This is a genomic window from Bradyrhizobium sp. SOJA106, assembly GCF_059448745.1.
Window position 1 is genome coordinate 7471012 of the sequence record NZ_CM182549.1, and the last position, 111051, is coordinate 7582062.

Annotated in this window: 107 protein-coding genes and 2 pseudogenes (3 of these 109 running past the window's edge); 55 read left to right on the top strand and 54 right to left on the bottom strand. The window is 64.5% G+C overall.

The features are described 5' to 3' along the window. Positions 1-29: the start of a 3-deoxy-D-manno-octulosonic acid transferase gene (locus AC5V87_RS35260; RefSeq protein ID WP_456842545.1), read on the bottom strand. 1306 nt of this gene lie to the left of the window's left edge; 29 of the gene's 1335 nt are visible here — the first part of the coding sequence; it begins with the start codon at positions 27-29; the stop codon falls past the left edge of the window. After that, positions 1-705: the 5' portion of a lysophospholipid acyltransferase family protein gene (locus tag AC5V87_RS35265; RefSeq protein ID WP_456842544.1), read on the bottom strand. Its footprint begins 9 nt before the window's first position; the window shows 705 of its 714 coding nt (coding positions 1-705); its start codon is at positions 703-705; its stop codon lies beyond the left edge, outside the window. The genes AC5V87_RS35260 and AC5V87_RS35265 overlap by 38 nt, the downstream gene beginning before the upstream one ends. Then, positions 702-950: a DUF4170 domain-containing protein gene (locus AC5V87_RS35270; RefSeq protein WP_027551945.1), complete on the bottom strand. Its 249-nt coding sequence runs from the start codon at positions 948-950 to the stop codon at positions 702-704. Before AC5V87_RS35270 ends, AC5V87_RS35265 begins: the two co-directional genes overlap by 4 nt. Before the next feature lie 61 nt (positions 951-1011). Then, the gene (locus AC5V87_RS35275) at positions 1012-1827 is read right to left on the bottom strand and encodes a 3'(2'),5'-bisphosphate nucleotidase CysQ (RefSeq protein WP_495369223.1); all 816 of its coding nucleotides are present in this window, start codon (positions 1825-1827) and stop codon (positions 1012-1014) included. Continuing rightward, positions 1814-3205 carry a TldD/PmbA family protein gene (locus tag AC5V87_RS35280; RefSeq protein ID WP_495369224.1) on the bottom strand — a complete coding sequence of 464 codons (1392 nt, stop codon included), beginning with the start codon at positions 3203-3205 and terminating at the stop codon, positions 1814-1816. The genes AC5V87_RS35275 and AC5V87_RS35280 overlap by 14 nt, the downstream gene beginning before the upstream one ends. Positions 3206-3458: 253 nt before the next feature. Here AC5V87_RS35280 and AC5V87_RS35285 point away from each other — a divergent pair, with 253 nt between their 5' ends. Then, positions 3459-3977 carry a DUF6101 family protein gene (locus tag AC5V87_RS35285; RefSeq protein WP_495369225.1) on the top strand — a complete coding sequence of 173 codons (519 nt, stop codon included), beginning with the start codon at positions 3459-3461 and terminating at the stop codon, positions 3975-3977. A gap of 108 nt (positions 3978-4085) precedes the next feature. Here the strand turns inward: AC5V87_RS35285 and ubiA are convergent, their stop codons facing one another. Next, positions 4086-5018, bottom strand: coding sequence for a 4-hydroxybenzoate octaprenyltransferase (ubiA, locus tag AC5V87_RS35290; protein WP_456842540.1), 933 nt, complete (start codon positions 5016-5018; stop codon positions 4086-4088). Then, positions 5015-5677, bottom strand: coding sequence for a hypothetical protein (locus tag AC5V87_RS35295; RefSeq protein WP_456842539.1), 663 nt, complete (start codon positions 5675-5677; stop codon positions 5015-5017). The genes ubiA and AC5V87_RS35295 overlap by 4 nt, the downstream gene beginning before the upstream one ends. Before the next feature lie 211 nt (positions 5678-5888). On the opposite strand from AC5V87_RS35295, the gene AC5V87_RS35300 reads away from it, so the two are divergent. From AC5V87_RS35300 to AC5V87_RS35325, 6 genes are all read left to right on the top strand, one after another. Further along, on the top strand, positions 5889-6647 hold the full coding sequence (locus tag AC5V87_RS35300) for a 16S rRNA (uracil(1498)-N(3))-methyltransferase (RefSeq protein ID WP_495369226.1): 759 nt from the start codon (positions 5889-5891) through the stop codon (positions 6645-6647). 131 nt (positions 6648-6778) lie between these two features. Beyond that, positions 6779-7930 carry an ATP phosphoribosyltransferase regulatory subunit gene (locus AC5V87_RS35305; RefSeq protein ID WP_495369227.1) on the top strand — a complete coding sequence of 384 codons (1152 nt, stop codon included), beginning with the start codon at positions 6779-6781 and terminating at the stop codon, positions 7928-7930. Between the two features lie 3 nt (positions 7931-7933). Next, positions 7934-8911 (top strand): ATP phosphoribosyltransferase, encoded by a 978-nt coding sequence (gene hisG, locus AC5V87_RS35310; RefSeq protein WP_456842537.1) that lies wholly within the window; start codon positions 7934-7936, stop codon positions 8909-8911. Between the two features lie 100 nt (positions 8912-9011). Continuing rightward, complete coding sequence (locus AC5V87_RS35315; RefSeq protein WP_456842536.1) at positions 9012-10049, top strand: glycosyltransferase family 2 protein; 1038 nt, start codon at positions 9012-9014, stop codon at positions 10047-10049. Beyond that, on the top strand, positions 10046-10891 hold the full coding sequence (locus AC5V87_RS35320; RefSeq protein ID WP_495369228.1) for a ChbG/HpnK family deacetylase: 846 nt from the start codon (positions 10046-10048) through the stop codon (positions 10889-10891). The genes AC5V87_RS35315 and AC5V87_RS35320 overlap by 4 nt, the downstream gene beginning before the upstream one ends. A 125-nt stretch (positions 10892-11016) precedes the next feature. After that, positions 11017-11853, top strand: coding sequence for a DUF2076 domain-containing protein (locus AC5V87_RS35325; RefSeq protein WP_495369229.1), 837 nt, complete (start codon positions 11017-11019; stop codon positions 11851-11853). A gap of 107 nt (positions 11854-11960) precedes the next feature. Here the strand turns inward: AC5V87_RS35325 and AC5V87_RS35330 are convergent, their stop codons facing one another. After that, entirely contained in the window at positions 11961-12773 is an 813-nt protein-coding gene (locus AC5V87_RS35330) for a L,D-transpeptidase (RefSeq protein ID WP_495369230.1), read from the bottom strand. Positions 12774-13086: 313 nt separating this feature from the next. Between AC5V87_RS35330 and AC5V87_RS35335 the strand changes: the two genes are divergently transcribed. Then, a complete protein-coding gene (locus tag AC5V87_RS35335; protein WP_456842532.1) occupies positions 13087-13872 on the top strand; it encodes a protein phosphatase CheZ in 786 nt (261 codons plus the stop codon). A 183-nt stretch (positions 13873-14055) separates the two neighbouring features. Here AC5V87_RS35335 and AC5V87_RS35340 read toward each other — a convergent pair whose 3' ends face one another. Beyond that, positions 14056-14577 (bottom strand): hypothetical protein, encoded by a 522-nt coding sequence (locus tag AC5V87_RS35340; RefSeq protein WP_495369231.1) that lies wholly within the window; start codon positions 14575-14577, stop codon positions 14056-14058. Positions 14578-14890: 313 nt separating this feature from the next. Here AC5V87_RS35340 and AC5V87_RS35345 point away from each other — a divergent pair, with 313 nt between their 5' ends. From AC5V87_RS35345 to AC5V87_RS35355, 3 genes are all read left to right on the top strand, one after another. Further along, positions 14891-15187: a co-chaperone GroES gene (locus tag AC5V87_RS35345; RefSeq protein WP_495369232.1), complete on the top strand. Its 297-nt coding sequence runs from the start codon at positions 14891-14893 to the stop codon at positions 15185-15187. Between the two features lie 172 nt (positions 15188-15359). Continuing rightward, on the top strand, positions 15360-16991 hold the full coding sequence (groL, locus tag AC5V87_RS35350) for a chaperonin GroEL (protein WP_456842529.1): 1632 nt from the start codon (positions 15360-15362) through the stop codon (positions 16989-16991). Between the two features lie 145 nt (positions 16992-17136). Further along, positions 17137-18348 (top strand): hypothetical protein, encoded by a 1212-nt coding sequence (locus AC5V87_RS35355; protein WP_495369233.1) that lies wholly within the window; start codon positions 17137-17139, stop codon positions 18346-18348. 161 nt (positions 18349-18509) lie between these two features. Here AC5V87_RS35355 and AC5V87_RS35360 read toward each other — a convergent pair whose 3' ends face one another. Further along, positions 18510-18908: an META domain-containing protein gene (locus AC5V87_RS35360; RefSeq protein WP_456842527.1), complete on the bottom strand. Its 399-nt coding sequence runs from the start codon at positions 18906-18908 to the stop codon at positions 18510-18512. A gap of 234 nt (positions 18909-19142) precedes the next feature. Next, positions 19143-20807 carry an L-lactate permease gene (locus AC5V87_RS35365; protein WP_456842526.1) on the bottom strand — a complete coding sequence of 555 codons (1665 nt, stop codon included), beginning with the start codon at positions 20805-20807 and terminating at the stop codon, positions 19143-19145. Between the two features lie 318 nt (positions 20808-21125). On the opposite strand from AC5V87_RS35365, the gene AC5V87_RS35370 reads away from it, so the two are divergent. Beyond that, positions 21126-22886: an ABC transporter ATP-binding protein/permease gene (locus AC5V87_RS35370; protein WP_495369234.1), complete on the top strand. Its 1761-nt coding sequence runs from the start codon at positions 21126-21128 to the stop codon at positions 22884-22886. Positions 22887-23329: 443 nt separating this feature from the next. On the opposite strand, the gene AC5V87_RS35375 is transcribed toward AC5V87_RS35370, so the two are convergent. From AC5V87_RS35375 to AC5V87_RS35390, 4 genes are all read right to left on the bottom strand, one after another. Continuing rightward, positions 23330-24340, bottom strand: coding sequence for a TorF family putative porin (locus tag AC5V87_RS35375; protein WP_495369235.1), 1011 nt, complete (start codon positions 24338-24340; stop codon positions 23330-23332). A gap of 433 nt (positions 24341-24773) precedes the next feature. Next, a complete protein-coding gene (locus AC5V87_RS35380) occupies positions 24774-25130 on the bottom strand; it encodes a histone (protein WP_495369236.1) in 357 nt (118 codons plus the stop codon). Positions 25131-25215: 85 nt separating this feature from the next. Next, positions 25216-26538: a glycolate oxidase subunit GlcF gene (gene glcF, locus AC5V87_RS35385; RefSeq protein ID WP_456842523.1), complete on the bottom strand. Its 1323-nt coding sequence runs from the start codon at positions 26536-26538 to the stop codon at positions 25216-25218. After that, entirely contained in the window at positions 26535-27773 is a 1239-nt protein-coding gene (locus tag AC5V87_RS35390; RefSeq protein WP_495369237.1) for an FAD-binding protein, read from the bottom strand. The genes glcF and AC5V87_RS35390 overlap by 4 nt, the downstream gene beginning before the upstream one ends. A 232-nt stretch (positions 27774-28005) precedes the next feature. Here AC5V87_RS35390 and AC5V87_RS35395 point away from each other — a divergent pair, with 232 nt between their 5' ends. Beyond that, positions 28006-28341, top strand: coding sequence for a putative quinol monooxygenase (locus AC5V87_RS35395; RefSeq protein ID WP_456842521.1), 336 nt, complete (start codon positions 28006-28008; stop codon positions 28339-28341). 46 nt (positions 28342-28387) lie between these two features. Here AC5V87_RS35395 and AC5V87_RS35400 read toward each other — a convergent pair whose 3' ends face one another. Beyond that, the gene (locus tag AC5V87_RS35400; RefSeq protein ID WP_456842520.1) at positions 28388-29881 is read right to left on the bottom strand and encodes an FAD-linked oxidase C-terminal domain-containing protein; all 1494 of its coding nucleotides are present in this window, start codon (positions 29879-29881) and stop codon (positions 28388-28390) included. 280 nt (positions 29882-30161) lie between these two features. On the opposite strand from AC5V87_RS35400, the gene cycA reads away from it, so the two are divergent. Further along, positions 30162-30557 (top strand): cytochrome c-550 CycA, encoded by a 396-nt coding sequence (cycA, locus tag AC5V87_RS35405; protein ID WP_456842519.1) that lies wholly within the window; start codon positions 30162-30164, stop codon positions 30555-30557. 113 nt (positions 30558-30670) lie between these two features. Here cycA and AC5V87_RS35410 read toward each other — a convergent pair whose 3' ends face one another. Continuing rightward, complete coding sequence (locus AC5V87_RS35410) at positions 30671-31627, bottom strand: alpha/beta fold hydrolase (protein ID WP_456842518.1); 957 nt, start codon at positions 31625-31627, stop codon at positions 30671-30673. A gap of 329 nt (positions 31628-31956) precedes the next feature. Between AC5V87_RS35410 and AC5V87_RS35415 the strand changes: the two genes are divergently transcribed. Beyond that, entirely contained in the window at positions 31957-32139 is a 183-nt protein-coding gene (locus tag AC5V87_RS35415; RefSeq protein ID WP_456842517.1) for a hypothetical protein, read from the top strand. A gap of 12 nt (positions 32140-32151) precedes the next feature. Here AC5V87_RS35415 and AC5V87_RS35420 read toward each other — a convergent pair whose 3' ends face one another. The 3 genes from AC5V87_RS35420 to ykgO form a co-directional block, all read right to left on the bottom strand. Then, positions 32152-32412 (bottom strand): hypothetical protein, encoded by a 261-nt coding sequence (locus AC5V87_RS35420; protein WP_456842516.1) that lies wholly within the window; start codon positions 32410-32412, stop codon positions 32152-32154. A 200-nt stretch (positions 32413-32612) separates the two neighbouring features. Beyond that, on the bottom strand, positions 32613-33254 hold the full coding sequence (locus AC5V87_RS35425; protein WP_456842515.1) for a tetratricopeptide repeat protein: 642 nt from the start codon (positions 33252-33254) through the stop codon (positions 32613-32615). 119 nt (positions 33255-33373) lie between these two features. Beyond that, on the bottom strand, positions 33374-33499 hold the full coding sequence (gene ykgO / locus AC5V87_RS35430) for a type B 50S ribosomal protein L36 (RefSeq protein ID WP_006611362.1): 126 nt from the start codon (positions 33497-33499) through the stop codon (positions 33374-33376). Positions 33500-33840: 341 nt separating this feature from the next. Between ykgO and AC5V87_RS35435 the strand changes: the two genes are divergently transcribed. After that, positions 33841-34725: an amidohydrolase family protein gene (locus AC5V87_RS35435; protein ID WP_027563122.1), complete on the top strand. Its 885-nt coding sequence runs from the start codon at positions 33841-33843 to the stop codon at positions 34723-34725. A 497-nt stretch (positions 34726-35222) separates the two neighbouring features. Here the strand turns inward: AC5V87_RS35435 and AC5V87_RS35440 are convergent, their stop codons facing one another. Further along, positions 35223-35519: a DUF1127 domain-containing protein gene (locus AC5V87_RS35440; protein ID WP_456842514.1), complete on the bottom strand. Its 297-nt coding sequence runs from the start codon at positions 35517-35519 to the stop codon at positions 35223-35225. A 170-nt stretch (positions 35520-35689) separates the two neighbouring features. On the opposite strand from AC5V87_RS35440, the gene AC5V87_RS35445 reads away from it, so the two are divergent. Beyond that, positions 35690-37249, top strand: coding sequence for a winged helix-turn-helix domain-containing tetratricopeptide repeat protein (locus AC5V87_RS35445; protein ID WP_495369238.1), 1560 nt, complete (start codon positions 35690-35692; stop codon positions 37247-37249). Between the two features lie 61 nt (positions 37250-37310). Here AC5V87_RS35445 and AC5V87_RS35450 read toward each other — a convergent pair whose 3' ends face one another. The 3 genes from AC5V87_RS35450 to AC5V87_RS35460 all read right to left on the bottom strand — a co-directional run bounded on the left by AC5V87_RS35450 (position 37311) and on the right by AC5V87_RS35460 (position 39851). Then, complete coding sequence (locus AC5V87_RS35450) at positions 37311-37688, bottom strand: VOC family protein (RefSeq protein ID WP_495369239.1); 378 nt, start codon at positions 37686-37688, stop codon at positions 37311-37313. 193 nt (positions 37689-37881) lie between these two features. After that, a complete protein-coding gene (locus AC5V87_RS35455) occupies positions 37882-38877 on the bottom strand; it encodes a hypothetical protein (RefSeq protein ID WP_495369240.1) in 996 nt (331 codons plus the stop codon). Between the two features lie 239 nt (positions 38878-39116). Next, positions 39117-39851, bottom strand: a complete 735-nt coding sequence (locus AC5V87_RS35460) for an SDR family NAD(P)-dependent oxidoreductase (RefSeq protein WP_456842509.1) — start codon at positions 39849-39851, stop codon at positions 39117-39119. Between the two features lie 140 nt (positions 39852-39991). Between AC5V87_RS35460 and AC5V87_RS35465 the strand changes: the two genes are divergently transcribed. The 7 genes from AC5V87_RS35465 (at position 39992) to AC5V87_RS35495 (ending at position 45751) form a co-directional block, all read left to right on the top strand. Beyond that, positions 39992-40363 (top strand): winged helix-turn-helix transcriptional regulator, encoded by a 372-nt coding sequence (locus AC5V87_RS35465; protein ID WP_495369241.1) that lies wholly within the window; start codon positions 39992-39994, stop codon positions 40361-40363. A 395-nt stretch (positions 40364-40758) separates the two neighbouring features. Then, the gene (locus tag AC5V87_RS35470) at positions 40759-41736 is read left to right on the top strand and encodes an AraC family transcriptional regulator (RefSeq protein WP_495369242.1); all 978 of its coding nucleotides are present in this window, start codon (positions 40759-40761) and stop codon (positions 41734-41736) included. Positions 41737-41831: 95 nt separating this feature from the next. Next, complete coding sequence (locus AC5V87_RS35475) at positions 41832-42512, top strand: nitroreductase family protein (protein WP_495369243.1); 681 nt, start codon at positions 41832-41834, stop codon at positions 42510-42512. Positions 42513-42547: 35 nt separating this feature from the next. Beyond that, positions 42548-43093 (top strand): carboxymuconolactone decarboxylase family protein, encoded by a 546-nt coding sequence (locus AC5V87_RS35480; protein WP_495369244.1) that lies wholly within the window; start codon positions 42548-42550, stop codon positions 43091-43093. 53 nt (positions 43094-43146) lie between these two features. After that, positions 43147-44064 carry an NADP-dependent oxidoreductase gene (locus AC5V87_RS35485; protein WP_495369245.1) on the top strand — a complete coding sequence of 306 codons (918 nt, stop codon included), beginning with the start codon at positions 43147-43149 and terminating at the stop codon, positions 44062-44064. Between the two features lie 360 nt (positions 44065-44424). Beyond that, positions 44425-45156, top strand: coding sequence for a haloacid dehalogenase type II (locus tag AC5V87_RS35490; RefSeq protein ID WP_495369246.1), 732 nt, complete (start codon positions 44425-44427; stop codon positions 45154-45156). Positions 45157-45283: 127 nt separating this feature from the next. Continuing rightward, positions 45284-45751 carry a YbaK/EbsC family protein gene (locus AC5V87_RS35495; RefSeq protein ID WP_456842502.1) on the top strand — a complete coding sequence of 156 codons (468 nt, stop codon included), beginning with the start codon at positions 45284-45286 and terminating at the stop codon, positions 45749-45751. Between the two features lie 114 nt (positions 45752-45865). Here AC5V87_RS35495 and AC5V87_RS35500 read toward each other — a convergent pair whose 3' ends face one another. Together AC5V87_RS35500 and AC5V87_RS35505 are read right to left on the bottom strand one after the other, a co-directional pair. Continuing rightward, positions 45866-46192, bottom strand: a complete 327-nt coding sequence (locus AC5V87_RS35500) for a hypothetical protein (RefSeq protein ID WP_456842501.1) — start codon at positions 46190-46192, stop codon at positions 45866-45868. Positions 46193-46289: 97 nt separating this feature from the next. Next, positions 46290-46451 (bottom strand): annotated as a pseudogene (locus tag AC5V87_RS35505) (tripartite tricarboxylate transporter substrate binding protein); the annotation flags it as partial. Positions 46452-46603: 152 nt separating this feature from the next. On the opposite strand from AC5V87_RS35505, the gene AC5V87_RS35510 reads away from it, so the two are divergent. Then, a complete protein-coding gene (locus tag AC5V87_RS35510) occupies positions 46604-46861 on the top strand; it encodes a hypothetical protein (RefSeq protein WP_495369247.1) in 258 nt (85 codons plus the stop codon). 67 nt (positions 46862-46928) lie between these two features. Here the strand turns inward: AC5V87_RS35510 and AC5V87_RS35515 are convergent, their stop codons facing one another. Beyond that, on the bottom strand, positions 46929-47864 hold the full coding sequence (locus tag AC5V87_RS35515; protein WP_456842499.1) for a LysR family transcriptional regulator: 936 nt from the start codon (positions 47862-47864) through the stop codon (positions 46929-46931). A 117-nt stretch (positions 47865-47981) separates the two neighbouring features. Between AC5V87_RS35515 and AC5V87_RS35520 the strand changes: the two genes are divergently transcribed. The 4 genes from AC5V87_RS35520 (at position 47982) to AC5V87_RS35535 (ending at position 50437) form a co-directional block, all read left to right on the top strand. Continuing rightward, positions 47982-48734 carry an SDR family NAD(P)-dependent oxidoreductase gene (locus AC5V87_RS35520; RefSeq protein WP_456842498.1) on the top strand — a complete coding sequence of 251 codons (753 nt, stop codon included), beginning with the start codon at positions 47982-47984 and terminating at the stop codon, positions 48732-48734. 31 nt (positions 48735-48765) lie between these two features. After that, positions 48766-49464, top strand: coding sequence for a pirin family protein (locus AC5V87_RS35525; protein WP_456842497.1), 699 nt, complete (start codon positions 48766-48768; stop codon positions 49462-49464). Between the two features lie 131 nt (positions 49465-49595). Next, a complete protein-coding gene (gene wrbA / locus AC5V87_RS35530; RefSeq protein ID WP_495369248.1) occupies positions 49596-50195 on the top strand; it encodes an NAD(P)H:quinone oxidoreductase in 600 nt (199 codons plus the stop codon). A gap of 107 nt (positions 50196-50302) precedes the next feature. Continuing rightward, positions 50303-50437 (top strand): hypothetical protein, encoded by a 135-nt coding sequence (locus tag AC5V87_RS35535; protein ID WP_456842495.1) that lies wholly within the window; start codon positions 50303-50305, stop codon positions 50435-50437. Between the two features lie 14 nt (positions 50438-50451). On the opposite strand, the gene AC5V87_RS35540 is transcribed toward AC5V87_RS35535, so the two are convergent. The 4 genes from AC5V87_RS35540 to AC5V87_RS35555 all read right to left on the bottom strand — a co-directional run bounded on the left by AC5V87_RS35540 (position 50452) and on the right by AC5V87_RS35555 (position 55130). Continuing rightward, positions 50452-51336: a protein-L-isoaspartate O-methyltransferase family protein gene (locus AC5V87_RS35540; protein ID WP_495369249.1), complete on the bottom strand. Its 885-nt coding sequence runs from the start codon at positions 51334-51336 to the stop codon at positions 50452-50454. A 75-nt stretch (positions 51337-51411) separates the two neighbouring features. Continuing rightward, positions 51412-52557 (bottom strand): GNAT family N-acetyltransferase, encoded by a 1146-nt coding sequence (locus AC5V87_RS35545; protein ID WP_495369250.1) that lies wholly within the window; start codon positions 52555-52557, stop codon positions 51412-51414. 113 nt (positions 52558-52670) lie between these two features. Next, entirely contained in the window at positions 52671-54023 is a 1353-nt protein-coding gene (locus AC5V87_RS35550; protein WP_456842493.1) for an O-antigen ligase family protein, read from the bottom strand. Positions 54024-54026: 3 nt separating this feature from the next. Further along, positions 54027-55130, bottom strand: a complete 1104-nt coding sequence (locus tag AC5V87_RS35555; RefSeq protein ID WP_495369251.1) for a glycosyltransferase — start codon at positions 55128-55130, stop codon at positions 54027-54029. A 304-nt stretch (positions 55131-55434) separates the two neighbouring features. On the opposite strand from AC5V87_RS35555, the gene AC5V87_RS35560 reads away from it, so the two are divergent. Beyond that, a complete protein-coding gene (locus AC5V87_RS35560; protein WP_456843533.1) occupies positions 55435-56364 on the top strand; it encodes a glycosyltransferase in 930 nt (309 codons plus the stop codon). 14 nt (positions 56365-56378) lie between these two features. On the opposite strand, the gene AC5V87_RS35565 is transcribed toward AC5V87_RS35560, so the two are convergent. After that, positions 56379-57407: a glycosyltransferase family 2 protein gene (locus AC5V87_RS35565; RefSeq protein WP_495369252.1), complete on the bottom strand. Its 1029-nt coding sequence runs from the start codon at positions 57405-57407 to the stop codon at positions 56379-56381. Positions 57408-57803: 396 nt separating this feature from the next. Here AC5V87_RS35565 and AC5V87_RS35570 point away from each other — a divergent pair, with 396 nt between their 5' ends. The 5 genes from AC5V87_RS35570 (at position 57804) to AC5V87_RS35590 (ending at position 63629) form a co-directional block, all read left to right on the top strand. Then, the gene (locus tag AC5V87_RS35570) at positions 57804-58598 is read left to right on the top strand and encodes a class I SAM-dependent methyltransferase (RefSeq protein ID WP_495369253.1); all 795 of its coding nucleotides are present in this window, start codon (positions 57804-57806) and stop codon (positions 58596-58598) included. Positions 58599-58874: 276 nt separating this feature from the next. Next, a complete protein-coding gene (locus AC5V87_RS35575) occupies positions 58875-61247 on the top strand; it encodes an exopolysaccharide transport family protein (protein WP_495369254.1) in 2373 nt (790 codons plus the stop codon). Further along, positions 61240-62046: a WecB/TagA/CpsF family glycosyltransferase gene (locus tag AC5V87_RS35580; protein ID WP_456842488.1), complete on the top strand. Its 807-nt coding sequence runs from the start codon at positions 61240-61242 to the stop codon at positions 62044-62046. The genes AC5V87_RS35575 and AC5V87_RS35580 overlap by 8 nt, the downstream gene beginning before the upstream one ends. Positions 62047-62065: 19 nt before the next feature. Further along, a complete protein-coding gene (galE, locus tag AC5V87_RS35585) occupies positions 62066-63058 on the top strand; it encodes a UDP-glucose 4-epimerase GalE (RefSeq protein WP_495369255.1) in 993 nt (330 codons plus the stop codon). 229 nt (positions 63059-63287) lie between these two features. Beyond that, a complete protein-coding gene (locus tag AC5V87_RS35590; protein WP_495369256.1) occupies positions 63288-63629 on the top strand; it encodes a hypothetical protein in 342 nt (113 codons plus the stop codon). Here AC5V87_RS35590 and AC5V87_RS35595 read toward each other — a convergent pair. Further along, positions 63603-67711 (bottom strand): annotated as a pseudogene (locus AC5V87_RS35595) (bifunctional diguanylate cyclase/phosphodiesterase). The gene AC5V87_RS35590 and the pseudogene AC5V87_RS35595 overlap by 27 nt on opposite strands. A 297-nt stretch (positions 67712-68008) precedes the next feature. Between AC5V87_RS35595 and AC5V87_RS35600 the strand changes: the two are divergent. From AC5V87_RS35600 to AC5V87_RS35610, 3 genes are read left to right on the top strand one after another with little or no spacing between them, the layout of a single operon-like run. Then, a complete protein-coding gene (locus AC5V87_RS35600) occupies positions 68009-69061 on the top strand; it encodes an Ldh family oxidoreductase (RefSeq protein ID WP_456842484.1) in 1053 nt (350 codons plus the stop codon). Positions 69062-69082: 21 nt separating this feature from the next. Then, positions 69083-70450, top strand: coding sequence for an LLM class flavin-dependent oxidoreductase (locus tag AC5V87_RS35605; RefSeq protein WP_456842483.1), 1368 nt, complete (start codon positions 69083-69085; stop codon positions 70448-70450). Between the two features lie 15 nt (positions 70451-70465). Further along, complete coding sequence (locus tag AC5V87_RS35610) at positions 70466-71251, top strand: fumarylacetoacetate hydrolase family protein (RefSeq protein WP_456842482.1); 786 nt, start codon at positions 70466-70468, stop codon at positions 71249-71251. 1 nt (position 71252) lies between these two features. Here AC5V87_RS35610 and AC5V87_RS35615 read toward each other — a convergent pair whose 3' ends face one another. Further along, entirely contained in the window at positions 71253-72173 is a 921-nt protein-coding gene (locus tag AC5V87_RS35615) for a LysR family transcriptional regulator (RefSeq protein WP_495369257.1), read from the bottom strand. Positions 72174-72249: 76 nt separating this feature from the next. Between AC5V87_RS35615 and AC5V87_RS35620 the strand changes: the two genes are divergently transcribed. Together AC5V87_RS35620 and AC5V87_RS35625 are read left to right on the top strand one after the other, a co-directional pair. Beyond that, positions 72250-72711, top strand: a complete 462-nt coding sequence (locus AC5V87_RS35620; protein ID WP_495369258.1) for a hypothetical protein — start codon at positions 72250-72252, stop codon at positions 72709-72711. 100 nt (positions 72712-72811) lie between these two features. After that, positions 72812-73249, top strand: a complete 438-nt coding sequence (locus AC5V87_RS35625) for a DUF8737 domain-containing protein (RefSeq protein ID WP_495369259.1) — start codon at positions 72812-72814, stop codon at positions 73247-73249. A gap of 108 nt (positions 73250-73357) precedes the next feature. Here AC5V87_RS35625 and AC5V87_RS35630 read toward each other — a convergent pair whose 3' ends face one another. Then, positions 73358-73813: an Lrp/AsnC family transcriptional regulator gene (locus AC5V87_RS35630; RefSeq protein ID WP_495369260.1), complete on the bottom strand. Its 456-nt coding sequence runs from the start codon at positions 73811-73813 to the stop codon at positions 73358-73360. A 153-nt stretch (positions 73814-73966) separates the two neighbouring features. Between AC5V87_RS35630 and AC5V87_RS35635 the strand changes: the two genes are divergently transcribed. Next, positions 73967-77416, top strand: a complete 3450-nt coding sequence (locus AC5V87_RS35635) for an indolepyruvate ferredoxin oxidoreductase family protein (RefSeq protein WP_495369261.1) — start codon at positions 73967-73969, stop codon at positions 77414-77416. 64 nt (positions 77417-77480) lie between these two features. Here AC5V87_RS35635 and AC5V87_RS35640 read toward each other — a convergent pair whose 3' ends face one another. After that, positions 77481-78392, bottom strand: coding sequence for a LysR family transcriptional regulator (locus AC5V87_RS35640; protein WP_456842476.1), 912 nt, complete (start codon positions 78390-78392; stop codon positions 77481-77483). 249 nt (positions 78393-78641) lie between these two features. Between AC5V87_RS35640 and AC5V87_RS35645 the strand changes: the two genes are divergently transcribed. From AC5V87_RS35645 to AC5V87_RS35655, 3 genes are all read left to right on the top strand, one after another. Further along, positions 78642-79823 (top strand): HlyD family secretion protein, encoded by a 1182-nt coding sequence (locus tag AC5V87_RS35645; protein ID WP_456842475.1) that lies wholly within the window; start codon positions 78642-78644, stop codon positions 79821-79823. A gap of 115 nt (positions 79824-79938) precedes the next feature. Further along, positions 79939-81555, top strand: a complete 1617-nt coding sequence (locus AC5V87_RS35650) for an MDR family MFS transporter (RefSeq protein ID WP_495369262.1) — start codon at positions 79939-79941, stop codon at positions 81553-81555. Positions 81556-81578: 23 nt separating this feature from the next. After that, the gene (locus AC5V87_RS35655; RefSeq protein WP_495369263.1) at positions 81579-82040 is read left to right on the top strand and encodes a carboxymuconolactone decarboxylase family protein; all 462 of its coding nucleotides are present in this window, start codon (positions 81579-81581) and stop codon (positions 82038-82040) included. 134 nt (positions 82041-82174) lie between these two features. On the opposite strand, the gene AC5V87_RS35660 is transcribed toward AC5V87_RS35655, so the two are convergent. From AC5V87_RS35660 to AC5V87_RS35685, 6 genes are all read right to left on the bottom strand, one after another. After that, the gene (locus AC5V87_RS35660) at positions 82175-83035 is read right to left on the bottom strand and encodes a D-amino-acid transaminase (protein WP_495369264.1); all 861 of its coding nucleotides are present in this window, start codon (positions 83033-83035) and stop codon (positions 82175-82177) included. Between the two features lie 160 nt (positions 83036-83195). Then, the gene (locus tag AC5V87_RS35665; protein WP_456842472.1) at positions 83196-83927 is read right to left on the bottom strand and encodes an amino acid ABC transporter ATP-binding protein; all 732 of its coding nucleotides are present in this window, start codon (positions 83925-83927) and stop codon (positions 83196-83198) included. A gap of 12 nt (positions 83928-83939) precedes the next feature. After that, positions 83940-84632: an amino acid ABC transporter permease gene (locus AC5V87_RS35670; protein ID WP_456842471.1), complete on the bottom strand. Its 693-nt coding sequence runs from the start codon at positions 84630-84632 to the stop codon at positions 83940-83942. Between the two features lie 3 nt (positions 84633-84635). Then, entirely contained in the window at positions 84636-85367 is a 732-nt protein-coding gene (locus AC5V87_RS35675; protein WP_456842470.1) for an amino acid ABC transporter permease, read from the bottom strand. Positions 85368-85492: 125 nt separating this feature from the next. Further along, the gene (locus AC5V87_RS35680; protein ID WP_495369265.1) at positions 85493-86404 is read right to left on the bottom strand and encodes an amino acid ABC transporter substrate-binding protein; all 912 of its coding nucleotides are present in this window, start codon (positions 86402-86404) and stop codon (positions 85493-85495) included. Between the two features lie 88 nt (positions 86405-86492). Beyond that, entirely contained in the window at positions 86493-87878 is a 1386-nt protein-coding gene (locus tag AC5V87_RS35685) for a M20 family metallopeptidase (RefSeq protein ID WP_495369266.1), read from the bottom strand. A gap of 253 nt (positions 87879-88131) precedes the next feature. Here AC5V87_RS35685 and AC5V87_RS35690 point away from each other — a divergent pair, with 253 nt between their 5' ends. Further along, on the top strand, positions 88132-89511 hold the full coding sequence (locus AC5V87_RS35690) for an LLM class flavin-dependent oxidoreductase (protein WP_495369267.1): 1380 nt from the start codon (positions 88132-88134) through the stop codon (positions 89509-89511). Positions 89512-89685: 174 nt separating this feature from the next. Here the strand turns inward: AC5V87_RS35690 and AC5V87_RS35695 are convergent, their stop codons facing one another. The 10 genes from AC5V87_RS35695 to AC5V87_RS35740 all read right to left on the bottom strand — a co-directional run bounded on the left by AC5V87_RS35695 (position 89686) and on the right by AC5V87_RS35740 (position 99663). Next, positions 89686-91347, bottom strand: a complete 1662-nt coding sequence (locus AC5V87_RS35695; protein ID WP_495369268.1) for a thiamine pyrophosphate-binding protein — start codon at positions 91345-91347, stop codon at positions 89686-89688. Positions 91348-91607: 260 nt separating this feature from the next. Continuing rightward, on the bottom strand, positions 91608-92111 hold the full coding sequence (locus AC5V87_RS35700; RefSeq protein WP_456842465.1) for a GFA family protein: 504 nt from the start codon (positions 92109-92111) through the stop codon (positions 91608-91610). 221 nt (positions 92112-92332) lie between these two features. Continuing rightward, positions 92333-93460 (bottom strand): alkene reductase, encoded by a 1128-nt coding sequence (locus tag AC5V87_RS35705; protein ID WP_456842464.1) that lies wholly within the window; start codon positions 93458-93460, stop codon positions 92333-92335. Positions 93461-93578: 118 nt separating this feature from the next. After that, positions 93579-95075, bottom strand: a complete 1497-nt coding sequence (locus AC5V87_RS35710; protein WP_456842463.1) for an aldehyde dehydrogenase family protein — start codon at positions 95073-95075, stop codon at positions 93579-93581. Between the two features lie 232 nt (positions 95076-95307). Beyond that, positions 95308-95514 carry a hypothetical protein gene (locus AC5V87_RS35715; RefSeq protein WP_188102378.1) on the bottom strand — a complete coding sequence of 69 codons (207 nt, stop codon included), beginning with the start codon at positions 95512-95514 and terminating at the stop codon, positions 95308-95310. A gap of 201 nt (positions 95515-95715) precedes the next feature. Then, positions 95716-96129 carry a Rieske (2Fe-2S) protein gene (locus tag AC5V87_RS35720; RefSeq protein ID WP_092215746.1) on the bottom strand — a complete coding sequence of 138 codons (414 nt, stop codon included), beginning with the start codon at positions 96127-96129 and terminating at the stop codon, positions 95716-95718. Positions 96130-96134: 5 nt separating this feature from the next. Next, positions 96135-97247, bottom strand: a complete 1113-nt coding sequence (locus AC5V87_RS35725) for an amidohydrolase family protein (protein ID WP_495369269.1) — start codon at positions 97245-97247, stop codon at positions 96135-96137. A 104-nt stretch (positions 97248-97351) separates the two neighbouring features. Further along, a complete protein-coding gene (locus tag AC5V87_RS35730; RefSeq protein WP_456842461.1) occupies positions 97352-98416 on the bottom strand; it encodes an amidohydrolase family protein in 1065 nt (354 codons plus the stop codon). Between the two features lie 224 nt (positions 98417-98640). Continuing rightward, complete coding sequence (locus AC5V87_RS35735; RefSeq protein ID WP_456842460.1) at positions 98641-98913, bottom strand: YiaA/YiaB family inner membrane protein; 273 nt, start codon at positions 98911-98913, stop codon at positions 98641-98643. Between the two features lie 54 nt (positions 98914-98967). Then, positions 98968-99663, bottom strand: coding sequence for a PspA/IM30 family protein (locus AC5V87_RS35740; RefSeq protein WP_495369270.1), 696 nt, complete (start codon positions 99661-99663; stop codon positions 98968-98970). Positions 99664-99764: 101 nt separating this feature from the next. On the opposite strand from AC5V87_RS35740, the gene AC5V87_RS35745 reads away from it, so the two are divergent. The 4 genes from AC5V87_RS35745 (at position 99765) to AC5V87_RS35760 (ending at position 105084) form a co-directional block, all read left to right on the top strand. Further along, entirely contained in the window at positions 99765-100373 is a 609-nt protein-coding gene (locus AC5V87_RS35745) for a TetR/AcrR family transcriptional regulator (RefSeq protein WP_456842459.1), read from the top strand. Positions 100374-100484: 111 nt separating this feature from the next. Continuing rightward, positions 100485-101939, top strand: a complete 1455-nt coding sequence (gene hydA / locus AC5V87_RS35750; protein ID WP_456842458.1) for a dihydropyrimidinase — start codon at positions 100485-100487, stop codon at positions 101937-101939. 107 nt (positions 101940-102046) lie between these two features. Further along, the gene (locus tag AC5V87_RS35755) at positions 102047-103318 is read left to right on the top strand and encodes a DUF892 family protein (protein WP_456842457.1); all 1272 of its coding nucleotides are present in this window, start codon (positions 102047-102049) and stop codon (positions 103316-103318) included. A gap of 143 nt (positions 103319-103461) precedes the next feature. Beyond that, on the top strand, positions 103462-105084 hold the full coding sequence (locus AC5V87_RS35760) for an ABC transporter substrate-binding protein (protein ID WP_495369271.1): 1623 nt from the start codon (positions 103462-103464) through the stop codon (positions 105082-105084). Positions 105085-105264: 180 nt separating this feature from the next. On the opposite strand, the gene AC5V87_RS35765 is transcribed toward AC5V87_RS35760, so the two are convergent. Further along, positions 105265-105405 (bottom strand): hypothetical protein, encoded by a 141-nt coding sequence (locus AC5V87_RS35765; protein ID WP_007597071.1) that lies wholly within the window; start codon positions 105403-105405, stop codon positions 105265-105267. An 80-nt stretch (positions 105406-105485) separates the two neighbouring features. Here AC5V87_RS35765 and AC5V87_RS35770 point away from each other — a divergent pair, with 80 nt between their 5' ends. From AC5V87_RS35770 to AC5V87_RS35790, 5 genes are all read left to right on the top strand, one after another. Further along, the gene (locus AC5V87_RS35770; protein WP_495369272.1) at positions 105486-106055 is read left to right on the top strand and encodes an alpha-ketoglutarate-dependent dioxygenase AlkB; all 570 of its coding nucleotides are present in this window, start codon (positions 105486-105488) and stop codon (positions 106053-106055) included. Positions 106056-106259: 204 nt separating this feature from the next. Then, entirely contained in the window at positions 106260-106676 is a 417-nt protein-coding gene (locus AC5V87_RS35775) for a DUF3606 domain-containing protein (RefSeq protein ID WP_495369273.1), read from the top strand. A gap of 23 nt (positions 106677-106699) precedes the next feature. After that, positions 106700-107188: a hypothetical protein gene (locus AC5V87_RS35780; RefSeq protein WP_495369274.1), complete on the top strand. Its 489-nt coding sequence runs from the start codon at positions 106700-106702 to the stop codon at positions 107186-107188. Positions 107189-107311: 123 nt separating this feature from the next. Continuing rightward, positions 107312-108241: an alpha/beta hydrolase gene (locus AC5V87_RS35785; RefSeq protein ID WP_495369275.1), complete on the top strand. Its 930-nt coding sequence runs from the start codon at positions 107312-107314 to the stop codon at positions 108239-108241. Positions 108242-108724: 483 nt separating this feature from the next. Then, positions 108725-109948, top strand: coding sequence for an ABC transporter substrate-binding protein (locus tag AC5V87_RS35790; protein ID WP_495371997.1), 1224 nt, complete (start codon positions 108725-108727; stop codon positions 109946-109948). A gap of 68 nt (positions 109949-110016) precedes the next feature. On the opposite strand, the gene AC5V87_RS35795 is transcribed toward AC5V87_RS35790, so the two are convergent. Continuing rightward, positions 110017-110223, bottom strand: coding sequence for a hypothetical protein (locus tag AC5V87_RS35795; protein ID WP_495369276.1), 207 nt, complete (start codon positions 110221-110223; stop codon positions 110017-110019). Between AC5V87_RS35795 and AC5V87_RS35800 the strand changes: the two genes are divergently transcribed. Further along, a protein-coding gene (locus AC5V87_RS35800) for an enolase C-terminal domain-like protein (protein ID WP_495369277.1) crosses the window boundary here: on the top strand, positions 110194-111051 show its 5' portion. The gene runs 231 nt beyond the window's last position; 858 of the gene's 1089 nt are visible here — the first part of the coding sequence; it begins with the start codon at positions 110194-110196; its stop codon lies off the right edge, out of view. The two genes, AC5V87_RS35795 and AC5V87_RS35800, sit on opposite strands and share 30 nt — an antisense overlap.

Sequence of the window (111051 nt, forward strand, 5' to 3'; positions counted from 1 at the left end):
TGCGGGTCCCGGACGGCCGAGCTGCGCATAGGCGCGGCGGGTCGCCTCGTTCAACGTCTCTTCCAGCTCGAGCCGCAGGGTTTCCATCATGGCCGCGTCGGCGTCCGGCGGAACGTGGATTTCCTTGATGCCGACCAATGCGCCGCGCCCGAATGGCAAATTGATGGTGGTGCGGTCCCAGTTCTTGAGCCGGATGAATCGGCTGGTCGCCATCGCGAAAGGCATGATCGGCCGCCCCGATTCCCGTGCCAGCATGATGATGCCGAGCCCGGCCACGCGCGCGCGCTTGGGGACATCGGCGGTCAGCGCGACATTACAACCGTCCTCGAGCGTCCGCACCATTTCCTTGAACGCGCCGACCCCACCCTTGCGGTGGAAGGCGCCGCCATGGTCGCCGGAACCGCGGATCGTGCCGATGCCGAGCCGCTCGGCGGCGATCGCGTTGTACTCGCCGTCGCGGTGCCGCGAGATCAGGACCCTCGCCTTGTAGGAGTCCTTGTTCTTGATGAACGGGGTGAGGAAGTGCTGACCGTGCCAGAACGCGAAGATCGCCGGGATCTGCGGCTCGACGATCTCATAGACGTCGGGCGGATCGAACGTGAATGTGTTGGTCCGCCAGACAAAGCGCAGATATTCGGCCGCCAGGACCCCGACGGCACGCTGAAACCAGCTGCTTCGCAGCGTATTGCGAAGCAGTTTCTTCAACGCGCCGGCTTCGATTCTTGATTCGGGTCGAGCAGCCGGTGGAGGTGGACGATGAAATAGCGCATCTGGGCGTTGTCGACCGTGCTCTGCGCCTTGGCCCGCCAGGCAGCGTGTGCGGTCGCGTAGTTCGGATAGAGGCCGACGATCTCGACGTCGTCCAGGTTCTTGAACGTGTTGTGCTCGAGATCGACGAGCTCGCCGCCGATGACGAGATGCAGCAATTGTTGCGGGGCACTATCTGACATGGGTTCTGTTCCTAACGGGCTGCCCGGCAAAGCAGTGTTCGACAAGCACGACGAAAGCGCTTTAGGCTATGGGGCGGTTTCGAAAATGCGAGACAATGCTCGCATGACGATCGCGACCCGCTGCCACCAGCACCCCGTGCGCCACTTCCCGGCGGTTATAGAGGATGGGATCTCCGGAGAGATCGCTCATCCTACCATCCGCTTCCTGCACGATCAAATCGGCCGCCGCAAGGTCCCAATCATGGCTGTTGCCACCCGCAAAAGCCGCATCCAGCGCGCCATGGGCGACCCGGCACAGGCGCAGCGCGAGCGAGCCGATTCGCGGATGCAGCTTGATGTCGCCGAGCGACGGCTTCAGCCGCTCGACCAGGGACTTCGGCCCGGCGACGCGGGCGAAATCGAGTGCGGAGCCGCCGGCCGCCTGCACGGCCTCGCCGTTGAGCGTGGTGCCCTGGCCGCGCGCCGCGAAGAAGAACTCGTCGCTGGCCGGCGCGTACACCGCGGCCAGCACCGGCGCGGCATCCTCGACCAGCGCGACGCTGACGCACCATTCGTCATGGCCGTTGAGATAGTTGCGCGTGCCGTCGATGGGATCGACCACCCAGGTCAGGCGCCGCGACAGCCGCGTCGAATCGTCGGCGCTCTCCTCGGACAGCCAGCCATAGGCTGGAGTCGCCGAGCGCAGGCGCGCCTCGAGCAAATCGTTGACGGCGATGTCGGCCTCCGACACCGGCGAGGACGCGCCCTTGATCCACTTCCTCAGCTCGGTGCGGAACATCGAGTGCGCGAGGCTGCCCGCCTCCCGCACCGTGTCTTTCAGCAGCGCCGCATCACGCGTCAGGATGGTTTCGAGGGAGTGCGCGTCAACGTCCGCCAAGCGTCAAACCCTCGATGCGCACCGTCGGCGCATTGATGCCGTAGCGGAACTCCAGATTGTTGGCCGGCTGCATCGACTTGAAGATCTCGAACAGGTGGCCCGCGATCGTCACCTCGCTGACGGGATAGGTGATCTCGCCGTTCTCGATCCAGAAGCCGGAGGCGCCGCGGCTGTAATCGCCGGTGACGCCATTGACGCCCGAGCCGATCAGGTCTGTGACGTAGAACCCCTGGCTGATGTCGGCGATCAGCTCGTCCGGGCTCGGCGTGCCGGCTTCGAGATGCAGATTGTAGGGTCCCGGCGAGGGCGAGGAGGAGACGCCGCGATGGGCATGGCCGGTGGTGACGAGGCCGAGCTCGCGCGCGGTGGCGCAGTCGAGCAGCCAGGTCGTCAGCACGCCCTCGTCGACCAGCGCGGTCCGCTTCACGGCAACGCCTTCGGCATCGAAGGTCTGCGAGCGCAGGCCGCGTTTGCGCAGGGGATCGTCGATGATGCGGATGTTCTTGGCGAACAGCTGCTGGCCGAGCTTGTCCTTGAGGAAGCTGGTCTTGCGCGCGATCGAGGCGCCGTTGATGGCGCCGACGAGATGGCCGACCAGCGAGCCCGCGACGCGCGGATCGAACACGACCGGCACCTTGCAGGTCTCGACCTTGCGCGGATTGAAGCGCGCCACCGTGCGCTCGCCGGCGGAACGGCCGACGACCTCCGGCGACAACAGATCGGACGCATGCGGCGCCGAGGTGAAGTCGTAGTCGCGCTCCATGCTGGTGCCTTCGCCTGATATCGCGGTGGCCGAAATGCCCTGGCTGGAGCGCAAATAAGAGCCGTGGAAGCCGGTCGAGGTGACGAGCACCATGCCGCCCATGCCGGCGGACGCCGATGCACCGCCGGATTTGGTCACGCCCTTCACGGCGAGCGCGGCGGCTTCAGCCGCGAGTGCGCGGCGCTCGAGCTCCGATGTCGCGGGCACGTTGGGATCGAGCAGATCGAGCTCGGGGAAGTCGCGCGCGAGCAGCGCGGGATCGGCAAGACCGACATATTTGTCTGATGGCGCGACCTTCGCCATCGCCACCGCGCGCTCGGCAAGCTTGGTCACCGCATCGCCGCTGACGTCGTTGGTCGAGACCACCGCCTGGCGCTGGCCGACCAGGACGCGCAGGCCGACATCGTCGCCCTCGGACCGCTCGGATTCCTCGACGCGGCCGTCGCGCACCTCGACGCCCTGCGAGACGCCGCGCACCGCGACCGCATCGGCCGCATCCGCCCCGGCGCGCTTCGCCGCCTCCACCAGCCGGTGTGCGAGATCGGACAGCGCGGACTGATCGAACAGATCGCGATTGGCTTTCGGCGAAAGCGTCGAGCTTGGTGAAGGGTTCACAAACGAAATCCTGTTGGGGGCGCGGGAGGTTTCGGGGCGGCAAGCGCCCCGAGCACCAGATGTGCCCAAATGGTGCGGACTTCAAGCATTTTCAGCCCGCAAAAGGCTCAGATTCGCGGCTCTCGGGCAACGTCTTGTCAATCATGCGCGGCGGTGAGGTTGGATTAACCAGCCTTTTTAAGCGGTTTCGGAAACGGCCGCGCTAAAGTCCCCGCATCGACCGGGAACATAATCCCGGCGGGGAGAATGAGCCGTGAGGCGTCAAACAGCAACATGCGGGGTCGCTCCCGCCGGGTCGAGCCGCTCCCTGCGGCTCGACCCTCTTTCCCTTCCGGTCCGCTTCGATGCGCACGATCCGCGCGCCGACGGATACACCCGGCAGATCGAGCTTCATCGCGAACGCGTCGTGCTGCGCCGTGCCGTCCACGGCATGCAGATGGCGATCAACGTGCGCGTCAGCGACTTCGTCGGCATTGCGCTGCGCGGCAATGACGAAGCGCAGGCGCTCGTCCTCGTGCATCGCGATCCCTCGCTTTCCGTTCCGCTGCTGGTCGGCGCCGATGGCGAAGAACTCAGCGAAGCCTGGGCCGTCTGGAGCGAGCTCTTCGCGCTGCCGCAGCTCGACGAAGGTGCGCGCAAGCCCGCAGCCCGCCGTCGCCGCGCCAACGCGATCCGCGCCCGCCGCCCGAAATTCTTGATGCGCCGCCGCGCCGGCATCGCGCGCGAGCTGCCGGTTCATCACGGCGAACGCGAGATCATCGCGCGGAACTGAGGTGCCGTAGGGTGGGCAAACCGAAGCGTGCCCACGTCTTCTATCCATCATTGAGAGATCGTGGGCACGGCGCAAGTGCGCCTTTGCCCAACCTACGAGAGCTGCGAATTAAGCCGCCCGCATCACCGCATCCAGCAGCAGTCCCGCAAACAGCAGCAGACCCGCATCGCGGTTCGACTTGAACAGGCGCAGGCACAGCGCCGGATCGTGGATATTCAGCCGCACGATCTGCGAGGCGAGGTGCGCGGCGAAGGCCATAAGGCCGAACCAGGCCGGCCAGCGCACATCGCCTGAAGCCAGCGCGACACCGATCAGCATCACCGCGAGACCGTAGAACAGGATCAAGGCCTGGTGCGTGTGCGCACCGAACAGGCGCGCGGTGGATTTGACGCCGATCAGCGCGTCGTCCTCGGCATCTTGATGCGCATAGATCGTGTCATAACCGATGACCCAGGCGATCGACCCGGCATAGAGCACCAGCGCGGTGACGTCGATGCGTCCGAAGGTGACTGCGAAGCCCATCAGCGCGCCCCAGGAGAACGCGAGCCCGAGGAAGACCTGCGGCCACCAGGTGACGCGCTTCATGAAGGGATAGACGGCGACGACCACGAGCGAGGCGATGCCGGTCACGACGGCGAAGCGGTTGAACTGGAGCAGCACGAGGAGGCCGACCAGCGCTAGCGCCACCAAAAAGGCCAGCGCCTGCTTCACCGTAATTTGGCCCGCGGGCAGCGGCCGCGAGCGGGTGCGCTCGACCCGGGCGTCGAGGTCGCGGTCGGTGATGTCGTTCCAGGCGCAGCCTGCCCCACGCATCGCAAAGGCGCCGACGAAGAACAGCACGATGGTGAGCGGCAGGCGGCGGACATCGTGCGCCATGCCGCTCGCGAGCGCCGCCGACCACCAGCACGGCATCAACAAGAGCCAGGAGCCGATCGGACGATCGAAGCGGGACAGGCGCAAATAAGGTCGCGCCCAATGCGGCGCGAGCGTATCGACCCAGTTGCCGGTGGAATCGGCAACGCGGGCGGATGTGTCGCTCATCGGGTGAGGACGTTGCCGTTGAGCGTGTCGAAGGTGCTGCCGCCTTTCTTGCCGGCATTGGCTTCAGGCGCCGAGCCCGACCCCAACACCTCGCTCAGCGACGGGCCGGCCGGCCGCGCCTGTTGTTGCTGCATCTGCTGTGCAACGTTGCAGACCTTCGTCGCCATGGCCTCGGTGTTCTTGTGGCCATCCTTCATCTGCGCGCCGACCTGCGGCGGGATTCCGCACTTCGCAGCGTTGGCCTCGATGTACTTGATCATCTTCGTTTCAGCCTGGCTGAAATTGCGGATCAGCTTGCAGGCCTCGTCCGGCGGGGCGTGACGGTCGCTCGCGGCCTTGATCAGCTTGCCGCGCTTCTCGGCCTCCTCGCGCAGAGGCATGAACGCCTTCATGCAGTCCTCACCGGGACCAGCCTGCGTCGGCGGAGCGGCGCTGAAGGCGCCGGCGCCGCCGATGGGCGCAGCGCCATTCACGGGAAACGAGGATTGCGGTGCCGCGCCGACAGAGGCGGTCGGCGCCGAGCCGTTCACGGGCGGAAAGGCCGAGCTGCTCGCAGCCTGGTTCGGCAGCGGCGCCGGGAAGGCGCTTTGCGCGCAGGCGCCCGCGGCGCCCAGGCTGACCATGGCGGCAGTGATCGGAACCATCAAATGACGGATCATGAAGAGAGTTTCTCCGGCAGGAGCTTACGGGGTTCGGCGTCTTCCCAATTGAAGCGCAACCAGCATGTTCGCGTTTTTACGATTCCCGCCGACCCTTAACAACCCGTCGAATAGGGCAAGAGCGCGGCGTCGGGACGCACCAATTTGGCGATATTTACCCCCGAAAGCGCTGCTTTGAGTTAAGAACGCCGGCAAATCGGACCTTCGAACCATGCCCTCCCACGATTTCCGCGCGCCCCGCCTGTACGTCGACGCTCCCCTGGCCCAGGACGCCAGGGTCGCGCTGGACCGCGACCAGAGCAATTATCTCGGCAACGTGCTGCGGCTGGCCGCGGGGGCGGAGGTTTTGGCCTTCAATGGCCGCGACGGCGAGTGGCAGGCCGCCATCGAAGGCCGCAAGCGGCCGGATGGACTGGTGATCCTGCAGCAGATCCGGCCCCAGGACCGGCTGGCCGACCTCGCTTACGTCTTTGCCCCACTCAAGCATGCCCGGCTCGACTACATGGTCCAAAAGGCCATTGAGATGGGGGCCGCCACGCTGCAACCGGTGCTGACCCGGTTCACCCAGGCCTCCCGGGTCAACACCGAGCGGATGCGCGCCAATGTCGTCGAGGCGGCCGAGCAATGCGGCATCCTGAGCATCGCCACCGTTGCCGAGCCGGCGCCGCTGGAACGCTTCCTCAGCCAGCGCGGCGCCAGCCGGCTGCTGATCTTCTGCGACGAGGCCGCGGAGGTCGAAAACCCCGTTCAGAGCCTGCAAAATGCACGGGAGGCCGCCGGCCACGGCATCGACGTGCTGATCGGCCCCGAAGGCGGCTTTGCCGAGGAAGAGCGGGCCTTGCTGCAGCGGCAACCCAAGATCCTGCGGCTCGCCCTCGGGCCACGGATCATGCGGGCGGACACAGCCGCCGTGGCGGCGCTGGCGCTGGTGCAGGCGGTGCTGGGCGATTGGGCCCGCCGGTCCGTGTGATTCCGCGGATTGGCCAGCCGTTAAGCGATTGATCCATTGGAGGTCGAAACCGCTTTCGGGCCATGCTAAGGGCTGCGCCAATTCGCCTCCCCCTTTTCTGCCCGGTTCCGCCGGGACGATGGACCCCTGTGATGACCGCGACTGCCACCACAAATGCTGCCGGCTCCGCCGCCTGGGCGGATACGCTGCTGTTGTCGTTCGCGCAGGCCGGATACATCCGGGCCGAGCCCGCGATTCTGCAACCGGCTGAGCCGTTCCTGGACCTCTCCGGCGAGGACATCCGCAAGAGCCTGTACCTGACCACGGACCTCTCCGGCGAGGAGCTCTGCCTGCGTCCGGACCTCACCATCCCGGTCGCCCGCGACTATCTCGCATCTGGCCGCGCCGGCCAGCCGGCCGGGTTCAGCTATCTCGGTCCGGTGTTCCGCTACCGCAGCGGCCAGGCCAGCGAATTCCTTCAGGCCGGCATCGAATCGTTCGGCCGCCAGGACCGCGCCGCCGCCGATGCCGAGATGCTGGCGCTGGCGCTGGAAGCGACGAGCGCGTTTGGCGTCCGCGATGTCGAGATCCGCACCGGCGACGTCGCGCTGTTTAATGCGCTGCTCGACGCACTGAATCTTTTTCCGGTCTGGCGCCGCCGCCTGGTCAAGGATTTCAACCGCAAGATCAGCCTGGAGAAGGATCTGGAGAAGCTGGCGGCCGCGGCCGCCGCGACCCGCAGTGAATATGAGGGCGTGCTCGCCGCGCTGGCCGGCTCCGACCGCAAGGCGGCACTCGCCTTCGTCACCGATCTGATGTCGATCGCCGGCACCACCAATGTCGGCGGCCGCACTACGGCGGAGATCGCTGATCGCTTCCTGGAGCAATCGACGCTGAAGGGCGGCGCGCTACCGCGCGAGGCGATCGCCGTGCTCAAGCGCTTCCTGTCGATATCCGGCAATCCGGACGATGCCATCGCCGAGCTGCGCGCGCTCACGCTTGACGCGAAGCTCGATCTGTCTGCCGCAATCGACCAGTTCGAGAGTCGGGTCGGCTTCATGGCAGCGCGCGGCATCGACGTGAAGCAGACGCGCTTCTCGACCGCGTTCGGTCGCGGTCTCGACTATTACACCGGCTTCGAATTCGAGCTGCATCACCGCGGCAACGGCGCCGAGCCGCTGGTCGCCGGCGGCCGCTATGACGGGCTGATGACCCAGCTTGGATCGGCCGAGCCGATCCCCGCCGTCGGGTTCTCGGTCTGGATCGAGGCGCTGAGCCGGATCGGCCGCAAGGTGGGAGCTTAAGTCATGAGCGCGCCGTTCGTTCTGGCCGTTCCCTCCAAGGGCCGGCTGCAGGAAAACACCGAAGCGTTCTTCGCCCGCGCCGGCCTCAAGCTGTCGAAGGCCGGCGGCGCCCGCGATTATCGCGGCACCATCGCAGGCCTCGACAATGTCGAGGTCGCCTATCTCTCGGCGAGCGAGATCGCCTCGCAGCTCGCCCGCGGCTTTGCGCATCTCGGCGTCACCGGCGAGGACCTGGTGCGCGAGAACATCGCGGACGCCGACAAGCGCGTATCCCTGATCGAAGGCCTCGGCTTCGGCTATGCCGACGTCGTGGTCGCCGTGCCGCAGGCGTGGATCGACGTCCGCACTATGGCCGACCTCGACGACGTGACCACCGGCTTCCGCGAGCAGCATCACATGCGGATGCGGGTCGCGACCAAGTTCATCAACCTGACCCGCACGTTCTTCTCGCAGCACGGCATCACCGACTACCGCATCGTCGAAAGCGCGGGCGCCACCGAAGGCGCGCCCGCCGCAGGCAGCGCCGAGCTGATCGTCGACATCACCACCACGGGCGCCACCCTCGCCGCCAACGGCCTGCGGGTGCTCGACGACGGCGTGATGCTGCGCAGCCAGGCCAATCTGGTCGCCTCGAAGGACGCCGACTGGTCGCCGCAGGCGCGCGAGACCGCGCGCGTCATCCTCGACCACATCGCCGCGAGAGCGCGGGCCAACAAATATCGCGAGGTCCGCACCCGCTTCCGCCAGTGCGACGCGGCGCTGCTCGGCGAAGCCCACAGCCGGTTCGGCGTCGAGGCCCCGTTCGGCGGGCCGACCTCGTCAGGCATGCTGACGCTGCACTGCCCGCCGGGCCAGCTCTATGCGCTCGCCAGCTTCCTGCGCGAGCATGGCGCCGAGACGGTCTCGGTGGTCTCGCTCGACTATGTATTCGACAGGGAGAACCCGCTGTTCGCCAAACTCGAGGCGTTCCTGCGGCGGTGAGCCCAAAGTTTGTTGAGCTGTTCCGTTCAGCGTAGCGACAGCAAACGGCAGCTACCATATGCTGTTGAGATGATCTTGAACGCTTCTGGAACCTTGATCGATGACGCTGGGCTCTGATGTTTCCGGCCTGACGACCACCGCAGCGAACGCCGCCGCGAAGGGACTGTCGATTGTCGTGCCCGTCTACAACGAGGCCGCAGGCCTTGCCGCCCTGCACCAGCGCATCTGCGATCTCGCCAGGACCTTGCGCCAGCGCTATCGGCTGTCCTGTGAGGTGGTCTATGTCGATGACGGCAGCGCAGACGCGACGCTGTCGATTGCCCGTTCGCTGCCGGCCGACGCGATCGATGTCCAGGTGGTGTCGCTGTCGCGCAATTTCGGCAAGGAGGCGGCACTGATGGCCGGCCTCGATCATGCCCGGCTCGGCGCCGTGATGTTCATGGACGGTGACGGTCAGCATCCGCCTGCTCTCATCGAGCAGCTGGTGCGGCACTGGATCGATGACGGCTATGACGTCGTCTATACCGCCAAGGCGCACCGCGATAACGAGACCTTCCTGCGCCGGCTCGCCGTGCACGGCTTTTACGCCCTGATCAACTGGGGCGCCCGCCAGAAAATTCCGGAGGACGCCGGCGACTTCCGCCTCCTGTCGCCGCGCGCAGTCACGGCGCTTCGGCAACTGCCCGAACGCAACCGCTTCTTCAAGGGCCTCGCCAGCTGGATCGGCTTCCGCCAGATCCGTGTCGATTACGAGCCGGCGCCGCGCGCCCATGGCGTCACCACCTTCAATGCCGCCCGCCTGCTCGGCCTGTCGATCGAGGGCCTGACCTCGTTCTCGGTGGCGCCGCTGCGCTTCGCCAGCCTGCTCGGCGTCATGCTCGCCGGCGTCGCCTTCCTGTTCGGCCTCTCGATTCTCTGGGAGGTCTTCACCACAGGCAAGCAGGTCCCCGGCTATCCCTCGCTCGTGGTCGGCCTGATGACGATCGGCGGCGTGCAGCTCATCATGATCGGCATCGTCGGCGAATATATCGGCAAGATCCTCTCCGAGCTGAAGGCGCGCCCGATCTACTTCGTCGCCGAGCACAGCGAGAAGCATTTCGAGGCTGATGACGCCGCCAAGAGGACCGCGGCCGAATGAGCGCGGCCGCGAGCCTGCGGCGGATCTGGCTCTGCGCCGACGATTACGGCATCAGCCCGGGCGTCAACCGCGCCATCCGCGACCTGATCGAACGCGGCCGCCTCAACGCGACCTCGGTGATGATGGTCGGCCCCGCGATCGAACGCGGCGAGGTCGAAGCGCTGCAAGCTTCCGCGAAGGCAAGCCCGCGCTGCGCGATCGGATTGCACGTGACGCTGTCGGCGCCGTTCCGGCCGCTCACCATGCATTTCCGCCCGCTCGACGGCGACATGTTCTTGCCGTTTCCAAAGCTGCTGCGCGCCGGTCTCGCGCGCCGGCTCGACCGCGAATTCTTTCGCAGCGAGGTGAAGGCGCAGCTGGCGGCCTTCGTGGAAGCGTTCGGCCGCGCGCCCGACTTCGTCGACGGCCACCAGCACGTGCAGCTCTTTCCGCAGGTGCGCGACGGCTTTGTCGATGCAGTCGCTGAGACCGCGCCGAAGGCCTGGGTGCGCCAGGGCGGCCGCAACCTGCCGCTCTCACAGCGGCTGGCCTCACCGAAGGCCATGGTGCTCGACATCCTCAGCGCGCAATTCCGCCGCCGCGCGGGTAGCGCCGGACTCAGCTTCAATCCGGGTTTTGCCGGCGCCTATGATTTCACGCGCGCGGCCGATTTCGGCGCATTGATGCGGCAGTTCCTCGAAGGCCTGCCCGATGGGGGCCTCGTGATGTGCCACCCCGGCTTCGTCGATGACGTCCTCACCGGCCTCGACCCGATGACCGATGTCCGTGAGCGCGAGCATGCCTATCTCTCAGGCGATGCCTTTGCGCGCCTGCTGGCTGACAGCGGCGTCACGCTGGGGTGAACCCGGCCGAAAACAAGCCGCGGGTCAGCTTGTCGCATACCGAAATTTAATATGGCCGGCACTGTTGGGGCCATAATGGAACCCTACATCTTGCTCGCGCTTGGTTTGCGCGAAGGAGATTGATCATGACGCCGCAGGAACGCCAACTCGTTGACGAGCTTTTCGACCGGCTTTCGAAACTGGAAAATGCACCGCGCGATCCCGACGCGATCACCGCGATCTCCGACGGCCTGCGCAAGGCGCCTGGCGCGATCTACGCGCTAGTGCAGACCACGCTGGTGCAGGACGAAGCGCTGAAGCGCGCCCATAACCGCATCCAGGAGCTGGAAGCAGCCCGTGCGCCGGAGCAGGCTTCGTCCGGCGGCTTCCTCGACACCATGCGCGACACGCTGTTCGGCGGAAGCCAGTCTCGCGGCTCGGTTCCGAACGTGCCGCCGCGTGAGCAGCGGCCTGTCTGGAACAGCGGCCAGGCGATGCAGCAGACCCAGCCGGGCTACGGCCAGCCGCCTTATGGTCAGGCTTACGGACAAGGTGCGGGTCAGGGCCAAACGCCGGGTTATGGCGCCCCGCCGGTCGGCGGTGGTGGCGGCTCGTTCCTCGGCACGGCGGCAGCAGCCGCGGCCGGCGTCGTCGGCGGCTCGCTGCTGCTCTCCAGCATCCGCGGCATGATGGGCGGCGGCTCGCATCAGGCCTTCGGCGACACCACGATCATCGAGGAACGCGGTGGCGGCAGTCCGTGGGGTGGTGGGGGCGATCAGTCCGGCGGCTCGCTCGCACGCGACGCCGGTCTCAACGACATCGGCTCCAACCGCGACTCCCGTCAGGGCTTCTTCGACCAGGCCTCGAACGATCGCGACGACAACGACCAGAACTACGACGACGATCGCGACGACGGCAACATGGACATGGCCGACGACAGCGATTTCGGCGGCGGCGACGATGGCGGCAGCGATTACGCGTGAGCTAGGGACGAATCTCAGTGCAAAGGGCCGCCCTTGTGGGCGGCCTTTTTTCGCGCGTCGTGCTCATAACCTGTTTCCTTCCCCCTTGTCGGAGAGGGTAAAGAGACTCACATCACCACGACCTTGGTGCCGACATTGACGCGGCCGTAGAGGTCGATGACGTCCTCGTTGCGCATGCGGATGCAGCCGGAGGAGACGTTGGTGCCGATGGTCCAGGGCTCGTTGGAGCCGTGGATGCGGTAGAGCGTCGAGCCGAGATACATCGCGCGCGCACCAAGCGGGTTTTCCGGGCCGCCTTCCATGTGCCGGGGCAAATCGGGGCGGCGCGCGAGCATTTCCGCCGGCGGCGTCCAGTCCGGCCATTCGCGTTTTGCGGTGATCGACTTGACGCCGGACCAGGTGAAGCCGGGACGACCGACGCCGATGCCGTAGCGCATCGCCTTGCCGTTGCCCTCGACGAGGTAGAGGAACTTGTTCGGCGTATCGACCACGATCGTGCCGGCACTTTCCTTGCCGCTATAGTCAACAATCTGTTTCTCGAATTTCGGATCGAACGGACGCTGGCGCGGATCGATCGCTTCCTGCTGGAGCGCGCCCTGCTGATATCCCCCCTGCATCTGCGGCTCGCCCATCGGCGGCAGGCGGCGCTGGTCGTAATAGCCGGGCTGCTGCTGATAGACCGGCGCTTGCGGCGCGTAGGCCGGGCCACGGCCGGGACCGTCGCCGAACAGGAACTCGATGAAGCCGCCGCCCATGTTGGAATTGGAGGCAACGCGCACCGGCGCGGGCGGCACCTGCGGGGCGTAGAGCACCGCGGGCGGGTCGTTCGGCACCGTGTTGTCGAAGGCGCTTGCGCTGTTCGCGCCGGCCATGAAGGAGCAAGCGCTGCCGAGCAGCGCGACAGACATTCTCTTGAACATCGACGTACTCTGTACTGTTTCGTCTAGATCATTTGCGTCATGGAGCTGATGGCTGATCGCGCCCCTCGACGTGGTCAATAAAGAGCAAAAGCCGTTTTGTTTGGTAAACGCATCGGGCGTTTCGATTCACCACGTCGTGCGCGAGGCTGCAATTTGGCGATCAGCGTTTATTTTCGATGAATGCCGCGCGGTGATGGTTAACAGCGTCTTTTGTGCGCCGTCGCGCACGTCTGCACCACAGTTCCGGCTGTGAACTTCGTGTTAAATCGCTTCTGCCTACAAAGACGCGTGAGTGAGGTGGGGGAGTATCCTGATGGCTGTTCACCGCAAGCGTTTTCGCGTCGAAGATATCGTCGGTGGCGAGATGCCGATTCTTGACGCAACCGAAGAGGCGGGCCCGATGCATAGCGAGATCATGGCGGAGCTGCGCGCGATCCGCGCACAGATGGCCAAGGGCGTTGTGGCTGCCCCGCTGTCCGGCAGCGCAGCCATGGCGGCGATCGATGCGTCCACGGCGCATGAGCTTGCCGAAGCGCGCACCATGCTCGAGACCTACCGGGCGCAGATCGAACAGTGCGAGAAGCTGAAGGTCGAGCTCGACCTGATCCACGATGCCATCGACCGCACCAAGCGCGAGATCGCGACGCTGCACGGCAAGAGCTTCGATGGCGGCGAGATGGCCAAGGTCAACGGCGAGCTCGGCGCGGTCGTCGGCGGCACCGAGCAGGCGACCCAGCAGATCCTCGAAGCTGCCGAGTCGATCGACCAGGCGGCCAGCGCGATGTCCAAGGTGGACTCGGCCGACCAGCAGAAGCGCCTTGCCGACGACATCCAGGAACGTGTCATCTCGATCTTCGAAGCCTGCAACTTCCAGGACCTGACCGGCCAGCGCATCAGCAAGGTCATGACCACGATGAAGTTCATCGAGCAGCACATCAATGCGATGATGGACATCTGGGGCGGCGTCGACGCGATCAAGGCGCATGTGCCGGCGCCGGTCGATCACCGCAGCGAAGACGAAAAGCTCCTCAACGGCCCGAAGCTCGCCGGCGACGTCGGTCATGCCTCGCAGGACGACATCGACGCGCTGTTCGACTGAGCGCGGGAAACACGAAACAAAGCAAAACGCCGGCTGAGGGGCCGGCGTTTTTGTTCTAGCCATGACGTCATTCCGGGACGGCTCGACAGAGCCGAACCCGGGATCCAGAGCTTTAAGGCAGGAAGCCTACCACATCGAGATTCCGGGTTCGCGCTTCGCGCGCCCCGGAATGACGGAAAGAAATCACGCCCGTGGCGCGCAGCGGACGTAGACCATGTTGCCGTAGCGGGTGGCGGCGTCCTTGTCGATGAAGCGGGTGATCAGGACGCGGCCATCGAAGGAGACGATCTCGCGGTCCTGCTCGCCGGGGGTCGGGCCGGCCGGTCCAATGTAGTTCTTGCCGCTGGGCGAGCCCTTCAGCCGCAGTTCCTGCGGGGTGGCCTGGTCGGCCAGATGCATGATCACGCCGCCGGAGGAGCCGGCGGTGATCACGTAAGGGTTCTTGCACTGGGCCCTCGCCGCGGCCTCGGTGCGGGCGCGGTCGGCCGGGTTCTGGAACGAGGCGAGACCCCAGCGGCCGACGATCTCGTCGGCACGGATTGTCGCCGGCATTTCAGGACCGGTGCCGGGCTCGGCCTCGGGCGGCGGCTGGGAGGACGAGAACGACGGCAGGCTCATGCCGCCGCCGCAGGCGCCAAGCAGGAACGCCAGGCCAGAGGCAGCGGCCAGATTGGCGACCGTGCGCGCGCGAGCTGAATTGATCATGGCATTCCCCCGAACAAGACCATGGCCGCACCCCTGCCGCAGCCAAGCGCAAAACTGCCGCCGGAGCAATGACGTCCTTTAACACGCGGGCGCCCCGACCAAGTTTCCAATGCCACCATCCTATATCCGCCTCACCAATCGCTTAACCACCTTTGCTTGACAGGATCGCGGCCAAGCCATATTCCCGGGCCACTCTTAGCACTCGGAAAGCCCGATTGCTAAGCGCTCCGTTCGATCCTCGGGAAGAGGAGGAACGGCAGCGCCGCCCCACCGACTTCACTACTTCCGAAGTGAGCCTGCAAAGGGAAACGTCATGGCTAAGTCCAAATTTCGTCCGCTGCATGACCGTGTCGTGGTCAAACGTATCGACGCCGAGGAAAAGACCAAGGGCGGCATCATCATTCCGGACACCGCCAAGGAAAAGCCGTCCCAGGGCGAGGTCATCGCCGTCGGCCCCGGCGGCCGCGACGAGACCGGCAAGCTGATTCCGATCGACCTCAAGGCCGGCGACCGCGTGCTGTTCGGCAAGTGGTCGGGCACCGAGGTCAAGATCGACAACGAGGAGCTCCTGATCATGAAGGAGTCGGACATCATGGGCGTGCTGGCCTAAGGCCATCCGCCTGAACGGCCGCTGAATACTCCATCGTCATGCCCCGGGCCTGACTCGGGCATCCATCCTTCTTCGCACCAGCATGGATTGCCGGGTCAAGCCCGGCAATGACGACGAGAGCGCCGCACTGCACGAAACAAGACACATCACGCAACACGAGGGACTGCAGACCATGGCTGCCAAGGACGTCAAGTTTTCCGGAGACGCGCGCGATCGCATGCTGCGCGGCGTCGACATTCTCGCCAACGCCGTCAAGGTGACGCTCGGCCCGAAGGGCCGCAACGTCGTCATCGAGAAGAGCTTCGGCGCGCCGCGCATCACCAAGGACGGCGTCACCGTCGCCAAGGAGATCGAGCTCGAGGACAAGTTCGAGAACATGGGCGCCCAGATGGTGCGTGAGGTCGCCTCCAAGACCAACGACCTCGCCGGCGACGGCACCACCACCGCGACCGTGCTGGCCCAGGCCATCGTGCGCGAAGGCGCCAAGGCGGTTGCCGCCGGCATGAACCCGATGGACCTCAAGCGCGGCATCGACAGCGCCGTCCAGGCCGTGGTCAAGGACATCGAGAAGCGCGCCAAGCCCGTCGCCGCCTCCTCCGAGGTCGCCCAGGTCGGCACCATCTCGGCCAATGGCGATGCCGCCATCGGCAAGATGATCGCCCAGGCGATGCAGAAGGTCGGCAACGAGGGCGTCATCACCGTCGAGGAGAACAAGTCGCTCGACACCGAGGTCGACATCGTCGAGGGCATGAAGTTCGATCGCGGCTATCTCAGCCCCTATTTCGTCACCAATGCCGAGAAGATGACGGCCGAGCTCGAGGACGCCTACATCCTCCTGCACGAGAAGAAGCTGTCGGGGCTGCAGGCCATGCTGCCGGTGCTGGAAGCCGTGGTGCAGTCGGGCAAGCCGCTCGTGATCATCGCAGAGGATGTCGAGGGCGAGGCACTGGCCACGCTGGTCGTCAACCGTCTCCGTGGCGGCCTCAAGGTGGCCGCTGTCAAGGCGCCGGGCTTCGGTGACCGTCGCAAGGCCATGCTCGAGGACATCGCGATCCTCACCGGCGGCCAGCTGATCTCGGAAGAGCTCGGCATCAAGCTCGAGAACGTCACGGTGAAGATGCTCGGCCGCGCCAAGAAGGTGGTGATCGACAAGGAGAACACCACGATCGTCAACGGTGCCGGCAAGAAGCCCGACATCGAGGCCCGCGTCGGCCAGATCAAGGCCCAGATCGAGGAGACCACCTCGGACTACGATCGTGAGAAGCTCCAGGAGCGGCTTGCCAAGCTCGCCGGCGGCGTCGCGGTGATCCGCGTCGGTGGCGCCACCGAGATCGAGGTCAAGGAGAAGAAAGACCGCGTCGAGGACGCGCTCAATGCCACCCGCGCCGCAGTGCAGGAAGGCATCGTCCCCGGCGGCGGCGTCGCGCTGCTCCGCGCCAAGAAGGCGGTGGGCCGTCTGTCCAACGACAATGCGGACGTGCAGGCCGGCATCAACATCGTGCTGAAGGCGCTGGAAGCTCCGATCCGCCAGATCTCCGAGAACGCGGGCGTGGAAGGCTCGATCGTGGTCGGCAAGATCCTGGAGAACAAGTCCGAGACCTTCGGCTTCGACGCCCAGAACGAGGACTATGTCGACATGGTCGAGAAGGGCATCATCGATCCCGCCAAGGTGGTCCGCACCGCGCTGCAGGACGCCTCCTCCGTGGCCGGCCTCTTGGTGACCACCGAGGCGATGGTCGCCGAAATGCCGAAGAAGGAAGCTCCACCCGCGATGCCCGCCGGCGGCGGCATGGGTGGCTTCTAAGCCCCTCCTTCATTGCAGCGCCTACGAAGGCCGCCTCCGGGCGGCCTTCTTTTTTGCCGATCCTCTCCCTGACGCTTTGCAATTCAACGGACGGCCAAAACCAATTACGGTGGCGGCCGATTCTGTTCCTTCGAGGATTTCGGCGATGCGCGCACTCCTGGTTTGCCTGACGATTGTTTTGGCGGCTCTGCTCGCCGCCTCGCCCGAAATCGCATCCGCGCAGATGAAACTGTCGCCGAAGGCCACCGCGCCGGGCGGAACCGAGACGCGCTATTTCACCTCGATCGACGGGCTGATGGACGGCAATGCCGACGTGATCCTGAAGGAAACGCGGCAGGGCAAGACGGTCACATCCGCCGTGCTCGACGTCTGCTATCCCGTCGCGAAGAATTCCGAGCGCAAGGACCGCTTCGTCGTCAATCTCCAGGTCGCCGGCCAGAACTTGACGGGCACGACGCAGAGCCTCGGCGAGAAAGCGCCAGTCAGCGTCAAGCTGCTGCGCAAGCCGACCGGAGACACGTTCGAGTTCCGCGGTCAGATCAGCATCGGCTCAGTGGTGACCGAGGTCACCTCGCCGGACAACTCCGATCTCAGCGAGAGAGAGTTTCTCGACAACCAGACCTCCGACGACGGCATCACGCCGCAGCCGAAGGACTTCACCGAAGTCTCGCCGGAGGCGATCGCGGTCAAGGTCAAGCTGGATGCGGCAACCGAATTCCTGAAGAGCCTGAAGGGCCAGGATGTCGAGGTGACGCTGGCGAGCCTTTCGGTTGGCTGCGACGCGCTGCGCGCCGGCGAGCAGACCATCAACATGTCGGTCGATCCGGAGCGCGCGGCCGCGCTGCTCGGCAAGTTCAAGGCGATGCCCGGCGTCACCGCGGCCGGCTGGACCGCGGGGATGACCGAGATGGACCGCACCATCCGCATTCCCGCCGCCGATTGGCGCGAGGGCGACAAGGTCAACCGCGACAAGCTCGCTTCGGCCATCGCCGGCGTGCTGAGCAGGACGCTCGCGGCCAAGCCGGTGTCGCATAATTTCAACCCGGCCACCGGCAAGCTCAAGCTGGTCTTCAAGCGGCCGAACCAGGATTTCCCGGCGCTCGAGCTCACCGACACGATCGAGGTCGCAGGCCTGATCTCGCCCGACAAGCCGGGCACCACCGACAAGCTGATGCTGTGGATCGGCAGCCCTGCGATCACCACCGCCGATGAGAGCAGTGGCGCCAAGCTCAATCTTTCGGATGAAGCTTCCGCCGAGGAGGAAGGCGATCAACCCGACGACAACGGCTCGATCGAGGCGCTCGCCAGGGAGCTGAAGGGCCAGCGGTGGGACGCCGACAAGTCGGTGTGGAAGTGACGTGACGCTCGTGCCCCGGACGCAGCGCGAAAGCGCTGCAGAGCCGGGGCCCAGAAGCCACAAGCGAAGTCGCGGATAAGAAACTGGTCCCGGCTTGCACGTGAGGCAAGCCTTTGCGTCGTAGCGCCTGCGCGCTACGCCTTGTCCGGGACACGAGAGACCTAATTCCCATTGACGCGAAACCGCAGCGGCTTCGGGCCGATCAGGGTCAGCACGTCGCCCTGGCGCTTCCAGGTTTCGACGCTGCCGAGGGCTGCGACGAGGTCGTCGTCGGCCTGGGCTTTGGCCGGCGGACAGGAGCGATCCTGGATCTGGCCCGGCACGAAGATCACGGTGTTGCCGGCGACCGAGAACTGGCCCTTGCCGCCTTTGCACCAGAGCTCCAGCACGACCTCGCCATTGTCGCCGATCTCGATGTTCGGAATCCGCTTCGAGCCTGCTTGCGGCAGCGCCTCCAGCGTCATCTCGGTGCCGAACGGAAATCCCTCCTCGGCGCGCGCGAGGCCGGACGCGGCGAGCATTGCAACCGCCGCACACACCACCAGCTTGAACGAAACCATGGCACCTCTCGACCGACCTGATTTGCGGCACCTTCTATAAGACGGCGGCGCCATTGAGAAGGTTCGCCCGCACTAGCGCGACGAGATTGGCAAGAATCGTCATCGCGCTTTGGACCGTTGTTTGAGCATGATCTTCGCGGAAAACCGCTGCGCACTTTTCCGGATCATGCTTGAGATGCAAAAATCCCCGCGTGGGGACGACCCCCGCGGGGATTTGCCGCGAAACCGGTGTGGCTATTTCAGGACCAGCGCCGTGAACGGCCAGACATAGGCCTGCAACGTCACCAGCACACCGACGAGGCAGGCCAGCACGATCGAGTGCCAGAACACGAAGCGCAGGATCGTGCCCTCATGGCCGTACCAGTTGGTGGCGGTGGAGGCGACGACGATCGATTGCGCATCGATCATCTTGCCCATCACGCCGCCGGACGAGTTCGCCGCCGCCATCAGCACCGGCGACAGGCCAAGCTGTTCGGAGGTGATCTTCTGAAGGTTGCCGAACAGCACGTTGGAGGCGGTGTCCGATCCCGTCAGCGCCACGCCCAACCAGCCGAGCAGCGTGCCGAAGAAGGGATAGAGCACGCCGGTTGCGGCGAAGGCGAGACCGAGTGTGGCGTCGACGCCGGACAGCCGCGTCAGCGTGCCGATCGCGAGCATCGCCGAGATCGTGATCAGCGAGATCGCGCACAGCCGGATGGTGCGACCGTACTCGGTCAGGAGCCGGCCGGGACCGACGCCCATCAGGAAGCCGGAGATGATCGCCGCGATCAGCATGCCGGTGCCGGTGAAGGACAGATAGGTGAAGCTGAAGACTGCGCTCTCCTTGGTCGGTCCGGGCGCGACCGGCGGCATCTTGTTGATCATTTGGTGCAGCTCGGGCACCGGATAATTCCAAGTGAAGATCGAATTCGCCCAGCTCTTGAAGGCGCCGTTGCCCCAGATCAGCATCACGACGCAGACGATGATCCACGGCAGCAGTGCGCTGAACAGCTCACTCTGGGTCAGCGGCGTCTTGTCCAGTGGTCTTGCCGCCGCCATGGTCGCGGCCGATTCATCGTGGCCGCGCAGGGCCGGCGACAGCCAGAGCTGCCGCGGCTGCCACACCCGCAGGAACAGGATCAGCGCGCCCATCGAGATCAGCGATGCGCCGATGTCGACGATCCAGGGATTAATGAAGTTCGAGATCACGAATTGCGGGATCGCGAACGATACGCCGGTGACCAGGATCGCCGGCCAGACGTCCTTCATGCCCTTCCAGCCCGCGAACGCCCACACCACCCAGAACGGCACGATCAGCGAGAAGAACGGCAATTGGCGGCCGACCATCGCACCTAAGATGTAGGGATCGAGCCCGGTCACCGAGGCAAGGCCCTGGATCGGGGTGCCCAGTGCACCGTAAGCCACCGGCGCGGTGTTGGCGATCAGCGACAGGCCGGATGCCGCGAGCGGCGAGAAGCCGAGGCCGATCAGCACGGCGCCGGTGATTGCGACCGGGGTGCCGAAGCCCGAGGCGCCTTCGAAGAAGGCGCCGAACGAGAATGCGATCAGCAGCAATTGCAGCCGCCGGTCCTCGGTGACGCCACCGACCGCGCGCTTGAGCAGCTCGAAGCGCCCGGTCGAGACCGTCACCTGGTACAGGAAGATGACGTTGAGGACGATCCAGCCGATCGGAAAGAAGCCGGTCACGATGCCGAGGATCGAGGCGCGGATCGACATGTTCGCCGGCATGGTGAAGACGAAGATCGTGATCAGGTTGGTCACGATCACGGCGATGACGGCCGCAATATGCGCCTGGACGCGGCCGCTCGCGATCAGGACCAGCAGCGTGACGACGGGCACCGCCGCGGCGATCGTCGACAGCACGGGGCTGTGCAGCGGATCATAGATTTGATTCCACATGGTCTTCCTCCCCCACGCATGTGTTGCGGCAGGCGGCCTTGCGTGGACGGCCAAGCCTGCTTGACGCTGGGAAGATAACCCCCGAGCTGGACGTGAATTCCTCGCAATTTGCGGCGGTTCCCGCCCGCTCACAAGCTCGCGAAATACTGGAGGCCCCCACCCCGCGCCGTTGAAGCCCATGCTAAGGTTGCAAGCCGCGACAAGCCAACGCAAATTGCAGAACCTGCGACTTTAGTCTAAGCGCAGCCAATTTCCGCCATCGCCGCAGCCATTTGGCTCCCGGCATTTGTGCACACCCCCTCGAGGAGATCCTGCTCTGTGAAGAACATCAGCGCCACGCTCGCGGTCGTCTGGCGAATCGCCGGTCCGTATTTCCGATCGGAAGACAAATGGGCCGGCCGCGGCCTGCTTGGCGTCGTCATCGCGATGGAGCTGACGCTGGTGGCGATCAACGTGCTGCTCAATCAATGGCAGAACCGGTTCTACAGCGCACTCCAAGCCTACGATCTCAACGCGTTCGTCATGGAGGTCTGGATCTTCCTTGGCCTTGCCTTCACCTATGTCGCCCTGGCCGTCTACAAGCTTTACCTGAACCAGTGGCTCCAGATCCGCTGGCGGCGATGGCTGACGCAACACTATCTCGGCGAATGGCTGGACGGTGCCACGCATTACCGCATGCAGCTCAAGGGTGATCCGGCCGACAACCCGGACCAGCGCATCACCGAGGACGTCAAGAACTTCGTCGAGCAGACGCTCGTCCTTGGCCTCGGTCTGCTGTCGTCGATCGTGACGCTGGCCTCGTTCGTCGTCATCCTCTGGGGTCTGTCCAACAAGGCCCCCCTGCACATCTACGGCACCGATTTCGTCATCCCGGGTTTTCTGGTCTGGTGTGCGCTGGTCTATGCGATCCTGGGCACGGGACTGACGCACTGGATCGGCGCTCCGCTGATCAACCTCAATTTCGAGCAGCAGCGCTTTGAAGCCGACTTCCGCTTCAACCTGATCCGCGTGCGCGAAAATTCCGAGCAGATCGCACTGTTGAGGGGTGAGAGCGCGGAGCGGGGGCATCTGCTGCACCGCTTCGGCTCCGTCATCGCCAACTGGTACGCGATCATGAGCCGGACCAAGCGCCTCACCGCCTTCACGGCTAGCTACGGTCAGGCGGCAACGATCTTTCCCTACGTCGTGGTCGCTCCGGCCTACTTCGCCAAACGCATCCAGCTCGGGGACATGATGCAGACCGGCTCGGCCTTCGGCAGCGTGCAGGATGCGCTGTCCTTCTTCGTCACAGCCTACCGCTCGCTCGCCGAATGGCGCGCCATCGTCGCCCGTCTCGACGGCTTCGAGATGTCGGTCAGCTCCGCCGCCACCGTCACCGCGCGCGAGCCGACCATCGGCGTCGCGCGGTCGAGTGGCAAGGCAATCACCCTTGCACGCTTGCTGGTGGAGCTGCCAAACGGCGAGCCGCTGGTCAGCGCCGATGCCTTCACGGTCGAGCCGGGGGAGCGGGTGCTGGTGAGCGGGCCATCCGGCGCCGGCAAGTCGACATTGTTCCGGGCGATCGCCGGCATCTGGCCATTCGGCACCGGGACCATCGCCATTCCCGAGAAGGCCAGACTGATGATGCTGCCGCAGCGGCCGTATTTTCCAATCGGCCCGCTCGGCGACGCAGTGATCTATCCGGCCGAACACGGCACGGTCGCGCCCGAGAAGATCGCGGAAGCGCTCAACGCGGTCGGCATGCCGCGGCTGGCCAAACGGCTCGACGAGGACGGTCATTGGAACCGGATCCTATCGCTCGGCGAGCAACAGCGGCTGGGGCTCGCCCGCGCGCTGCTCCATGCGCCGGACTATCTGTTCCTGGACGAGGCCACCGCGTCGCTGGACGAACCCTCCGAGGCCCGGCTGTACCGGCTGCTCGCGGAGAAGCTGCCACAGGCGACCATCGTCTCGATCGGCCACCGCTCGACGCTGGATGCCTTCCACAGCCGGAAGGTGGCGATGGTGAAGGATGGCGATATCCACGTTCTCGGCAAGGGCGGCGAGGCGGCCCGGGCGGAGACGACCGCGGCGCGCTGACGCGCAAAGGCAGCCCCGGCAACTCCGGCCGGAAGAAGAACCAGCACGTCCTGTCGTGTCCCCGACAAGCCGCAACGCGCTTCAGCGTTGCGGCGCAGACCCGGGATCCAGGTATCGCACGCCAGAAGCATGGGCCCCGGCTCGGCAGCGCAGTGCTGACCGGACGATGCTTCGCATCGCCGGGATAGCGCTGCGCTGCGTCCGGGGCACGAGAGGGAGATCCGCTCGCTAAAGCATGATCCGGACCCGGAGGGCCGCGTTAGCGCAAAGTGCGCAGCGGTTTTCCCTCGCGACAAACGCGGAACGCGTTTGCGCGGAGATCATGCTCAAACAACAACCTAAAGCGCGATGACGCTTCATCCTGATTTCATCGCGCTTTAGCCCCAAAAGCAAAAGGGCGGCAGGTTGCCCTGCCGCCCGCGTCAAGTTGCTCGGGACGAAACTTACTTGAGATTGCTCATCGCCGTCAGGTCGAAGGACAGCTTGGCGATGCCGGCCGCGCCGCACCAGTTCGAGGCGACGCCGGTCGGGTTGATCGGCGTCACGCTCGTGCCAGCGTTCGGAGCGATGTTGCCGCGGGCAGCCCAGTCGCTGGTGAAGGCGTTGCAGTTACCCTTGGAGAGGTCGGTGTCGGAGTAACGCAGATCGAGCGTGAACACCTTGTAGGTGAAGCCGATGCCGATGTTCCAGGTGTTGTAGTCGGCATATTTGATTCCGTTCGGGAAGGCCGGGACGCCGTAGAAGCTGTCCGAGGTGCCGAGCCACTGACGGCCGAACTCGCCCGACACGTACATGCCGACGCCGCTCGATCCGAAGGTCGTGTTCGGCGCCGTGTACTTGGCGGTGATCGAGGTGTAGTTGCCCCACGCGCCGGAGTTCAGGTAGCTCGGCGTGTAGTACTCGTTGAGGCCGACGGCCCAGCTGTCATTGATGGTGTAGAGAACCTTGCCATAGACTTCGAAGAAGTTGAGGTTCTTCTTGATGACGTTGCCGTTGAGCAGGCCCTTCTCGGCGCACTCGGCGCCCTGGAAGACGCCGGCGTTGTCGATGCCGGGTGGGCCAAAATAGCAGGTCCCGCCCGGATACAGGTAACCCCAGACACCGATATCGAAAGCGAAGGCGCCGAAGGTCGGGCGGATACCACCGTAGATGTCGACCTCGGCCGCGGCGCGGTTCGGGAAGGAGATGCTCTCAGCCGACGTACCGATATAGAGCTGCAGGTCCTTGGTGACGTTGTAGCGTGGCTCGAAATAGGCCGTCACGGACGGCTTGTGGTTCGACTGGGTGATGCCGCGGAAGATGTAGTCGCTCATGATACCGCCGCCGAAGGCGACGTCCCAGGGATCGAAGGCGGGCGGCGGCGGAGCCTTCAATGCCTTGACGGGCATGTCTGCCGCGAAAGCCGAACCCGTCACCATTGCCAGCGCCGTTGCCAACAAAGCTACTTTCTTCATTTCGATCCCCATCACCAGTTCTACCAGCCAGTCCCCCGGAAGCCCCCCGGGGCACACGATCTGACTTCAAAAATTCGTAACTGCGGCAATTTGGATTGGGGCGGGTAAACCGTGAAGCAAAAAACGCGGGCATCTGCCGACTTTTTGGGCGTTTTGACGATTCCACGAAAGGTTGTCAGGCTGTGTGTCTTCTCGATCACATTATTTGCATTCCAAAGTGCACCGGGGGCCCGGGTAACTACGGAGAACCGAGCCGCAGTGGTGCCCGCGCCACGAATCGGGCCGACGGTGAGAAACGGCCGCCGCCCCCGACCATCATGACGATGCAAAAAGGCCGCAGCGTCACCGCCGCGGCCTTTGCTGTTGTCGCTCGTTGCCGTTGGGGTGGCTCCACCTTTGGTGCCCCTTGGGACCCACCCCAAGGCCTTCCGGCCTAACCTTGCCCGTCGGCCGGCGTCGGCTCCGCAGAAGACGAAGGCATCGCCCAGCTCGTCTCAGCAGCGGGCTCGGGAGCCGGAGCCGCCATCGGCGCTGACGGCTTCGGCGCGGGAGCTGCCTTCGCTTTCTTCGGTGCTGCTTTCTTCGCAGCCTTCTTCGGTGCAGCCTGCTTCACAGCCTTCTTGGCTGACTTCGCAGCCTTCTTCGGCGCGGCCTTCTTCGCGGCCTTCTTGGCCGACTTCTTGGCCGACCTCGTTGCTTTCTTGGCAGACTTCTTCGCGGACTTCTTCGCCGCTACAACCTTCTTGGCCTTTTTGGCCTTCTTGCTTTTCTTCTTCTTCGCTTTCGCCATCGTGGTCCTCCTGTTGCCGCCGAACAATGGTCGATCGGGCGTCGTTCTGCCGTCACCTGCGGACCAAAGCTCAGCCCTTGAAAGCTCAAACCTGCGCGTTCAATGCCGGCCGCGACCCGCCCGTAGCCCAATCGAGAAGCTCAATCGTGTGTACGACCGGAACTGACGTGCCACTGGCAATCTGCACCATGCAGCCGATATTGCCCGCGGCAATCATGTCCGGCTTGACGCTTGCGATGTTGGCGACCTTGCGATCGCGCAACCTGCCCGCAAGCTCGGGCTGGAGAATGTTGTAGGTCCCCGCCGAGCCGCAACACAAATGGCTCTCTGGGACATCTTTCACCACGAATCCATTCTTGGAAAGCAATTCTTTCGGAAGGCCTGTGATTTTCTGTCCGTGCTGCAACGAACACGCGGAGTGATAAGCGACGACGATGTCGTCGTGCCGTGCAGTCGATTCCAATCCGAGGCCGGCGACGTATTCGGTGATGTCCTTGGCGAGCGCAGACACCTTGGCAGCATCGGCCGCGAACGCCGTGTCCTCACGCAGCAGATAGCCGTAGTCCTTGATCACAGTGCCGCAGCCGGAGGTCGTCACCAGGATGGCGTCGAGCCCCTCGCCGGCCGCTTCCTTTTGCCACGCCGTGACGTTGGCGCGGGCCCGCGCCAACGCATCCTGGTCGTTGCCGAGGTGATGGGTCAGCGCACCGCAGCACTGCTCGTCGCGTACCAGCACGACCTCGATGCCGTGGCGGGTGAGCAGGCTGATGGCAGCCTGGTTGATGCGCGGCGCCAGCACCTGCTGGGCGCAGCCCTGGAGCAGCGCGACGCGCCCACGCTTCTTGCCGAGCGCCGCGAACACGCTGCCGGCGGCAGGCCCCGGCGACGGCAGCCGGTTCGGCGCCAGCGCCAACATCGCCTTGAGGCGCTGGATCAGGCCCGGCGTCGCCGACGGCCGCGGTGTCGGCAAGAATACGGCCAGCGGGCGGGCGAGCCGCGCCAGCCACATGCTGACGCGGAAGCGCTGCGGATCCGGCAGGACGAAGGCCAGCACCTGGCGCAGCAGCCGCTCGGCCAGGGGCCGCTCATAGCGCTGCTCGATCCTGACCCGGGCCTGGTCGACGAGGTGCATGTAGTTGACCCCGGAAGGACAGGTCGTCATGCAGGCCAGGCACGAGAGGCAGCGATCGACATGCTTGACCACCTCGGCGGTCGGCGCCTGGTCCTTCTCCAGCATCTCCTTGATCAGATAGATGCGGCCGCGCGGGCTATCGAGCTCGTCGCCGAGCAGCACATAGGTCGGACAGGTTGCGGTGCAGAAGCCGCAATGGACGCAGGCCCGCAGGATCTTGTCGGCCTCCGCGATGTCAGGGTCGGCGAGCTGCGCCAGTGAGAATTCGGTCTTCATGCCGCAGCGCCCCGCCTCAGGCGTCCCCGGTTCAAGATGGTCTTCGGATCGAAGCTGGCGCGCACCCGCTCGCTCAGGGCAGCAACGCCCGGCGCCTGCGGATGGAAGACGTCGACATCGCGCCTGACGTCCTCCGCCGCCCGGATCAGCGTGGCGTGGCCCCCGACGGCATCCGCGCGCTGGCGCACGACCGGGGCATGGGCGTCGCCCTTCGGCGGCAACGCGGCCCAGATCAGCCCGCCCCCCCAGTCGTAGATCACATCCCCGCCGGTCTCGCGCGCCAATTGCGCGCCGAGCGCCGCGCCCGAGGCGGGCGGACAGACGATCCGCCACACCGGCCAGGCGCCGAGCGCGCCGGCGACGGCGAACGGCAGCACGTCGCGGATGCTGGCCCATAGCGCGGCAGAGTCCGTGTCCTCGATCAGCGTCGCGGTTCCGAACGGCGCCAGCAATTCGCGCAAGGACCCGGCGCGGTGCGCGGCGGAGGACGTGATGCCCTCGAGCCGCAGCACGGTCAGCGCCTCGCCCTGGCCGGCGATATCGCCGAGTCCCTCGGTCTTGGCGCGGAACGCCGATTTCGGCAGATGCGCAGCGGCGGAAACGTCGTAGGGCGAGCCGAGCGCCGCGGTCATCGCCTTGTTGGCGGCGGCATCATCCAGCCCGCGCAGCAGCAGCGTGCGCTCGGCCTCGGGCTTTGGCATCACCTTCAGCGTCACCTCGGTCATCACCGACAGCGTGCCCCAGGACCCCGCGAGCAGCTTGCAGAGGTCGTAGCCGGTGACGTTCTTCACCACCTTGCCGCCGGTTTTGAAGCTGTCGCCGAAACCGGAGACGGCGTGCGCCCCCAGCAGATGGTCGCGGACCCCGCCCGCCCTGATCCGCCGCGGGCCGGCAAGCCCCGCCGCGATCATGCCGCCGATGGTCCCGACCGCCGGCGTGCCGAGCAGCGGCGCCGTGTTGACAGGCTCGAAGGCAAATTGCTGGTTCTTGGCATCGATCAGCGAGAGCACGTCGGCCAGCGGCGCACCGGCCTGGAGCGTGACGATCAGTTCGTTCGGCTCGTAGGAGGTGACGGCATTCAGCGCGGAGACGTCGAGCACGGCGTTCGTCGCCATCGTGTGCCCGATGCCGCGCTTAGAGCCATGACCGATAATCTCGAGCGGCTGCTCATTGGCAATTGCCGCGCGCACCACCTCTTCGACGTCCTTGGCGTCTCTGACCCTGAGCGTGTCCACGGGAAAAGGCGGTAGCGAAATTCGCCGTCAAAATCAAATGCGGCGTGACGCCGGCGACTATCGCCGGCGCGCTCGAGCTCCGACACCCGAGCCACCGCAACGCATCGATCATGACCCTAGCGTTCACGACATCGACACTTCGATGGCTGGCGAACCAAGCTGGTTCGGCGCCTCGCTACAAGCTCGCACCGGTCGCGATCGAGACTGAAGCCAAAAGCAAGGAGGAAGAGCCATGAACCACTATGCCACGCAGAAATCCCTAAGCGACGCCGTCGATGGCGGCGGCCTGCTCGTCGTCGCGCAATGGGAGGCAAAGCCAGGCGAGGCCGACAGGATCGCGGGAATCCTCGACCGCTTCCTGCCAGAGGCGCAGCGCGAGGACGGCGTAAAACTGTTCCTGATCTCGCGCGGCAAGGACAATCCGGCCCAGTTCCTGTTCTACGAGCTGTTCCGCGACGAGGCTGCCTTCAAGGCGCATCAGGAGAGCGCGCATTTCAAGACCTGGATCGCCGGCCAAGCCCTGCCGCTGCTGGCCAGGCGCGAGCGGGCGCAGTACGGGCTGCTGTGAGTGTCTTGCGGAGGGACGGGCTCGTCCCTTCCCTCCGCGCGATCGCTCAGAACCGCGGAATGTCCGGAAAGTCCAGCTTGCCGGCATGGACATGCATGCGGCCGAGTTCGGCGCAGCGGTGCAGGGTCGGAAACACTTTTCCGGGATTGAGCAGGCCCTGCGCGTCGAACGCGCATTTCAGCCGCTGCTGCTGGTTGAGGTCGATCTCGGTGAACATATCCGGCATCAGGTCGCGCTTCTCGATGCCGACGCCGTGCTCGCCTGTGAGCACGCCGCCGAACTCGACGCAGGCGCGCAGGATGTCGGCGCCGAAGGCTTCGGCGCGCTCGATCTCGCCGGGCTTGTTGGCATCGTAGAGGATCAGCGGATGCAGATTGCCGTCGCCGGCGTGGAACACGTTGGCGCAGCCGAGCTGGTACTTTTCACCGAGCTCGCGGATGCGCGCCAGCGCCTTCGGCAGCGCGCCGCGCGGGATAGTGCCGTCCATGCAGAGATAGTCGGGCGAGATGCGGCCGACGGCGGGGAAGGCGGCTTTGCGGCCGGCCCAGAACAGATTGCGCTCGGCTTCCGAATTGGAGATCTGGCACGTGGTCGAGCCGCAGCCATTCGCGATGGCCTCGACGCGCATGATCAGCTCGTCGACCTCGATCTTGGGACCGTCGAGCTCGATGATGAGCAGCGCCTCGACGTCGAGCGGGTAGCCGGCATGGACGAAGGCTTCGGCGGCGTGGATCGCCGGCTTGTCCATCATCTCCATGCCGCCCGGGATGATGCCGGCGCCGATGATGCGCGCGACGCATTCGCCGGCCGCTTCGACCTGTGCGAATCCGACCATCAGCGCGCGCGCCGTCTCCGGCTTCTGCAGGATGCGCACCGTGATCTCGGTGATGACGCCGAGCAGCCCTTCCGAGCCGGTGATGACGCCCATCAGATCGTAACCGGAATTCTCGCACCCCTTGCCGCCGATGCGCAGGATCTCGCCGCTCATCAGCACGATCTCGCAGCCCAGCACGTTGTTGGTGGTCATGCCGTATTTCAGGCAATGCACGCCGCCGGAATTCTCCGCGACATTGCCGCCGATCGAGCAGGCGATCTGCGAGGACGGATCGGGCGCGTAATAGAATCCGGCATGCGCGACGGCCTGGCTGATCGCGAGATTGGTAACACCGGGCTCGGTGACGACGACGCGGTTGTCGAAATCGATCTCGCGGATGCGCTTGAACTTGCCAAGACCCAGCAGCACGCCGTCCTCCACCGGCAGCGCACCGCCTGACAGCGACGTGCCGGAGCCGCGCGGCACCACCTTGATGCCCTTCCCGGCACAATATTTCAGGACCAGCGAGACCTGTTCGGTCGTATCGGGCAGCACCACCACCATCGGCGGCTGCCGGTAGGCGGTCAGCCCGTCGGATTCGTAGGCCCGCATCTCGGCAGGCGTATCGATCACGCCCTCGCCGGGCACGATTGCGCGCAATGCAGCCACGATCTCGGCGCGGCGCGCGAGCACCGCCTGGTCGCTCGCAGGCATCATGATGGCCATATCAGATCCCTCATGGCATATTCTTCCGGCTCACGCCGCACGATCAATTTGTCACGCCAAATCAATCACGTCCGCGCGGGTTTGGGTAGGCCATCCGAAAGTCGGAGCCGCGATCTTCGGCGAGTTCGCTCTGGGACAAGTAGGCAGCCATGAAACCTGTCATGGTTTCAAAGCTTGTCCAAGCCGGGCGGGCCTGCCACAACCGGCGGGTTCGACGACTGCCGACCAGGCAAGACACCGAACAGGCCAAACCCTCCAGGGAAGAGACGAAGGGCACCCGATGACAAAACTGACTTTTGGCGCACTGATGATCCTCACCGTGACCGCCGCCGCACCCGCCGCGATGGCGCAGGATGTCGCGGCCGGCAAATCGTCATTCAACAAGTGCCTGGCCTGCCACGCGATCGGCGAAGGCGCCAAGAACAAGGTGGGCCCCGAACTCAACGGCCTCAACGGCCGCAAGTCCGGCACCGCGCCGGACTACAGCTATTCGGACGCGAACAAGAATTCCGGCATCACCTGGGACGAGGCCACGTTCAAGGAATACATCAAGGATCCCAAGGCCAAGATCCCCGGCACCAAGATGGCATTCGCCGGTATCAAGAACGAGACCGAGATCAACAATCTCTGGGCCTATGTCTCGCAGTTCGACAAGGACGGGAAGATCAAGCAGTAAGAAGGGACAGCCGCTCGAGCTTCGGTTCTGATTGACTCAGAACCGAAGCCCCGGCTTCTTGGATTGACGCGTTTTCTTCACGCGGACCGGTCTCCACTTCGCTCGAAGACGCTTTAGTCGGCGGCAGCCTGCGCCGGCACGATTCTCCCGATCATCGCCTCGATCTCCGTCCTCACCAGATCAGGCACGGCGTTCTGCACCATGTGGCCGAGATCTGGCAGCACGATCAGCTTTGCATTCGGCACGGTCGCGGCGAACGGGCGTGCGTGGATGCTGGTCTTCACCGTCTTGTCCGGCTCGCCGGCGATGATCGTGACCGGCGCCTTGATCTCGCCGTAGCGCGGAGCTTGCGCAATCACCGCGTCCTTCAGCGTCACCAGGTCAAAGGCGTTGGCGATGAACTCGCGCGGGCGCAGCAGCAGCGGCGTTGCGGAGTCCTGCACGAAACCATCCGGCATCATCTGCGGCAGGAACACGTTGCGCGCGCCGGATTCGGCGAGAAAATAACCGAGCGGCAGCGTGATCGTGTAGGCGAGCAGCGGGCCGATCACGGGCGTTGCGATGATCTCGTTGTAGCGGCCAACCCCGCCGCGCCAGGGATGCGTCACGGGTGCGAGCATCACGAGGCCGGCGACGCGGGACGGATGATCGAGCGCGATCCGCGCGCCGAGCGCCCCGCTCCAGGAATGCACGACGAACACCGCGCGTTCGATCCCCAGCTTGCCAAGCGCCTCGTCGATCATCCGCGCCTGGATCTCCGGCGTCGAATCCTGCCGCCTGGCGCGCGTGCTCCAGCCATGGCCGGGACGGTCGACCAGGATGACGCGATGCTCCTTGGCGAGCGTGTCGCCGAGCGGCCGCCGCATCGCTTCGAGATTGGAGCTTGCGCCATGCAGCATCACGATCGGCAGGCCGGCCTCGCGCGGGCCGATGTCGACGACGTGGAGCGTCGCGCCCTCGACCTCGATCATCCGGCCCTGCGGCGGAAAGGCGCGCTGCACGGCCATGATTCCGGCCTGCGTGACCAGCGCCAGCAGGACCAGCGTCGTCACGACTGACATTATGATCATGGGAAGAATCCGGACGATCCAGGGCACAGGGCAGTTACGGGTCTTGCACGCGACAGTTTCGCCCGGAGCGCGTCAGCGCTTCCATTGAATTGAGGGGCTGTGGATATGTGCACAATTGCCGAACCAAAAAATCGAGCAAAATCAATGTCATTTTCTCGTGACACACAAGCCTCGGACCAGCTTCATGCAGTCGTCATCGCGGCCTCCATATAATCGCCATGGTCGGTTCCGCCATTTACACGCGGGTGGGCGCCGATCCTCCTCGCAGCCTCAGGGGATACGAGGATAGGCCGGCAGGATTTGTCCTGGTTTGAACCGGAGAATTTTCGATGAGCTTCAGATCGAACGACACTGCGATCGACGAGATCGTGGCGAGCTGCAACGGCGATCTGCGCGGTGCCGTGCGGGCGCTGCTCCTGATCAACGAGCATCTCGAGGCGGAGCTGGCAAGGGCCTACGCCGCGGCCGCCGATCGCGGCCTGACCGAGCGCGGCGGCAGCGTCCTGCACTAGGACGCGGTCGGCTTAATTCGTGCTGTCCTCGTCCTTTTCCTCGTCCGGGCTGACGGCGGGACAGGCGCGGATGGTCGAGCGGGCAAGCTTGGCGTCGTCCCTGGATTTGTAGGGGCCATCGCCGAACCAGATGTCGCCGTTGATCACGGGATTGCTGGTCACGATGTTGCACTTGCCGGTGGCGCGGTTGCCGACCACCCAGAACAGCCCGTCGGCGAGACTCACCGTCCCCGACGCCAGCAGCAATGTACCTGCAAGGATCAAACGCTTCATGGCTGTGCTCCTGCCATGAAGGTAAGCCCGCGACCGTGGCGCCAACACCCCTCGCAACGCGGCGCGTGTCGTCGTGGTTAATCCACCGCCGCCGCACCGGCTCAAGAACTGATCGACTTGTCCGTATTGTTCGAGCGCGACCTCTTGCAAAAGCGCTTCACACTTTGCGCTGATGCGCCCCTTGGGGTCCGGATTGTGCCCTAGATATCGCGGCCTTCGACCTTCTCGGTCAGCGCCTTGACCTGCTCGGGGATCTTCTCGAGGTGCGGATTGACCGCGAGTGCCTTGCGGTAGGCCTCGAGCGCGCGCTTCTCGTCGCCGACCTCCTGCATGATCATGCCGAGGCCTGCGAGCGCGCCGAAGTGACGGGGCTCGCGGATCAGCACCTCGCGGATGTCGGCGAGCGAGCGACCATAATCGTTCTGCATGTAGTAGAGCGTGGCGCGCCGGTTCCAGGCCTCGATGTAGTCGGGCCTGAGCTTGATGACCGAATCCAGCAGCTTGATCGCGATGTCGATCTTCTGCGCCTCGACCGCGGTCTTGGCCCGCGACATCAGCAGCGCCGCGGTGTCGCTCGGGGTCTGGATCCAGATCGCCCAGATGCGCGCCTCGACGTGCTTGGCGCTGGCCTCGTCGGGCGCAGCCTTCAGCGCACCGAACAGGAAATCGAGATTCTTGCTGCGGTCGACCTTCGGCAGCTTGGCCGGCGCCTCGGGAAGCTTCTTCTGCTTGCCGGGCGGAGGCGGCGGCTCAACCTGCTGCGCCAGGGCGGGAGCCAGCCCGGCGGTTCCCAGCACAAGGGCCAGACACAGGGTGCGCGCGAAAGGGAATCTCACAGCCATCATCAAAGTCTAAACGCGCAAAGCCGCCCTTGCATAGCAGGGGCGGCGTCAAACTCGTGTGAGACCGTGGTCTTGCGGGTGCGCGCGAAAGGCGACCGCGAGGGCAATCAGTCGCCTGATCAGCCCTGGCGAGCCTTGAAGCGGCGCTGCACCTTGTTGATCACATAGACCCGGCCCTTGCGGCGGACCAGGCGGTTGGCGCGATGGCGACCGCGCAGCGACTTCAGGGAGTTACGGACCTTCATGGCAGAATCCTGAACGTTCGAAAGGCCGTGTTCGGCACTACCGTTTCGGCACGCGCGAATGTGGCAAAATGAGATTTTTCCCGCTGGCGGACCGACCGCCCGGGACGAGGCGGTTCTTAAGGCATGGCGGGAGGTGATGTCAATGTTAACTGCCCGGTCCCGAACCGGCAAAGTCGTGAAAACAACCCCATGCACAGTAGAAACGGCCGGATCGGCCCGATCTTGTCCGTTCGCGGCCAAGCACGGCAAGGACTTTTGCAGGCAGCGCTTTTGCCTGCGGCAACGCCTTGCCAAATTCGTTATATCATATAATCAATTTGCCAACCCGTCGGGAGGACACCATGCCGAAACTGAAGCTGCCAAACATCGACGACGTCGTCGCCATCGACATCCACACCCATGCCGAGGAGCCCTGCGGCACCCATCCCGACGACGGCTATGACGATTTCCAGGCGCAGATGGCGGAGTACTTCAAGTCGCCGCATAAGCATCCGCCGACCGTGCCGGAGACCGCGGCCTACTATCGCTCCAAGAACATCGCCGCGGTGATCTTCCCGGTCGACGCCGAGCGCGAGACCGGCTTCCGCCGCTACAAGAACGAGGAGATGCTGGAGATCGCCTCCGACCATCTCGACGTCCTCATCCCCTTCGTCTCGATCGACCCGCACAAGGGCAAGCTTGGCGCACGCGAGGCGCGCAAGCTGATCGAGGAATACGGCGTGCGCGGCTTCAAATTCCACCCGACCATGCAGGGCTTCTACGCCAACGACCGCATGGCCTATCCGCTCTACGAAGAGATCAACAATGGCGGCGCGATCGCGCTGTTCCACACCGGCCAGACCGGCGTGGGCTCGGGCATGCCTGGCGGCATGGGGATGCGGCTGAAATATTCCAACCCGATGTACATGGACGACGTCGCGGCCGATTTCCCCGACCTCAAGATCATTCTCGCCCACCCCTCCTTCCCTTGGCAGGAAGAGGCGCTGTCAGTCGCGACCCACAAGCCGAACGTCTACATCGACCTGTCGGGCTGGTCGCCGAAATACTTCCCGCCGATCCTGGTGCGCTACATCAACTCGATCCTGCAGGACAAGATGCTGTTCGGCTCGGACTGGCCGGTGATCACGCCGGACCGCTGGCTGTCGGATTTTGCCAAGATCGAGATCCGCGACGAGATCCGGCCGAAGGTGTTGAAGGCGAACGCGCGCAAGCTGCTGGGGATCTAGAGCCTGATCCGGAAAACCGCAGCGCTTTCCGAAAAGATCATGCTCAAACAACAACCTGAAGCGCGATGATGATTCATCCAAATCTCATCGCGCTTTAGCCTAAAGCGTGAAGCGATCAGGAATATCGCGCATCGACGACGAATGGGTGCTCGTGCCAGACGGCGCTCTCATCAAGCAATCCGATCTCGCCGGACAGACGATGGTCTGGAAGCACCACATCGATGGACATCCTCGTGTCCGCTGTTTCGTCCCGGGCAGCATGACCTGATACGCCGCCTCGTCGAACGCACTGCGCATGATCCGAGGTCGATGGTCCGGTCCACCATTGGGATCGGTTGCTCAGTTTCGTTAAAACAAGAGGCTTCGTCTCTCTTCACTGTTGCGGTGCAGGCATCCGGAAATGGCCCTTCTGGACCTCACCGCGACCAGGTCCAATGTCTCGTCTCTGAGGAAGATCAGAAGAGACTTCAGGTGCAGCAATCCAGCGCGCGTGATCTCTATCGAAAGTCGGTAGGTCCAACCTGGCCGTCCACAGTCGGCAGATATCGCAGCCATTCGCCGGATCGGATGCCCCGCGGGTCAGTATTTCGGTGCGAGGCGACGTAGTCGATCTCGCCGCGCGTGGTGCCGATATCCATCAGTTCTCCGTCACTTAGGTCGGACAACGTGGCGCTCAATTTCTGGCGTTCGCGGCGCTCATGAAAGGCATCCCAACATTTCCAGATGAAGCTGGTGACATGCCGGGTCGATACGGATGTCCGTTCCAGCCATTTAGTGCCGTGCGTCGTGGTCATCGCGGCGTCTCCTGGACGGTGTTCTTGCACCGACCGGAGAGTGCCGCGGGGTTGGCGGGGACGCTTGACCGGCAGCTTACATTTTCCCTACCGGCGGCTTATTCTTGCGAGTTTCGGCGAGGCCAAAACGTACCCGGTTATGGGAGGCCTCATCCAACGGGGTTCGCATCTTGCGCTATCTCTTTGCGGAGTACGTATTCGACACTGATCGGCGCGAGCTGCATCGCGGGGCGGACGTCGTCTCCGTCGCGCCACAAGTATTTGACCTGATCGATTACCTGATCCGCAATAGGGAGCGAGTTGTCAGCAAGGATGACCTCATCAAAGCCGTTTGGAATGGGCGCAGCGTATCCGATGCGGCGCTAACAACCCGCTTAAACGCCGCCCGGATTGCAATTGGCGATTCTGGCGACGAACAGCGCTTCATTAAGACACTCCAGCGCAAGGGCTTTCGTTTCGTTGGAGTTGTTCGGGAAGCGAAGGAACCGGCAGGCGCAACAGTTGCCGACGATCAGGTAGAACTTCAAAAGCTCGATCTTGCGCTCCCGGACAGACCTTCCATCGCCGTGCTGCCGTTTGAGAACATGAGCGGCGACCCTGAGCAGGAATATTTTGCGGATGGCATGGTAGAAGAGATCATCACAGCGCTGTCGCGATTTAAGTCTCTGTTTGTTATCGCACGTCATTCGAGTTTTACCTTCAAGGGCAAAGCCGTCGATATCAAGGAAGTCGGACGCAGGCTTGGCGTGCGCTATATCCTCGAGGGCTCTGTACGGAAGGCGTCGGGGAAAGTTCGCATCGCAGGGCAGTTGATCGATGCGGTTACAGGCGCGCATCTATGGGCGGACAGGTTTGAGCGTGACCTTGCCGACGTCTTTGCTCTCCAGGACGAAGTAACCGTCGCGGTTGTCTCGGCTATTCAACCAAAGATGATTCAGACAGAAATTGAAATGGCTACGCGTAGGCGATCAGAGAACCTCACCGCCTATGACTTGTTTCTCCGCTCCATGCAGCAGTATTACCTGACGACCCGCGAAAGCTTGGCCGAGGCGATCAGGCTGGCTCATTGCGCTTTGGAGCTAGATCCGAGATTCGGGTCTGCAGCGGCGCTGGCAGGCGACTGCCATGCGAGCAACGTCGCCTTTGGCTACGCCAACGATCCTCAGTTTGACTGCAAGGAAGCAGTTCGGCTCGCTCGTTTGGCATTGAGGATCGATGATGGTGATCCAGACATCTTGTCAAGGGTTGCGGTGATCTCGGCGGGCATGGTCGGCGATAGTGAAGCCGAGATCGAAATGGCTGACAGAGCGGTGGCACTCAACCCAAATTCATGGCGCACTTGGAACAACAGAGGCTGGGTCTATGTAATGGTGGGCCAGCCGGAGGAAGCGATACTCAGCTTTGAACGCGCAATTCGCATGAGCCCAGTAGATCCGCTGCTTCACATGACGTTTCTTGGCATTGCGCATGCCCTTATAGGGCTTCATCGCTTTGACGAGGCAATTGTCGCACTGAAGAGAGCCCTTCGTCATAATCCCTCCTTTGCGCCAGCTTGCCGCGGCCTTGCGTCCGCCTTCGCCCATCTAGGACGCGACGCTGAGGCGCACGCTGCGGCGGCGCGTGTGCTTGAGATCGATCCCTCCTTCACAATATCGGCGCATACCGCCCGGTCCCCCAAAAGCCCAAAGCTGTTTATTGAGGGGCTTCGAAAAGCGGGGTTGCCCGAATAGACCGTGCTCACCCGCATCGGCGGGCTGATCGTCCGGCACGAGCTGCTGCGGTGCGGAGGATTTATTGAGCACCGGCGCGGAGACGGGTTGGCCAACCGACACGAACCAACGTGTCATCAGGATCAGACACGGCAAATTCGTACATCCCCCATGGCTTGTCCTCGGGTGATTGCTGAAATTCGCGCGCCGCAGCGTCAACATCCTCAAGGTAAAGATAGAGCCCAAAAGGGTTTCTGCCCGGTATCAACCATCCCTCGACCGCGTCCGTTAGATGTAGATGTCCGCCCTTCGAGTTCGACAGCATGCGATAGCAGTCGCGTTCTCCTGGAGCAGGCCTCTGGCTGTCCGCACGCGCAAAGCCCAATCGGTTATAGAACCGCTCCGACGCATCAAGGTCATTACACGGCAGGATCGCGATCAAAGATCCGGAAGGGCTCATTCGCGCGCTCTGTCTTAATGAAGCAACTCTCGACCACTCTTTTCAAGAACCCGTCGCCGCTGTTCTTGACAATGCGAAAGAGCAAGGCGGCCGGCCGATGCGGCGCTCGCGGCTTTTTGCCATTGGGGCCGGCAATGCGATCCTAAAACTCCAGCTTGCCGCGTATGGCGTCGATTCCGGCCTTGGCGCAGGCTCAATTCAGCGCACCGTATGTCAGGTCGTCGAATACGGTGACACTGTCGGCCTTGGTCCACAAGCCGATCATGCCGGCGCCCCTGATCGATTCGTCCTCGACCTCGAACATCGGCTTGCCGTCATATGTCACCTTGAACAGCTTTCCGGCGAATTCGCAGCGCAGGGAATGCCATTGACCTGATGGCACCGATACCTTGACGCCATAGCCGCCTTTCCGGCCGACGATATCGAGCGCGCTGCGAACACCCTTGATCGTCTTGTAAAGCACAATGTTGTCTTCAAGCGCGTTGGCCCGCACGACATAGTAATTGTCCGCATCCCTTGCGCGCCAGACAATACCGGCCGCACGATCCTCGGAGCCTGAGATCGCCTTGAACTTGACCTCGACGAACCCGTCCATGATGCTGGTGCCGTTCCTGAGCGCCACCGGAAACGTCGCCTGACCGGATTGTTTCAGGACGTTCGGCTTGCTTGGCGCCGTCGACTCCACCTCGACCGTCCATTTGGGATGGCCGCGACCGGTCATCGTCAGAGTCCAGCCTTCGGGCGCTGCGCCGGCTGCTGCGTTGTCGAAGTTTACAGTTTCTGCCATCGCGTTTCCTTCCGCCAGCAATAGAAACAACGCCGCGCCCAAGAGCGCTACGCCGATTTTTTGCAGGACGTCTAAGCTTCCCGTCTGCATTGATCGTACAGAGCTGCAGCGTTGTCCCATTTGATCGCTTCCATCTAGATGTCGACGTATTTCGCGGCGGCGGCGCCATAATCCATGTGATAGGCTGATGAAGTCTCGGCAGCCTGTATTGGTGGTCATGGAGTCCTCCACCTGATCGTCGTCCCGAAAGTGCCCCGCGTGCTCATGCTGCTCGCCGTCTTGTCGAGTGCGCAAATCGGCCGCGCGGTGTTCATCGACAAGCACATCGACCAGGGTCGGCGCGCCGACGGCACCAATATGACGGGATAATTTTTCTGCTGAGGTCGGGATGTAAGAAGACATGCAGCGTCCTTGGTGAGCAGGACGCGATACTTGGGCATGTCGCCTCGCGGGGAGATCGCGCATCCCCGTGCCCTGAATTAAACGCCTGCCGGCGGCAGTGTCAATCCGCTGCGCCAGGATCGACAGGATAACGATTCTTTGAAAGAAGCTTGCACGAACGCCGAGACGCGTCAGCACCACAGCGCATTGAGGGCTTCGATGCCAATGATCGAAGCCCTCTTGCTCAAGCCCTCAAAGCTTCAGACTTGCGCCAGGCCGCCATCGACGAAGACCTCGCCGCCGGTCATGTAGCTGCTGTCCGAGGATGCGAGGAAAGCGGCCACCGCGCCTGTCTCGGACGGATCGCCCAGACGCCCGATGGGCGTAGCGCTGCCGAGTGCATTAAATGCTTCCTCGCCCACGACCTCCAGCGCCAGCTCCGTCTTGGTCGGCCCCGGCGACAGCACGTTGACGCGGATGCCGCTGCCGCGCAGGTCCAGCGCCCAGCTCCGCGCCAGATTGCGGATCGCGGCCTTGGTCGCGCTGTAGATGCTGAACTGCGGCGTCCCCATCACCCCGGTGCTCGAGCCGGTGAGGATGATGGAAGACCCTTTCGTCATCAGCGGCAGGGCCTTCTGCACCGTGAACACCAGCCCCTTCACGTTGACGTCGAAAATCTGATCGTAGTGCTCGACCGTGATCTCGCCGAGCGGCGCGAACGATCCGGTCCCTGCATTGGCAAACAGAATATCGAGCCTGCCCCGTTCGGCTTTCACCGCCGCGTACAGCCTGTCGAGATCGGACAGATCCGTCACCGAGCCCCTGACGGCGCGCGCCGAGGGCCCTAGCTGCGCAACGGCGGCATCGAGCGGGGCCTGCCGCCGCCCGAAGAGATAGACGAACGCGCCTTCGTCGATGAACCGTTTCGCCGCTCCCAATCCGATCCCGGTTCCGCCGCCGGTCACCACTGCCGTCTTGCCTTGTAGTCTGCTCATGATGTGCTCCCGTCATTGAGGTTGCACTGAGCTGGCGGCGTACCCACCTATCGACAAGTATGCACCTTTTGGTAAGTGCCCCAAAAATTTCGTCAGATCACTCCCAACCAAATCCGCCGGTCCAGAGCTGCACGCCGACTGTGCCCGGCTTCACCTGCGGCCTCGACGCAACCCTGCGAGTCATCTCAGGCAAGTGGAAGCCGCTGATCCTCTACTTCCTCGCCCAGGACGGTCCCACCCGCTACGGCGAGCTCCGCCGCGCGGTGCGCGATGTCAGCGACAAGGTGCTGATCCAGCAGCTCAAGGAGCTGGAGGCCGACGGTCTCGTGAAGCGAACCGATTACAAGGAGGTCCCGCCGCGGGTGGACTATAGTCTCACCGCTCTGGGGCACAGCCTCGCCCAGGCCCTCGTGCCGCTTTGCTCATGGGGCACGGAGCATATGGCGGAGGTTATCGAGGTCTACGCAGAGCGAGCGACCTGGACGCGGCGAGCACGCGAGCCGACCGGCTAACTTGCGCTGAACTTCGTGTGAGACAGGTCGGCGTGCGAAGCCATCGCTGTCGCTAACTTCGCGGCGTTGGCTGCGGCGCCCGCCTATGTTCGTGCTCGCTAACGGGAACGGAAGGGCGTTGGCAAAGTTCCGAGCGGCGCACAGGCGCTGGCGATCATGCGCGCTCCCCAAAGCAGCGTTCTTTGACCACACCAGCCGCCCATGAGCCTCAGGGCCGTCGCCTTCGATGCCGGATCACTCCGCAAGTCATGTCGACCATATCTCCGGCCGGCGGACGAAGGGTCAATGTCGGTTGGCTTTCATCGCCGCGATCAATGAAGACGAAAGACCAAGCCTTTCGTCGAAAGCGTCGCTAATTGATATGCTGCGTCGGCGATCCACGCTCTCGAGGTCTTATGTCTCAAGTCGACTGGTTGAGTCATCTGCTGCAGATCATCACCGTCACCGGCCAACTCGAGGTCCGCTGCGCCTACGGCGCACCGTGGCGTATCATCTGGCCCAAGGCGGCGGCGAACGAAATCCCCTACCATGTCATCGTCAAGGGCCGGGCCATTTTCGAGGACCCTGATGCGAGAACGGTGCAGGAGCTTGGGAGCGGGGATATCGTGCTGCTTCCTCACGGTTCGTCGCACGTGCTGCACGACGGCAGCGGCGAAACGCCGATCAGCACGCGCCAAAGCAGGGGCTCCGCAGGTTGGATGTTGAGCGAGAACGATGGACCGGGTGAGCGACTCGATCTGCTGTGCGGACGATTTTTCGTCGTGCCACCCCATGATCGATTGATCCGCAGCTACCTGCCGGCAAATCTGGTCGTGCGGGCTATGAAAAACCATGGAGAAGAGGACATCGCGTCGGCATCGAGTCAACTTTCCGGACTGGTCGGCCTGATGCGAATGGAGTCTGCTGGGGACAGAGCGGGAGGACGCGCCATTCTCAACGCGCTTTCTTCAGTCCTGTTCACTCTGGTTCTCCGCGCCGCAAGCGAAGCCGGCAAATCCACCGAAGGCTTGTTGGCCCTTGCCGGCAATCCGAGATTGGCAGCGGCCATTGCGGCGATGTTCGCGGATCCGGCGCGACCCTGGAAGCTTCCCGATCTGGCGGATCTGTGCGGCATGTCACGCGCGACATTCATGCGCCAGTTTCAGGACAAGCTAGGCCGCTCCGCCCTCGACCTGTTGACCGATCTACGCATGAGCATGGCCGCCAACGAGCTCAAGAAGCCAACGATCAGCACGGAAGCTGTGGCCGAAGCGGTCGGGTATCAATCCGTTTCGGCATTCCGGCGTGTGTTTGCGGAGAGGATGGGGATGACGCCAGGGGAATGGCGCCGACTGGCGCACAATGGCGATGAGTCTGGGTCGTCACCAGATTGATCCTTTTGAGCATCAAAATGAGCGTATGAAGGCTCGAAACGATCATTTCCATCGGTAGGTTGGGCTCCGTCATCACTTGATTACGGAGCAACCCAATGACCAACACCGCTACAACCGCCGCCCATCACGAAACCTCCCGCTGGCTCGCGGGGCCGCTGCCGACAAATGCCGTCATCGAAACCATTCTGAGCCGCAGTGCTGCGAAGTACTATGACCAGACCGCTACCTTAAGCGATGATCAGATCCGCGACCTGGTGCGGATCGGTACGTCAGCGCCGACATCCTTCCATCTGCAGAACTGGCGCTTCGTCGCTGTGCGCTCACCCGAAGCGAAGGCGCGGCTGCTTCCCATCGCCTGGAATCAGCCCGCAATCACCGAAGCAGCCGTTACCTTCATCATCATCGGCCAATTGGCCGATGCGAGCACCGTCCCTGAGCGCCTGGCACCCGTCGTGGAAGCCGGAATCATGCCGGCACATGTGGTGCCGGAATGGGAGGGGCCTGCGCGCGGCCTGTACGACGATCATCCGCAGCGCCAGCGCGACGAAGCGGTACGCTCCGCGACCTTCGGCGCCGCAGCTATTGTCTATGCGGCCCGCTCGCTAGGCCTGGGGTCGACACCGATGATCGGTTTCGATGCAGAGGCCGTGCACAGAGAGTTCGGCCTGGCCGAAGACGAAATCCCGGTCATGCTGCTGACGGTCGGGCGAGAGCGGTCCGGCAACTGGCCGCAGAAGCCGCGCCTGCCCGTGGCCGATGTGCTGCACTTCGCCTAACCAACCCTGAAATCGATCAATTGAGGAGAAATATCATGGCCAGAGCTGCTGCTCTGAAGCCGGAACACGTGCCGGCCGATTCGAAACCAACCCTCGATAAGTTCACTGAGAACATCGGGTTCACGCCAAACATGATGGCGACCTTCGCGCAAAGCCCGATCGCGTTCAATGCATGGGCCGCTCTGCTCGGCTCCTTGAGCAAGGCGCTCGACGTCAGGACACGCGACAGCATCGGCCTTGCGGTCTCCGAAGTGAACGGCTGCAACTACTGCCTGACGGTGCACAGCTTCACGGCGGAGCATATGGCCAAGCTGCCGGCGGAGGACATTGTTCTCGCCCGAAAGGGTCATGCCAGGGACCCGAAGCGGGATGCCGCCGTCCAGTTTGCACGCAAGATCATCGAGAGCCGTGGCCATGTCACAGACCTCGATCTGCAAGCCGTCCGCGATGCGGGCTACACGGATGCGAACATCATGGAGATCGTCGCGCTTGTCGCCATGTACTCCCTGACGAACTTCTTCAACAACGTGTTCAATCCCGACAGGGACTTCCCCGCGGTGGCACCGGCCGGCTCGATCTGAGCACGGTCGGGAAGTTCGGAATCTGCAAAACACCAGACGTAAAGGAGCCGAAGATGAAAGCGATTATTGTCACGGACCAAGCTGCCGGGTTTGCCGGGATGAAGCTGGTGGAACGCCCCGAACCTCAACCAGCGATCAACGACGTGATCGTCGAGGTTCACGCCTCGGGCTTCGTTCCGACGGAATTGGAATGGCCCTCGACCTGGACCGATCGCCGCGAGCAGGACAGAACTCCGTCGATCCCTGGGCACGAATTCGCCGGCATCGTCACGACGCTTGGTTACGGCACGACAGGACTGTCGGTGGGACAGCGCGTATTCGGCCTTGCCGAGTGGTATCGCGATGGCTCGCTCGCCGAATATATTGCCATCGAGGCGCGCAATCTCGCGCCATTGCCGGGTGACGTCGATTTCAAGGTGGGCGCGAGTCTACCGATCTCGGGCTTAACCGCGTGGCAAGGGCTTTTCCAGCACGGCCGTCTTCAGCCAGGCCAGAGCGTGCTCGCGCATGGCGCGGCCGGCGCGGTCGGCTCCATGGTCGTTCAACTCGCGCGCGAGGCTGGTGCCTATGTCATCGGAACAGGACGTGCGGCCGACCGGCAGAAAGCGCTCGACTTCGGCGCGAATGAATTCGTCGACCTGGAGAACGAGGCGCTCAAAGATGTCGGTGGGGTCGATCTCGCATTCGACGTCATCGGCGGCGACATCCAGAAGCAGTCTGCAGCCCTTGTTAGAGCCGGAGGCACGCTGGTGAGTGTCGTCGGCCCGGCGGAGGCTCGGCCGCTGGACGGTTTGGCCATCGACTTCGTCGTGGAGGCCGATCGTGGCCAATTGAGCGAGATCGTCCAGAGGGTGCGGGACGGACGACTGCGGACAAACATCGGAAAGGTCTCCTCCCTGGAAGAGGCGCTCGCCACCTTCAGTTCGGCACAGCGACGCCACGGCAAGACGGTCATTCATGTCCGCTCCTGAGAGCTTGGGCGGGGCGAGGGCTTCACTCTCGCCGGCCAATTACCGTTCGCTTCTGGATCGTGGCGAGTTCTCGGCACGATCCAGGCGACGCCTTGTTCCCCTCTATGCGCAGAATATGCTGGCACCCAGCCTCGTCGCCAGAGCGCTTGACGGGGGCACGCCGACGGTCGATTTGGCCTTGGGGTACAACCAGGCAAATTCCTCGCCCTTGCTTCATCGGCTTTTGTCTCGGGCGGATGAGTTGATCGCCAACGTTCAGAATCAGAGCATTATCCGCTAGGTCGACGCTCAATAGTCGGCGACACGGGAAGCGCGTAGCCGGTATAATCCGTGCGCTTGCAAATACGAAGGAGCGCGCCCATGACCATCAAAGCCGTCGCGTTCGACGCCTACGGGACGCTCTACGACATCCAGTCGGTGGCCGAGATCACCGAGGATGCGTTTCCGGGCTATGGCGAGATCATCACGCAGGTCTGGCGGATCAAGCAGCTCGAATACACCTGGCTGCGCTCGCTGATGCGGCGCTACCAGGATTTCACGTCTGTCACCCGCGATTCGCTGGCCTATACGCTGCGCGTGCTCGGGCTCGCCTATGAGAAGGATGCGTTCGAGCGCGTGATCGAGAAATATCTGCATCCCGATCTCTATCCGGATGCAGCGGCGGCGCTCGCGGCATTGAAACCGCGAAAGCTCGCCATCCTCTCCAACGGCAGTCCGGACATGCTTGATACGCTGGTGCGCAACACCGGGCTCGACAGCCTGCTCGATGCCACCATCAGCGTCGATGCGAAGAAGATCTTCAAGCCGAGCCCTGAGGCCTATGAGCTGGTCGGCGAGGTGCTCGGCACCGCGCCGAACGAGGTGCTGTTCGTCTCCTCCAATCCCTGGGACGTGGCGGGCGCAAAGTCGTTTGGATTGAACGTCGCCTGGATCGAGCGCGTCACGCCCGAGGCGATGGCGCTGGCTTGCGTCGAGAACGAACTCGTGGCACCGCTGACGATGTTCAAGGCGATCCGCACCCAGATGGACGAGCTTGGCTTCGCGCCGGACCACCGCGTCCGGGCGCTCTCCGAGCTGGCAGGAATCATCTAAAGCGCGATGAAATTAGGATGTATCGTCATCGCGCTTTAGTTGTTGTTTGCGCATGATCTTTTCGGAAAACCGCTGCGCACTTTTCCGGATCATGCTTTAGGGATCGCCGCCCGCCCGTGAGAAGTCAATGAGCCTGGAATCCGTTCGCGCCTTCTTCGCCGAGAAAGCTCCCGACATCTCTGTCATGGAATCCCCGATCAGCTCCGCGACGGTGCAGCTGGCGGCCGAAGCCTATGGCGTCGAGCCCGGGCGCATCGCCAAGACATTGAGCCTGCGGATCGGCGAGCGCGTGATCCTGATCGTCGCCGCCGGCACCTCGCGCATGGACAACAAGAAGGTCAAGACGCAGTTCGGCGGAAAGCCGAAGATGCTGGGATTGGAAGAGGTCGCCGAGATCACCGGCCATGAGGTCGGCGGCGTCTGCCCGTTCGGGCTGAAATCGCCGCTGCCGATCTACTGCGATGTGTCGCTGAAAGCCTTCGACATCGTCGTTCCCGCCGCGGGCTCGACCCACAGCGCGGTGCGCATTGCGCCCGACCGCATGGCCGAACTCGTCGGCGCCGAATGGGTCGACGTCTGCGAGCACCGGCCCTGATAGCGGCTGTGATGAAATTCGGTTCGGCGGGCTGTCCGTGGTTTACCTCTCTCCGTCGGGGAGAGGTGAACCGAAATCCGAGCGCGCATCGATTTAACCAGGACCTCAGCCGCTCTAATCATTCTCATCGTAAGGCGGCCGCGGCGCGGGAGGCGGCGCGGGGTAGTAGCGCGGTGGCGATGCGGCACGACCGCGCGGCACCTGGTTGTTGGACTGGAACACCGCGCGGCAGGCGCTCGAGAGCTGCGGCGTGTTCTGTTGCAGGCAGGCCACGATGCGGTTCACGTCTGGAATCTGGTCGCTGCACAGCCGCCACACATCCGGTGTGCAGGCCATCTGCTGCTCCATGGTGCCGCGATATTCCTGAGCGGATGCAGCGCCCTGCGCGACGATGCCTCCGATCGCAAGCGCCACACCCAGCGCAATCCGCTCTGTTCGCATCTTCGGATTCCTTCCCGATTTCTCTCAAAAGCTTCTCAATCAATGAGCCACGGGAAGGTTCTGGCCCAACAACAAAACGTGAATGCTCCGGCGGAACCTACTCCAGCTTGCCGATCTTCTTCACGGCCGCGATCAGGCGCGTGCTGTCGGCCGCGACGAATTCGGAGAAGGCCGGCGCGGCCTGCGCGGGCAGTTAGCTCTGCGCGACCAAGCCGGCCCAGATATACATCTCGACGTCGTTGTAGCCGAGCTCCTGGAAGTCCATCGCAGCTCCCCTCCCCGACTTTCTTGTTTCGGCCCCTGCCTAGCGTGGCGACCGGCAAGAACAAGACGTTTACCAGGCATTAACCATGTTCAGCCCGGTCTGGAACGCATCCCTTGAGCGGCTGTTGCCCTGGCAGGGAGTGGGTCATGCGGAATGTTGCGACCTTCGACGTCGCGCTGGACGAGATGCTGGTGAATCTCGCAGCGATCGTCTTGCGGCTTTCGAAGCCCGACCTGACGCGAACGCCGGAAGCGCGGCGCGCGTTGGCGCAATCGGTTCATCAATACGCAGTGTGCGCGGCCCGCTCGACGGACCCGCGGGTGCGCGAATTGAAGGCGCAGCTGGACGAGACGCTGAAGCCGGCCTTGCGCATCGTCGCGATCGACGGCGTGAAGATGCCGTAGTCAGGTCGAAAAGCGAGATGCCGTAGAGCGGGCAAAGGCGCGCCCGTCGCGCGCCGTGCCCACCAATCTATCCGGCTTTGCCACCCTTCCCCGGCCGCCGCTTGCAGCTGCCCGGAAGCTTCGCGGCGAGGAAATCTGCCAGCGCCTCGACGCGGGCGGGGCGCGGGCCGCCGGGCGGGGTTACCAGGTGCACGGCGCCTTCGGCCTGCTTCCAGTCCTTCAGGATGACTTCGAGGGCGCCGGAGGAGATCGCGTCGCCGACGATGAACTCCGGCAGCTCCGCGATGCCGAGGCCGGCGAGCAGCGAGGGCATCACGGCTTCGCCGTTGTTGACGCGGAGCTGACCGCCGGGACGCACGCTCGCCTGCTCGCCGGCCGAATTCGTGTAGTGCCAGATGTTGGGCGTGGAGAGATAGGCATAGCTGAAGCATTTGTGCTCGGCGAGATGCATCGGATGCGTCGGGCGGCCGTGCTTCCTGAGATAGGACGGGGCGGCCACGGTGAAGCGGGGCATGGTGAAGAGCCGCCGCGCGATCAGCGAGGAGTCCGGCAGCCGCGCGATCCGCACCGCCATGTCAAAACCCTCGCCGATCAGATCGATGGTCGCATCGCTCAAATGCAGATCGACCGAGACCTCCGGATAGGTTTCGAAAAACTCCGGCAGCAGCGGCGCCACCGCCTTGATCCCGAACGTCATGGGCACCGCGAGCCGCACCAGGCCGCGCGGCGCCACCGATTGCGCCAGCGCCTCGTTCTCGGCCGCCTCGCCGTCGGCGAGCAGGCGCGTGGCGCGGTCGGCGAGCTTGTGGCCGGCATCGGTCAGCGCCAGCCGGCGCGAGGTGCGGTTGAAGAGGCGGGCGCCGAGCCGCTCCTCCAGCCGCGTGACCGCCTTGGAGACCGTGGCCTTGGACATCGTGAGCTCGCTCGCCGCCCCCGCAAACGAGCGTAATTCCACGACTTTTGCGAAAATCGCGAGGGCCTCGAAATCGGGGAGCTTTGCCATGGCAGCCGGTCCGTCAGGGATATTGCAGGAAACAATGTGTTTCAACAGTTTCTATTTCTATACCACAAGCGGAGGCTTATCCAAGGGTCATCAGACAGTCAGGACTGGAGAAATCCGATGACCAAGAAGCTCTCAGGCAAGGTTGCCCTCGTCACCGGCGGCTCGCGCGGCATCGGCGCGGCCACGGCCCGGGCTCTCGCCAATGAAGGCGCGGATGTCGCCATCAGCTATGTCGCCTCGCCCGCAAAGGCCGAGGCCGTCGTCGCCGAGTTGAAGGCAAAGGGTGTGAAGGCCCGCGCCTACAAGGCCGACCAGGCGTCGGCCAAGGACGTGACGCAGCTCGTCAATGATGTGGCCAAGGAGTTTGGCCATCTCGACATCCTCGTCAACAATGCCGGCGTCGCTGCCGGTGCTGCGATCGACGATGCCAAGGCCGACACCGAGGCGCTCACCCGTCAGGATGCCATCAACGTGCACGGCGTGATCGCGGCGATCCGCGCCGCCTCGCAACTGATGAATGAAGGCGGCCGCATCGTCACGGTCGGCTCCATGCTGGCCGACCGCGCCTCGTTCCCCGGACTTGCCGACTACGTCGCCACCAAGGCGGCCGTGGTCGGCTACACCAAGGGCGCGGCACGCGACCTCGGCCCGCGCGGCATCACCGTGAACGTGGTGCAGCCCGGCTCGATCGACACCGACATGAACCCGAAGGACGGCGGCGAGTTCGCCGAGACCCAGCGCAAGCAGCACGCACTGCAGCGCTTCGGCCGCCCCGAGGAAGTCGCTGCCGGCGTCGTGTTCCTCGCAAGTCCGGAAGCCTCCTTCGTCACCGGCACCGTGCTCAATGTCGACGGCGGGTTTGGCGCCTAGCGCCAAACCCGCCAACCAAGGAAACATTTCCATGATCGAACTCAGACCTTTCGCAAAGCTCGGCGGCGCCGATCACGGCTGGCTCAAGGCCAAGCATCACTTCTCCTTCGCCAGCCACTATGACCCGAACAACATGGGGCACGGCGCCTTGCGCGTGTGGAACGACGACGAGATCGCGCCGAACACCGGCTTCCCGGCGCATCCCCACGCCAACATGGAAATCATCACCTATGTGCGCGAAGGCGCGATCACCCATCAGGACAGCCTCGGCAACGAGGGCCGCACTGAAGCAGGCGACGTGCAGGTGATGAGCGCGGGCAGCGGCATCCGCCACTCCGAATACAACCTGGAGCCGACGCAGACGCGCATCTTCCAGATCTGGATCGAGCCGACCGCGCGCGGCGGACAGCCGACCTGGGGCTCGAAACCTTTCCCGAAGGCAGACCGCTCCGGCAAGCTCGTCACCATCGCGAGCGGGATCGCGGGCGACACGGACGCACTGCCGATTCGCGCCGATGCGCGGGTGCTCGCCACTACGCTGAAGGCTGGCGAGAGCGCGGAGTACGCGCCGCAGAAGTCGCGGCATCTTTATCTCGTGCCCGCGGCGGGCTCAGTCGAGATCAACGGCGTGCGCGTCGACGCCCGCGACGGCGCCGCGATCCGCGACGAGGACAGGCTGAAGATCACGGCGCTCGAAGATTCGGAGATCGTGCTCGTCGACGCGGCGTAACGGTATCATTCGACGTCATTCCGGGATGGCGCGAAGCGCCAGACCCGAAATCTCGAGCTTCCGGGTTCGATGTTTTGCATCGCCCCGGAACGACGGAGAGATCACGAACATCAATCCCAACGGAGACCACCATGCCCAAAGTTCTCGTCCTCTATTATTCCGCCTATGGCCACATCGAGGCGATGGCCAATGCCGTCGCCGAAGGCGCGCGCGAAGCCGGCGCGACCGTCGACATCAAGCGCGTGCCGGAGCTGGTGCCGGCCGAAGTCGCGAAAGCCGCGCATTACAAGGTCGACCAGGCGGCGCCGATCGCCAAAATCGAGGACCTCGCCAATTATGACGCGATCATCGTCGGCACCGGCACCCGCTTCGGCCGCATGGCCTCGCAGATGGCGAACTTCCTGGACCAGGCCGGTGGGCTGTGGGCCAAGGGCGCGCTGCACGGCAAGGTTGGCGGCGCCTTCACGTCCACCGCGACCCAGCATGGCGGCCAGGAGACGACGCTGTTCTCGATCATCACCAACCTCCTGCATTTCGGCATGGTCGTGGTCGGCATGAACTACGGCTTTGCCGGCCAGATGAAGCTCGACGAGGTCACCGGCGGAGCGCCCTACGGCGCCACCACCATCACCGGCGGCGACGGCAGCCGCCAGCCCAGCGCCAACGAGCTCGCCGGCGCGCGCTATCAGGGCCGCCAGATCGCGGAGACCGCCAAGAAGCTTCACGGCTGAACTGCACGCGGCCGATTGCATGGCTGATGCGACGCGGGCGGCATTCTCATTCGGGGATGCCGCCCCATCTCTACTCGCAGGATATTTCCACCAAAAAAGCGATACGAATGGCTTTCGAACTCCTGTTGATCGCGCAGATGATCCGCAAGCCCGTCCAGGCGCTGGCGCGGCGCTGGTATTGCCGCAGCCTGTTCCGCGCCTCGCGCGGCCGGCTGCACTGCGCGGAATGCACGGAATCGTAACGACCCGGTCTTCGTTACGCCTGCGCGATGTCCGCGTGGGGCGGGACTGAATCCATCGGCATGGGCGCCGGCGCCGTGGACAGCCACCAGCCCTCACCGGCGAACCAGCAGGTCTCGTCGGGAGCGCCCTCCCTCCGTAACGACTGCACGCTTTCCCAGCCTTTCGCGAACGCCTCGGCCAATCGGCGGGCGGAGTCTTCATCCTGCAATCCCGCACAGCCGATGAACTGGGCACGGCTGAGGAATTTCGCCGGCCAGACCGCGCCGGCATCCGGGCGTGTGATCATCAGCATGCCGCCGAGCATGCCTTCCGGCGCCAGGGGAAACACCAGCCGGCCGGCGGGGCGCAGCGCCTCGAGCCATTCCGTCGCCGGCTGCGCCGCCCCCGCGCAGACGTAGATCACGTCGGTTGCAGGCAGGTCCGAGGCGATGCCCGAGCGGTCGCGCACATCGACATGCGCGACGTCCTTCAGATTGTCGCGCGCGAGGGCCGCCAGGCGTTCGTCGATCTCATAGGCATAGACCCGGCCGCCGGGTCCGACGAGATGCGCCAGGATCGCGCAGTAATAGCCGCTGCCCGCACCGATCTGGACGACGGTCTCACCTTCCCTGACAGCACAGCCGCTGAGCCAATAAGCATGCGCACTGGGCATGCCGATATTGAGGCCGCGCTCCGGATCGAGTGCAAGAAGCGCGTTCTGATAGAGGAAGGCAGGATCATCATCGGGCGTCACCACATAGGGATGGCCGCCGAGCGTGATCGACCACGGCCCGGGCCCGGCGAAAGGCTCGCGCCTGACGGTCCGAAAGGCCTGCTCGAGCCGGGAATCCGCAGCCTTCGCCGCAGCGCAGATCAGTTGCGCATAGAATACGCGATATTTTGCCGAACGATCTTCCATGTCGCCTCCGGGGAGAAGGCGACGATAGCACGAGGATTGCGATCGTCGAATGACCGCCGATCCAGCGACTTCCCGCTAATTTGCCGGCTTTCCCATGGCGCGCGCGGCAAGGGCGGCGAGCTTCGGATGACGGCGCAGACCCTGCGCGGCATGGTCGCGCAAGGCATAAGGTGCCCCGCGCCAGGATAGCGCAACGCTGATGTCGGTCAGCGGCACCTTCTCGGCACCGAAGCGGCGCTTGTAGTCGTGATTGCCGATGCTGAGATCGAATCGGCGCACGTCCTGCGCATGCAGCGCGGCCATAGTGCGCTCTGTGACGAGCAGGCCGGGCGAGCAGCTCGACCATGGATCGCCGGCGTGGCTGATGCGTAGGAGGAAATAGGTCGCGCCATCCCTGACTCCGAGCGTGGTGGCGACGACGCCCTCGTCGCAGACCAGTGCCGAGATGACGGCATAGCCTTCCGCAACGCCCTGGCGAGCGACCTCGCGGTAGAACTTCGCATGGGTCTCGTCGTTGAGGACGAAGCGCGAGCCGAGCTTGCGCATGCGCGCCTGCTGCTGAGCGTCCATCACGTCCAGCAGCTCATGCGCACGCGCGACATCCGTGGCGATCTCGAACCGCGCGCCCGCGTGCCGGCTGAAGACGCGCCAGCAGCGCGGCATCTGCATGCGCTTGATCGAGGCCTGGTAGGCCTCATAATCGTCGCCGGTCAGCACGAGATTGCCGTTGAGCGAGCTCGAGCCGATCCGGCCGAGCGACACCAGCGGGTTCGGCCTGCCACCGACATGGACCGGCATCTTCTTCAGGCGCAGCAGGTCGAAGCCGTCGGGCAGCGCGCGCAAGGCTTCGACCAGCGCCTGGCCAACCGCATCCATCGCCGCCGCATCCAGCGCGGCATCGGACGCAACGATCGGCGCGTTGTTGTCGGTGACGCCGAAATCGGCAAATTCGACGACGCGGATGCCACGCCTGATATGGCTGACCATCGGCACCACCGCGATGTCCCTGCCCGTCGCCGCATCGGAGATCAATGCGATCAGCGGCAGGGCGCTGCCGAACGCCGCGTACCAGGCGCCGAGCCAGTAACCATGCTGAAACGCGGTGCGGTGGCCTGCGCTCAGGCGCGATGCGGCCTGCCGCCAGTCACGCACGAAATCGACCGCGATTCCCGACGCGCTTGACGCCTGACCGTTGACTTGCTCGACGCCGAGAAACGTCATCCGTGGGACATGCGATTACTGAATGTTTCCAGATGGATTGTGTTTTGCCGCAGACTACAAGCGACGTCGCTGCTTATCGTTAAGCCTGTCCCACCACGGGCTGCGACAAGCTGTCAGAGTTCGGGTTTCACCTGGTCGACGCATTGGAACCTCGCCAGGAAATGCAGGCCGGCGACCGCAAGCGCGAACATGAACCAGATCGGATTCTGCCGCTCGAGCAGGAAGGTCTCGGTGGTTCCGTAATAGAGGCCGAACAGCCACATGGTCAGGAACAGCTTTGCCAGGGCGCCACTGCGGTTGTAGGCCTGGGCCGACTGGAAATTGCCGAGCGGCGCGAGCACGAAGACGAGGATCACGAGCAGCAGTCCCGGCAGACCGATGGTGACCGCGAGGTCGAGATAGCTGTTGTGGCTGTGCGCCGCGCTCGTCGCCCATTCGGCGCCCTGGGCGGTCTGCCGTTCGGTGACGTCGTCCCAGAAAGCCGCATAGCCGTGGCCGATGACCGGCTTTTCGGCGACGGCCGCGAGCGCGAACTCCCAGATGTCGGAACGGCCGGTGAAGGTCGGATCCAGCGGAAGCTGCCGCGTCATGGCGCCGAGCGCGGGGCTCAGGACGCTGCCGACCGTCAAAAAGTTCATCACGATCAGCGGCACGAAGCAGATGATCCGCTTCAGCCACAGGCTCCGCGTCACATAGACCAGCGATGCGAGGCCATAGATCGCAAGGCACAGCACCGAGGAGGTCTTGCCGCCGGTGAAGATCAGGAAAATGCCGGCGAGCGCTGCGACCGCCGGCCCCATCACGAACGAGCCGACGGCGGTGAGATAAATGCCGACATAGACCAGGATGGTCATCACCGGCGAAGCAACGTTCTTGTGGCCGAAGCTGCCGCGCCAGTCGCCGGCAAGCTGCGGCTCGGTGAGGTCGAGCGCGGTATGAATCGAATATTGCGGCGCGAGGACAACGCCGAGATAGCACAGCACGAGCAGCACGAGCGCGGCGCCGCCGAGGCACAGATTGAAGCTGCGCTGGGTCGGCGGCAGCAACGGCAGGAGCACCGCGAGCGAGGTCACGCTGACGGCGAGCACGAAGCGCTGGATCGACAGGCCGCGGCTCTCGGAGAAGACGACGTTGACGAGCAGCCAGCCGACCAGACAGAGATGCAGCGGCGTGACCAGGCTCTTCAGCGAAGGCCCGTCCGTGGCGGCGACGAACAGCACCGCCACCGCCGCCAGGAGACCCCACGTGATATAGGCGAGCGCCATGCGTCCGCCGACCACGGTGGTGGCAGCCTCGCTGCGCAAATCGGGAAACGGATCGAGCGTCACCAGCACGAGGAGCAGCGCGGCGACCGCGACGAGACATCGCGCCGCCTGCACGGCGTTGAGCCCGGCAAGCCCATCGCGAAAGGCGTGACCGAGCGATCGAGCTTCGACGTCGGTCATGTCAGCGGCGCTGCGATCCATGGCTCAAGGCAGGTCGATGAAGCCGGGAAAATTCAGGTTCTCGCCGATGCCTGTTAAGCATTCGTCAACCACTAGGCCTGAGGTCTGCGGCACCGTCTGCTGCCGCACGATGCTCTGCGCGATCTCGTAATATTGCAGCGCGCGTTGCTCCAGTGTCAGATTGTCGAGCACGAAGCCGCGCGGATCGAACCTGTCCGTCTCGCACCCCGCCCAGAAATCGTCCCAGCCCGCCTCGAACCCTGCGACGTCGGTGAATCTCAGGCCGCAACGCGAGTCCCAATACGGCACCGAGGACACCGGTCCGAACTGGACGCGGTGCGGATAATAATCGGGATCCCGCCATGGGCCGCCGGGATCCCAGGCGAATACCGGCACGCCGCAGGAGAGTGCCTGCTGATAGGCGATGCCCTGGCTCTCGTTCTGGCACAGGAAGATCATCGCGCGCGAACGCGCCAGCGCGGCCTGATAGTCCTCTTCCTTGTAGCTGCCGTAACGCAGCTCGGTGAAGGAGCGGCCTTCCCTGGCGAGGCGGGCGCGAACCGGCTCAATCAGCTCCGGCGCATAGCGCTCGCGGTCCCAATGGACCTTGTCGTAGATGAGCACGTCGACGGTCTTGTCCGCGGCGGGCGACGGTGCCCAGAGATCGGTATCGATGCCGACCGGCCAGGCCTCCGTGTCCGGCCAATACGGCCGATACATGTCGACGTACCACGGGCCGGGCACCACCACCTTCTTCACCGGCAGGCGCTTGAACAGATCGGGGTCGTCGAGCGGATGATTGTGCGCGGCGACGCCGAGCAGGATCGGATTCTTCCACGTGAACTTGTCGAGCAGGAAGGTGCGGCCGATGATGCAGGCAAGCTCGCTCGGATGCTGCGCGATGTAGCCGTAGTCGTTGACGCGGTAGCGGATGCCGAGACGGTCGAGCCCCGCGCAGAGATTGAGGAACACGCGAAGCTGGCCGCTCATGCGCGGCTCGCCGAGCAGCATGCGGCGCGCCATGCGCCGCAGATGCCGGTCGCCGGGAAACCAGCGATCGTCCTTGTCCTCGTAGAACAGATTGAGGACCATGGCCTCGGGGTCGTCGTCGAATGTCTTTGCGGGCACTGGATCCATCCGCGAGCCGTCAGATGCGCATTCTCGCATGGGACCGGCTGCCGCACTCTTCCAAATTTGCCACAGGCTTAATGCCATCGGCTTAACGCTAATTGACGAAACCGCGGGCGCACAGATCCTTGCGACAACGATTTGGCCGTAATGCGAGTATCGTTCGCGGGCGCGCCGATGTTGCAATCGCAATGCTGGTTCGGCAGATGCGCCCTGGTTAACAGATCCTTAAAGGCGAGCCGTGGCTCCGATCACCGCCGAAGACGTTCTCGATCTGCCGGCCTCCTCGCGCATCGCCCCGGCGATGCGTCTGCCGCTGCCGGCGAGCCCGACCGCTCCGGTGTCCGTCGTCATTCCCGCCAAGAACGTTGCGGCCTACATCGACGAAACCCTGGCCAGCGCGCTGGCGCAGAGCGAGATCGGCGAGGTGATCGTCGTGGACGACGGCTCGTCTGACGAGACGGTCGCGATCGTTCGCGCCAAGCGCGACCCGCGGCTGCGCCTGATGATCAACGATTCCGCCGGCGTATCGGCCGCGCGCAATCTCGGCGCGCGATATGCGAGCGGCGAGTGGCTGCTCTTCCTCGATGCCGACGACCGCCTGCGCCCCGGCGCGGCGGCGGCCCTGCTGACGGCGGCGCGCGGAGCGCCGCGCGCCGTTCTCGTTTACGGCGACTACAACACCATCGACAGCGAGGGACGGCAGATCGGCCGGCGCGAACTGCTGAAGGGCCGCCGCAAGCCTTCCGGCGACGTGCTGGCGCGGATTGCGGCCGGCAACTTCATCGTCAATGGCGGCATCGCGCTCGCGCGCGCGGAGGCTTTCCGCGCCATCGGCGGCTTCGACACCTCCCTCAGATATTGCGAGGACTGGCATTGCTGGTGCCGCCTCGCCGCGATCGGCGAATTCGAGTTCGCGCCCAAGCTTCTGCTCGACTATCGCGTGCACACCGCCAACACCATGAACGCGGCGGTACGGACGCCGCAGGATTTCTTCCCGGCGATCGCGCGCGTGTTCGACGACGGCCTGATCCTGGCGCGACTGCCCGAGGGCACTGCGGCCGGCTTGCGCCGGGCCGCCGAGATCCATCTTGTCACTTATGCGGCGATGCAGGCGGTCCGCTTCGGCCGCTACCGCCAGGCTTTCGGCTATCTCGGGATGATCGGCCGGCGCTCGCTCAGGGCGCTGCCGCGCGCAATGGCGAGGACCGCCCTCGCGCGCTTCGGCATCTAACCCGGCACACCACGTCAGGATACGATCTTCGAGGCCTCATAGGGTTTCGGCTCGATGCCGAATGCCGCGAGCAGGGAGCCGAACGCGACCAGCGTCGGATGCATCGCGACGACGACCTTCGACGTCGCGAGCAGACGCGCGGAACGAAGCAGCGACAGCGGCAAGCGCGCCAGCATCTGCGCAAATACCCGAACTCGTGCTCTCGCGCTCCGCGCAGCCTTGGACTGCACACGATAGTTGATCACGCCGATGCGCAGGCTGCGCCTGGCGATCCAGCCGAAGCGGGTGCGGCTCTGCGGCACCGTTTCGATGATGACCGCTTCCGCGCTCCAGTGGAATCTCATGCCGGCATCGCGGCAGCGCACGAAGAAATCGCAGTCGCCGCCGCCGAGGAAATTGAAGCGCAGATCGAAGGCCGGACGTTCGAACCGCTCGAACGCCGCGCGCGTGATCAGGCAATTGCCGCAGCCATAGATCAGCGGCACCGCGCCGGTGTAATCGTAGGCGGGACAGAAGGCGGGGTGGCCAGCGAGCCACGGTTTGCTGTCGTCGTCGAACACCGGCAGCACCGGCCCGCCGACCACGTCGGCGCCGGTCGCCTCCACGGTGCGGACCATCAGCTCGAGCCAATCGGGCGAAGCGACCTCGTCGTCGTCGATCATCAGGAAGCGGGTCGCCGCGGGAAACAGCGCTTGCGCCGTCTCGAACGCGGCGTTGATCGCCTGGCAATTGCCCTGCCGCTTCTCGACGAGGCAGATGCCTTGCAGCCTGCCGCTGGCGAGATACTCCGCGGCGACCGGCGCGCTCTCGCGCCGCGCGGCATCGTTCTCGACCATGACGACGGCAAAGGAGCGCGGCGTGCGCTGGTTCACGAGCGAGTCCAGCGTCAGCCGCAAATGCTGCGGACGGCGGAAGCATGGAATGCAGACGACGATGCCGACCGACAGGTCGATGACGCGCGAGCTCGCCGCGATCTCCCGGTTGGGATCGCGCACGGCGTCCTGGATACGCGTGGCGGACAGGTCTGTCGGGATCAAGGTCATAAGGTTCTAGATGTCCGAGATAGATTGAAAAAGCCCTGCTTCGATCGCACGGGATCGGCGCCGTCCCGCGGCGATACATCGCCGCGGCACGGATGCGTCCCAAAACGACCGGTCGGCGCACCGCGCAAGCCGGCTCCGAGCCGCCGACCTTCCCGCAACACTGCACTTAACCGCTTTCGCCTGTTTCTCTCGCGCAATCACGCGCGCGTGCTACTGCAATTCGCGGTCCATCGCCGCGAAGACGGCCCGACATGAACGATGCCGTAGTTAACGGCCATGCGCATTAACCCGAACGTAAGCACCGCGACGGGTGAAGCGGCGCGGCATCGGATTTGCTCTTCGGGCTCGCGAGTTTTTTCCTGTAAATTTGAATAGAACAAGCGCGGTCAGAAAAAAATGAACAAGCCAGCCACGATCGGTTTCACGGCAGTCACGCCCCTGCCCATCGCCGCTGCACAGGCGCCGGCGCTGCACGACCTCGTGCCCGGCGAAGCCCGCGACAGCCTGCTCGCCGTGCAGGACGCGCTGCGCCGCGAGCTGCCGCAGGGCCCGCTCGCGATCTATGAAGCCGGCGGCGGCTCGTGCAGCGTGGTGCCCCCGGAGTTGCTGAGCCGCAGCAAGATCACCGTGGTCGATATCGACGAGGACCAGGTCCGCAACAACACCTACGCGGATGAAGCCATCCTCGGCGACGTGCAGACCTACAGCTTCGGCAAAGAGACCTTCGACCTCGTGATCTGCTACAACGTGATCGAGCACCTGCCCCATGTCGACGCCGCGCTCTTGAATTTCCGCGACGCGCTCAAGCGCGGCGGCATGATCCTGATCGGCGCACCCAATCCGCGCTCGCTCTCCGGCGTCGTCACCAAATATTCCCCACACTGGTTTCACGTCTGGTTCTACCGGAATATCCGCGGCATCAAGGATGCCGGCCTGCCCGGCGAGCCGCCGTTCCCGACCTTCTTCCATCCGCTGGTGACGCTGCCGCGGCTCGAGGCCTTTGCCGCCGCCAATGGGCTCGAGATGATCTATCGCCGTGAGGTCGAGAGCCCGCGCTATCCCGAGATGCGCCGGCGCAAGCCGCTGTTCGCAGCCCTGGTCGATGCCGGCGCTGCCGTGCTGAATGCCGTGCTCCCGCGCGGGACCGATGTCCGCCGCGGCGACTATCACGTCATCCTGCGGAAGAGGTGACAATCATGCGCGCGCAGCCCCTGGCGGGAGAAGCGAAGCTTCGCGGCCGCGTCAGGCGCGGTAACGAACCGTTAATCTCCGACGGACCGCGTTACGGTCACGCGTCGAAGAGCGGCATGCGCTTAAACGCTTTGTTTGCCATTTCGGTGAATAGTCCCTCAATGAGTATGGTTAATTTTCCCTGTTGCGTTGATTGGGCACCTATATCCCGGGTGCGTGGCGTAAAGCGAAGAGTAACCCCTCAGCCCGCGGCCGTTGGAATGAAAGCTGGGGATCATGCTTGACTATAACCAGCCGATAGATCGCGCCAGGCCGGAGGCGCCGCAGCAGAAGCCGCAGGCCGGCTTCAGCGTGCTGGAGCTTTCCCATCTGCTCTGGCGCCGCAAGGTCACGATTGCCGCGGCCGCCCTGCTCGGCGCAACGCTTGCCGTCGGCTTCGGCAAGAGCATGACACCCCGTTACACCGCCACTGCCCAGCTCTATGTCGATCCGCGCGAGCTTCAGCTGGTCGATCGCGAGCTCACGCCACGGGCGCAGGATGTCTCCGGCATGTCCATGGTGGTGGAGAGCCAGGCGCGCCTGATCACGTCCAACAGCGTGCTGCTCCAGGTGATCCAGCAGGCCGGCCTCGACAAGGATCCGGAATTCGGCGGCAGTGACGCCAAGAGCCTGATATCGTCGCTGCTCGGCCTGATCGGCCTTCAGCCCCGCGCGCCCTCAGCCGCGGACAGCAGGGAAGTGCAGCTCGGCGCGCTCGAGGCGCTGAACAAGCACATCACCATCCGCAAGACCGAGAAGAGCTTCATCGTCGATATCGAAGTCTGGTCGATCGATCCGGCCAAGGCGGCGATGCTCGCCAACACGCTGACCAACGCCTATCTCACCGAATCCCGCAACTCGCAGGCTTCGGCCGCGCGGCGCGCCACGAACGATCTCTCCAGCCGCCTGAAGGAGCTGCGCGAGCGGCTGCGCAACGCCGAGACCGTGCTCGCCACCTACAAAGCCCAGAACAATTTCGTCGGCACTCAGGACACGCTGATCAGCGACCAGCAGCTTTCCGCCAGCAACCAGCGCCTCGCCGCCGCCCGCGCCGCGACGATGGACGCGCAGGCGCGGCTCGACCAGATCGAGGCGAGCCGGCGCACGGCGGCGGATGCCGGCGCGATCCCCGAGGCGCTGCAATCGCCGACCATCGCGAACCTTCGCGCACAATATGCCGACGCCCGCAAGAAATATGCGGAGCAGGCCGGCGAGCTCGGCCCGCGCCATCCGGCGCTGCGCCAGACCGAGAAGCAGGTCGAGGATCTCAAGCGCACGATCAACGAGGAGATCGACCGCTTCGCCCAGTCCGCCAAGAACGATCTGACCCGCGCCCGCGATTTCGAGGCCTCGCTCAACAGGGCGCTGGAAGCGCAGAAGCGGCAGAGCGTCCAGCTCAGCCAGGCCGCCGTGCGCCTGCGCGAGCTCGAGCGCGAGGCTGATGCCAGCCGCGACGTCTATCAGTCCTTCCTCAAGCGTTCGCGCGAGACGGAGGAGCAGGAGAGCCTGAACACGTCGGCCGCCCGCGTCATCGGCGAGGCCACGGTGCCGCAGCGGCGCTCGTTCCCGCCGGGAATGACGCTGTTCGCGATGATCGGCTTCATCTTCGGCGCGCTCGCCGCATCAGGCTGGTTCGTCGCCGCCGAATGTCTGCTCGCCGGCGCGGTTGCACCTGCGCCTGCACCCGCCCGTCCCCAGCGCACGCCGGCGCCGGACACCGCACGCGCACCGCAAGCTTCACGAACGCCGGAACCTGCTCCGCCGCAGCCGGTCGCACGCGCTCCCGACGTCGCGCAGGCCTTGCCCGAACTTGCCGCGCCGCCGCTGCAACCTGCGCTGGCCGAAAAGCCTGTGATCGAAAAGCCACTGATCGCACGGCTCCAGGAGGCCGACGTCATTCACACGCTCGGCGCCATCCTCGCCACCGGCGGCAGCGTCGATCTCACCCGGCTGGGCTGGCCGACGCTGCGCCCCGGCTTTCCGCTGACGAGCCTGCTCAACGCCTGGCGCGACATGCGCGCTGCCGCTGGCCGCCGCGCCGGCGGCAAGGCGATGCCGGTCATCGCGCTGGTCGGCGCCGGCGAGACCACCGAGCGCAGCGTGACCGCATTGAATTTCGCCCTCGCGGCCGCGCGCGACGGCGTGCGCGTGCTGATGATCGATGCCGATCATCTAGCGCATTCGCTCTCGAACAAGGTCAACCGCAACGGCAAGAGCGAGCCGAGCCGGCTCGGCTGGCTCTCCAATGGCAGCAAGGCGGCGCGCGAGATCAAGACGGTCAACGGCATCTCGGTTCTGCCCGCCGCCGAGGGCAATGCCGGCAAGGCGGCTGAGGCCATCCGCAAGGCGATCGCGCGGGCGCGCTCCGCCGGCGGCTATGATCTCGTGATCCTCGACGGCCCCGGGACGCCACTCGCCGCCGGCAGCCGCAAGCTGCTCGACGACACCGATGCGCTGGTGGCGGTGCTGCCGACCAGCCTCGACATCAACGACGGCCTGGAAGAGATCCTGAGCACCCTTGGCCGCGCCGAGCGCAAGCTCGTCGGCGTCGTGCTCGACGAGCTCACCCCTGCGACCCAGGCGCGCCAGCGAGGCAGACAATATGCTTGAGCGCCGCGTCAACCACGACGGAAGGGCAGCCACAGCCGACGTGCCGCGGATCACCGTCGGCGGCCTGCGCATGGCCGCGCTCGACCTGGAAGCGACCGCCGATTTCATGATCGAGGCCACCGATCCGGACAAGCGCATCGGCCGCCCGCTGTTCCTGACCTCGGCCAATGGCGAAGTGCTGGCGCGCTGCTCGACCGAGCCGCAGACCGAGCGCCTGTTCCGCGCCGCCGACATGATCAATGCCGACGGACAGCCGCTGGTGGCGGCCTCGAAGCTGCAATCCTGGTTTCCACTGCCCGAGCGCGTCGCGACCACGGACCTGTTCCATGTCGTCGCCCGCAAGGCGGAAGCTGTGGGCCGCACCTTCTACATGTTCGGCGCCAGCGAGGCCGAGAACCTCGCCGCCGTCGAGAACGTCCAGAAGATGTATCCGGACCTCAAGATCGTCGGTCGCAGCCACGGCTATCTGCGCGGTGAAGCGCTGCGCGCGAAGGTCGATGAGATCAACGCGCTCGCGCCGGATTACCTGTGGGTCGCGCTGGGGGTGCCCAACGAGCAGGCATTCGTCGAGGAATTCACGCCGCATCTCACCAATGTTGGCGTTATCAAGACATCCGGCGGCCTGTTCAACTTCCTGTCGGGCAGCCGGGCGCGTGCGCCGCTCTGGATGCAGAAGATCGGGCTCGAATGGGCCTGGCGGACCTGGCTCGAGCCGCGCCGCCTGTTCTGGCGCTATTTGACCACCAACCCCCGCGCACTCTATCTTCTCTTCAGCCGCAACCGGCCGTTCAATCGCTGAGAGAAGAGTAGAGTACGACATGACCGACCGACCGACCGTCCTTGTCACAGGAGGCGCGGGCTATATTGGCTCCCACGCCTGCCGCGCTCTGGCCGCCGCCGGCTATCAGCCCGTCGTTTATGACAATCTCTCGACAGGTCATCGCAGCTTCGTCGCCGGGCCGCTGGTGACGGGGGATCTGCTCGACGGCGCCGCGCTGGCACGCGCTTTTGCCGATCACAAGGTCACGGCCGTGATGCATTTCGCCGCCGCCAGCCTCGTCGGTGAGTCCATGACCGATCCGCAGAAATACTACATCAACAACGTCCAGGGCACGCTGTCGCTGCTCCAGGCGATGCGTAACGCGGGCTGTCATCGCATTGTGTTCTCCTCGACCGGCGCCGTCTACGGCAATGCCGATTCCAAGGAGCTCCCGGAAGACTTTCCCTGCGCGCCGATCAATCCCTACGGCGCATCGAAGTGGATGATCGAGCGCATGCTCGCCGACTATCGCGCGGCCTACGGCTTCGGTGCGTTCTGCCTGCGCTATTTCAACGCCAGCGGCGCCGATCCGGCCGGCGGCATCGGCGAGCTGCGCGACAACGAGACCCACCTCATTCCACGCGCCATGATGGCGCTCCAGGGCCATGTCGAGTTCGCCGTGTTCGGCGACGACTACGACACGCCCGACGGTACCGCGATCCGCGACTACATCCATGTCACCGATCTTGCCGCAGCGCATATCGCCGCGCTGAAGCTGCTGGAACAGGGGCATGCCGGCGGCAGCTTCAATCTCGGCACCGGCGCCGGCTTCTCGGTGCGCGAGATCCTCGACGCCATCAAGCGGGAGACCGGACGCGAGGTGCCGCACACCGTCAAGCCGCGCCGTGCCGGCGATCCCACTTACCTGGTCGCCGACCCCTCCGCCGCGCGAAAAGTGCTGAATTTCGTGCCGCGTCACTCCGACCTGCCGACGGTGATCCGCACCGCCTGGGCCTGGCACCAGAAGGCGCATCCGCTCAAGGTCCGTTAAGCAACCGTAACAGCCGTAGCTTGCCTGGCGCACCTCCAGGGGGCTAGGATGCCTGTTCATTGCCGCCGTTGGCGTATTGCCGGCGGCCGCCATTCAGGCGTGGCCGACGATGATGTCGGCATGCATGGCTCACCTCATGTGCGCGAGCCGATTTTTCCGAACGCCAAGGTCGCGATCAAATCCGTACGTCGGCCTGTCATCGGATGCAGATTCTGGGAGTATCGACCGCATGCATCAGGCTGCACGCCTGGAGTTCGAGCGCGTGATGGATGAGTTCGTCCGCTGGCATGTCGTGCCCGGGGACGAGCGCTCGCCCGCGCCCGCCTGGTGGTGGGGCCCTGCCATGGCCGTGGTCGACGACGAGGAGCCGATGAACGGAACATGGTGCGCCGCGCTCGGCTTGAACGAGGGCGCGAGCTTCGCCGACGGCGGGCGTACGATTCTCGCGCTGTTCGTCGAGCAGACGTCGTTGACGGGACCGCAGGATTTTCCAAGCAAGGCGGAAGCCGGCGAGCACGACACCCGCGAGCTGCACCCGCAGCCGTTAGATGACAGCGCGTTTCAGCCCTGAGGCCGCGGCTTCGCCGGAGACCGGCTCGGGCTGGAGCGGCGGCGCGACCGGCAGCACCATCGGCCGCAGCAGCTCGGCCATCTGCCGCGCCGGCAATGGCTTGGAGATCAGATAACCCTGCATCTCGTCGCAGCCATGGGTGCGCAGGAATGCCTCCTGCTCGGCGTTCTCGACGCCTTCGGCGACGACGGTCATGCCGAGCGCCTTGCCCATGCTGATGATCGCCTGCGCGATCGCCTGGTCTTCCGAATCCTGCGGCAGGTCGCGCACGAAGGAGCGATCGATCTTGATGGTGTCGATCGGGAAGTGCTTCATCAGCGACATCGAGGAATAGCCGGTGCCGAAATCGTCGATGGCTAGGCGAATGCCGCGGCTCTGGATGGCATCGAGCACCTTCAGCGCGCGTCCGACATTGCGCATCATCATGCTCTCGGTGACCTCGAGCTGGAGCAGCACCGGCGACATGCCCGAGGCCGCCAGCGCCTCGTCGACGTCCTGCAACAGATGCTCGTCGGCGAACTGCCGCGGCGACAGGTTGACCGCCATTGACAGCGGCAACAGGCCGCGGCGCTGCCAAGCCATCGCCTGCGCGCAAGCCTCGCTCAGCACCCAGCGGCCGATCGGCACGATCAGGCCGGTCTCCTCCGCAAGCGGAATGAACTGGGCCGGCGAGACGCTGCCGAGATCGGGATGGGTCCAGCGCAGCAGCGCTTCGACACCCGTGATCTGGCCGGTCTCCCTGTCGACCTTGGGCTGATAGTTCAGCGAGAACTGCTCGCGCTCCAGCGCGCGGCGCAGCGCGCTCTCCAGCGACAGCCGCTCGATCGACTGCGTCTTCACTTCCTTGGAGAAGAAGCGATAGCCGTTCTTGCCGTCTTCCTTGGCGAGGTACATCGCCATGTCGGCATTCTTGGTCAGCGTCTGCGCATCCGAGCCGTTGGCCGGATACATCGCGATGCCGATCGACGCCGTGGTGTGGCATTCGTGGCCGGCGAGCTCCATGGGCTCGGCCAGCGCGGTCAGCAGCCCGGTCGCGATGCGCTGAACGTCGTCGATTTCGCCGCACTGGTCGAGGATCACCACGAACTCGTCGCCGCCGAGGCGCGCGACGACGTCGCTGGCCCGCAACGCGCCGCGCAGCCGGTTCGCGACTTCCAGCAGCAGCAGGTCGCCGGCCTCGTGACCCAGCGAATCGTTGATGACCTTGAAACGGTCGAGATCGATGAACAGCACCGCGAAGCGCTGATCGTGGCGCTGCGCCTCGTCGATCGCCGCCCGCAACAGCCCGTTGAAAGTCTCGCGGTTCGGCAAGTCGGTCAGGCTGTCATGCGAGGCGAGATACTCGATGCGCTCGTCCGCCTGGTTCTTCTCGTCGGCGCGGTCGAAATTCTCCATCGCAAAGGAGACATTGTCGGCGAGGCGCTGCAGCAGCTCCACGAATTCGGACGTGAAGGTCGCCGGTTCGGTCGACATGTAGATCATGACGCCGACGGCCTGATCGTGTGCGATCAGCGGGAACGCCGCACCCGACCGCGCGCCATCGCCGCGGACGATGGCATGGAAGGCGCGGACGCGATCGTCGTTGAGATAGTCGTTGCTGATGCAAGGCTGGCGCGTGCGGAACGCCGTGCCGCTCATGCCGCGCCCTTCGGGACGCTCGGGATCGATGGAGAGGCGCACGTTGCGCGTGGTGTTAGCGGACGGTCCGGCCGCGGCCACGATCTCGAGCTGATCGCTGTCGGGCCTCGCCAGCGCGATCGTGGTCGAGGTGAACTTGGCGCCGTTCGATGCGGCGACGCAGACAAGGTCGAACAGCTCGGCGCGCGACTTCGCCCGCATGATCGCCTCGTTGGTTGCGCTCAGCGCCGCGAACATGCGCGTCAGGCGCTCCTTCTGCGCCTCGGTGCGCGCCTTTTCCTCGGCGCGCTCGAAATTGTCGAGCGCGAACGACACGTTCTCGGCAAGCCGCCCCAGCAGCTGGACCAGATCCGGCGTGAACGCGCCTTCGTCCGGCGAGAGGAACAGCAACACGCCGACCGCCTCATGTCCATTGCTCAGCAGCGGAAAGCAGGCGCCCGATCTGGTGCCCTGGATGCGGGCGATCTGGTGCCAGTGCCTGGTGCGGACGTCTGTGAGGAGCTCGTTGGCAACGCAAGGCGCGCGCGTACGGAAGCAGGTGCCGGTCAGTCCGCGGCCCTCTGGGTCGTCGGCCGACGTCGAGAACCGCCATTGCTTGACCTGATAGCAACTCTCGCCTTTGGTCATGGCGATGTCGAGATAGTGTCCGGTCGCGTCCACCGTGGCGATGGTCGCGGAGGAGAAGGTGCCGCCGAGCACCGCCGCTTCGCAGACGACTTCGAACAATTCGGCGCTGGTCTTGACCCGCATGATGGCTTCGTTGGTTGCGCTGAGCGCCTCGAGCATGCCGCGCAGACGATTGCGCTGCATCTCGGCCCTGGCCTTCTCGTCGGCGCGGTCGAAATTCTCCAGCGCGAAGGCGACGTTGGCCTGGAGCTTGCGCAGCAGCTCGACCAGTTCTTCCGTGAAGGTGTCGCGCTCCGGAGAGTTGAACAGGATATGCCTTCGACCGTGTCGCCGTTGAACAGCGGCAACGCCGCGGAGGACGCGATGCCGCTGCGGCGGGCGATGGCCTGCCACGGCGCTATGCGGTCGTCCGCGAGCACGTCGTTGCTGACGGCAGGCTGGCGCGTGCGGAACGCGGTCCCGGTCAGCCCACGCCCCTCCGGCACCTGGTCGGAGGTGGAAAACCTGAAGTTACGAACCTGATCGGCATTCGGGCCATAGCTGGCGACGACGCGCAGCAGCTCGGCGCGATGGTCGACCAGCGCGATGCTGACCGAGGTGAACTTGACTCCCTTGGCGGTTGCCTCGCAGACAAGCTCGAACAGCTCCGCGCGCGAGCGCGCGCGCAGGATCGCCTCGTTGGTGGCACTGAGCGCCGCATACATGCGCGCCAGGCGCTCCTCTTCCGCGGCGATCCTGGCCTTCTCGGCCTCGCGGCCGAAATTCTCGATCGCGAAGGAGACGTTCTCGGCCATTCGCAGCAGCAGCGCGACGATCTCCTCGTCCTTGGCCCAGGAGCGGCTGATGAAGAACAGCAACACACCGACACTCTCGCCTTGCCTGATCAGCGGGGCGACGACGCAGGCTGCGACGCCGGTGTTGACATTGGCCTGCTCCCAAGGCGAGCCCCTGGTGCGACTGGCGAGATCGTCCTCGACGATGGCTTTCTGCGTGCGGAACACCTCGCCGGAGAGACCCTTGCCGTAGAGATTGTCCGGATCGATCGAATAGCGCGCCTGGGTGACCAGATGCAGGTTCTCTCCGGTGGAGGCGACCGGGACCATCCAGTGCGAATCGGGCTCGCGCAGCAACACGATGGTTGCCAGCGACTTGCCGCTGTGCACGGCGGCATCGCAGACGAGCTGATAGAGCTCGATGTCGGTCTTGGCGCGCAGGATGGCTTCATTGGTCGCGCTGATCGCGCCGAACATGCGGTTGAGTCGCCGCATCGCCCTCTCGCCGGACTGCCGCGCAGCCTCACGCGCGAAATTGTCCAGCGCATAGGAAATGTTCGCCGACATGCGCTCGAACAGCGAGACCATCTGCTCGTTGAGCGAGTTGGCCTCGCTGCGGGTCACATAGAGCACGCCGACGCTCTTGCCGTTACAGAGCAGCGGCAGCGCGGCAGCCGCGCCAATATGGGCGCTGGCCGCGCCCGCGCGCCAGGCCAGCGACCGCGGATCGTTGAGATAGTCGTTGCTGATGCACAGCTTCTGATCGCGAAATGCCTCGCCGCCGACGCCCGATCCTTCGGGCGTGCCGGCTTCCGTGGTGATCAGGAGCGAGCGCAGCCGTGCAATATCGTCGCCGCAACCGGCGGCGAAACGCAGCCGCTGACCACCCGCATCCACCAGGAAAACTGCGACGGCCAGAAAGTCCCCGCTCGAAAATCCCGCGTCGCAGACCTTCTGGTACAGCTCGTCCGGCGATTTCGCGTAGAGGATCGCTTCATTGATGGCGCTCAACGCCGCAAAGGTGCGCGCGAGTGTCGTAGGCACGTTCTTAGCTCCCGGGCATTTCTGCCTATTTCTCCCGGCGCCTTTATGAATGGCGATCGCCTAAGTGGTCGTTATTGCCTGCGGCAAACCATCGATCAAAGTGAACGAGCTGCGAACGCGTGGCGCTAAACTCACGAAAATACCGCCGCACGGGACGACCCTTCGACCGAAGGCGCGTTCTCTTGACGAATTTGCAGCCCTGTATTGGTTTACGGGAGATTGATATTGCTCCCGCGCTTTGAGACGATGGCGTCCAACAACCAGGCCCGTTAAGGGCACGAAAGCCGGGGGAACGCCATGCCGATCGTCAGGGCCGATCGCCTCACGCGCATCAGCGCCGCGCTGCTCCGGGCCGCCGGCGCGTCCGAGGAAGAGGCCGACGCGGTCGCCACCGGCTGCGTCAACGCCAATCTCGCCGGCCACGATTCCCACGGCGTGATTGCGGTTCCCACCTATATCGACCGCATCAAGGCTGGCCACATCGTTCCCGGCGCGCGATGGACCATCGTCCAGGAATCGCCGACCACGACCGTCATCGATGGAAATTGGGGCTTCGGCTTCCACGTCAACGCCAAGGCGATGGCGCTGACGATCGAGAAGGCGAAGTCGGCGAATGTCGCCGCCTGCACCGTGTTCCGGCAGAGCCATGTCGGCCGCCTCGCCGCCTATCCGCTGATGGCGATGCGCGAGGGCATGATTGGGATCGCGACGGCCGACTCCGGCCGCTCGCCGAAGCACGTCGCGCCATTCGGCGGCAAGGAGGCGCGGCTCGGCACCAATCCAATCTCGATCGCGGTGCCGTCCGATCTTGCGGCGCCGTTCTATCTGGACATGGCGACCTCCGCGGTTGCGGCCGGTAAGATCCAGCTCGCGGTCGCGCGCGGCGAGGAGATCCCCACGGGATGGATCATCGATGCGGAGGGGCGGCACACCACCGACCCCACGCAATATCGCAAGGGCGGCGCGCTGCTGCCGCTCGGCGGCACCGAGGGCTACAAAGGCAGCGGCCTTGCCGCGATGGTCGAGGTGCTCTGCGGCCTGCTCACCGGTCTCGGTTTTGGTGTCGAGCCGACGGGGCGGCACAATGACGGATGCTTCATGGCGGTGTTCAACGTCGCTGCGTTCCGCCCCTTAGCGAGGTTCAAGCGCGAGGTCGCTGAATTCGCGCAATACCTGAAATCGACGCCGCCCTCCGAGGGCAGCCAGGGCGTCTACTATCCGGGCGAGATCGAGGACATCCGCGAGCAGCAGCGCCTGCGCGAGGGCATCGAGGTCGAGGACGCCACCTGGGATAAAATGCGCGCCCTGGCGCGCGAGTACCGGCTCGACACGGTGCTGGATCTGGCCTGAGCGAATTTGGAGAACAGCAGCATGAATCGGCAGATGGTCCTGGTCGGCTTCCTTCAGGCACAAAACTGCACGAATTTGCCGAGCTCCTGGCGCCACCCCGACTCCCGCGATGATTCCATGTCGGCGGACTATTACCAGGAGATCGCCAGGATCCTCGAAGCCGGCAAGTTCCACATGGCGTTCTTCGACGATCGCCTCGCGATGCCGGACCGCTACGGCAACGACCACGCCCACACCGTCGAATACGGCATCCGCTGCGTGAAGATGGATCCGCTGATCGTGCTGACCACGATGGGCATGGTCACCGACAGGCTGGGCCTCGGCGCGACCTGCTCGACCACTTACTACGCGCCATTCGACGTCGCGCGCCGCTTTGCAACGCTGGATCTGATGTCCGGCGGGCGCGCCGGCTGGAACGTCGTTACCTCGCTCAATGACGGGGAAGCCCTCAACATGGGGCGCGATTCCCACCCCGAACATGATTCCCGCTACGACAAGGCCGACGAGTTCATGGAGGTCGTGCTCGGCCATTGGGACACCTGGGAAGACGGCGCGATCATCATGGACAAGAAGACCGGCCGCTTTGCTGATCCGAGCAAGGTGAAGCGGCTCGATCACAACGGGCCGGCCTTCAAATCGCGCGGCCCGTTCACTGTGCCGCGCTCGCAGCAGGGCCACCCCGTCATCATCCAGGCCGGCGCGTCCGGCCGCGGCCAGCGCTTTGCGGGGCGATGGGGCGAGGTGATCTTCACCGCCGCGCGCAACCTCGCCGCCGCGAAGGACGGCTATGCCGCCGTACGCAACGAGGCTGCGAAAGCCGGGCGCGATCCCGACCAGATGTTCCTCTGCAATCTGACGACGCCGGTCTGCGCCGCGACCAAGGCCGAGGCCGAGGACAAGATGGCGCTGATCGACAAGCTGCCGCTCCAGATCGACGCGCTGTCGCTACTTGCCGAAGCGCTCAATTACGATTTCGCCTCCAAGGATCTCGACGAGCCGCTGACGACGGAGGACTTGAAGAGCATGCAGGGCATTCTCGGCATCCGCGACGGCGTGCTGAAGAATTCAGGCAAGAGCAATCCGAGCGCGCGCGACTTCGTCACCTTCTCCGGTCGCGGCCAGGTGCAGGACGCCATCGTCGGCGGCCCGAAGGAGATCGCGGATAGACTGGAGGAGATGTTCGTCGAGCGCGGCTGCGACGGTTTTGTCATCGCCGCGACCTATGTGCCCGGCTCCTACGCCGATTTCGTGCAGCATATCGTGCCGGAATTGCAGCGGCGCGGCCTGTTCCAGAAGGAGTATCGCGGCAAGACGCTGCGGGAGAATCTCGGCTTGAGGCGGCCTTCCGCCGGCGCCTGGAAGGTGCAGCCGCGCGATGCCGCGGAATAACGGCGAGGACCGGATATGCGCTGGCTGAAATTCACCGCCTCCGGCAGAACCTCCTGGGGCCTTGTCGAAGGCGACCAGGTGATCGCGGTCGACGGCGATCCCTTTGGCGAATGGCAGCGCAGCTCGCGCGTGCATCCGCTGTCGCAGGTCAAAATCGAGCTGCCGCTGATTCCGCGCACCTTCTACTGCGTCGGGCTGAACTATCTGAAGCACCTGAAGGAAGCCGCCGATAAACGCGGCGAGGTGCCGGCCGTGCCTGACCGGCCCGAGATCGGCTATCGCGCGCAGAACGCGCTGATTGCGCATGACGAGGACGTCGTCATCCCGTCCTTCGCGAGCGAGAAGGTCCACTACGAGGGCGAGCTTGTCGTCGTCATCGGCAAGAAGGTGAAGCATCTCACCGAACAGAACGCGATGGATTGCGTGTTCGGCTACACCATCGGCAACGACGTCAGCGAGCGCTCCTGGCAGAAGGCCGACCGCAGCCTGTGGCGCGCGAAGAACGCCGACACGTTCAAGCCAATGGGCCCATGGATCGAGACCGAGGCCGATCTCGCGAAGATGGAAACGGTCGTTCGGGTCAATGGCCAGGAGACCAACCGCTTCGCGACCCGCGACATGATCTTCGGCGTGGTGCCGTTCCTGGTCGAGCTGACGAAGTATTTTACGCTGTGGCCCGGCGATGTGATCTGGATGGGCACGGATGGCGCGTCGCCCGATATCAAGCACGGCGATGTCGTCGAGATCGAGATCACCGGCATCGGCGTATTGCGCAATCGGTTTGTGCGGGAGGGACGGTAGATCAGCCTGTGGCCGCCGAGCGGCCCTTCACATGGTCGATGAAGGCCCGCAATTTCGGCATGATCTGCCGATGACCGGGATAATAGAGGAACACACCCGGTGTCATCGGCGAAAATCGCTCCAGCACATGGACGAGCTTTCCCGCCGTGACGGCGGCGGTGGCGAGCGGCGCAGGCACCTGCGCAAGACCCACGCCTTCGATGGCGGCTCCGAGCATCGTGGGAAAGTCGTTGGCGATGAAAGGTCCCGAAACGACGATCTCGATGGAACGGCCGTTGTCGTCGAGCGACCATGATGCAAGCGCGCCGTTTGATCGCCGCAATCGTAAACATGCATGCTCGCGCAGATCGTCCGCGCGCTCGGGCCGGCCGCGGCGGGCGAGGTAAGCCGGGCTGCCGACGATGATGAGAGGCAACGGCTTGGTCAGGCGCACCGCGACCATATCGGGAGCGATGAACTGGCCCAGCCTGATGCCCGCATCGAAACCTTCGGCTGCGAGGTCGACCAGCTCCTCGCTTGCGGCAAGCTCCACCTCGATCTCGGGAAACGCCTGGCAGAACGAGGCGACCAGCGGCTCCAGCAGGATCGGCACGACCGAGCGCGGCACAGTCAGACGCAGGAGCCCGGCCGGTCGCTGCCCGAGCTCACGCGCGGCCCCGCTTGCCGCAATGAGCTCCTCGAAGGCAGGCCTTGCACGCGCGAGGAACCTTTCGCCGGCCTCGGTCAGACCGACGCTGCGCGTGGTGCGGATGAAGAGCGCGGCGCCGATGCGCGCCTCCAGAGCACGCACCGCCTGACTGATGGCCGACGGCGTGACCCCGAGCTCGGCGGCCGCCCGGCGGAAGCTGCGGTGCTGGGCGACGCTCAGGAACGCCTCGACGCCGTCGAGCGCGCCCTGCCTGACTGTGAAGTTCTGCTTCATAGCCCATCAACATTATCGCGAATAGTGCCGCGCGGAAAGCGGACTTACATCCGAATTGCTGACGAGCCGTATCGCCGTGAGCGCCGGCACCAGCGACATCACGGCGACCGCCGTGACTGGAGACATGAAGCCGATGAAGACAATCCACAACCTCGTGTTGGCGCTCGCCCTCACACTGACAGGTGCAACTCTCATGGTCGATTCAGCCCAAGCCCAAACACAAGCACCAGCCACCTCGCCGATAACCGGGGTCATGGTCATCCTGACCGTCAAGGCGGGCATCACCCGCGAACAGGTGATGGCTGTCATGCCCGATGAAGTCAGGCAGACCGTTCAGCTCTACCTCAACGGGATGGTTCGAGAATGGTATTCGCGGTCCGACGGACGCGGCGCCGTCTTCCTGCTGAACGTCAAGGACGCCGCCGAGGGGCACGCGATCATGGACGGCCTGCCGCTCGCCAAGCAGGAGCTTGTGGACCACGAATACATCGCGGTCGGCCCGCTGATGCCGCTCCGTCTGCTCATGACGAAGCCCTGAGCGGCCTACCAAATAATCGCAAGGGAATCTGAACGTGCCACCTGACTTCAACCTGCCGTTCGTGCTCAGCGTCGCCGGCGCCTTCCTGACAAGCGGGGTGGTGGCCACCATCTACGTCTGGCCGGCACTCCGCACCATGCCGCGCTTTGACGCCTTGAGGCTTCTCGCAGCCTTCAACGCGTTCAGGTTCCTGGGCATGAACTTCATGGTCACCGGGTTCGTCTCATCGGAGCTGAGCCCGGATTTCGCCGGCCAGGTCGGCTGGGGCGATCTCATCGCCGCCACCCTCGCGCTTGTTTCGATGGCGGCACTCTCCTGGCGATGGTCGATCGCCGTTCCGATGGTCTGGATATTCAACGTCTGGGGCACGCTTGATCTTCTGAACGCCTACTACATGGGCGCGACGAAAATCCAGACTCCCGGCCTCTTCGGTGCCGGCATTTACATTCCGGCACTTTATGTGCCGCTGCTGCTCGTCAGCCACGTTCTCGTCTTCATGATTCTGCTGAGGGCTGGATCCGACGCAAAAACGGCGTGACACGATCAACGGTGCGAGGGTGGGCAAAGGCGCTCTTGCGCCGTGCCCACCAGCTTTCCGCCACCGTGAACGAATGGTGGTTTGCCCTACGGTACCGTGCCAGCGTCATCAGAACGGCAGCGCAACGCCGGTCTTGATCTCCTTCAGCACCACGTTGCTGCGGACGTAGCGGATGCCGGGGATGCGGAACATGAACTCGTCGAGGAAACGGTTGTAGGCCGCCATGTCCTGCACGACGACACGCAAATGATAGTCGGCATCGCCCGTGGTCGCAAAACACTCCAGCACCTCGCGACGTTTCGTGAGGCGGGCCACAAATTCGTCGACGAATTTGGCGTCGTGCCGCTCCAATGAGACGTGGAGGATGGCCGACATCGCAAAGCCCGCCTGCTCGCGCGCGACCAGTGCCGCATAACCCTGGATGACACCGCTCTCCTCCAGCGCCCGCACCCGGCGCCAGCAGGCCGAGGTCGACATGCCGACCTCATCGGCCAGCTGCTGGTTGGTGGCGCGGCCATCCTTCTGAAGATGGGCGAGTATTCGCGTGTCCTGTTCTTCGATCATGAGGGCCCCTCAGATCGGCAACATCTACCAAATTTGACTGCCTGACGCAAAATTTTACCGGATTCGGCATCAATTCGGGGAAAATAGGTAAGACCTACCACCCGCCCGGGCCTAACCTTCGCTGATCGGCAGGGATGCCGCGCGAGGTCCGCCATGGACACCATTCCGTCACTCGACACCTATGAGCTCTCCGATCGTTACGACCGCGAGGAGGGCCGCGTCTTCCTCACGGGCACGCAGGCCATCGTCCGCATCGCGCTCGACCAGATCAGGCGCGACCGCGCGGCGGGGTTGAACACCGCGGGCTTCATCTCCGGCTATCGCGGCTCGCCGCTCGGCGGCATCGATCTCGAGCTTTGGCGCATCCAGGAACGACTGAAGCGCGACACAATCGAATTCCTCCCCGCCGTGAACGAGGACCTCGCCGCAACCGCGGTGCTCGGCTCGCAGCAGGTCGAGACGCAAGCCGACCGCGAGGTCGATGGCGTGTTCGGGCTCTGGTACGGCAAGGGTCCCGGCGTCGATCGGTCCGGCGATGCGCTCAAGCACGGCAACGCCTACGGCTCCTCGCCACATGGCGGCGTGCTGGTGGTGGCCGGCGACGACCATGGCTGCGTCTCGTCGTCGATGCCGCACCAATCCGACGTCGCCTTCATGAGCTGGTTCATGCCGACGCTGCATCCGGCCAGCGTTGGCGAATACCTCGAATTCGGCGAATATGGCTACGCGCTGAGCCGCTTCTCCGGCATGTGGGTCGGCTTCAAGGCGATCTCGGAGATCGTGGAATCAGGCGCCTCCGTCTTGCTGCGCCCGCCGCGCCTCGTCCACACGCCCGACTTCACGCCGCCGCCGGGCGGCCTGCACTATCGCTGGCCCGATCTGCCGGGCCCGCAGATCGAGGAACGGCTGGAAGCGAAGAAGCACGCCGTCTACGCCTTTGCCAAGGCCAATCCGATCGATCGCCATATCTACGACATTCCCAATGCCAGCTACGGCATCGTCACCACGGGCAAGGCGCATCTCGATCTGATGGAGGCGCTGCGGCTGATGGGGCTCGATGAGGCGGCCTGCCGCAGCATCGGCATTGACATCTACAAGGTCGGCATGGTCTGGCCGCTGGCGCTGCATGACGCGATGGAGTTCGTGAAAGGCAAGCGCGAAATCCTCGTGGTCGAGGAAAAGCGCGGCATCATCGAGAGCCAGTTCAAGGAATATTTCTACGACTATCCGGGCAGCAAGCCCGAGCGCATGGTCGGCAAGCACGACGAGCGTGGGGCGCGGCTGATCTCCTGGATCGGCGAGTTGTCGCCGCGCGCGCTGGCCGGCGTGCTCGCGCGCCGGCTCGATCCGATGTTTCCCGGGCTCAATCTCGCCGCGCGGGCCGCCGCCTTGATGCCGGAGGCCGCGCGCACGATCAACGTCGCCGGCGCCACGCGCACGCCGTATTTCTGCTCGGGATGTCCGCACAACATTTCGACCAAGGTCCCCGAAGGCTCGAAGGCGCTGGCCGGCATCGGCTGCCATTTCATGGCGAGCTGGATGGACCGCGAGACCTCGTCGCTGATTCAGATGGGCGGCGAAGGCGTGAACTGGGCGGCATCGTCGCGATTTACCGGCAACAAGCACGTCTTCCAGAATCTCGGCGAAGGCACCTATTATCACTCGGGCTCGATGGCGATCCGCCAGGCGATCGCGGCCAAGGCAAACATCACCTACAAGATCCTGTTCAATGACGCCGTGGCGATGACCGGCGGCCAGCCGGTCGATGGCCCCGTCAGCGTGCACGCCATCGCGCACAGCGTCCGCGCCGAGGGCGTCGCCCGCATCGCGCTGGTCTCGGACTATCCCACGCAGTTTGCTCCGGCAGACCTGCCCGGCGGGGTCACCATCCATCCGCGCGAGGAGATGGACGCGGTCCAGCGCGAACTGCGCGAAATCCCGGGAGTCTCGGTCCTGATCTACCAGCAGACCTGCGCCACCGAGAAGCGGCGGCGCCGCAAGCGCGGGCAGCTCGCCGACCCCAAGCGCTTTGCCTACATCAACGACCTCGTCTGCGAGGGCTGCGGTGATTGCTCGGTCGAGTCCAATTGCCTCAGCGTCGAGCCAAAGGACACGCCGTTCGGCCGCAAGCGCCGGATCAACCTGTCGGCCTGCAACAAGGATTTCTCCTGCCTCAACGGCTTCTGCCCGAGCTTTGTGACCGTCGAAGGCGCGATGCGGCGGAAGAAGAGCGCAAGCGAGATCGATGCAGTCGGCCATGCCGCCACGCTTCCCCTGCCCGCGCCTGCCACGCTCGACCGGCCCTACGATCTGCTCGTGACCGGCGTCGGCGGTACCGGTGTGATCACGGTCGGCGCGCTGATCGGCATGGCCGCGCATCTGGAACGAGGCGGCGTCTCGGTGCTCGACTTCACCGGCTTTGCGCAAAAATTCGGTCCGGTGTTGAGCTATGTCCGGCTTGCCGCGACACCGGATGCGCTGCATCAGGTTCGCATCGACCAGGGCGCGGCCGATGCGCTGATCGGCTGCGACCTCGTCGTCAGCTCCTCGCCCAAGGCGTCCGGCACCTATCGCCGCGGTACCCGCGCGGTGGTCAACATCGCGGAGATGCCGACCGGCGACGTCGTTCGTTTCCGCGACGCTGATCTGGCTTCGCCTGCCCGCCTGCGCGCAATCGGTCATGTCATTGGCGAGAACAATCTCGACACCGTCAATGCCAATGCGCTGGCCGAACGGCTGCTCGGCGACACCGTCTACGCCAACATCATCATGCTCGGCTTTGCCTGGCAGCACGGGCTGGTGCCGGTCTCGCTATCCGCGCTGCTGCGCGCGATCGAGCTCAACGGCGTCGCGGTCGAGCGCAATAGGCAGGCCTTTGCCTGGGGTCGCATCGCCGCCGCCGATCCGGACTTCTTGCCGCAGACGAGCGCGACGCCGCAAGCCGAGACGCTGGACCAGATCATCGATCGTCGCGCCGATTTCCTCGCCGACTATCAGGACGGGACCTATGCGGCGCACTATCGGACAATCGTCGCAAAGGTCCGCAACGCCGAAGCGTCCCTGAATAGCACGGCGCTGACCAAGGCGGTTGCCCGCGCCCTGTTCAAGCTGATGGCCTACAAGGATGAGTACGAGGTCGCGCGCCTGCATATGCAGAGCGGCTTCCTCGACGAGTTGAAGCGCGAGTTCGAGGACGGTTTTAGCGTCCAGTATCACCTCGCTCCGCCGTTCCTGTCCTCCAAGCACGACGCCCGCGGGCGTCCGCGCAAGCGCGCCTTCGGCCAGTGGATCCAGACGCCGCTCGCCGTGCTGGCGCGGTTGAAGCGGTTGCGCGGAACGCTGTTCGATCCGTTCGGCTACACCGCCGAGCGGCGCACGGAGCGCGAGCTGATCGGCTGGTATGAAGACCTGATCGAACGCATGCTCGGCAGTCTCGATGCAGCGCGCCTGTCCGACCTCGTGGTGATCGCAAAAGCGCCGATGGAGATCCGTGGCTACGGCCCGGTGAAGGACGCAGCGATCGCGAAAGTGAGGCCGGAGGTCGAGCGGCTCGCTGCGAATTTGACGACATCGGCAACGCAAAAGATGCGCGCCCAAGGTTGACAAGGGAGATGGTGGGCACGGCGCTTTGCACCTTTGCCTACCCCACGGCACTGATGGCCGCATCTCACGCATAGGGATTGACCAGCTTCTGCTGCTCGGCGCTGTGGTGCACGAGCAGGTCGATGAAGGTCCTGACTTTCGCCGACAGATGATGCCGGTGCGGATAGACCGCGTTCATCGACAGCTCGACCGGCCGATATTCCGGCAGCAGCCGGACGAGCCGGCCGGAATCGAGATCGTCCTGGACGAGAAACCCCGCCATCAGGCAGACGGCAGCCCCCTCCAGCGCCACCCTGCGCAGCGCTTCTCCGCTGTTGGTGACGAAGCGGCCCGAGATGCGCACTGAAGCCGGCGCGCCCTTGCGATCGAAGAAGCGCCACTCGTCGCCGAACGGATAGTTCAGGTGACGGGCGCAATTGTGCGCGGTGAGCTCGTCGAGCCGCTGCACCCGGCCGTGCTTGTCGAGATAGTCGTGGGAGCAGCACAGGACGTGACGCCAGGTGGCAAGGCTCCGCACGATCAGGCTTGAATCCGGCGGCGGGGTCATACGCACGGCGACGTCGTAGCCTTCCTCGATGAGATCGACGTCGGCCTCGCCCATGCGCAGATCGATCTTGAGCTCCGGATAGCTCGACAGCAGCTTCGCGACCACGGGCGCAACGAACGGCACCATGTGGGTGGCAACGTGGATGCGCAGCGTGCCGCGCGGCACCGATTGCAATTCGCTCGCAATGTCGTCGGCCTGCTCGATATCGGCGAGGATCTGGACACAGCGGTCGTAATAGGCCTTGCCGATCTCGGTGAGGTTGACCTTGCGCGTGGTGCGGTGAAGCAGCCTCACACCGAGCCGGTCTTCCAGGGCCTGAACGTGATTGCTCACCATCGTGGTCGACATGTTGAGCTTACGGGCGGCTGCGGAGAAGCCGCCGGTCTCGACCACCCGGCTGAACACTTCGAGGCTCGTCAATCGATCCATGGCCGCCGATTATCCCGTTTCGATCGATAATCGGAAGGAATTCACTCCGATTATCTTGGACACACGCTCTCATCCCGCTCGCAGCTTCGTTCGTGGCCGCACAGCAATCCCTCTGGGCGGTCGCCGGCCTGCTTCGATAGCCAGGACCCGGGGATTATCCACGTCTGATGGATAATCCTTCCAGAATTTCGCAGATTATCTTCAAAGCCGGTAGGAACGATAGTCTCACGTAGTCGATAGGAGACTGCCATGTCCGAGATGCCCCGCACGGATAATTTCAAGCAAGCGACTGAAATCGTTCAGGATTACGCGAAGACGCCGGCGGCTGCTCCGGCCCGTAACATGGTCCGGCGCGCGGCATTGGCTGTCGCGCTCCTCGCAGGCACGGCGACGATTGCCTATTACGGCCACGACTACTGGACCAACGGCCGCTACCTCGAATCCACCGACGACGCCTATGTGAAGGCCGACTCCACGATCATCGCGCCGAAGGTCTCCGGCTACATCGCCAAGGTGCTGGTCGGCGACAATGAGCGGGTCAAGGCCGGCCAATTGCTGGCGAAAATCGACGACCGCGACTTCAAGGCGGCGCTGAATCAGGCGAGAGCCGACGTCGCCGCCGGCGAAGCCTCCGTGCGCAACATCGATGCGCAGCTCGAACTCCAGCAGCCGATCATCGACCAGAGCACCGCCGATGTCGCCGCCGCCGACGCCAATCTGAGATTCGCGCAGGAGGAGCGCGCACGCTACGACGACCTGATGAAGTCGGGCTCCGGCACGATCCAGCGCGCACAGCAGACCGATGCGGCGCTGCGCGCCAGCAACGCGCAATTGCAGCATGCCAAATCAGGTCTCGTCGCCGCGCAGCGCAAGGTCGACGTCCTCACCACCCAGCGCGCCCAGGCCGCCGCGCAGCTCGACCGCGCCCGCGCGGTCGCGGAGCAGGCCGCATTGAATCTGTCCTATACCGAGATCACCGCGCCGGTCGACGGTACCGTCGGGGCGCGAAGCTTGCGCGTCGGCCAGTTTGTGCAGGCCGGCACGCAATTGATGGCGGTGGTGCCGCTCGATGCGGTCTATGTGGTCGCGAACTTCAAGGAGACGCAGCTCACGCATGTGCGCCCCGGCCAGCCGGTCGAGCTCCGCGTCGACAGCTTCCGCAGCCAGACCCTGCACGGGCATGTCGACAGCCTGTCGCCGGCGAGCGGTCTCGAATTCGCGCTGCTGCCGCCTGATAACGCCACCGGCAATTTCACCAAGATCGTGCAGCGCGTTCCCGTGAAGATCGTGCTTGACGACCACCGCCTGACCGGACTGCTCCGGCCCGGCATGTCGGCGGTGCCGACCGTCGATACGAAGCAGACGGTGCTGGCCGAACGCGACACGGCCAAGCGCCTCGCCGAGAACGCGCCCCGCCCGAACGGCAGCTGAGGTCGGTTGACCGGCAGGATTATCAATTCCTGCCGGACGATGCTTCCTCAACTTCCTCGATGATCGAAACCCATCGCCTGATGCATCCTGTCTCCATACCCGAGACGAGGCTTCCATGAGCACGCTCCACCCCGCTCTCAACACCGCTTCCGCCACCAGCATCCGCACTCCGGCCGCACCTGCCGCGCCGGTCATTTCCGCCAAAACCTGGATCGCGGTGATCGGCGCCACGCTCGGCGCCTTCATGGCGGTGCTGAACATCCAGATCGTCAACGCTTCGCTGGCCGACATCCAGGGCGCGATCGGCGCCGGCATCGACGACGGCGGCTGGATCTCGACCTCCTATCTGATCGCCGAGATCGTGGTGATCCCGCTGTCGGGATGGCTTGCGCAAGTATTCTCGATCCGGATCTACCTGCTCACCAACGCGGTCCTGTTCCTGGCCCTGTCGGCGGCTTGCGCCCTGGCGCAGGACCTGCCGCAGATGATCGTGCTGCGCGCGGTGCAGGGCTTTACCGGCGGCGTGCTGATCCCAATGGCGTTCACGCTGATCATCACGCTGCTGCCGCGCGCAAAACAACCCGTGGGACTTGCCATGTTCGCGCTGTCGGCGACGTTCGCCCCCGCGATCGGCCCGACCATCGGCGGCTATCTCACCGAGAATTTCGGCTGGCAGTACATCTTCTACGTCAACCTCGTGCCCGGCGCGATCATGGTCGGCATGCTCTGGTACGCGCTCGAGGCCAAGCCCATGAAGCTGGCGCTGCTCCGCGAGGGCGACTGGGCCGGCATCGTGACCATGGCAATCGGCCTGTCCGCGCTTCAGACCGTACTGGAGGAAGGCAACAAGGACGACTGGTTCGGCTCGCCCTTCATCGTCAAGCTCAGCGTGATCGCGGCCGTGGCGCTGACCGCTTTCCTGATCATCGAGCTGACGGTGAAGAAGCCGCTGCTCAATCTGCGCCTGCTGGCTCGCCGCAATTTCGGCTTCGGCATGCTGGCGAACTTTCTGCTCGGCATCGCGCTCTACGGCTCGGTGTTCATCCTGCCGCAATATCTGTCGCGCATCCAGGGCTACAACGCCGAGCAGATCGGCATGGTGCTGGCCTGGACCGGATTGCCGCAGCTCCTCCTGATTCCACTGGTGCCGCGTCTGATGCAGAAGTTCGACGCGCGCATCATCATCGGCATCGGCTTCGTGCTGTTCGCCGCGTCGAACTTCATGAACATCTATATGACCAACGACTATGCGGCCGACCAGTTGTTGTGGCCTAATGTCGTTCGTGCCATCGGCCAGGCACTGGTGATGGCGCCGCTGTCGGCGGTGGCGACTGCAGGCATCGAGGCGGAGAACGCCGGCTCGGCCTCCGGCCTGTTCAACATGATGCGCAATCTCGGCGGCGCCGTCGGCATCGCACTGCTCCAGACCGTGTTGACCAAACGCGAGCAATATCACTCCAACGTGCTGATGCAGTCGGTCTCGGTGTTCGAGCAGGCGACGCGGACGCGGCTGGAGCAGCTCACGCAGTATTTCATCAATCACGGCGTGCTCGACCATGCGGACGCCGCGCATCGCGCCTATGTCGCGATCGGCCATACCGTGCAGAAGCAGGCCTATATCCTCGCCTTCAGCGACACCTTCTATCTGCTCGGCATGGCGCTGATCGTCGCGCTGGCCGCCGTCCTGTTCCTGAAGAGGGCCGGCCAGACCTCGGCCGGCGGAGCCCACTGACCCCAGCCAGAAGGAGAACGACCATGAAACCGCGCATGAACTTCTACCAAGCCGCCCCCGACACGATGAAGGCGTTGATGGCGCTGGAGGAGCAGATCCAGTCGACGGGTCTGGAGAAATCGCTGATCGAGCTCGTCAAGATCCGGGCCTCGCAGATCAACGGCTGCGCGTTCTGCATCAACATGCACACCGAGGACGCCCGCAAGCGCGGCGAGACCGAGCAGCGCATCTATCTGCTCAACGCCTGGCGGGAGTCCCCGCTCTACAGCGACCGCGAACGCGCGGCGTTGGCCTGGACTGAAGCCGTGACGCTGATCTCGGAGACGCACGCGCCCGATGAGGTTTACGAGCAGGTCCGTGCGCAATTCTCCGACGCGGAGACGGTGAACCTGACCATGCTGATCGGCGCCATCAATGCCTGGAACAGGATCGCAATCTCGTTCCGCGCGGTTCACCCGGTCAAGGTGAAAGCGTCGGTGGCGTGAGGCGCGACACGCTCATCGAAGTAGGTCTCGTAGGGTGGGCAAAGCGAAGCGTGCCCACCTTCAGTCACGAGAGAAAAAGACGTGGGCACGGCGCAGTGCGCCTTTGCCCACCCTACGATAGCGGAGTGTGCGGCTTAAACCGCCGTCGCCCTGGCGAAGTCCACGTAGATCTCGCGCAGGCGCGTGGCCATCGGGCCGGGCTTGCCGTCGCCAACCTTCTTGCCGTCGATCGCGACCACCGGCTGCACGAACAGCGAGGCCGAGGTCGCAAACGCCTCCTTCGCGGCCAGCGCCTCTTCCACGGTGAAGGAACGCTCCTCGACGCGGAGCTGGCGCTCCTCGGCGAGTGCGACGACCGCCTTGCGGGTGCAGCCCGGCAGGATGGCGTTGGAGTTCTTGCGGGTGACGATGACGTCGTCCTTGGTGAGGATGAACGCCGACGACGAGCCGCCTTCGGTGACGTAGCCGTCTTGCAGCATCCAGGCTTCGCCGGCGCCGGCTTCGGCCGCGGCCTGCTTCGCCAGCACCTGCGCCAGCAGCGCCACGCTCTTGATGTCGCGGCGCTCCCAGCGGATGTCGGGCACCGTGATCACGCTGATGCCGGTCTTGGCCGAGGCGGCGTTGATGATGTCCTTCTCGGAGGTGAACATCACCAGGCTCGACTTGACGTCGCCCTTCGGGAAGGCGAAATCGCGCCCCTTGTCGGCGCCGCGCGTGACCTGGAGGTAGACGAGCCCGTTCTCGACCTTGTTGCGCGCGATCAATTCCTTCTGCAGTTCGGTGATGCGCTCGACGGTCTCCGGAAGCTTCAGCTTGATCTCGCCGACCGAGCGCTCCAGCCGCGCCAGATGCGAGGCGTTGTCGACCAGCTTGCCATCGAGCACGGCCGAGACTTCGTAGATGCCATCGGCAAACAGGAAGCCGCGATCGAGGATCGAGACCTTGGCGTCCGCGAGCGGGACGAATGAACCGTTGACGTAGGCGATCGAGTCCAAGGCGGGTCTCCTGGCGGGAAAGGGGGATTAGGGCTGCTATACGAAATTTGCGGGCGCCGATAAACCTCACACCGGTCATTCCGGGGCAATGCGAAGCATTGAACCCGGAATCTCGAGATTCCGGATTCGCGCTACGCGCGCTCCGGAATGACGACAGTGCCTAATGCGAGAGAATCTTCGACAAGAACTTCTGCGCGCGGTCGCTGCGCGGCTTGCCGAAGAAATCGTCCTTCGGGGCGTCCTCGACGATCTCGCCTCGGTCCATGAAGATCACGCGGTTGGCGACCTTGCGGGCAAAGCCCATCTCGTGGGTCACGACCATCATGGTCATGCCTTCGCGGGCGAGGTCGACCATGACGTCGAGCACCTCGCTGACCATCTCGGGATCGAGCGCCGAGGTCGGCTCGTCGAACAGCATCACGATCGGGTCCATGGCGAGCGCACGCGCAATCGCGACGCGCTGCTGCTGGCCGCCGGAGAGCTGCGCCGGAAACTTCTGCGCCTGCTCCTTCAACCCGACGCGCTCCAGCAGTTGCATACCCTTCTTCACCGCCTTGTCGTGCGAGCGGCCGAGCACCTTCTCCTGCGCGAGGCAGAGATTGTCGATGATCTTCAGGTGCGGGAACAATTCGAAATGCTGGAACACCATGCCGACGCGCGAGCGCAGCTTCGGCAAATTGGTCTTGGGATCATTGACCTTGGTGCCGTCAACCAGGATGTCGCCGCTCTGGAACGGCTCCAGCGCATTGACGCATTTGATCAGCGTCGACTTGCCCGAGCCGGAGGGGCCGCAGACCACCACGACCTCGCCCTTCGTGACATTGGTAGTGCAGTCGGTCAGCACCTGGAAGGTCGGGCTGTACCATTTGTTGACATGGCTGATTTCGATCATGGTCGACACGCTCTAGCGAATGATGGCGATGCGCGCCTGGAGGCGGCGAACGCCGAAGGACGCGATACAGGAGATGGTGAAGTAGACGACGGCTGCAAACAGATACATTTCGACCAGACGGCCGTCGCGCTGTGCGACCTTGCTCGCCGCACCCAGGAAGTCGGTGATCGAGAGAACGTAGACCAGCGAGGTGTCCTGGAACAGCACGATGGTCTGCGTGATCAGGACCGGCAGCATGTTGCGGAACGCCTGCGGCAGCACGACGTAGCGCATGGTCTGGGTGTAGGTCAGCCCGAGCGCACTGGCGGCCGCCGGCTGTCCGCGCGAGATTGACTGGATGCCGGCGCGCATGATCTCGGAGAAGTACGCCGCCTCGAACATGATGAAGGTGATCAGCGAGGATGCGAATGCGCCGACGCTGATCGGGCGCGAGGCGCCGGTCAGCCACTGACCGATATAAGGCACCAGGAAGTAGAACCAGAAGATCACCAGCACCAGCGGCAGCGAACGCATGAAGTCGACATAGATGCCGGCGATGCGGCCGAGCAGCTTGAGCCCGGACAGGCGCATCAGGGCGAGCGCCGTGCCGAACACCAGGCCGCCGAGCGCGGCAAGCGCGGTCAGCGTCAGCGTGAAGGTCATGCCCTCGTAGAACAGATAGGGCAGCGCGCGGCGGATGACGTCGAAATCGAAATTGCCGAGCATCGCTTATTTCCCCGTGATGTAGCCGGGGATTGCGACCCAGCGCTCGAGGAAGCGCATCGCGGTCACGACGACGGCGTTGACGAGGAGATAGAGGATGGTCGCGGCGGTGAAGGCCTCGAACACCTGGAACGAGAATTCCTGCATCGAGCGCGCCTGTCCGGTCAGTTCGAGCAGGCCGATGGTGATCGCGACCGCCGTGTTCTTGATGGTGTTGAGGAACTCGGAGGTCAGTGGCGGCAGGATGATGCGGAACGCCATCGGCAGCAGCACGTAGCGATAGCCCTGCACGGTGGTGAGGCCGAGCGCAGTCGCCGCCATCTTCTGCCCGCGCGGCAGCGAGGAGATACCGGCCTGCAATTGCACGGCGACGCGCGCCGACATGAACAGACCAATGCCGATCGCCGCCGTCCAGAACGGCGCGTTCGGCAGTTGCTTCAGCCACAGGCCCGCGCCTTTCGGCAGGATTTCCGGCAGCACGAAGTACCACAGGAACAGCTGCACCAGCAGCGGCATGTTTCGGAAGAATTCGACGTAGCAGAAGCCGAACCAGTAGGCGCCCTTGGAGGGCAGCGTGCGCATGACGCCGACGATCGAGCCGGTGATCAGCGCGATGATCCAGGCCAGCACCGCGGTCTTGAGGGTCAGCACCAGTCCGGACAGCAGCATGTCGAGATAGGTGCCGGTCCCCATCGGGTTCGGCTGGAAGAAGATTCCCCAGTTCCAGTTGTAGTTCACGTGTCCCCCGCGCGAACGCGCCTGTCGGAAATGTCCCGGCGCCTATGCAAATGTCCGGCCACATCCCTCCAGAATGGCCGGCATGTCTTCCCTCTCCCCGTTTGCGGGGAGAGGGAAACAGCATCTTACTTGTAGTCGTCCGGGTTCGGCGAGTCCGAGGGCTTCGCGAACTCGTGCTTCAGCTCTTCCGACATTGGCGTGTTGAGGTTCAGGCCCTTCGGCGGGATCTTCTGCGTGAACCACTTGTCGTAGATCTTGGCGCCCTCGCCGGACGTGTAGAGCGCAGCCGTCGCCGCATCGACCACCTTCTTGAACGGCGCGTCATCCTTGCGCAGCATGATACCGTAGGGCTCGGGCTTGGAGAACGCGTCCTTGGAGATCGCGTAGTCATCCGGGTTCTTGGAGCCGGCGACGAGGCTCGCGAGCAGGATGTCGTCCATCACGAAGGCGACCGCGCGGTCTGTCTCGACCATCAGGAAGGCTTCGGCGTGGTCCTTGGCCGGAATGATGTTGGCGCCGAGGCCCTTGGCGACGTTCGCTTCGGTCAGCTGCTTGATGTTGGTGGTGCCGGCGGTCGAGACCACGGTCTTGCCCTTGAGGTCGTCGATCGACTTCAGCCCACTCGACTTCTTGAAGACGTAGCGGCTGGCGGTCAGGAAGTGCGTGTTGGTAAACGAAACCTGCTTCTGGCGCTCGGCGTTGTTCGTGGTCGAACCGCATTCGAGATCGATGGTGCCGTTGGCCATCAGCGGAATACGCGTCGCCGACGTGACCGGGTTGAGCTTGACCTCGAGCTTGTCGAGCTTGAGCTCCTTCTTCACGGCATCGACGATCTTGTAGCAGATGTCCATCGCGAACCCGACGGGCTTCTGGTTGTCGTCGAGATAGGAGAACGGGATCGAGGAGTCGCGGAAGCCCAGCGTGATGGTGCCGGTGTCCTTGATGTTCTTCAGCGTGCCGGTCAGCTCCTGGGCCCCGGCCTGGCTGACGGCGAAGGTCGCGGCGAGCGCGAGCCCGATGCTACGGAAATGTTTCACTTTTTTCTTCCCCTTTCAGGATGATGCGGGCGGGATGCAAGCACAAAATGGGCCGGAATAGAATGTGACTTTTGGCTGGACCGGAGGCTCAGGTTAACGGGCGCGGCAATTCCCCGAGATCCCAGAACAGCCCGGCCATCACCGTCAAGGCCTCCTCGGTCAATGGCAGCAGGATGTGCTCATTGGGCGCATGCTGGGAGCAGCCGGGGTAGGAGTGCGGCACCCAGATCGTCGGCAGTCCCAGAATCTCGGAAAACACGTCATTGGGCAGCGACCCGCCGAAATTCGGCAGCACCGCCGGCGGCTTGCCGGTGGTCTCTTTCACCGAATCCGACGCCCATTTGATCCAGGGGCTGTCGAAATCGGTGCGCGAGGCGGCAAAGCTCTGCGCCGCTCGCACTTCGACCATCGGAAAGCCGTTCTGAACCAGATGCGCGCGGATGGCCTCGATCAGGCCGTCGACCTTGGTGCCGACCACGAAACGCAGTTGCAGCACGGCATTGGCATGGCCGGGAATGGCGTTGGCCGGCTTCTCGATATTGCCTGAGGACATCGCCAGCACTTCCAGCGTGTTCCAGGCGTAGAGCCGCTCGGCAGCTGACAGGCCCTCCTCGCCCCAGTTCTCCGCCAGTGCCGGCTCGTCCGCGGTCGGGGCCACCTGCACATCGGCGAGATAGGAGCGAATCTGGTTGGTGAGCCGCGGCGGCTTCAGCGCCTCGAGCTGGAGACGGCCATGGCCGTCGACCAGCGTCGAAATGGCGTTGACCAGGATGGTCGCAGGGTTGGCGAGCACGCCGCCCCAATTGCCGGAATGATGGCCGCCATCGCGCAGTTTCACGTCGAGATGGATGCGGATGCCGCCGCGGCAGCCCAGGAACAGCGTCGGACGATCGGCGGAGAGGCGCGGCCCGTCGGAGGCCATGAACAGGTCGGCCTTGAGCACGTCGCGATTGAGATCGCAGACCTTGGCGAGATCAGGCGAGCCGATCTCCTCGCCCATCTCGACGATGAACTTGGCATTGAAGCCGAGCTTGCCGCTGCGGGCCTCGCGCACGGCGCGGAGCGCTGCCATGTTGATGCTGTGCTGGCCCTTGTTGTCGGCGGTGCCACGGCCGTAGAGGCGCGTGCCCGCAACCGTCGTGCGCCAGGGATCGCGGCCATCGCGCCACTCGCCTTCCATGCCGTCGACGACGTCGCCATGGCCATAGACCAGCACGGTCGGCACTGAGGCGCTCTCGTGATGCTCGGCGAACAGGAACGGCGCCTTGCCGCTTGGGGATTCGACGATCCGGCTGTTGAAATCGAGCGCAGCGAAGGAGGGCATCATCTCCTGTTCCAGATAGGCACGCAGCTCGGGGCCGCGCGACGGATTCTGGCTTTCGGTCCGATAAGCGACGCGGCGGTCGAGCTCGGCGAGGAATGCGCCGGACTGGAAATCCTCACGGGCGCGGGCGATGGCGTCGGCTCTGGTCATGACTTTTTTCGAGGCTTTGGGACGAAGGATCCTATCCGGCACAGGATGCCCTTCGAAAGTGGCGGGGACTTGGGCAGTTCGCTTGTAGTTCTCTTGTACTGCTCTTCGGACTTCGTTTTTGCTCGCTTGAGATTGGCTTGCCGGCCGCTGATTTTGGCCTTGCCAAGGGCAAGCGATATGCAAGAACGTCGCCAGATTGGGGCGCACGTCTAGCATTCGAAGAGCGCTCAGTACAGGGCGCCAGAGGACCAGGATGGCCAAAGAGATCAGGCTCAATGCCTTTGCGATGAATTGCGTCGCACATCAGTCACCGGGCCTGTGGACCCATCCGCGCGACCGCACCGCCGAGTATAACCGCCTGCCCTACTGGATCGACCTCGCCAAAACGCTGGAACGCGGCCGTTTTGACGGGCTGTTCCTGGCCGACGTGCTCGGGGTCTACGATGTCTATGGCAACAGCCCTGACGCGGCGTTGCGCAATGCAGCACAGACGCCGTCGAACGAACCGCTGCTCCTGCTCTCGGCGATGGCGGCGGTGACTAAAAATCTTGGTTTCGGCGTCACCAGCAATCTGTCCTTCGAGCCGCCCTACCCGTTCGCACGGCGGATGTCGACGCTCGACCATCTCACCGAGGGACGGATCGGCTGGAACGTCGTCACCGGCTATCTCGACAGCGCCGCACGCGGCGCCGGCAAGGACAAGCAGACCGGCCACGACGACCGCTACGACATCGCCGACGAATATATGGAGGTCGTCTACAAGCTCTGGGAAGGCAGCTGGGAGGACGACGCCGTGCTCCGCGACCGCAAGCGCGGCATCTTCACCGATCCCAGCAAGGTCCATCGCATCAACCACGAGAGCGCGAACTACCGCATCAACAACACCATCCATCTCAGCGAGCCGTCGCCGCAGCGCACGCCCGTGCTGTACCAGGCCGGCACCTCGCCGCGCGGGCGGCAATTCGCGGCCAAGCACGCCGAATGCGTGTTCATGTCGGGACCGTCGGCCAAGGTGATCGCGCCGCGCGTGTCCGCGATCCGCCAGGAGGCCGCCGCGCTCGGCCGTAGTCCGGCGGAGATCCTGATGTTCTCGATGATGACGATCATCCTCGGACGAACGGAGGCCGAAGCAAAGGAGAAATATGCCGATTACCGCCGCCACATCAGCCCCGAAGGCGCGCTGGCGCTGATGTCGGGGTGGACCGGCGTCGACTTCTCCGGCTACGACCTCGACCAGCAGGTACGCCATGTCCAGAACGATGCCGGCCGCAGTGCGATGGACAACGTCACCCGCGCCGATCCCGATCGCGTCTGGACGGTGCGCGACGTCATCGACCATGTCGGCATCGGCGGTGCCGGCCCGGTCGTGGTCGGCACGCCGGAGAGCGTCGCCGACAAGATCGAGGATTGGTTCGAGAAGACCGATGTCGACGGCCTCAACGTTGCCTTTGCGATCTCGCCCGGTGATTTCGAGGACATCGCCGACATGCTGGTGCCGGAGCTGACCCGGCGCGGCCGGTACAAGAGCGAATATGCGAAAGGCACGCTGCGGGAGAAGCTGTTTGGCAGCGGACGTGCAAGGCTCGACTCACCGCATCCGGCGGCAGGGTATCGGGTGGGGAGGAAGGGGTAGGCGGAAATTTGCGCCACACCCGCGCTGTCGTCCCCGCTTTCCGCCAGGACGAGCTGGAGAGGGAGAGTGCCTCCTCCTCGTCATTGCGAGCGCAGCGAAGCAATCCAGAATCCCTCCGCGGATAAAGCCTGGATTGCTTCGCTGCGCTCGCAATGACGGTGGAAGCAGTGTGTCCTACACCTTCCCGTCCACCATCACCTCGATCAGCTTTGTCCCTGGCCGGCCGAACGCCGACGCCAGCGTCGGCTTCAGCTCGCTGACATCGCTGATCCTGATCGCCTCGCAGCCCAGCGCTTTCGCGACGCCGGCGAAATCCACGGGCGGATCGACAAAATCCATGCCGACGTAATTGTCATCGCCATGGAAGGCGAGCAGGCGCTGCTTGATGATGCGGTAGCCGCCATTGTTGGCGATGACAACGTTGAGCGGCAGCTTGTGATGCGCCGCCGTCCACAGCGACTGGATCGAATACATCGCACTGCCGTCGCCCGAGAAGCACACCACGGGACGATCCGGATTGGCAAGGCTGGCGCCGACCGAGGCCGGCAGGCCCCAGCCGATGCCGCCGGAGGCAAGGCCGTGATAGCCGTAACGATCGCGATGCGGACGTAGCGCCGTGACTTGACGGCTGGAGGTGAGGCCTTCGTCGACGAGGATCGCGTGATCGGGCATGGCCTCGACCATTTGCAGCACGAGATAATCCGGATCGATGGGGTTGCGGCCCGCGCTCTTGCCGATCTGCTCGACCAAAGCGGCGCGGCGCGCGCTCCAGTTCTTTGGTGCCAGCTCAGCGAGACGCTCCCTGGCGCGGCTTGCGAGTGCCGCATCGCCCATTTCCTTCAGCATCGGGATCAGCGCGCGCAGCGTTTCCTTGACGTCCGCCTTCAGCGCGATCTCGGCGCCGTAGTTCTTGGCGATCTCCCAATCGACGAGACCAATCTGGACGATGCCAAGGCCATCAGGCAGCGCATCGACCTCGCTATAGACAGACATCCGCAACGGATCGCCGCCGAGCGCAATCAGCAGATCGTAGGGCGCCAGCGTATCGCGCGCGACCTTCTGCACGCGCGCCAGCGTGCCGACGAAGCTCGGGCTTTCGGAAACGAAGTGTGAACCATAGGGCGTCGAGGATTGATAGGCGGCTGCGCCGAGCAGCTCGGCGAGTTCGGCCGCTTCCTTCAGCGCATCGCTCTTGACCACCTCATCCATGGTGACGACCACAGGCCGATCGGCCTTCAGCAGGCGCGCGGCAAATGCTCTCAGCGCTTCATCCGACGGCTTTACGCGCGCGTCGATGCGGGTGGAGCGGCCGAGATCGATGCCCGCTTCGCTGTTGAGGATGTCGCCGGGGAGCGAGATGAACACCGGACCTGTGGGCGGCGTCATCGCGACCTTGGCGGCGCGGCGCACGATGCGCGGCAGATCCTCCAGCCGCGTCACCTCGACTGCCCATTTCACCAGCGGCTCGGCCATGCGCACCAAGGGGCCATACAGCACCGGCTCCATCAGCCCGTGGCCCTGCTCCTGCTGGCCGGCGGTGAGGATCATCGGCGTGCCCGTGAACTGGGCGTTGTAGAGCGAGCCCATCGCGTTGCCGAGACCGGGCGCGACATGGACGTTGCAGGCGACCAGCTTTCCCGAGGCGCGGCTATAGCCATCTGCGATCGCCACCACCAGGCTCTCCTGCATCGCCATCACGTAGGTGAGATCGGGATGGTCCTTCAGCGCATGCATGATCGGCAGCTCGGTGGTCCCGGGATTGCCGAACAGATGCGTGATGCCCTCGTCCTTGAGCAGCGCGAGAAAGGCGGAGCGGCCGGTGATCTTGTTCTTCATGTTTCCTCCAGGAGCGGGCGTTGCCGCAAGGACGGACACATGATGGCCGAAGTTTTGGCAGGCGCGCAAGGAAGCGCAGTCATGGCTGCGTTGCGCGCGATGGTCTCGTGTCCCGGACGCGGCGCCGCGCATAGCATTGCGACGCGGAGCCGGGACCCAGCTTCGTGACGAGTTCACCGATGCATGGGCCCCGGCTCAGCAGCGCACCACCGAAGGGGTGCTGCGCTGCGTCCTGGCAGGAGAGCGGGGCGAGCGGCGCGCTACATCTCCTCGCGCCCCAGCTCGAACGGATCTTCGCCGCCCGCGCGCTTCTTCCTTTTCGAGCGCTGCCAGACCACGCCGGGAAAGCCCTTCAGCGGCACCAAGGGCTCGCCGGTATAGGCCCATTCCTGCAGCTCCTCGATCGCGATGTGATAGAGCGGCTGGCGGCCGGTGCGTTCTTTGAACAGCGCGCGCGGGATGTTGACCATGTGCGGGCCGCGCGGGCGCTCATAGGCAATCGGCGTGCCGCAATGCGAGCAGAAGCTGCGCGCGGTCTTTGTCGCCTTGTCCTCGTAACGGGTCAGCGCGGTCTTGCCCGAGGTGATGCGGAAGCGCTTCTTCCAACTGCCGACATAGGTGGCATAGGCCGCGCCATGGGCGCGGCGGCTGGCGGCGGAATGATCATGCCAGGCCCAGCGCGCGGGAACGTCGATCTCGAAGGTGACCTTGCCGCAGAGGCACTGGCCCGTGGCGGTTCCTGCGGCGACTGCGGCTTTAGCCATGATTGCTTTCTCCGTCGTCATTGCGCGCGCAGCGAAGCAATCCAGGCTGCCTCCGCGGAACGATTCTGGATTGCTTCGCTGCGCCCGCAATGACGGAATCTGTGGTGCGGTCGGAGCAACACAATAGCCGCGCAGCCCGGATGAGCGAAGCGACAGCCGGGGAAATTCTTGCTCAGACGAAGGTCGGGGATATCGCTTTGCTCATCCGGGCTGCGGCAACGTCACGCCGGCGTCAGCTCGTCATACACTGGATAATCCGTGTACCCCTTCTCCTCGCCGCCATAGAACGTCGCGCGGTTGTACGGCGTGATCGGATAACCGTGCGCGAGGCGCCGCGGCAGATCGGGGTTGGAGATGAAGATGCGGCCGAAGGCAATGATGTCCGCATGACCCTCCGCAATTGCCGCATTCGCGCTCTCGCCGGTGAAGCCGCCGGCGGTCATCAGCACGCCGCTGTAATGCGGGCGGAACAGCACCATCGCAGAGGGCACGTTCTCCCAGTGGACGTCGGCACGACCGGCGCCGCTGGAGCGCGGCTCGATGAAGTGCAGATAGGCAAGGCCGAGCTTGTCGAGCGCCTTCACCACATGGGTGTAGAGGGGCATCGGATCGGGCTCGCCGGAATCATTGGCGATGCCGTGGGGCGACAGCCGCACGCCGACGCGGCCCGCGCCCCAGACATCGATCGCCGCCTGCGTGACCTCGAGCAGCAGTCGCGCGCGGTTCTCGATCGAGCCGCCATATCGGTCGGTGCGCTGGTTGCTGCGCGACTGCAGGAACTGCTCGAGCAGATAGCCGTTGGCGCCGTGGATTTCGACGCCGTCGAAGCCGGCGGCGAGCGCATTCTTGGCGCCCTGCCGGAAGGCCTCGACGATGCCCTTGACCTCATGGGTCTCCAGCGCGCGCGGCGTTTCGTAATCGGCGATCTTGCCGTCGGCGGTCATCGCCTTCATGCCTTCGGCCTTGATCGCAACCGCCGAGGCCGACACCGGCAGCTCACCGCCATGATAGGAGGAATGCGAGACGCGGCCGACATGCCAGAGCTGAAGGAAGATGATGCCGCCCTTGGCGTGCACCGCGTCCACCACCTTGCGCCAGCCGGCGATTTGCGCGTCCGAATAGATGCCGGGTGTCGCCGGATTGCCGCGGCCGTGCGAGAGCACTGGCGAAGCTTCCGCGATGATCAGCCCGCCCTTCGTTGCGCGCTGGCCATAGTATTCGGCGTTGAGCGGTCGGGGCGAAAAGCTCTCACGCTCGGCGCGCATGCGCGTCAACGGTGCCATCGCGACCCGATGCGCAAGCTTGTACGGACCGACCTGCAACGGCCTAAACAACGCCTCGAATTTCATGCTGGCCCCAATGGCTATGGAAGGATACGGATCATATAGCGAGGGGCGGCCACCGGAAAAGGCGCCGCCCCTCACAAAAGCAGATATTTCCTCGCGCGGAACGCGGGGAGAACAGGTCTTACGCCGTCTTGATCCAGACGGCCTTCACGTTGAGATATTCCTCGACGTGCTGCTTGCCGGACTCGCGGCCGTAGCCGCTCATCTTGTAGCCGCCGAACGGCACGGCCGGATCCATCGCCTGGTAGCAGTTCACCCACACCGAGCCGGCGCGCAGGCGCTTCGCCACCGCATGCGCCTTGCTGACGTCGCGCGTCCACAGGCCGGAGCCGAGGCCGAAGGTGGTGTTGTTGGCGCGCTTGACCAGTTCGTCCATGTCCTTGAACGCGATCGCGGAGATGACGGGGCCGAAGATCTCCTCCTGTGCGATGCGCATGTTGTCCTGCACGCCGGCGAACACGGTCGGCGAGACGAAGAAGCCCTTCGACAGCGCACCTTCGGTGACGCGGCCGCCGCCGGCGAGCGCCTTTGCACCTTCCTTCTGGCCGATGTCGAGATAGCCGGTGACGCGCTCGAGCTGCTGCTCGGAAACCAGCGGACCGATCTGCACGTTGGGATCGAGGCCATTGCCGACCTGCAGGTTCTTGCCGAACTCGGCGACGCGGCCGACGAACTCTTCGTAGATCGACTCCTCGACGAACAGGCGCGTGCCGGCGCTGCAGATCTGCCCCGAATTGGCGAACACCGCCATCGCGGCGCCGGGAACTGCGGCATCGAGATCGGCATCGGCGAAGACGATGTCCGGCGACTTGCCGCCGAGCTCGAGCGAGACGCGCTTGAGGTTGCCTGCGGAGGCGCGAATGATCGACTGTCCGGTGACGTGCGACCCGGTGAAGGCGACCTTGTCGACGTCGGGATGCGAGGCGAGGGCGGCGCCCGCGGTCTCGCCATAGCCGGGCACGACATTGACGACCCCGGGCGGAATGCCGGCTTCCATGGCGAGCTCGGCGATGCGCAGCGAGGTCAGCGGCGCTTCTTCCGCGGGCTTGAGCACCACCGTGCAGCCGGTCGCGATGGCAGGCCCGATCTTCCAGATCGTCGCCGTGAGCGGACCGTTCCAGGGAATGATGGCGCCGACGACGCCGATCGGCTCCTTCAGCGTATAGGAGAAGATTTCGCCGGGCAGCGAGTTCTCGATGGTCTCGCCGTGGATCGCGGTAGTCTGGCCGGCATAATAGCGCAGCATGCCGACGGCGCGCAGGCGATAGGCGCGGGTGCGGCTGACCGGGGCGCCCATGTCGAGCGTGTCGAGCTGCGACAATTCGTCAAAGTTCTTCTCGACGAGGTCGGCGAGCTTGAGCAGCAGGTTCTGCCGCTCGAACGGCTTGACCTTGCTCCAGGGACCTTCGAAGGCACGGCGGGCGGCCGCAACCGCACGGTCGATGTCTTCCTTGTCGCCTTCCGCAACGGTTGCGAGCAGCTCGCCGGTGGCGGGATTGTGCGTCTCGAAGCGCTTGCCGGAGGCCGCATCGACCCATTTGCCGTCGATCAGCATCTGCTTGTAGGAGCCGTTGGCGAACGGATGGCGCGTGATCGGGATAGCGTGCGACACAGCCATGGCTGCACTCCCTGTCAGGTGATTGATTGGTTCGATCTGGGCGGGATCGTTAGGTTGGGAAGAATACAGCGGTGCCGGAGGGGCGTAAAGGCAGCGCGAAACGAAGCCCTGCCATGCCGACTCATGCAGGGTCGCGCGAGTGCTATGTTATAGCTCGGCACAGCCCCATGCTTCGCATCGCCGAGGGCGATCCGAGCTCTCCCCGCAGAGGGGCGGGGAGAGGTTGAAAAATCTACAGCGTCTCTTGCTTGTGCCCGCAATTCTTGCAGGCGAACTTGACGCGGCTCTGGCCCTTTTCCGCCTGGACCCGGTTCGGCGCGCCGCACTTGCCGCAGACGGCCTCGATGCGGGTCGTGCCCTGCTTGACGACGATGGCCTTCTTTTCCATCGATTCGCGGATCAGGCGCTCGGCCTCCTCACGCAGGGATTGTTTCGACAAAGCTCATCTCCGCCTCTGGAAAGCGCGAGAGCCATATCGCACCTGGGTTGGAATCTCAATCGGCAATGGCGAGATCACTGCGCACTCAAGAGAGTCATTCCGGGGCGACGCGCAGCATCGAACCTGGAATCTCGAGATGCTCTGGTGCGCAACCGCGCACCATAGTTCGCGCTCTGCGCGCCCCGAATTGACGCGAGTGTGTCAGACCTCGACGATCACATAACTGTCTTCGACATGCACCGGGAACGTCTCGGCCACATACGGGCCCTTCTGCAACTCCTCGCCGCGCTCCACCGCGACCGGATATGACCGAATCTTGACGCGCTTCGGATCGAACCAGGACTGGCCGTTGCGCATGTCGAACTCCCAGCCATGCCAGGGACAGCGCAGCATCTCGCCGACGCGGGAGCGTTCATAGACGCCCGGCTCGGGCGAGGTCAGCCGTGCCACGCAGGCTGCCTTCTCCAACGGAGCGCCCTCGTGGGGGCATCGGTTCAGAAGCGCGAAGAACTCGCCATTGACGTGGAACACGACGATGTCACGCCCGGCTATATCGACGACCTTGTTGCCGCCGGGCGGGATCTCCGAGGTGGTGGCGACGATATGACGAGCCATGTTGATCAGAATTTGTAGACCGCGCGGGCATTGGTGCTGAATATCTTCTTGCGCTCGGCCTCGGTCAGCGGCGTCTTGAAGGCGAAGCGCGGATCGTCGAAATCCCAGTGCGGATAGTCCGACGAGAATAGCAGGCGATCGACGCCGACCCATTCGATCAACGCGCGCAGATGCCGCGCCTCGTCCGGCTCGTCGATCGGCTGCGTCGTGAACCAGAAATGCTCCCTGACATATTCCGAGGGTTTGCGCCTGAGATGCGGCACCTCGCTGCGGAAGCGTTCGAAATGCTGATCCATGCGCCACACGGCCGACGGGATCCAGCCGAAGCCGCCCTCGATGAAGACGATCTTCAGCTTTGGGAACCGCTCCGGCACGCCCTCGATGACGAGGCTCGCAAGCTGCGCCGCGATGGTGTGCGCGTTGGACTGGTGCTCCTCGACGTAATAGGACGGCCAGCCGCCGCCGGTCGGCGGATGCCCGCCATAGCCGCCGACATGGATGCCGAGTGGCAGGTCGAGCTCCTGTGCGCGCTCGTAGATCGGCCAGTAGCGACGCCGCCCGAGCGGTTCGTTGGCACGCGGCGAGACGTTGATCTGGATGTATTCGCCGGCTTTCGCGCAGCGTTCGATCTCGGCGATGGCGAGATCCACACCATCCTGCCCGACCAGGATCGAGGCCTTCAGGCGGGGATCGCGATGTGACCAGAACGCCAGCTGCCAGTCGTTGATGGCGCGCTGGATCGCGGCGCCGAATTCCAGGTTCTGCTGAGAGAAGATAAAGAGATCGAGCACCTGCAGAATCCCAAACTCGACGTCGAGCGGATCGAGATGCTGCTTCTGCATGAAGGCGAGATCGGAGCCGGGCGGCCCGCCGGTGGGCGGCCAGGCATCGCGCCGCGCGATCAGCGGCGAGGAGCGCGGGTACGGCGTGGTGAACAGGTACGGCGTACGCAGATGGCTGCCATATTCCCGCAAATGCTGCTGCCAGCGCTTTGGCAGGAATTCGTTGAGATCGTCGAGCGAATGCAGGCTCGGATGCACGTCGCAATCGACGATGCGCAAGCGTGTCGCGGCAGGCTTCTCGTCGTCACGCAGCGGACGGTCGATGACTTCACTCATGCGAACCTCCTGAAGACCCTTATGGCAGTTGTTTCACCTCTGCCCGTCGGGGAGAGGTGAAGCAGCTGCGATGCGACTTCGAAGTCGGATACCATCAACATGGTTCAAGCATTCAGTTTGAGCCGCGGAAACGTCTCCAGCGGATTGTCGACGCACATCTTTGCGATGATGCTCTTCGGCAGATTCGGCGGGATCGGATCGTCCCCGTCGAACTGCCAGTGCGGATAGTCGGACGCGAACAGGAACATCTTTTCGGAGCCGATCTGATCGATGATCTCCTCGACGCTTCTGGCATCGGCGGGGGCATCGAACGGCTGCATGGTGACGCGGAAATTGTCGCGGATGATCGCGGCCGGCTCGCGCTCGACCCAGGGCACCTCGACCCGCACGCCGCGCCAGGTCTTGTTGGCACGCCACATGAAAGCCGGCAGCCAGCTCACGCCCGACTCCATCAGCACGACCTTCAGGTTCGGGAACTTGCCGAACACGCCCTCATAGATCAGGCTCAATATCTGTGCCTGAAACGCCTGCGCCTCGACGAAGTAATATTCGTAGCGGTGCGATGGCCAGCCGGCCGAGCTCGGCGCCTGCCGATATTGCGTGCCGGCGTGGATCGCGAGCGGCAGCTGGTATTTCTCGGCGAGCTGGTAGACCGGCCAGAAATGGCGTCGTCCCAGCAGCGTCTCGCCCTGCGCCAGCACCAGGATGGAGACGAAGCGGTTGTCGCCGGCGCGGCGCTCGATCTCCTCGATGGCGAGATCCGGCGCCTGCATCGGCACCACGATGGAGGCGCGCAGGCGCGGATCGCGCGACAGCCATTCGGCGGCGATCCAGTCGTTGATCGCCTTGCAGAAGTCGGCCGCCATATAGGCGTCGAACACGGCCTGCGCACCGTAGAGAACGTTGAGAATGGCGTGGCTGGCGCCGAGCTGCTCGAAGGCGCCCTTCTGCACCATGGCGAGATCGGAGCCGGGCTTGGCGCCATTGGCCGGCCGCCAATCCGCGCGGCCCGAAAGCGGCATGCTCGGCGGATAGGAGGTGAGATCGAGCCCGTCGATGGCGCGGCTCACCACCTGCTCTTTCCAGTGATCGCTGAGATAAGGAAGCAGCGTGGTGCGTGTGCCACCAACAGCCGGGTGGATGTCGCAGTCGATCCGCGTCGCCGCCATGGAGCTTCCTCGGAGTTCCTCGCAGAGTCTTATTGGCGGCGTTATTCGCGCCGCCTGAAGAGACTGCGCCGGCCGGCGCCGCCACGCAAGGGCGCGCGCCCGCGCGATCCGTCATGGCTCGGTTGCATTTCGCAGGCGCGATATGCGGATCAGGCGCGCGGTGGACGCTCCGGCACCCACCGCCCCAATGTTGCAAGCCGTTGTGCAGTCCGGGCGTTCTCGTCTCAGGCCTTGGATACCTCCATCAGCAGCCGCTCGGCCTTGGCATCCTCGATGCGGTTCACCAGCCGGCTGCTCTCATGATTGTCGCGCACGGTCTTGGTCAGGGTGACGCAGGTCTGGATCAGCATCACGATGCCCATCGTGAGATAGCCCTTCATCCAGAGGTCGATCGGCAGGAAGAAGATGCCGAGCGCGACGAGGAAGGCGGAAGCTGCGAAGGACACGTAAGTGAAAGTCACCCAAGCGCTGCTGTGGGGCTGGCCGTTCTGGTTCATGATAGTCTCCTGTTGGTTCGAATGATGATGGGATTTGAGAGATCGGGTTTGAGATCAGCCAGCCGGGCTGCGCTTGGACTTCAACCGCGCCAGCACGTCGTCCGCGGTCGTCTTGAGTCGGGGGCCAAAGCCCTGCTCGGCAAGCTTCTCGGCGGTGGCGAGCGGACCGGTGGCCGCATCGAGCTCGACCAGCGCATCATCTGCCGCCTGGGCCTCCATCTGGCGCTCGCGCAGGCGCCGCAAGGTGCCCTCCGCCTCTGGCAGCGTGGATTCGTAAGGGCGGGCTGCCTCGATACCGCTGCGGCGAAGCGAGCGCACCGCTTCCGAAGCGCGGGCGACGCGACGGCCGCGATCGAGGTCGGTGATGCGGGCCTGCGCATTCGCCACGTGCCGCTTCAGGCGCGCAATCTCGGTCGCGAACAGTGCGCGCGCCGTCGTCGCCGCATCGCGGTCGGCCTCGAGCCCTGCGATGGCTTCGGCCGCTTCCTTGGCGAGATCCTCGCGACCGCCATCGAGTGCCGCAACCGCGCGCGTCTCGAGATCGGCGATACGAGCGATCGTCGCCTCGAGCTTGCGGCCTTCCTGCTGGTCCTGGGCGATCGCCAGCGCCAGCGTCCGCTTGCTGCGCTCGACGGCCGCGGCCGCATCACGCATCTGCTGGTCGAGGATCAGAAGGGCCGTCCGGTCCTCCAGTTCCTCGCCCGCGGCGGCCACGCTGCCGCGGAAAAGTGTCACTACGGTCTTGAACATTGGCTGCTCCCTGTTATGAGCGCTGCTCACAGATGCCTTGTAGCACATCTTGAGCATTGCTCAAGAATGATTTGAGCAGCGCTCACGCTTGTGGTTAACGAATGTCTAAAGCCGTGGAACGTCGAGAAAAACTTCGGGCCGACCTGATCCTGGCGGCGGAACGGATGATCGCAAGCCGCGGATTAGGCGGCCTGAAAACCCGCGATCTCGCCCGCGAGATCGGCTGCGCCAATGGCGCCGTCTACAATCTCGTGGCCGATGTGGACGAGCTGATCCTGCGCGTCGGCTCGCGCACGCTGCTTCGCCTCGACGAAGCACTCAGCGCGGCGGAGAGCGCAGGCGAGCGGTCGCCGCAGGAGACCCTGGTTCGCATCGCAATCGCCTATTGCGATTTTGCCGCCGAAAATCTCGAACTCTGGCGCGCGCTGTTCGAGCACCGCATGCAGGCCGGTAAGGAAGTCCCCGACTGGTCGATCGACGACCAGATGCAGCTGTTCCGCCACATCTACCAGCCGCTGGCTGTCTTGTTTCCAAAGCGCAGCCCTGAGGAACTCGGCATCACCGCCCGCAGTCTGTTCTCTGCCGTGCACGGCATGGTGGCGCTGGGGCTGGAACAGAAGCTGGTCGCCGTTCCGCTGCCGGCGCTGCGCAAGGAGATCGCGGGCCTCGTGCGTGCGATGATCGACGGACTGATTGCCCATGCGGCGTAGAGAGTGCGCGGCAAAGCGATCGGCTGACTAAAATTTCGCCTGTCGCATCGCGGTCGCCGCGCTTAGCCTTCGTGGCGAAAACGTCCCCTTCATCTCGCTCCGGAGCGTCCCATGCCCCTCCTCATCCGCGGCGGCACCGTCGTCAATCACGATCATTCGCGCCGCGCCGATGTGCTGATCGATGGCGAGACGATCGCAGCGATGGGCGCGTCGCTCGAGCCGCCCACCGGCGCCGAAATCATCGACGCCGGCGGCGCCTACGTCATGCCGGGCGGCATCGATCCGCACACCCATCTCGAAATGCCGTTCATGGGCACGGTGACAGCCGACGATTTCGAGTCGGGAACGAAGGCGGCGCTCGCCGGCGGCACCACGATGGTGGTGGACTTCTGCCTGCCCGATCCCGGCCAGTCGATGCTCGCGGCCTATCAGGAGTGGCGGCACAAATCCGAGAAGGCGGCGACCGACTACGGCTTCCACATGGCGGTGACGTCATGGTCGAAGCAGATCTATGACGAGATGGAGACCGTGGTCAAAACCTACGGCATCAACACCTTCAAGCATTTCATGGCCTACAAGGGCGCGCTGATGGTAAACGACGACGAGCTCTACAACTCGTTCGCGCGCTGCGCCCATCTCGGCGCCATGCCCGTAGTCCATGCGGAGAACGGCAATGTCGTCGCGTTGATGCAGGACGCGCTGATCGCGCGCGGCGTCACCGGCCCCGAAGGCCACGCTTACTCTCGGCCGCCGGAGGTCGAGGGTGAAGCCACCAACCGCGCCATCATGATCGCTGATATGACCGGCACGCCAGTCTACATCGTGCACACCAGCTGCCGCGAGGCGCATGAGGCGATCGCGCGGGCGCGCGCGGCGGGCAAGCGCGTCTATGGCGAGCCGCTGATCCAGCATCTGCTGCTGGACGCCGATGAATACCAGAACAAGGACTGGGACCATTCGGCGCAGCGCGTGATGTCGCCGCCGTTCCGCGACAAGCAGCACCAGGAAAGTCTGTGGGCCGGGCTGCAATCAGGCTCGCTCCAAGTGGTCGCGACCGACCATTGCGCCTTCACCACCGAGCAGAAGCGGTTCGGGCGCGGCGATTTCAGGAAGATCCCGAACGGCACCGGCGGCCTCGAAGACCGATTGGCGCTGCTCTGGACCGCGGGCGTCGCCACGGGACGGCTGACCAAGGAGGAGTTCGTCGCGGTCACCTCGGCCAACATAGCCCGCATCCTCAACATCTATCCCCGCAAGGGCGCGGTCGCGGTCGGCTCGGATGCCGATCTCGTGGTGTGGGATCCGAAGGCGAGCAAGACCATCAGCGCGAAGCGGCAGATGAGCCGGATCGACTACAACGTGTTCGAGGGATTTTCCTGTACCGGCGGCGCCACGGTGACGCTGTCGCGCGGCCGTATCGTCTGGAAGCATGGCGATCTGCGCGCCGAGGCGGGCGATGGCCACTATGTGGAGCGGCCCGCCTTCTCGCCTGTGCATGTCGCCAATTCGACCTGGAAGGAATTGACCGCTCCGCGCGCGGTCGCACGCGGAGCGGTGACGCCGTAGCGCATTCGTCGCCTCTACACGAACGAAGATAGTCGAAAACGGCCTAGGAACGAACGTTTCGGGGGTTTGTTGTCGCGCGTAGTTTCCCTCAGAGCGCGAGCCATCCCATGTATCACCACGTCAAGAAGCTGATGTTCACCGTGCGCGTCGACGAACCCGATCCGCGCTTCGGCAATATGCTGCTCGAGCAATTCGGCGGCGCCAATGGGGAACTCGCAGCCGCGATGCAATACTCGATTCAAGGGCTGAACTGCGAGGATCCCGACCGCAAGGACCTGCTGATGGATATCGGCACCGAGGAGCTCAGTCATCTTGAAGTCGTCGGCTGCCTCGCGCGGATGCATCTGGCGCCCTCGCGCAACGACCGCCAGGCGGCAGAAGCCGATCCGCTCATCGCCATTGCCGGCGGCGGCGGCGTCAATCTGTTCAATTCGCAGGGCAATCCCTGGACCGCCGACTACCTCAAGATCACCGGCGAGCTTGACGTCGACCTTCGCAGCAACATTGCCGCCGAAGCCCGCGCGAAGATCGTCTACGAGCGCCTGATCAATTTCTGCGACGACGCCGGCAGCAAGGACGCGCTGCAATTCCTGATGACGCGCGAGATCACGCATATGAAGGCGTTTGCGCGAGCGCTCGAAAGCCTGTCGAAGCCGGCCTTCAGCATCGGCAGGATCGCTCCGACGCCCGGGCTCGTGAACCAGTACTTCAACGACTCCACCGGCAGCGGCGACCATGGCGAGATCGACACGAGAGGTCCCTGGAACGAGGGAGAAGATTGGGTGTTCACGGAATCGCCTGCGCTCCAGTCCACGGACGCGGGTGCAGCCACGCCGATCGTCGCGGAGAGCTCGCCGCCTGTCGACGAAGCGGGGCTGACCGATCTCCTGCTGCATGAGCTGCGCGACATTCTCCACGCCGAGAAGCAGTTGACCAAGGCGCTTCCCAAAATGGCGCAGGCCGCGCGGTTCGACCAGTTGCGGGAGCTGTTCGAGCAGCATCTCGGCGAAACCGAGAATCAGATCGAGCGCATCAATGAATGTTTCGAGCTGCTCGGCGAGAGCGCCCGGGCAAAACCCTGCAAGGGCATGATGGGCCTGGTCGAGGAGGGCCAGGAGGTCATGAAGGAGGGCGAAAAGAAGCAGGATGCAGCCGCCGACCTCGCGCTGATCGGAGCGGCTCAACGCGTCGAACATTACGAGATGGCGGGCTACACCACCGCACGCAATCTGGCACAGCAACTCCGGCATAGCGCGATCGTCGCCCTGCTGTCCAAATCGCTTGCCGAGGAAGAGAATGCCGACCTCCTGCTCAATCAGGTCGCGCGCTCGCTGATGTCGGTCGCGAAGATGCCTGCCGCGCTGGAGCAGGCTGAATAGCGAGCAGCCGGCGCCCCGGACGCAGCAGACGTCCCGCCTAGCACCATCGCGGGGCGGAACGCAGCAGGTGCGCCGCGATCATTCGTGCCGATGGCACACACCTTGCCTCTCTATGCCGAACAATTCCCGGGCAGGAGGCACCCATGAGCGTTTCACCTTTCGGTATCAGCCGCCGCAGCGTGGTGCTCGGCGGTATCAGTGCCGCCGGAATGGCGTCCCTTGCCCCTCCGGCCGCCTGGGCACAGGGACGCAGCGAAACGCTTCTGGTGGTGCAGGAACTCGGGCCGAACTCGCTCGACATGCAGGGCGTCGGCTCCAACCAGACCGTGAACGGTCTGTCGTGGAATTGCTACGACCGCCTGCTGACTTACGCCTCAAAGACGCTGCCCGACGGCACGACCTCATACGACCGCGAGAAGCTCGCACCTGAGCTTGCGGAAAGCTGGGAGGTCGCGGCCGATGGCATGTCCTGCACCTTCAAGCTTCGCAAGAACGCGAAATTCCACGACGGCACACCGGTCACGGCCAAGGACGTCAAATGGTCGTTCGATCGCGCGGTGAAGGTCGGCGGGTTTCCGACCTTCCAGATGTCCGCGGGATCGCTGGAGAAGCCCGAGCAGTTCGTGGCGGTCGACGACCACACCTTCCGCATCGACTATGTGCGCAAGGACAAGATGCTGCTGTTCAACGTCGCCGTCGTCGTGCCCTTCATCATCAACTCGGAGCTCGCAAAGAAGAACGCAACCGCTGAGGACCCCTGGGCACTGGCCTGGCTGAAGAACAACGAGGCCGGCGGGGGTGCCTACAGGATCGAGAGCTGGAAGCCCGGCAGCGAGACCGTCCTGGCGCGCTTCGACGACTGGAAGAGCGGACCACTGCCGAAGGTGAAACGCGTGATCGCGCGCGACGTGCCCTCCGCCGGCACCCGCCGCGCCATGCTGGAGCGCGGCGATGCCGATATTTCCAGCGGCTTTGCGCCGCGCGACTTCGAGCAGATCATCAGGGAGGGCAAGGTCAAGGTCTCGGGCGTGCCGATCCCGAATGCGCTGTGGTACGTCGCGCTGAACACGGCAAAACCGCCATTCGACAATGTGAAGCTGCGCCAGGCCGTCGCCTGGGCGATGCCCTATGAGCAGATCCAGAGCAGCGCGTTCTTCGGCCGCGCCGTTCCCATGTACGGTGGGGTTGCCGAAGTCTCAAGACCGGTCTGGCCACAGCCGTTTCCCTATGTCACCGATCTCGACAAGGCCAAGGCGCTGATGAGGGAAGCGGGCTTCGAGTCGGGCCTGGAGACGACCTTGTCGCTCGACACAGGCACTGCGACCGTCGGTGAGCCGACCGCCATCCTGATCCAGGAGAACCTCGCCAAGGTCGGCATCAAGGCATCGATCGAGAAGATTCCGGGCGCCAACTGGCGCACGACGCTCAACAAGAAGGAGCTGCCGCTCGCGCTCAACCGCTTCAGCGGCTGGCTGGATTATCCCGAATATTACTTCTACTGGAATTTCCACGGCAGCAATTCGATCTTCAACATCTCCTCCTACCGGAACAAGGAGATGGACGCGCTGATCGACAAGGCTCGCTTCACCAAAGATGCGGCGGAGTACAACAAGGCGGTGAAGGATTTCATCACACTTTGCATGCGGGATGTTCCGGTCGTCCCGCTCAATCAGCCGATCCATGACGTCGCCATGCAGAAGGGAGTCACTGGATACGAATTCTGGTTTCACCGCGAGCCGGATTACCGCCAGTTTGCGAAATCATAGCTTGGCGCGCCGAAAGTTCGACGTGTTCTCATCGTCATGGCCGGGCTCGTCCCAGCCATCCACGCCTTGCCTCTTTGCACCGAGAATGTAGACCGCGCGCGGTGATGGCGAGCCATGGCGGCGCGATCAGGCTCAAGCCGACCGACGAGGGCACCGCCTTCGAGCTGCAATTCCCTTTAGCTAGATCGCGAACACCCAGGCCGCGACGATGGTGCCGATGGTGACGAGACCGGCGATGGTCCAGCCGGCGGCATATTCCAGCTCAGGATGACCGGTGGCCCGCATGATCTCTGCTGGATCGGCGGTATGCTTCTCTGCCATGACAGCCTCGCACGTTACTTCCCGCGTCAATAGATAAGTCGCATCAGCCGCCATTAGGTTCCATCACGGAAATGCGAGAAATGACGCAGCTTGGTTTGTTCGCCGATCCGGACAGCGGTCCCGCCGGGCTTCGCTATGCGGACAATTTTATCGACGCCGCCGCCGAGCAGGATCTGATCGGCCGCATCGCGGCATTGCCGTTGCAGCGCTTCCAGTTCGGCGCGTTCGAGGGCAACCGCCGGGTGGCCTCATTCGGCTACCGCTACGACTACACGCTGCAACGGCTCGCCGAGGCCGATCCGATCCCGGACTGGGTGCTGCCTGTCGCGCGCCGGGTCGAGGCGTGGGCCGGCCTTACCGCGGACAGCGTGCGACAGGTGCTGTGCACCGAATACGAGGCCGGCGTCGGCATCGGTTGGCATCGCGACAAGCCCCACTTCGACAAGGTGCTCGGCCTGTCGCTCGGCTCTCCCTGCAAATTCCGCTTCCGCCGTCGCAGTGGCGACAAATGGCAGCGCCACACGCTCGAGGCCGTTCCGCGCTCGCTCTACATGATGGACGGCGAGGCGCGCTCGCAATGGGAGCACAGCATCCCGCCGGTTGAGGCACGCCGCTATTCCATCACCTTCCGGACCATGAAGCAGGCCTGACGGGTCGGCCCCAACCAAGACTGCGAAAACAACCCCATGCACAGTAGAAGGCCCTCAGCCGGCTCGAGGCGGGGTCACGCGCGACAAATGTCTGACACGTCGGCGCAAAACGGCCGCGCCGCGCAAATCATCGCGCGGCTGGCATCTTGCCTTCCAAATCCGGTTGCATGCTAGACTAGATGCCATCCAGGGCAGGAGGGAAGCATGGCCGACAACAAGGCGAAGCGCGGCGGAGCCGATCGGGCGCTGATTGCGCTCGCCGAGACATACGAAGTCGCCTACTGGTCGAAGAAGTTCAAGGTCAGCCCGGCCAAGCTGAAATACGCCGTCAAGAAGGTCGGCCATTCCGCGAGGAAGGTCGAGGAGTACATCAAGCTCCAGAAGCACCGCGCCGCCGACAAGAGCCGGATCGCGCTCAGCGAGCCCTACGAGGTCCGCTACTGGTCGAAGAAGTTCAAGATCACCCCGGCCAAGCTGAGGCTCGTGGTCGGGGCAGCCGGCCATTCCTCCAAGAAGGTCGAGGCCTATCTCGCGGCGCAGAAGGCGGCGAAGAAGAAAACGGCCAGGAAAACGACGAGGAAGACCACGAAGAAGGCCACCACACGCAAGAAAGCCGCCTGAAACGGCAGGCCGGTGGAGGCAACATGACATCCGGTCGACTGATCCTCGCCTGCGGCCTCATCGCTGCCTGCGCACAAAATGCCGCGGGCGCCTCCGAGCCTGCAAAAGTGTCGGGCGCGACGGCGCTGGCGCTCGCGGGCGTGATCGCGCCGCTGTCGCCGGACCTGACGGGGCCCGAGAAGAAGGCGATGGCGATGCTGTTCGCCGCCAACGCCGACGTTCCCTACAAGAAGCCGATCACGGTGACGGCGGACAAGATCATCTGCCGCACCGGCAATGTCGATATCACCGTTCGCAATTGCGAGGTCACGTTCGGCAAGAAGACAAAGACCGTGAACGGCTCTACCGCAAACGAGATTTTCGCGACGGAAGCGCTGGCGGGCATTCCGCCTGATGGCGCGGCCGGATCGAATTTCGAGAGCCTGACCAAGCTGAGCTGCACGATCGACCCCAACGCGATCAGGCGGAAGGACGGCAGCGGGGCGGATTGCACATTCCAGCCCGGGAATTGAGCGTCTCCCGAGAACCAGCCACGGCGCCGTGAAATCGCCTCAAGCCCAGCTAACTAATAAGGCGAATTGAAAAGACAGGCCCGATCGGCGACCCATGATGAGGCGCGCAAGGCCGACACCAATATGAAGAATAATCTCGCACTTTTCCTGCTTCTGACTGTCACGACCGCATCCGCGCATGGCCCGATGCCGGCGCGGCCGCTTCCCCGGTCCGATCTCGTCCTGACGGGCCTCACCGATTCCGACACCACCGCCGGCGGCACCGCACGGCTGTGCGAGCAGGTCACCTTCTCGCGCGGCCTGCGCTATGGCGAGAGCGAAGCCAATGTGCTCGACGTCGCCGCCAGCGCGACCAAGGCGACGACGCCGCGGCCGGTGCTGGTGTTCGTGACCGGGGACACCTTCACCGGCGACCGTGGGACGCCGGACCTGTCGCGCGAGATGCAGGACCAGGCGATGTGCTTTGCCGCGCGCAATGACATGATCGGGGTGCGGGTCAACTACCGCCTCGCCCCGTCGGCGGCCTGGCCGGCGGGGGCGACCGACGTCGCGGCAGCGCTGTCCTGGGTCCACGGCAATATCGACCTCTTCAATGGCGACGCCCGCGAGATCGTCGCGGTCGGCTACGGCGCCGGCGCGTTCCATGTTGCGACGCTGTTGGCGCATCCCGAGCTCCAGGCCGATCGCGCCGAGGTCGCCGCCGTGGTGCTGGTGTCCGGGATCTATCGCGCCGGCAAGGACGCCAGCGACAGTGTGAAGGCCTATCTCGGCCCCGACGCCGCCCAGTACGACAAGCGGTCGGTCTACCCGGGGATCCTCAATGTCGATGTGCCGATCGTGCTGGCCTGGGCCACGGACGATCCTGCCAATCTCGTCGCACAAGGCGAGACGCTGAAAAAGACGCTCTGCGGCGCCGGCCATTGCCCGCGCAGCGCGCTGCTGCGCAGCCGCGACGGCATCGCCGCCGCGTTCGGGCTCGATGGTTCGGGCGACAGCCTCGCCGAGCCGACACTGCTGCTGGTGCATCAGCTGGAGGCGCGGGGGCTGCCGTAGGGGCGCCTTGCCTCTTGCTCATACCTTTACTGAGCGCCCGGCCCTGCCCCACATCCGCCTTCGCCAAGGCTGCGCCGGACAAGAGGAGGGAGCACACCTCTCGCGTCGTGAGAGGTCGGTCCTTACCCCTCCCCTGGAGGGGGAGGGTCGGCTCACATGGAGCGTAGCGAAATGTGAGACGGGGTGGGGTGACGGTCTCTCCACTTCCAACAGTGCCCGAGTGGAGAGATCACCGCACCCCGCTCGCGCTGCGCGCGATCGACCCTCCCCTCCAGGGGAGGGTAAGAGCAAGTGCCACACGACACACTCTCTCGATCAGAAATCGATGCAGCGCGTCAACACGGCTGCCGTTTTGCTTTCCGCCCATGCGTCGCATTGAAGCGGGCTGCCCGGCCACAGCTTTGCCAAACGCTTGACGTAGATTAAGCGGCCTTGGTGCGGATCGGGCCGACCTCGTTGGGGGCCAACGACAAGGTGTCGAACATGCGCGTCACCGGCAGACTCCTGTTCGTTTCGATGATCGCTTTTGCCTCGCTCGGGGCGATGTCGCAGCAACACACCGAACAACCCGCGACCGACACCGAAATCCGCATCGGCAATGTCATGCCGTATTCGGGGCCGCTCTCGGAGTTCGGCGCGATCGGCACGGCGGAGGCCGCGTATTTCGACATGGTCAATGCGCGCGGCGGCATCAACGGCCGCAAGATCCGCTTCATCACGCGCGACGACAATTCCGATCCGGCGACCGCGCTGGAGCTGACCCGCAACCTGGTCGAGAAGGACGGCGTGCAGCTGATGTTCGGCTCGTTCGGCACGCCCGGCAATATCGCCACGCGATGGTATCTGAACGAGAGGAAAATCCCGCAACTGTTCGTCGCCTCCGGCGACGAGGAGCTGAGCCAGGCCAAGGCGTTTCCCTGGACCATGGGCTGGCAGCCGTCGTTCCGCTCCGAAGGGCGCATCTACGCCAACTATATCCAGGCCTATTATCCCCGAAAGAAGATCGTGGTGCTCTGGCAGAACGATCAGTTCGGGCGCATGCTGTACAAGGGCATCCAGGAAGGGCTCGGCGAGCTCAACCGTCAGGTCCTCGTCGACATCGCCTTCGACATCAATGACGAGCATCTCGACGGCCACGTCTCGATCCTCAAGCGCGCGGGCGCCGACATCTTCGTCTTTCTCGGCGTGCCGTCGACAGCGTCCAAGGTGATCAAGCTCGCGGCGTCAATGAAATGGCGCCCGGTGTTCATCGTGAACGATGCCTCCGCCTCGATCGCCAATGCGATGGCGCCAGCCGGCCTCGAGAATTCATCCGGCGTGATCTCAGCGGCGTTCCTGAAGGATCCGAGCGATCCCGCCTGGAAGGACGATGCCGGCATGAAGGACTGGTTCGCCTTCATGGACAAGTACCACCAGATCGAAAGCACCAACAACAGCGCAGCGGTCTACGGCTACGCCGCGGCCGAGGCGCTGACGAGGGTGCTGAAGCAATGCGGTGACGATTTCTCGCGCGAGAACATCATGCGGCAGGCGGCATCGCTGAAGGCCTATCAGCCCTCCGTCGCGCTGCCCGACATCAGGTTGAACACCTCGCCGGACAGCTATCTGCCGATCAAGCAGATGCGGCTGGTGCAATTCGACGGCCGCTCCTGGCAGCCGTTTGGCGACGTGATCGAGACGGCGTTCACGGAGGGGGCGGCAAGGTGAGCCTCGCGTGGACGTGTCGTTGGTACAGCACGGCGTTCAACACGCACCTTTTGCGACTATTCCCCCCGTCACGCCGGCTTGAGCGAGGCCAGCGCGTTTTCCAGGAGCGTGCGCACGCGGGCGGCGTTGCCTGACTTCACCACGGCGGGATCGAGATATGGTGGTCGCAGCAGCCACCTTTTCGTTTCATAATGAATGTTTAAGATCGGCTTGAACCTGCATTCACGCCGCCGGGAGATCTTGGAATGACCGACATCCGCATCAAGCGCTTCCATGCGCGCCCCGTGATCGTGCCGATGAACCTGCCGCTCCAGACCTCGACCGGCACGGTCGCGAAGGCGCCGCTGGTGCTGATCGACTGCGAGACCGACCAGGGCGCCGTGGGGCATGCCTATCTGTTTGCGATCACGCCCTCGGCCCTGAAGCCGCTGACCGCGATGGTCGCGGAAATGTCAGAGCTCGTCGCCGGCGATGCGCTGCTGCCGTTCGAGATCGAGCGCAAGCTGACCCAGCGCTTCACGCTGCTTGGCCTTGCCGGCCTGCAGCGCCTGGCGCAATCCGGCATCGACATGGCGGCATGGGACGCGCTGGCCCGCACACGCGGCCTGCCGCTGGCGCGCCTGCTCGGCGGCGCGCCGAAGCCGGTGCGCGCCTACAATTCGAAGGGCCTCGGCATCATGCCGGCGGGCGCTGCAGTGGAAGAAGCTTACAAGCTGCTCGCCGAAGGCTTTCACGCCGCAAAGATCCGCGTCGGCCGGCCCGACGCGCGGGACGATCTCGCCGTGGTGCGCGCGGTGCGCAAGGCCGTCGGCGACGAGGTGACGCTGATGTGCGACTACAACCAGGCGCTGACGGTCACCGAAGCCATTCGCCGCGGCGAGATGCTCGACGACGAGGGCCTGACCTGGATCGAGGAGCCGATCCGCCACGACGACTACGAGGGTTGCGCCCGCATCGCGGACGCGCTGCGCACGCCGGTCCAGATCGGCGAGAATTTCGACAGCGCGTTCTCGATGCAGGCGGCGCTGGCCGCCGAGGCGTCCGATTACGTCATGCCTGACGTGCAGCGCATCGGCGGCGTCACCGGCTGGCTGCGCGCCGCC

What these genes read in the sequence shown, in the direction of transcription:
- AC5V87_RS35270 (WP_027551945.1), bottom strand. Translation starts at nt 950, where the DNA reads ATGTCAGATAGTGCCCCGCAACAATTGCTGCATCTCGTCATCGGCGGC.
- ubiA (WP_456842540.1), bottom strand. Translation starts at nt 5,018, where the DNA reads ATGAGCGACACATCCGCCCGCGTTGCCGATTCCACCGGCAACTGGGTC.
- AC5V87_RS35295 (WP_456842539.1), bottom strand. Translation starts at nt 5,677, where the DNA reads ATGATCCGTCATTTGATGGTTCCGATCACTGCCGCCATGGTCAGCCTG.
- AC5V87_RS35300 (WP_495369226.1), top strand. Translation starts at nt 5,889, where the DNA reads ATGCCCTCCCACGATTTCCGCGCGCCCCGCCTGTACGTCGACGCTCCC.
- AC5V87_RS35305 (WP_495369227.1), top strand. Translation starts at nt 6,779, where the DNA reads ATGACCGCGACTGCCACCACAAATGCTGCCGGCTCCGCCGCCTGGGCG.
- hisG (WP_456842537.1), top strand. Translation starts at nt 7,934, where the DNA reads ATGAGCGCGCCGTTCGTTCTGGCCGTTCCCTCCAAGGGCCGGCTGCAG.
- AC5V87_RS35315 (WP_456842536.1), top strand. Translation starts at nt 9,012, where the DNA reads ATGACGCTGGGCTCTGATGTTTCCGGCCTGACGACCACCGCAGCGAAC.
- AC5V87_RS35320 (WP_495369228.1), top strand. Translation starts at nt 10,046, where the DNA reads ATGAGCGCGGCCGCGAGCCTGCGGCGGATCTGGCTCTGCGCCGACGAT.
- AC5V87_RS35325 (WP_495369229.1), top strand. Translation starts at nt 11,017, where the DNA reads ATGACGCCGCAGGAACGCCAACTCGTTGACGAGCTTTTCGACCGGCTT.
- AC5V87_RS35330 (WP_495369230.1), bottom strand. Translation starts at nt 12,773, where the DNA reads ATGTTCAAGAGAATGTCTGTCGCGCTGCTCGGCAGCGCTTGCTCCTTC.
- AC5V87_RS35335 (WP_456842532.1), top strand. Translation starts at nt 13,087, where the DNA reads ATGGCTGTTCACCGCAAGCGTTTTCGCGTCGAAGATATCGTCGGTGGC.
- AC5V87_RS35340 (WP_495369231.1), bottom strand. Translation starts at nt 14,577, where the DNA reads ATGATCAATTCAGCTCGCGCGCGCACGGTCGCCAATCTGGCCGCTGCC.
- AC5V87_RS35345 (WP_495369232.1), top strand. Translation starts at nt 14,891, where the DNA reads ATGGCTAAGTCCAAATTTCGTCCGCTGCATGACCGTGTCGTGGTCAAA.
- groL (WP_456842529.1), top strand. Translation starts at nt 15,360, where the DNA reads ATGGCTGCCAAGGACGTCAAGTTTTCCGGAGACGCGCGCGATCGCATG.
- AC5V87_RS35355 (WP_495369233.1), top strand. Translation starts at nt 17,137, where the DNA reads ATGCGCGCACTCCTGGTTTGCCTGACGATTGTTTTGGCGGCTCTGCTC.
- AC5V87_RS35360 (WP_456842527.1), bottom strand. Translation starts at nt 18,908, where the DNA reads ATGGTTTCGTTCAAGCTGGTGGTGTGTGCGGCGGTTGCAATGCTCGCC.
- AC5V87_RS35365 (WP_456842526.1), bottom strand. Translation starts at nt 20,807, where the DNA reads ATGTGGAATCAAATCTATGATCCGCTGCACAGCCCCGTGCTGTCGACG.
- AC5V87_RS35375 (WP_495369235.1), bottom strand. Translation starts at nt 24,340, where the DNA reads ATGAAGAAAGTAGCTTTGTTGGCAACGGCGCTGGCAATGGTGACGGGT.
- AC5V87_RS35380 (WP_495369236.1), bottom strand. Translation starts at nt 25,130, where the DNA reads ATGGCGAAAGCGAAGAAGAAGAAAAGCAAGAAGGCCAAAAAGGCCAAG.
- glcF (WP_456842523.1), bottom strand. Translation starts at nt 26,538, where the DNA reads ATGAAGACCGAATTCTCACTGGCGCAGCTCGCCGACCCTGACATCGCG.
- AC5V87_RS35395 (WP_456842521.1), top strand. Translation starts at nt 28,006, where the DNA reads ATGAACCACTATGCCACGCAGAAATCCCTAAGCGACGCCGTCGATGGC.
- AC5V87_RS35400 (WP_456842520.1), bottom strand. Translation starts at nt 29,881, where the DNA reads ATGGCCATCATGATGCCTGCGAGCGACCAGGCGGTGCTCGCGCGCCGC.
- cycA (WP_456842519.1), top strand. Translation starts at nt 30,162, where the DNA reads ATGACAAAACTGACTTTTGGCGCACTGATGATCCTCACCGTGACCGCC.
- AC5V87_RS35410 (WP_456842518.1), bottom strand. Translation starts at nt 31,627, where the DNA reads ATGATCATAATGTCAGTCGTGACGACGCTGGTCCTGCTGGCGCTGGTC.
- AC5V87_RS35415 (WP_456842517.1), top strand. Translation starts at nt 31,957, where the DNA reads ATGAGCTTCAGATCGAACGACACTGCGATCGACGAGATCGTGGCGAGC.
- AC5V87_RS35420 (WP_456842516.1), bottom strand. Translation starts at nt 32,412, where the DNA reads ATGAAGCGTTTGATCCTTGCAGGTACATTGCTGCTGGCGTCGGGGACG.
- AC5V87_RS35425 (WP_456842515.1), bottom strand. Translation starts at nt 33,254, where the DNA reads ATGGCTGTGAGATTCCCTTTCGCGCGCACCCTGTGTCTGGCCCTTGTG.
- ykgO (WP_006611362.1), bottom strand. Translation starts at nt 33,499, where the DNA reads ATGAAGGTCCGTAACTCCCTGAAGTCGCTGCGCGGTCGCCATCGCGCC.
- AC5V87_RS35435 (WP_027563122.1), top strand. Translation starts at nt 33,841, where the DNA reads ATGCCGAAACTGAAGCTGCCAAACATCGACGACGTCGTCGCCATCGAC.
- AC5V87_RS35440 (WP_456842514.1), bottom strand. Translation starts at nt 35,519, where the DNA reads ATGACCACGACGCACGGCACTAAATGGCTGGAACGGACATCCGTATCG.
- AC5V87_RS35450 (WP_495369239.1), bottom strand. Translation starts at nt 37,688, where the DNA reads ATGAGCCCTTCCGGATCTTTGATCGCGATCCTGCCGTGTAATGACCTT.
- AC5V87_RS35455 (WP_495369240.1), bottom strand. Translation starts at nt 38,877, where the DNA reads ATGTCTTCTTACATCCCGACCTCAGCAGAAAAATTATCCCGTCATATT.
- AC5V87_RS35460 (WP_456842509.1), bottom strand. Translation starts at nt 39,851, where the DNA reads ATGAGCAGACTACAAGGCAAGACGGCAGTGGTGACCGGCGGCGGAACC.
- AC5V87_RS35470 (WP_495369242.1), top strand. Translation starts at nt 40,759, where the DNA reads ATGTCTCAAGTCGACTGGTTGAGTCATCTGCTGCAGATCATCACCGTC.
- AC5V87_RS35475 (WP_495369243.1), top strand. Translation starts at nt 41,832, where the DNA reads ATGACCAACACCGCTACAACCGCCGCCCATCACGAAACCTCCCGCTGG.
- AC5V87_RS35480 (WP_495369244.1), top strand. Translation starts at nt 42,548, where the DNA reads ATGGCCAGAGCTGCTGCTCTGAAGCCGGAACACGTGCCGGCCGATTCG.
- AC5V87_RS35485 (WP_495369245.1), top strand. Translation starts at nt 43,147, where the DNA reads ATGAAAGCGATTATTGTCACGGACCAAGCTGCCGGGTTTGCCGGGATG.
- AC5V87_RS35490 (WP_495369246.1), top strand. Translation starts at nt 44,425, where the DNA reads ATGACCATCAAAGCCGTCGCGTTCGACGCCTACGGGACGCTCTACGAC.
- AC5V87_RS35495 (WP_456842502.1), top strand. Translation starts at nt 45,284, where the DNA reads ATGAGCCTGGAATCCGTTCGCGCCTTCTTCGCCGAGAAAGCTCCCGAC.
- AC5V87_RS35500 (WP_456842501.1), bottom strand. Translation starts at nt 46,192, where the DNA reads ATGCGAACAGAGCGGATTGCGCTGGGTGTGGCGCTTGCGATCGGAGGC.
- AC5V87_RS35510 (WP_495369247.1), top strand. Translation starts at nt 46,604, where the DNA reads ATGCGGAATGTTGCGACCTTCGACGTCGCGCTGGACGAGATGCTGGTG.
- AC5V87_RS35515 (WP_456842499.1), bottom strand. Translation starts at nt 47,864, where the DNA reads ATGGCAAAGCTCCCCGATTTCGAGGCCCTCGCGATTTTCGCAAAAGTC.
- AC5V87_RS35520 (WP_456842498.1), top strand. Translation starts at nt 47,982, where the DNA reads ATGACCAAGAAGCTCTCAGGCAAGGTTGCCCTCGTCACCGGCGGCTCG.
- AC5V87_RS35525 (WP_456842497.1), top strand. Translation starts at nt 48,766, where the DNA reads ATGATCGAACTCAGACCTTTCGCAAAGCTCGGCGGCGCCGATCACGGC.
- wrbA (WP_495369248.1), top strand. Translation starts at nt 49,596, where the DNA reads ATGCCCAAAGTTCTCGTCCTCTATTATTCCGCCTATGGCCACATCGAG.
- AC5V87_RS35535 (WP_456842495.1), top strand. Translation starts at nt 50,303, where the DNA reads ATGGCTTTCGAACTCCTGTTGATCGCGCAGATGATCCGCAAGCCCGTC.
- AC5V87_RS35540 (WP_495369249.1), bottom strand. Translation starts at nt 51,336, where the DNA reads ATGGAAGATCGTTCGGCAAAATATCGCGTATTCTATGCGCAACTGATC.
- AC5V87_RS35545 (WP_495369250.1), bottom strand. Translation starts at nt 52,557, where the DNA reads ATGACGTTTCTCGGCGTCGAGCAAGTCAACGGTCAGGCGTCAAGCGCG.
- AC5V87_RS35550 (WP_456842493.1), bottom strand. Translation starts at nt 54,023, where the DNA reads ATGGATCGCAGCGCCGCTGACATGACCGACGTCGAAGCTCGATCGCTC.
- AC5V87_RS35560 (WP_456843533.1), top strand. Translation starts at nt 55,435, where the DNA reads ATGCGTCTGCCGCTGCCGGCGAGCCCGACCGCTCCGGTGTCCGTCGTC.
- AC5V87_RS35565 (WP_495369252.1), bottom strand. Translation starts at nt 57,407, where the DNA reads ATGACCTTGATCCCGACAGACCTGTCCGCCACGCGTATCCAGGACGCC.
- AC5V87_RS35570 (WP_495369253.1), top strand. Translation starts at nt 57,804, where the DNA reads ATGAACAAGCCAGCCACGATCGGTTTCACGGCAGTCACGCCCCTGCCC.
- AC5V87_RS35575 (WP_495369254.1), top strand. Translation starts at nt 58,875, where the DNA reads ATGCTTGACTATAACCAGCCGATAGATCGCGCCAGGCCGGAGGCGCCG.
- AC5V87_RS35580 (WP_456842488.1), top strand. Translation starts at nt 61,240, where the DNA reads ATGCTTGAGCGCCGCGTCAACCACGACGGAAGGGCAGCCACAGCCGAC.
- galE (WP_495369255.1), top strand. Translation starts at nt 62,066, where the DNA reads ATGACCGACCGACCGACCGTCCTTGTCACAGGAGGCGCGGGCTATATT.
- AC5V87_RS35590 (WP_495369256.1), top strand. Translation starts at nt 63,288, where the DNA reads ATGCATCAGGCTGCACGCCTGGAGTTCGAGCGCGTGATGGATGAGTTC.
- AC5V87_RS35600 (WP_456842484.1), top strand. Translation starts at nt 68,009, where the DNA reads ATGCCGATCGTCAGGGCCGATCGCCTCACGCGCATCAGCGCCGCGCTG.
- AC5V87_RS35605 (WP_456842483.1), top strand. Translation starts at nt 69,083, where the DNA reads ATGAATCGGCAGATGGTCCTGGTCGGCTTCCTTCAGGCACAAAACTGC.
- AC5V87_RS35610 (WP_456842482.1), top strand. Translation starts at nt 70,466, where the DNA reads ATGCGCTGGCTGAAATTCACCGCCTCCGGCAGAACCTCCTGGGGCCTT.
- AC5V87_RS35615 (WP_495369257.1), bottom strand. Translation starts at nt 72,173, where the DNA reads ATGAAGCAGAACTTCACAGTCAGGCAGGGCGCGCTCGACGGCGTCGAG.
- AC5V87_RS35630 (WP_495369260.1), bottom strand. Translation starts at nt 73,813, where the DNA reads ATGATCGAAGAACAGGACACGCGAATACTCGCCCATCTTCAGAAGGAT.
- AC5V87_RS35635 (WP_495369261.1), top strand. Translation starts at nt 73,967, where the DNA reads ATGGACACCATTCCGTCACTCGACACCTATGAGCTCTCCGATCGTTAC.
- AC5V87_RS35640 (WP_456842476.1), bottom strand. Translation starts at nt 78,392, where the DNA reads ATGGATCGATTGACGAGCCTCGAAGTGTTCAGCCGGGTGGTCGAGACC.
- AC5V87_RS35645 (WP_456842475.1), top strand. Translation starts at nt 78,642, where the DNA reads ATGTCCGAGATGCCCCGCACGGATAATTTCAAGCAAGCGACTGAAATC.
- AC5V87_RS35650 (WP_495369262.1), top strand. Translation starts at nt 79,939, where the DNA reads ATGAGCACGCTCCACCCCGCTCTCAACACCGCTTCCGCCACCAGCATC.
- AC5V87_RS35655 (WP_495369263.1), top strand. Translation starts at nt 81,579, where the DNA reads ATGAAACCGCGCATGAACTTCTACCAAGCCGCCCCCGACACGATGAAG.
- AC5V87_RS35665 (WP_456842472.1), bottom strand. Translation starts at nt 83,927, where the DNA reads ATGATCGAAATCAGCCATGTCAACAAATGGTACAGCCCGACCTTCCAG.
- AC5V87_RS35670 (WP_456842471.1), bottom strand. Translation starts at nt 84,632, where the DNA reads ATGCTCGGCAATTTCGATTTCGACGTCATCCGCCGCGCGCTGCCCTAT.
- AC5V87_RS35685 (WP_495369266.1), bottom strand. Translation starts at nt 87,878, where the DNA reads ATGACCAGAGCCGACGCCATCGCCCGCGCCCGTGAGGATTTCCAGTCC.
- AC5V87_RS35690 (WP_495369267.1), top strand. Translation starts at nt 88,132, where the DNA reads ATGGCCAAAGAGATCAGGCTCAATGCCTTTGCGATGAATTGCGTCGCA.
- AC5V87_RS35695 (WP_495369268.1), bottom strand. Translation starts at nt 91,347, where the DNA reads ATGAAGAACAAGATCACCGGCCGCTCCGCCTTTCTCGCGCTGCTCAAG.
- AC5V87_RS35700 (WP_456842465.1), bottom strand. Translation starts at nt 92,111, where the DNA reads ATGGCTAAAGCCGCAGTCGCCGCAGGAACCGCCACGGGCCAGTGCCTC.
- AC5V87_RS35705 (WP_456842464.1), bottom strand. Translation starts at nt 93,460, where the DNA reads ATGAAATTCGAGGCGTTGTTTAGGCCGTTGCAGGTCGGTCCGTACAAG.
- AC5V87_RS35710 (WP_456842463.1), bottom strand. Translation starts at nt 95,075, where the DNA reads ATGGCTGTGTCGCACGCTATCCCGATCACGCGCCATCCGTTCGCCAAC.
- AC5V87_RS35720 (WP_092215746.1), bottom strand. Translation starts at nt 96,129, where the DNA reads ATGGCTCGTCATATCGTCGCCACCACCTCGGAGATCCCGCCCGGCGGC.
- AC5V87_RS35725 (WP_495369269.1), bottom strand. Translation starts at nt 97,247, where the DNA reads ATGAGTGAAGTCATCGACCGTCCGCTGCGTGACGACGAGAAGCCTGCC.
- AC5V87_RS35730 (WP_456842461.1), bottom strand. Translation starts at nt 98,416, where the DNA reads ATGGCGGCGACGCGGATCGACTGCGACATCCACCCGGCTGTTGGTGGC.
- AC5V87_RS35735 (WP_456842460.1), bottom strand. Translation starts at nt 98,913, where the DNA reads ATGAACCAGAACGGCCAGCCCCACAGCAGCGCTTGGGTGACTTTCACT.
- AC5V87_RS35740 (WP_495369270.1), bottom strand. Translation starts at nt 99,663, where the DNA reads ATGTTCAAGACCGTAGTGACACTTTTCCGCGGCAGCGTGGCCGCCGCG.
- AC5V87_RS35745 (WP_456842459.1), top strand. Translation starts at nt 99,765, where the DNA reads ATGTCTAAAGCCGTGGAACGTCGAGAAAAACTTCGGGCCGACCTGATC.
- hydA (WP_456842458.1), top strand. Translation starts at nt 100,485, where the DNA reads ATGCCCCTCCTCATCCGCGGCGGCACCGTCGTCAATCACGATCATTCG.
- AC5V87_RS35755 (WP_456842457.1), top strand. Translation starts at nt 102,047, where the DNA reads ATGTATCACCACGTCAAGAAGCTGATGTTCACCGTGCGCGTCGACGAA.
- AC5V87_RS35760 (WP_495369271.1), top strand. Translation starts at nt 103,462, where the DNA reads ATGAGCGTTTCACCTTTCGGTATCAGCCGCCGCAGCGTGGTGCTCGGC.
- AC5V87_RS35765 (WP_007597071.1), bottom strand. Translation starts at nt 105,405, where the DNA reads ATGGCAGAGAAGCATACCGCCGATCCAGCAGAGATCATGCGGGCCACC.
- AC5V87_RS35770 (WP_495369272.1), top strand. Translation starts at nt 105,486, where the DNA reads ATGACGCAGCTTGGTTTGTTCGCCGATCCGGACAGCGGTCCCGCCGGG.
- AC5V87_RS35775 (WP_495369273.1), top strand. Translation starts at nt 106,260, where the DNA reads ATGGCCGACAACAAGGCGAAGCGCGGCGGAGCCGATCGGGCGCTGATT.
- AC5V87_RS35780 (WP_495369274.1), top strand. Translation starts at nt 106,700, where the DNA reads ATGACATCCGGTCGACTGATCCTCGCCTGCGGCCTCATCGCTGCCTGC.
- AC5V87_RS35785 (WP_495369275.1), top strand. Translation starts at nt 107,312, where the DNA reads ATGAAGAATAATCTCGCACTTTTCCTGCTTCTGACTGTCACGACCGCA.
- AC5V87_RS35790 (WP_495371997.1), top strand. Translation starts at nt 108,725, where the DNA reads ATGCGCGTCACCGGCAGACTCCTGTTCGTTTCGATGATCGCTTTTGCC.
- AC5V87_RS35795 (WP_495369276.1), bottom strand. Translation starts at nt 110,223, where the DNA reads ATGGAAGCGCTTGATGCGGATGTCGGTCATTCCAAGATCTCCCGGCGG.